Origin of the sequence: Streptomyces sp. NPDC088157 (assembly GCF_044741545.1) — a bacterium.
In the GTDB taxonomy this organism is placed as follows: Bacteria; Actinomycetota; Actinomycetes; order Streptomycetales; family Streptomycetaceae; genus Streptomyces.
Map to the genome: position 1 here is coordinate 746004 of NZ_JBIUSU010000003.1, position 110396 is coordinate 856399.

108 protein-coding genes and 4 pseudogenes (2 of these 112 cut by a window edge) are annotated in these 110396 nt (G+C 72.2%); 56 read left to right on the top strand and 56 right to left on the bottom strand.

Annotated features, from left to right (window positions below; translation table 11 throughout):
- Nucleotides 1-898, bottom strand: partial view of a pyridoxal-phosphate dependent enzyme gene (locus ACIPFH_RS14515; protein WP_401826288.1) — the 5' portion only. 74 nt of this gene lie to the left of the window's left edge; only the first 898 of its 972 coding nucleotides appear in the window; it begins with the start codon at nt 896-898; its stop codon lies beyond the left edge, outside the window.
- Complete coding sequence (locus ACIPFH_RS14520) at nt 895-1605, bottom strand: transcriptional regulator (RefSeq protein ID WP_401826291.1); 711 nt, start codon at nt 1603-1605, stop codon at nt 895-897. Before ACIPFH_RS14520 ends, ACIPFH_RS14515 begins: the two co-directional genes overlap by 4 nt.
- Before the next feature lie 184 nt (nt 1606-1789).
- Between ACIPFH_RS14520 and ACIPFH_RS14525 the strand changes: the two genes are divergently transcribed.
- Nucleotides 1790-2608 carry an SAM-dependent methyltransferase gene (locus tag ACIPFH_RS14525; protein ID WP_401826294.1) on the top strand — a complete coding sequence of 273 codons (819 nt, stop codon included), beginning with the start codon at nt 1790-1792 and terminating at the stop codon, nt 2606-2608.
- An 11-nt stretch (nt 2609-2619) separates the two neighbouring features.
- Here ACIPFH_RS14525 and ACIPFH_RS14530 read toward each other — a convergent pair whose 3' ends face one another.
- Together ACIPFH_RS14530 and ACIPFH_RS14535 are read right to left on the bottom strand one after the other, a co-directional pair.
- Nucleotides 2620-3543, bottom strand: a complete 924-nt coding sequence (locus ACIPFH_RS14530) for a helix-turn-helix transcriptional regulator (protein WP_356258596.1) — start codon at nt 3541-3543, stop codon at nt 2620-2622.
- A 144-nt stretch (nt 3544-3687) separates the two neighbouring features.
- On the bottom strand, nt 3688-3909 hold the full coding sequence (locus ACIPFH_RS14535) for a DUF397 domain-containing protein (protein ID WP_399076419.1): 222 nt from the start codon (nt 3907-3909) through the stop codon (nt 3688-3690).
- 137 nt (nt 3910-4046) lie between these two features.
- On the opposite strand from ACIPFH_RS14535, the gene ACIPFH_RS14540 reads away from it, so the two are divergent.
- From ACIPFH_RS14540 to ACIPFH_RS14550, 3 genes and pseudogenes are all read left to right on the top strand, one after another.
- Nucleotides 4047-4508: an ATP-binding protein gene (locus ACIPFH_RS14540; RefSeq protein WP_401826297.1), complete on the top strand. Its 462-nt coding sequence runs from the start codon at nt 4047-4049 to the stop codon at nt 4506-4508.
- Nucleotides 4509-4534: 26 nt separating this feature from the next.
- Nucleotides 4535-5020, top strand: a pseudogene (locus ACIPFH_RS14545) (hypothetical protein); the annotation flags it as partial.
- A 79-nt stretch (nt 5021-5099) separates the two neighbouring features.
- The gene (locus ACIPFH_RS14550) at nt 5100-6065 is read left to right on the top strand and encodes a pirin family protein (protein WP_401826299.1); all 966 of its coding nucleotides are present in this window, start codon (nt 5100-5102) and stop codon (nt 6063-6065) included.
- Between the two features lie 408 nt (nt 6066-6473).
- On the opposite strand, the gene ACIPFH_RS14555 is transcribed toward ACIPFH_RS14550, so the two are convergent.
- From ACIPFH_RS14555 to ACIPFH_RS14580, 6 genes are all read right to left on the bottom strand, one after another.
- Complete coding sequence (locus ACIPFH_RS14555) at nt 6474-6839, bottom strand: ArsR/SmtB family transcription factor (protein WP_401826881.1); 366 nt, start codon at nt 6837-6839, stop codon at nt 6474-6476.
- A gap of 113 nt (nt 6840-6952) precedes the next feature.
- Nucleotides 6953-7174 (bottom strand): hypothetical protein, encoded by a 222-nt coding sequence (locus tag ACIPFH_RS14560; RefSeq protein WP_401826301.1) that lies wholly within the window; start codon nt 7172-7174, stop codon nt 6953-6955.
- Nucleotides 7171-7596 (bottom strand): ATP-binding protein, encoded by a 426-nt coding sequence (locus ACIPFH_RS14565; protein WP_401826303.1) that lies wholly within the window; start codon nt 7594-7596, stop codon nt 7171-7173. The genes ACIPFH_RS14560 and ACIPFH_RS14565 overlap by 4 nt, the downstream gene beginning before the upstream one ends.
- Nucleotides 7593-8006, bottom strand: coding sequence for a pyridoxamine 5'-phosphate oxidase family protein (locus ACIPFH_RS14570; RefSeq protein WP_401826304.1), 414 nt, complete (start codon nt 8004-8006; stop codon nt 7593-7595). Before ACIPFH_RS14570 ends, ACIPFH_RS14565 begins: the two co-directional genes overlap by 4 nt.
- Nucleotides 8003-9646, bottom strand: coding sequence for a SulP family inorganic anion transporter (locus ACIPFH_RS14575; RefSeq protein ID WP_401826882.1), 1644 nt, complete (start codon nt 9644-9646; stop codon nt 8003-8005). Before ACIPFH_RS14575 ends, ACIPFH_RS14570 begins: the two co-directional genes overlap by 4 nt.
- A gap of 68 nt (nt 9647-9714) precedes the next feature.
- Nucleotides 9715-10056: an ArsR/SmtB family transcription factor gene (locus ACIPFH_RS14580; RefSeq protein ID WP_401826306.1), complete on the bottom strand. Its 342-nt coding sequence runs from the start codon at nt 10054-10056 to the stop codon at nt 9715-9717.
- 252 nt (nt 10057-10308) lie between these two features.
- Between ACIPFH_RS14580 and ACIPFH_RS14585 the strand changes: the two are divergent.
- The 3 genes and pseudogenes from ACIPFH_RS14585 to ACIPFH_RS14595 all read left to right on the top strand — a co-directional run.
- Nucleotides 10309-10458 (top strand): annotated as a pseudogene (locus tag ACIPFH_RS14585) (pirin family protein); the annotation flags it as partial.
- Between the two features lie 189 nt (nt 10459-10647).
- Nucleotides 10648-11274: a hypothetical protein gene (locus tag ACIPFH_RS14590; protein ID WP_401826308.1), complete on the top strand. Its 627-nt coding sequence runs from the start codon at nt 10648-10650 to the stop codon at nt 11272-11274.
- 56 nt (nt 11275-11330) lie between these two features.
- Nucleotides 11331-11867 carry a cupin domain-containing protein gene (locus tag ACIPFH_RS14595; RefSeq protein ID WP_401826310.1) on the top strand — a complete coding sequence of 179 codons (537 nt, stop codon included), beginning with the start codon at nt 11331-11333 and terminating at the stop codon, nt 11865-11867.
- 70 nt (nt 11868-11937) lie between these two features.
- Here the strand turns inward: ACIPFH_RS14595 and ACIPFH_RS14600 are convergent, their stop codons facing one another.
- Nucleotides 11938-12798 (bottom strand): oxygenase MpaB family protein, encoded by an 861-nt coding sequence (locus tag ACIPFH_RS14600; protein WP_401826312.1) that lies wholly within the window; start codon nt 12796-12798, stop codon nt 11938-11940.
- Between the two features lie 320 nt (nt 12799-13118).
- On the opposite strand from ACIPFH_RS14600, the gene ACIPFH_RS14605 reads away from it, so the two are divergent.
- Both ACIPFH_RS14605 and ACIPFH_RS14610 read left to right on the top strand, forming a co-directional pair.
- Nucleotides 13119-13247: a hypothetical protein gene (locus ACIPFH_RS14605; protein WP_401826315.1), complete on the top strand. Its 129-nt coding sequence runs from the start codon at nt 13119-13121 to the stop codon at nt 13245-13247.
- A 181-nt stretch (nt 13248-13428) separates the two neighbouring features.
- On the top strand, nt 13429-13782 hold the full coding sequence (locus tag ACIPFH_RS14610; RefSeq protein WP_401826884.1) for a tetratricopeptide repeat protein: 354 nt from the start codon (nt 13429-13431) through the stop codon (nt 13780-13782).
- A gap of 115 nt (nt 13783-13897) precedes the next feature.
- Here ACIPFH_RS14610 and ACIPFH_RS14615 read toward each other — a convergent pair whose 3' ends face one another.
- Complete coding sequence (locus tag ACIPFH_RS14615) at nt 13898-15295, bottom strand: PepSY-associated TM helix domain-containing protein (RefSeq protein ID WP_401826318.1); 1398 nt, start codon at nt 15293-15295, stop codon at nt 13898-13900.
- A 159-nt stretch (nt 15296-15454) separates the two neighbouring features.
- On the opposite strand from ACIPFH_RS14615, the gene ACIPFH_RS14620 reads away from it, so the two are divergent.
- Nucleotides 15455-16099, top strand: a complete 645-nt coding sequence (locus tag ACIPFH_RS14620; RefSeq protein WP_401826320.1) for a peptide deformylase — start codon at nt 15455-15457, stop codon at nt 16097-16099.
- A gap of 27 nt (nt 16100-16126) precedes the next feature.
- On the opposite strand, the gene ACIPFH_RS14625 is transcribed toward ACIPFH_RS14620, so the two are convergent.
- The gene (locus ACIPFH_RS14625) at nt 16127-17545 is read right to left on the bottom strand and encodes a dihydrolipoyl dehydrogenase family protein (protein ID WP_401826323.1); all 1419 of its coding nucleotides are present in this window, start codon (nt 17543-17545) and stop codon (nt 16127-16129) included.
- A 144-nt stretch (nt 17546-17689) separates the two neighbouring features.
- Here ACIPFH_RS14625 and trxA point away from each other — a divergent pair, with 144 nt between their 5' ends.
- Complete coding sequence (gene trxA, locus ACIPFH_RS14630) at nt 17690-18094, top strand: thioredoxin (RefSeq protein WP_356265163.1); 405 nt, start codon at nt 17690-17692, stop codon at nt 18092-18094.
- Between the two features lie 3 nt (nt 18095-18097).
- Here the strand turns inward: trxA and ACIPFH_RS14635 are convergent, their stop codons facing one another.
- Genes ACIPFH_RS14635 through ACIPFH_RS14645 form a run of 3 tightly spaced genes read right to left on the bottom strand, consistent with a single transcriptional unit; the run spans nt 18098 to nt 21814 of the window.
- Nucleotides 18098-19534 (bottom strand): benzaldehyde dehydrogenase, encoded by a 1437-nt coding sequence (locus ACIPFH_RS14635; RefSeq protein ID WP_401826325.1) that lies wholly within the window; start codon nt 19532-19534, stop codon nt 18098-18100.
- 38 nt (nt 19535-19572) lie between these two features.
- Entirely contained in the window at nt 19573-20751 is a 1179-nt protein-coding gene (locus ACIPFH_RS14640) for a 4-hydroxybenzoate 3-monooxygenase (protein WP_401826327.1), read from the bottom strand.
- A 25-nt stretch (nt 20752-20776) separates the two neighbouring features.
- Entirely contained in the window at nt 20777-21814 is a 1038-nt protein-coding gene (locus tag ACIPFH_RS14645) for a LacI family DNA-binding transcriptional regulator (protein WP_401826330.1), read from the bottom strand.
- A gap of 128 nt (nt 21815-21942) precedes the next feature.
- On the opposite strand from ACIPFH_RS14645, the gene ACIPFH_RS14650 reads away from it, so the two are divergent.
- Together ACIPFH_RS14650 and ACIPFH_RS14655 are read left to right on the top strand one after the other, a co-directional pair.
- Nucleotides 21943-22614 carry a TetR/AcrR family transcriptional regulator gene (locus ACIPFH_RS14650; protein ID WP_401826331.1) on the top strand — a complete coding sequence of 224 codons (672 nt, stop codon included), beginning with the start codon at nt 21943-21945 and terminating at the stop codon, nt 22612-22614.
- Nucleotides 22615-22651: 37 nt separating this feature from the next.
- Nucleotides 22652-23779: an FAD-dependent oxidoreductase gene (locus ACIPFH_RS14655; RefSeq protein ID WP_401826333.1), complete on the top strand. Its 1128-nt coding sequence runs from the start codon at nt 22652-22654 to the stop codon at nt 23777-23779.
- Here ACIPFH_RS14655 and ACIPFH_RS14660 read toward each other — a convergent pair.
- Complete coding sequence (locus tag ACIPFH_RS14660) at nt 23763-24476, bottom strand: TetR/AcrR family transcriptional regulator (RefSeq protein WP_401826334.1); 714 nt, start codon at nt 24474-24476, stop codon at nt 23763-23765. The genes ACIPFH_RS14655 and ACIPFH_RS14660 overlap by 17 nt on opposite strands.
- A 100-nt stretch (nt 24477-24576) precedes the next feature.
- Here ACIPFH_RS14660 and ACIPFH_RS14665 point away from each other — a divergent pair, with 100 nt between their 5' ends.
- Nucleotides 24577-25140, top strand: a complete 564-nt coding sequence (locus ACIPFH_RS14665) for an NAD(P)H-dependent oxidoreductase (RefSeq protein WP_356263937.1) — start codon at nt 24577-24579, stop codon at nt 25138-25140.
- 396 nt (nt 25141-25536) lie between these two features.
- The gene (locus ACIPFH_RS14670; protein WP_401826335.1) at nt 25537-26484 is read left to right on the top strand and encodes an FkbM family methyltransferase; all 948 of its coding nucleotides are present in this window, start codon (nt 25537-25539) and stop codon (nt 26482-26484) included.
- Here ACIPFH_RS14670 and ACIPFH_RS14675 read toward each other — a convergent pair.
- Nucleotides 26474-27445, bottom strand: a complete 972-nt coding sequence (locus ACIPFH_RS14675) for a TerC family protein (protein WP_401826337.1) — start codon at nt 27443-27445, stop codon at nt 26474-26476. The two genes, ACIPFH_RS14670 and ACIPFH_RS14675, sit on opposite strands and share 11 nt — an antisense overlap.
- A gap of 250 nt (nt 27446-27695) precedes the next feature.
- Between ACIPFH_RS14675 and ACIPFH_RS14680 the strand changes: the two genes are divergently transcribed.
- The 5 genes from ACIPFH_RS14680 to ACIPFH_RS14700 all read left to right on the top strand — a co-directional run bounded on the left by ACIPFH_RS14680 (nt 27696) and on the right by ACIPFH_RS14700 (nt 33094).
- On the top strand, nt 27696-28670 hold the full coding sequence (locus ACIPFH_RS14680; protein WP_401826340.1) for an alpha/beta hydrolase: 975 nt from the start codon (nt 27696-27698) through the stop codon (nt 28668-28670).
- Between the two features lie 116 nt (nt 28671-28786).
- The gene (locus ACIPFH_RS14685; protein WP_401826343.1) at nt 28787-29773 is read left to right on the top strand and encodes a helix-turn-helix domain-containing protein; all 987 of its coding nucleotides are present in this window, start codon (nt 28787-28789) and stop codon (nt 29771-29773) included.
- A 181-nt stretch (nt 29774-29954) separates the two neighbouring features.
- Complete coding sequence (locus ACIPFH_RS14690; RefSeq protein ID WP_401826344.1) at nt 29955-31097, top strand: ABC transporter substrate-binding protein; 1143 nt, start codon at nt 29955-29957, stop codon at nt 31095-31097.
- A gap of 153 nt (nt 31098-31250) precedes the next feature.
- The gene (locus tag ACIPFH_RS14695) at nt 31251-32450 is read left to right on the top strand and encodes a sensor histidine kinase (RefSeq protein WP_401826346.1); all 1200 of its coding nucleotides are present in this window, start codon (nt 31251-31253) and stop codon (nt 32448-32450) included.
- On the top strand, nt 32447-33094 hold the full coding sequence (locus ACIPFH_RS14700; protein WP_401826348.1) for a response regulator transcription factor: 648 nt from the start codon (nt 32447-32449) through the stop codon (nt 33092-33094). The genes ACIPFH_RS14695 and ACIPFH_RS14700 overlap by 4 nt, the downstream gene beginning before the upstream one ends.
- Nucleotides 33095-33139: 45 nt before the next feature.
- Here the strand turns inward: ACIPFH_RS14700 and ACIPFH_RS14705 are convergent, their stop codons facing one another.
- Entirely contained in the window at nt 33140-34597 is a 1458-nt protein-coding gene (locus ACIPFH_RS14705) for an MFS transporter (protein WP_401826351.1), read from the bottom strand.
- A 171-nt stretch (nt 34598-34768) separates the two neighbouring features.
- On the opposite strand from ACIPFH_RS14705, the gene ACIPFH_RS14710 reads away from it, so the two are divergent.
- Entirely contained in the window at nt 34769-35224 is a 456-nt protein-coding gene (locus ACIPFH_RS14710) for a MarR family transcriptional regulator (protein ID WP_356260493.1), read from the top strand.
- Between the two features lie 152 nt (nt 35225-35376).
- Here the strand turns inward: ACIPFH_RS14710 and ACIPFH_RS14715 are convergent, their stop codons facing one another.
- Nucleotides 35377-35550 carry a hypothetical protein gene (locus tag ACIPFH_RS14715; protein WP_401826352.1) on the bottom strand — a complete coding sequence of 58 codons (174 nt, stop codon included), beginning with the start codon at nt 35548-35550 and terminating at the stop codon, nt 35377-35379.
- Between the two features lie 156 nt (nt 35551-35706).
- Complete coding sequence (locus ACIPFH_RS14720) at nt 35707-36960, bottom strand: MFS transporter (protein WP_401826885.1); 1254 nt, start codon at nt 36958-36960, stop codon at nt 35707-35709.
- A gap of 615 nt (nt 36961-37575) precedes the next feature.
- Here ACIPFH_RS14720 and ACIPFH_RS14725 point away from each other — a divergent pair.
- From ACIPFH_RS14725 to ACIPFH_RS14735, 3 genes are all read left to right on the top strand, one after another.
- The gene (locus ACIPFH_RS14725; protein WP_401826354.1) at nt 37576-38580 is read left to right on the top strand and encodes an NAD-dependent epimerase/dehydratase family protein; all 1005 of its coding nucleotides are present in this window, start codon (nt 37576-37578) and stop codon (nt 38578-38580) included.
- Between the two features lie 417 nt (nt 38581-38997).
- Nucleotides 38998-40233 carry a glycosyltransferase gene (locus ACIPFH_RS14730; RefSeq protein WP_401826357.1) on the top strand — a complete coding sequence of 412 codons (1236 nt, stop codon included), beginning with the start codon at nt 38998-39000 and terminating at the stop codon, nt 40231-40233.
- Complete coding sequence (locus tag ACIPFH_RS14735; RefSeq protein ID WP_401826360.1) at nt 40230-40811, top strand: SIS domain-containing protein; 582 nt, start codon at nt 40230-40232, stop codon at nt 40809-40811. The genes ACIPFH_RS14730 and ACIPFH_RS14735 overlap by 4 nt, the downstream gene beginning before the upstream one ends.
- A 487-nt stretch (nt 40812-41298) precedes the next feature.
- On the opposite strand, the gene ACIPFH_RS14740 is transcribed toward ACIPFH_RS14735, so the two are convergent.
- Complete coding sequence (locus ACIPFH_RS14740; protein ID WP_401826888.1) at nt 41299-41718, bottom strand: hypothetical protein; 420 nt, start codon at nt 41716-41718, stop codon at nt 41299-41301.
- Nucleotides 41719-42014: 296 nt separating this feature from the next.
- Here ACIPFH_RS14740 and ACIPFH_RS14745 point away from each other — a divergent pair, with 296 nt between their 5' ends.
- Nucleotides 42015-43136: a PP2C family protein-serine/threonine phosphatase gene (locus ACIPFH_RS14745; RefSeq protein ID WP_401826363.1), complete on the top strand. Its 1122-nt coding sequence runs from the start codon at nt 42015-42017 to the stop codon at nt 43134-43136.
- A 151-nt stretch (nt 43137-43287) separates the two neighbouring features.
- Here ACIPFH_RS14745 and ACIPFH_RS14750 read toward each other — a convergent pair whose 3' ends face one another.
- Nucleotides 43288-44676, bottom strand: a complete 1389-nt coding sequence (locus ACIPFH_RS14750; RefSeq protein ID WP_401826364.1) for a glycoside hydrolase family 43 protein — start codon at nt 44674-44676, stop codon at nt 43288-43290.
- Nucleotides 44677-44924: 248 nt separating this feature from the next.
- Between ACIPFH_RS14750 and ACIPFH_RS14755 the strand changes: the two genes are divergently transcribed.
- The 4 genes from ACIPFH_RS14755 to ACIPFH_RS14770 all read left to right on the top strand — a co-directional run bounded on the left by ACIPFH_RS14755 (nt 44925) and on the right by ACIPFH_RS14770 (nt 48601).
- Nucleotides 44925-46346, top strand: a complete 1422-nt coding sequence (locus ACIPFH_RS14755; protein WP_401826367.1) for an amidase — start codon at nt 44925-44927, stop codon at nt 46344-46346.
- A gap of 26 nt (nt 46347-46372) precedes the next feature.
- A complete protein-coding gene (locus ACIPFH_RS14760; protein ID WP_356263687.1) occupies nt 46373-46591 on the top strand; it encodes a hypothetical protein in 219 nt (72 codons plus the stop codon).
- A gap of 136 nt (nt 46592-46727) precedes the next feature.
- Nucleotides 46728-48110 carry a flotillin family protein gene (locus tag ACIPFH_RS14765; protein ID WP_401826369.1) on the top strand — a complete coding sequence of 461 codons (1383 nt, stop codon included), beginning with the start codon at nt 46728-46730 and terminating at the stop codon, nt 48108-48110.
- A 44-nt stretch (nt 48111-48154) separates the two neighbouring features.
- Nucleotides 48155-48601: a type II toxin-antitoxin system PemK/MazF family toxin gene (locus tag ACIPFH_RS14770; protein ID WP_401826371.1), complete on the top strand. Its 447-nt coding sequence runs from the start codon at nt 48155-48157 to the stop codon at nt 48599-48601.
- On the opposite strand, the gene ACIPFH_RS14775 is transcribed toward ACIPFH_RS14770, so the two are convergent.
- Nucleotides 48586-49506: a TIGR02452 family protein gene (locus ACIPFH_RS14775; RefSeq protein ID WP_401826374.1), complete on the bottom strand. Its 921-nt coding sequence runs from the start codon at nt 49504-49506 to the stop codon at nt 48586-48588. The genes ACIPFH_RS14770 and ACIPFH_RS14775 overlap by 16 nt on opposite strands.
- 308 nt (nt 49507-49814) lie before the next feature.
- Between ACIPFH_RS14775 and egtA the strand changes: the two genes are divergently transcribed.
- Genes egtA through egtD form a run of 4 tightly spaced genes read left to right on the top strand, consistent with a single transcriptional unit; the run spans nt 49815 to nt 54233 of the window.
- A complete protein-coding gene (gene egtA, locus ACIPFH_RS14780) occupies nt 49815-51116 on the top strand; it encodes an ergothioneine biosynthesis glutamate--cysteine ligase EgtA (RefSeq protein WP_356263699.1) in 1302 nt (433 codons plus the stop codon).
- A complete protein-coding gene (egtB, locus tag ACIPFH_RS14785) occupies nt 51113-52480 on the top strand; it encodes an ergothioneine biosynthesis protein EgtB (protein ID WP_401826376.1) in 1368 nt (455 codons plus the stop codon). Before egtA ends, egtB begins: the two co-directional genes overlap by 4 nt.
- The gene (egtC, locus tag ACIPFH_RS14790) at nt 52480-53271 is read left to right on the top strand and encodes an ergothioneine biosynthesis protein EgtC (protein ID WP_401826379.1); all 792 of its coding nucleotides are present in this window, start codon (nt 52480-52482) and stop codon (nt 53269-53271) included. Before egtB ends, egtC begins: the two co-directional genes overlap by 1 nt.
- The gene (gene egtD / locus ACIPFH_RS14795; RefSeq protein ID WP_401826382.1) at nt 53268-54233 is read left to right on the top strand and encodes an L-histidine N(alpha)-methyltransferase; all 966 of its coding nucleotides are present in this window, start codon (nt 53268-53270) and stop codon (nt 54231-54233) included. The genes egtC and egtD overlap by 4 nt, the downstream gene beginning before the upstream one ends.
- 39 nt (nt 54234-54272) lie before the next feature.
- Here the strand turns inward: egtD and ACIPFH_RS14800 are convergent, their stop codons facing one another.
- The gene (locus ACIPFH_RS14800) at nt 54273-55739 is read right to left on the bottom strand and encodes a glycosyl hydrolase family 28-related protein (protein ID WP_401826384.1); all 1467 of its coding nucleotides are present in this window, start codon (nt 55737-55739) and stop codon (nt 54273-54275) included.
- Nucleotides 55740-55800: 61 nt separating this feature from the next.
- On the opposite strand from ACIPFH_RS14800, the gene ACIPFH_RS14805 reads away from it, so the two are divergent.
- Nucleotides 55801-56502, top strand: coding sequence for a CDP-alcohol phosphatidyltransferase family protein (locus ACIPFH_RS14805; protein ID WP_401826387.1), 702 nt, complete (start codon nt 55801-55803; stop codon nt 56500-56502).
- A 15-nt stretch (nt 56503-56517) separates the two neighbouring features.
- Here ACIPFH_RS14805 and ACIPFH_RS14810 read toward each other — a convergent pair.
- From ACIPFH_RS14810 to ACIPFH_RS14830, 5 genes and pseudogenes are all read right to left on the bottom strand, one after another.
- Nucleotides 56518-56940 (bottom strand): annotated as a pseudogene (locus ACIPFH_RS14810) (adenylyltransferase/cytidyltransferase family protein); the annotation flags it as partial.
- On the bottom strand, nt 56937-58607 hold the full coding sequence (locus ACIPFH_RS14815) for a fibronectin type III domain-containing protein (RefSeq protein WP_401826390.1): 1671 nt from the start codon (nt 58605-58607) through the stop codon (nt 56937-56939). The gene ACIPFH_RS14815 and the pseudogene ACIPFH_RS14810, both read right to left, overlap by 4 nt.
- A 117-nt stretch (nt 58608-58724) precedes the next feature.
- Complete coding sequence (locus ACIPFH_RS14820) at nt 58725-60266, bottom strand: oligosaccharide flippase family protein (protein ID WP_401826392.1); 1542 nt, start codon at nt 60264-60266, stop codon at nt 58725-58727.
- Nucleotides 60263-61828: a hypothetical protein gene (locus ACIPFH_RS14825; RefSeq protein WP_401826394.1), complete on the bottom strand. Its 1566-nt coding sequence runs from the start codon at nt 61826-61828 to the stop codon at nt 60263-60265. Before ACIPFH_RS14825 ends, ACIPFH_RS14820 begins: the two co-directional genes overlap by 4 nt.
- On the bottom strand, nt 61825-63306 hold the full coding sequence (locus ACIPFH_RS14830; protein ID WP_401826396.1) for a hypothetical protein: 1482 nt from the start codon (nt 63304-63306) through the stop codon (nt 61825-61827). The genes ACIPFH_RS14825 and ACIPFH_RS14830 overlap by 4 nt, the downstream gene beginning before the upstream one ends.
- Nucleotides 63307-63575: 269 nt before the next feature.
- Between ACIPFH_RS14830 and ACIPFH_RS14835 the strand changes: the two genes are divergently transcribed.
- A complete protein-coding gene (locus tag ACIPFH_RS14835; protein ID WP_401826399.1) occupies nt 63576-64556 on the top strand; it encodes an NAD-dependent epimerase/dehydratase family protein in 981 nt (326 codons plus the stop codon).
- Between the two features lie 32 nt (nt 64557-64588).
- Nucleotides 64589-65788, top strand: coding sequence for a glycosyltransferase family 4 protein (locus ACIPFH_RS14840; protein ID WP_401826402.1), 1200 nt, complete (start codon nt 64589-64591; stop codon nt 65786-65788).
- 74 nt (nt 65789-65862) lie between these two features.
- On the opposite strand, the gene ACIPFH_RS14845 is transcribed toward ACIPFH_RS14840, so the two are convergent.
- The 3 genes from ACIPFH_RS14845 to ACIPFH_RS14855 form a co-directional block, all read right to left on the bottom strand.
- Nucleotides 65863-66990 (bottom strand): glycosyltransferase, encoded by a 1128-nt coding sequence (locus ACIPFH_RS14845; protein ID WP_401826405.1) that lies wholly within the window; start codon nt 66988-66990, stop codon nt 65863-65865.
- Nucleotides 66987-67625, bottom strand: coding sequence for a DapH/DapD/GlmU-related protein (locus tag ACIPFH_RS14850; RefSeq protein ID WP_356257653.1), 639 nt, complete (start codon nt 67623-67625; stop codon nt 66987-66989). Before ACIPFH_RS14850 ends, ACIPFH_RS14845 begins: the two co-directional genes overlap by 4 nt.
- Before the next feature lie 141 nt (nt 67626-67766).
- Nucleotides 67767-69128 (bottom strand): sugar transferase, encoded by a 1362-nt coding sequence (locus tag ACIPFH_RS14855; RefSeq protein WP_401826409.1) that lies wholly within the window; start codon nt 69126-69128, stop codon nt 67767-67769.
- A 374-nt stretch (nt 69129-69502) separates the two neighbouring features.
- Here ACIPFH_RS14855 and ACIPFH_RS14860 point away from each other — a divergent pair, with 374 nt between their 5' ends.
- Nucleotides 69503-69718 (top strand): dodecin, encoded by a 216-nt coding sequence (locus tag ACIPFH_RS14860; protein ID WP_356257647.1) that lies wholly within the window; start codon nt 69503-69505, stop codon nt 69716-69718.
- 116 nt (nt 69719-69834) lie between these two features.
- On the opposite strand, the gene ACIPFH_RS14865 is transcribed toward ACIPFH_RS14860, so the two are convergent.
- Nucleotides 69835-70326, bottom strand: coding sequence for a hypothetical protein (locus tag ACIPFH_RS14865; protein WP_401826412.1), 492 nt, complete (start codon nt 70324-70326; stop codon nt 69835-69837).
- 91 nt (nt 70327-70417) lie between these two features.
- Here ACIPFH_RS14865 and rpmF point away from each other — a divergent pair, with 91 nt between their 5' ends.
- The 3 genes from rpmF to ACIPFH_RS14880 all read left to right on the top strand — a co-directional run bounded on the left by rpmF (nt 70418) and on the right by ACIPFH_RS14880 (nt 74206).
- Entirely contained in the window at nt 70418-70588 is a 171-nt protein-coding gene (rpmF, locus tag ACIPFH_RS14870) for a 50S ribosomal protein L32 (RefSeq protein WP_401826415.1), read from the top strand.
- An 81-nt stretch (nt 70589-70669) separates the two neighbouring features.
- Nucleotides 70670-71683, top strand: coding sequence for an LLM class flavin-dependent oxidoreductase (locus ACIPFH_RS14875; RefSeq protein WP_401826418.1), 1014 nt, complete (start codon nt 70670-70672; stop codon nt 71681-71683).
- Nucleotides 71684-71836: 153 nt separating this feature from the next.
- Nucleotides 71837-74206, top strand: a complete 2370-nt coding sequence (locus tag ACIPFH_RS14880; protein ID WP_401826420.1) for an ATP-binding cassette domain-containing protein — start codon at nt 71837-71839, stop codon at nt 74204-74206.
- A 6-nt stretch (nt 74207-74212) separates the two neighbouring features.
- Here the strand turns inward: ACIPFH_RS14880 and ACIPFH_RS14885 are convergent, their stop codons facing one another.
- From ACIPFH_RS14885 to ACIPFH_RS14910, 6 genes are all read right to left on the bottom strand, one after another.
- Nucleotides 74213-75268, bottom strand: a complete 1056-nt coding sequence (locus ACIPFH_RS14885) for an NAD-dependent epimerase/dehydratase family protein (protein WP_401826423.1) — start codon at nt 75266-75268, stop codon at nt 74213-74215.
- Between the two features lie 109 nt (nt 75269-75377).
- Nucleotides 75378-76385: a lysophospholipid acyltransferase family protein gene (locus ACIPFH_RS14890; protein WP_401826426.1), complete on the bottom strand. Its 1008-nt coding sequence runs from the start codon at nt 76383-76385 to the stop codon at nt 75378-75380.
- Entirely contained in the window at nt 76385-77158 is a 774-nt protein-coding gene (locus tag ACIPFH_RS14895; protein ID WP_401826429.1) for a GNAT family N-acetyltransferase, read from the bottom strand. The genes ACIPFH_RS14890 and ACIPFH_RS14895 overlap by 1 nt, the downstream gene beginning before the upstream one ends.
- A 348-nt stretch (nt 77159-77506) precedes the next feature.
- Nucleotides 77507-78256, bottom strand: a complete 750-nt coding sequence (locus ACIPFH_RS14900; RefSeq protein WP_314219903.1) for a succinate dehydrogenase/fumarate reductase iron-sulfur subunit — start codon at nt 78254-78256, stop codon at nt 77507-77509.
- Entirely contained in the window at nt 78253-80199 is a 1947-nt protein-coding gene (locus tag ACIPFH_RS14905; RefSeq protein ID WP_401826432.1) for a fumarate reductase/succinate dehydrogenase flavoprotein subunit, read from the bottom strand. The genes ACIPFH_RS14900 and ACIPFH_RS14905 overlap by 4 nt, the downstream gene beginning before the upstream one ends.
- 2 nt (nt 80200-80201) lie before the next feature.
- Nucleotides 80202-80873: a succinate dehydrogenase gene (locus ACIPFH_RS14910; protein ID WP_401826890.1), complete on the bottom strand. Its 672-nt coding sequence runs from the start codon at nt 80871-80873 to the stop codon at nt 80202-80204.
- Between the two features lie 120 nt (nt 80874-80993).
- On the opposite strand from ACIPFH_RS14910, the gene ACIPFH_RS14915 reads away from it, so the two are divergent.
- Entirely contained in the window at nt 80994-81878 is an 885-nt protein-coding gene (locus ACIPFH_RS14915; protein ID WP_401826434.1) for a LysR family transcriptional regulator, read from the top strand.
- A 403-nt stretch (nt 81879-82281) separates the two neighbouring features.
- On the opposite strand, the gene ACIPFH_RS14920 is transcribed toward ACIPFH_RS14915, so the two are convergent.
- The gene (locus tag ACIPFH_RS14920; RefSeq protein WP_401826437.1) at nt 82282-83172 is read right to left on the bottom strand and encodes an NAD(P)H-binding protein; all 891 of its coding nucleotides are present in this window, start codon (nt 83170-83172) and stop codon (nt 82282-82284) included.
- Nucleotides 83173-83296: 124 nt separating this feature from the next.
- Between ACIPFH_RS14920 and ACIPFH_RS14925 the strand changes: the two genes are divergently transcribed.
- Nucleotides 83297-84142, top strand: coding sequence for a LysR family transcriptional regulator (locus ACIPFH_RS14925; RefSeq protein ID WP_401826439.1), 846 nt, complete (start codon nt 83297-83299; stop codon nt 84140-84142).
- Between the two features lie 522 nt (nt 84143-84664).
- Here ACIPFH_RS14925 and ACIPFH_RS14930 read toward each other — a convergent pair.
- From ACIPFH_RS14930 to ACIPFH_RS14945, 4 genes are all read right to left on the bottom strand, one after another.
- Nucleotides 84665-85051 carry a DUF4440 domain-containing protein gene (locus ACIPFH_RS14930; protein ID WP_401826442.1) on the bottom strand — a complete coding sequence of 129 codons (387 nt, stop codon included), beginning with the start codon at nt 85049-85051 and terminating at the stop codon, nt 84665-84667.
- A 50-nt stretch (nt 85052-85101) separates the two neighbouring features.
- On the bottom strand, nt 85102-87237 hold the full coding sequence (locus ACIPFH_RS14935) for a putative bifunctional diguanylate cyclase/phosphodiesterase (protein ID WP_401826445.1): 2136 nt from the start codon (nt 87235-87237) through the stop codon (nt 85102-85104).
- Complete coding sequence (locus ACIPFH_RS14940) at nt 87234-88046, bottom strand: SAM-dependent methyltransferase (RefSeq protein WP_401826448.1); 813 nt, start codon at nt 88044-88046, stop codon at nt 87234-87236. Before ACIPFH_RS14940 ends, ACIPFH_RS14935 begins: the two co-directional genes overlap by 4 nt.
- Before the next feature lie 367 nt (nt 88047-88413).
- Nucleotides 88414-89391 carry an SCO0930 family lipoprotein gene (locus tag ACIPFH_RS14945; RefSeq protein ID WP_401826451.1) on the bottom strand — a complete coding sequence of 326 codons (978 nt, stop codon included), beginning with the start codon at nt 89389-89391 and terminating at the stop codon, nt 88414-88416.
- Between the two features lie 459 nt (nt 89392-89850).
- Here ACIPFH_RS14945 and ACIPFH_RS14950 point away from each other — a divergent pair, with 459 nt between their 5' ends.
- The 4 genes from ACIPFH_RS14950 to ACIPFH_RS14965 all read left to right on the top strand — a co-directional run bounded on the left by ACIPFH_RS14950 (nt 89851) and on the right by ACIPFH_RS14965 (nt 91867).
- Complete coding sequence (locus tag ACIPFH_RS14950) at nt 89851-90012, top strand: hypothetical protein (RefSeq protein ID WP_401826453.1); 162 nt, start codon at nt 89851-89853, stop codon at nt 90010-90012.
- Nucleotides 90013-90160: 148 nt separating this feature from the next.
- Nucleotides 90161-90289: a hypothetical protein gene (locus tag ACIPFH_RS14955; protein ID WP_401826456.1), complete on the top strand. Its 129-nt coding sequence runs from the start codon at nt 90161-90163 to the stop codon at nt 90287-90289.
- A gap of 21 nt (nt 90290-90310) precedes the next feature.
- Nucleotides 90311-91075: a hypothetical protein gene (locus ACIPFH_RS14960; protein WP_356265881.1), complete on the top strand. Its 765-nt coding sequence runs from the start codon at nt 90311-90313 to the stop codon at nt 91073-91075.
- A gap of 252 nt (nt 91076-91327) precedes the next feature.
- The gene (locus ACIPFH_RS14965; protein ID WP_401826460.1) at nt 91328-91867 is read left to right on the top strand and encodes a hypothetical protein; all 540 of its coding nucleotides are present in this window, start codon (nt 91328-91330) and stop codon (nt 91865-91867) included.
- 110 nt (nt 91868-91977) lie between these two features.
- On the opposite strand, the gene ACIPFH_RS14970 is transcribed toward ACIPFH_RS14965, so the two are convergent.
- Entirely contained in the window at nt 91978-92484 is a 507-nt protein-coding gene (locus ACIPFH_RS14970; RefSeq protein WP_401826463.1) for a hypothetical protein, read from the bottom strand.
- A 334-nt stretch (nt 92485-92818) separates the two neighbouring features.
- Here ACIPFH_RS14970 and ACIPFH_RS14975 point away from each other — a divergent pair, with 334 nt between their 5' ends.
- A complete protein-coding gene (locus ACIPFH_RS14975; RefSeq protein WP_401826465.1) occupies nt 92819-93490 on the top strand; it encodes a class F sortase in 672 nt (223 codons plus the stop codon).
- Between the two features lie 33 nt (nt 93491-93523).
- Here ACIPFH_RS14975 and ACIPFH_RS14980 read toward each other — a convergent pair whose 3' ends face one another.
- Both ACIPFH_RS14980 and ACIPFH_RS14985 read right to left on the bottom strand, forming a co-directional pair.
- Nucleotides 93524-94366, bottom strand: coding sequence for a polysaccharide deacetylase family protein (locus ACIPFH_RS14980; RefSeq protein WP_401826893.1), 843 nt, complete (start codon nt 94364-94366; stop codon nt 93524-93526).
- An 87-nt stretch (nt 94367-94453) separates the two neighbouring features.
- Nucleotides 94454-94725 (bottom strand): annotated as a pseudogene (locus ACIPFH_RS14985) (phosphatidylglycerol lysyltransferase domain-containing protein); the annotation flags it as partial.
- Nucleotides 94726-94837: 112 nt separating this feature from the next.
- Between ACIPFH_RS14985 and ACIPFH_RS14990 the strand changes: the two are divergent.
- Entirely contained in the window at nt 94838-95311 is a 474-nt protein-coding gene (locus tag ACIPFH_RS14990) for a universal stress protein (RefSeq protein ID WP_356265687.1), read from the top strand.
- A 59-nt stretch (nt 95312-95370) separates the two neighbouring features.
- Here ACIPFH_RS14990 and ACIPFH_RS14995 read toward each other — a convergent pair whose 3' ends face one another.
- The gene (locus tag ACIPFH_RS14995; RefSeq protein ID WP_401826468.1) at nt 95371-96522 is read right to left on the bottom strand and encodes a CapA family protein; all 1152 of its coding nucleotides are present in this window, start codon (nt 96520-96522) and stop codon (nt 95371-95373) included.
- 222 nt (nt 96523-96744) lie between these two features.
- Here ACIPFH_RS14995 and ACIPFH_RS15000 point away from each other — a divergent pair, with 222 nt between their 5' ends.
- The 5 genes from ACIPFH_RS15000 (at nt 96745) to ACIPFH_RS15020 (ending at nt 101297) form a co-directional block, all read left to right on the top strand.
- Entirely contained in the window at nt 96745-97293 is a 549-nt protein-coding gene (locus tag ACIPFH_RS15000; protein ID WP_356263658.1) for a sigma-70 family RNA polymerase sigma factor, read from the top strand.
- 156 nt (nt 97294-97449) lie between these two features.
- The gene (locus tag ACIPFH_RS15005) at nt 97450-97965 is read left to right on the top strand and encodes a hypothetical protein (protein WP_356263661.1); all 516 of its coding nucleotides are present in this window, start codon (nt 97450-97452) and stop codon (nt 97963-97965) included.
- 141 nt (nt 97966-98106) lie between these two features.
- Complete coding sequence (locus ACIPFH_RS15010; RefSeq protein WP_401826472.1) at nt 98107-98766, top strand: zf-HC2 domain-containing protein; 660 nt, start codon at nt 98107-98109, stop codon at nt 98764-98766.
- Nucleotides 98767-98997: 231 nt separating this feature from the next.
- Nucleotides 98998-99390, top strand: coding sequence for a hypothetical protein (locus ACIPFH_RS15015; RefSeq protein WP_401826474.1), 393 nt, complete (start codon nt 98998-99000; stop codon nt 99388-99390).
- The gene (locus tag ACIPFH_RS15020; RefSeq protein WP_401826477.1) at nt 99387-101297 is read left to right on the top strand and encodes a caspase domain-containing protein; all 1911 of its coding nucleotides are present in this window, start codon (nt 99387-99389) and stop codon (nt 101295-101297) included. The genes ACIPFH_RS15015 and ACIPFH_RS15020 overlap by 4 nt, the downstream gene beginning before the upstream one ends.
- A 21-nt stretch (nt 101298-101318) precedes the next feature.
- Here ACIPFH_RS15020 and ACIPFH_RS15025 read toward each other — a convergent pair whose 3' ends face one another.
- The 3 genes from ACIPFH_RS15025 to ACIPFH_RS15035 all read right to left on the bottom strand — a co-directional run bounded on the left by ACIPFH_RS15025 (nt 101319) and on the right by ACIPFH_RS15035 (nt 104828).
- Nucleotides 101319-102182, bottom strand: a complete 864-nt coding sequence (locus ACIPFH_RS15025) for an Fpg/Nei family DNA glycosylase (RefSeq protein ID WP_401826480.1) — start codon at nt 102180-102182, stop codon at nt 101319-101321.
- A gap of 31 nt (nt 102183-102213) precedes the next feature.
- Nucleotides 102214-104319 carry a SpoIIE family protein phosphatase gene (locus ACIPFH_RS15030; protein WP_401826482.1) on the bottom strand — a complete coding sequence of 702 codons (2106 nt, stop codon included), beginning with the start codon at nt 104317-104319 and terminating at the stop codon, nt 102214-102216.
- A gap of 62 nt (nt 104320-104381) precedes the next feature.
- Nucleotides 104382-104828, bottom strand: coding sequence for a hypothetical protein (locus tag ACIPFH_RS15035; RefSeq protein ID WP_401826485.1), 447 nt, complete (start codon nt 104826-104828; stop codon nt 104382-104384).
- A 147-nt stretch (nt 104829-104975) separates the two neighbouring features.
- On the opposite strand from ACIPFH_RS15035, the gene ACIPFH_RS15040 reads away from it, so the two are divergent.
- Nucleotides 104976-106397 carry a lipase maturation factor family protein gene (locus ACIPFH_RS15040; protein WP_401826488.1) on the top strand — a complete coding sequence of 474 codons (1422 nt, stop codon included), beginning with the start codon at nt 104976-104978 and terminating at the stop codon, nt 106395-106397.
- Here the strand turns inward: ACIPFH_RS15040 and ACIPFH_RS15045 are convergent.
- From ACIPFH_RS15045 to ACIPFH_RS15060, 4 genes are read right to left on the bottom strand one after another with little or no spacing between them, the layout of a single operon-like run.
- The gene (locus ACIPFH_RS15045; protein WP_401826490.1) at nt 106385-107209 is read right to left on the bottom strand and encodes an amidohydrolase family protein; all 825 of its coding nucleotides are present in this window, start codon (nt 107207-107209) and stop codon (nt 106385-106387) included. The genes ACIPFH_RS15040 and ACIPFH_RS15045 overlap by 13 nt on opposite strands.
- Complete coding sequence (locus ACIPFH_RS15050; protein WP_356265140.1) at nt 107206-107520, bottom strand: L-rhamnose mutarotase; 315 nt, start codon at nt 107518-107520, stop codon at nt 107206-107208. The genes ACIPFH_RS15045 and ACIPFH_RS15050 overlap by 4 nt, the downstream gene beginning before the upstream one ends.
- Nucleotides 107517-108485, bottom strand: coding sequence for an aldo/keto reductase (locus tag ACIPFH_RS15055; protein WP_401826492.1), 969 nt, complete (start codon nt 108483-108485; stop codon nt 107517-107519). Before ACIPFH_RS15055 ends, ACIPFH_RS15050 begins: the two co-directional genes overlap by 4 nt.
- The gene (locus tag ACIPFH_RS15060) at nt 108482-109237 is read right to left on the bottom strand and encodes an SDR family NAD(P)-dependent oxidoreductase (protein WP_401826495.1); all 756 of its coding nucleotides are present in this window, start codon (nt 109235-109237) and stop codon (nt 108482-108484) included. The genes ACIPFH_RS15055 and ACIPFH_RS15060 overlap by 4 nt, the downstream gene beginning before the upstream one ends.
- 220 nt (nt 109238-109457) lie before the next feature.
- On the opposite strand from ACIPFH_RS15060, the gene ACIPFH_RS15065 reads away from it, so the two are divergent.
- Nucleotides 109458-110174: a FadR/GntR family transcriptional regulator gene (locus ACIPFH_RS15065; protein ID WP_401826498.1), complete on the top strand. Its 717-nt coding sequence runs from the start codon at nt 109458-109460 to the stop codon at nt 110172-110174.
- A 90-nt stretch (nt 110175-110264) separates the two neighbouring features.
- Nucleotides 110265-110396: the 5' portion of an amidase gene (locus tag ACIPFH_RS15070; RefSeq protein ID WP_401826500.1), read on the top strand. 1212 nt of this gene lie beyond the right edge of the window; 132 of the gene's 1344 nt are visible here — the first part of the coding sequence; the start codon lies at nt 110265-110267; the stop codon falls past the right edge of the window.

The following is a 110396-nucleotide window of genomic DNA, read 5'->3' on the forward strand; positions in this document are numbered from 1 at the left end:
GCAGATCTCCGGCCCGCCCGGCGAGGAGGGCGGCGAGCGGGGTGGCGCCGCTCGGCTCCACGACGATCTTCAGGCGTTCGAAGGCGAACCGCATGGCCGCGCGGATCTCGTCGTCGGAGACCAGGGCGATGTCGTCCACGAGACGCCGGTTCACCGAGAAGGTCAGTTCCCCGGGCGTGTGCAGGGCCTGGCCGTCGGCGATGGTGCGCGGCACCGGGATCTCGACCCGCCGGCCCGCCTCCAGCGACCGTTTCGTGTCGTCCCCGGCCTCCGGTTCCACCCCGACGATCCGGGTGCCGGGCCGCAGCCCCTTGACCGCGGTCGCGCTGCCGGCGATCAGTCCGCCACCCCCGACCGGAACCAGGAGGGAGTCCAACTCGCCGGCTTCCTGGAGGAGTTCGAGCGCGGCGGTGCCCTGGCCGGCCATGACGTGCGGGTGCTCGTAGGGCGGGATCAGCGCCAGACCCCGGTCGGCGGCCAGCGCCTCGGCGATGGCGACCCGGTCACCGGCGTACCGGTCGTACGTCACGATCTCGGCGCCGTAGCCCTCCGTCGCCGCCCGCTTGGAGCCGGGCGCGTCCTCGGGCATGACGATCACCGCGGTGGTGCCGAGTTCCCGCGCGGCCAGGGCGACGGCCTGGGCGTGGTTGCCCGAGGAGTACGCGGCGATGCCCCGGGCGAGTTGCTCGGGGGCCAGCCGGGAGGCCGCGTTGTAGGCGCCGCGGAACTTGAACGCGCCGACGCGCTGGAAGTTCTCGCACTTCAGATGGACCTCGGCGCCCACCAGCGCGTCCAGGGTGCGGGAGCGGAGCACGGGCGTGCGGTGCGCGACTCCCTCGAGCCGGGCGGCCGCGTCGCGCACGTCGTCGAGGGTGATCGGCGGAGATGTGGTCGTCACGGGTGTGCTCCCTCGGGGTTGTCGTCGGTACCGGCGCTGTCGTCGGCACCGGCCTGGTGCGTGGCTCTGGCCTGGGAGAGATAGCTGTAGGCGGACGCGCGGGAGATGCCGAGGCGGGCGGCGACCTGCTCGACGGCGCGGCGCACGGCGAACACGCCGCGTTCGTCCAGGCTGCGGAACAACGTCAGGCGCCGCGACCGGTCGAGGCCCGCCCAGGTCTGGCCCTGACGGCGCAGACGGTCGTCGAGGAGGGCGTCGACGACGGAGTCGATGTCGTCGCCGAACGTCGTCACGGGTGCCTCGGCCCCTGCCCCGGCCGCCCCCGCGAGCGCGGCCAGCAGGCCCTGCACCCGGTCCACCTCGGTGACGTCCACGTTGACGCACAGGGCTCCGAACACCGCGCCCGTGGAGTCGCGCAGCACCATCGTGGAGGACTTCACCAGCCGTCCGGCGCCGGTGCGGGTGACGTAGTTCAGCTCGTCGACGGCGTCGTCGCCACGGGCGAGGACCCGCATGCCGATCTCGCTCATCGCGCCGCCGGCCGTCCGCCCCGTCACCGACCCCGCGACGGCGACGACGGACTTCTCCGGCCGCCGGTAGTCGTGCAGCACCACCTCGCAGACCGGCCCGAACGTCGCGGCGATTCCGTCGACGAGGGGGGTGAGCGCGCGCAGGATCGCGTCCCGCTCGGTTTCCCGGGTTCTCATGACACGATTAGACCACACGTCCAATCTATGGACTTCCAGTCCAGACATGGCTCAGATGTCAACGTCGTGGATGACGCGTTCAGGGGAACCGCCGATCAAGGGGTGGTGTCGCCAATTACGGTTTCCCTAGGATGTGTTGTCGGCCGCGCCAGTCCGTGGCACGGCAGCGAACTGGGGGAATGAGATGCAGCCTGGCAAGCAGCTGTCCACGTCGATCGACGCGGCGGTCCCCACGGCCGCCCGCATGTACGACCACTACCTGGGCGGCAAGGACAACTACGCGGCCGACCGTGCGGCCTGCGAGGAACTCGACAAGGTCGTCCCGAGCACCCGCGCCCTCGCGCTGAACAACCGGCGCTTCCTCCAACGCGTCGTGAAGACCCTGACGCAGGAGTTCGGGATCCGGCAGTTCCTGGACCACGGCTCAGGCCTGCCCACCCAGGACAACGTGCACCAGGTCGCCCAGCGCATCGACCCCAGCGCGCACGTCGTCTACGTCGACAACGACCCCATGGTGCTGGTGCACGGACGGGCCCTGTTGGAGCAGGACCAGAGGACCACCGTCATCCACGCCGACCTGCGGGAGACCGAGGCGATCTTCGCGCACGAGGAAACCCGGCGGCTGATCGACTTCTCGCAGCCGGTGGCCGTGCTGTTCAACTCGGTCTTCCACTGCATCCCCGACAGCGACACCGACGGACCGCAGGCGGTGGTCCGCCGGGTGACCGAACGGCTCGCCCCCGGAAGCTTTCTGGTGATGTGCCAGCTGGTCAGCGAGGACGCCGAGGTCAGGAAGTTCGTCACCGACTTCATGGACAAGGCCACGCAGGGCCACTGGGGCCGGGTACGCCAGGAGAAGGACGTCGCCGCGTTCTTCGAGGGCACCGAGATCCTCGACCCGGGACTGGTGGAGGTCTCCACCTGGCGGCCCGACACCGAGGTCGCGCCCCGCCAACTCACCCAGGAGTGGATCGAGTTCGGCGGCGTGGGCCGCCTGGGCTGAGCCGTCTCACCTCACGGAGCGGCGGGATAGCGCCGCTCCGCCGTCTCCTTCAGCAGCGCCATGGAGTCGCGCGGATCGAGCGCCTCGTCCGCCAGCCGGTCCAGCGCGACCCGGTACTCCTCCGTCTCGTCCCGGTCCTCCAGGAAGGTCGCGCTCCTGATCTGCTCCAGATAGACGACGTCGGGCAGATCCGCGCCGCCGAAGCGCAGATAGGTGACCGGTATGGCCGGCGCGGAGGCATGGGTGACGTCCAACGGCACCACCTGGACCGTGACATGGGGCAGTCCGGCCATCTCCGCGAGGTGGTCGAGCTGCTCGCGCATCACCTCACGGCCGCCGAGCACGCGCAGCAGCACCGACTCGTCCAGGACCGCCCAGAGCCGCGGGGCGTCCGGACGCCTCAGCAGTTCGGTGCGCCGCGTCCGCAGCTCCACCCGGCGCTCGACCTCCCGGGACGTCGCCGACGGCAGCCCGCGCTCCACGACGGCACGCGCGTAGGCGGGGGTCTGCAGCAGGCCCGGCACGTACTGGATCTCGAAGGTACGGATCGCCGTGGCCGCCTCCTGGAGACCGACCAGCCGGTCGAACCACTCGGGCATGAGCCGCTTGTCGTAGCGCTGCCACCAACCGGGCTCGCCCGCCTGCCGCAGCAACCGGATGAGCACGGAGGCCTCGTGGTCGTCGGTCCCGTACAGCGACAGGAGCGCGCGGACGTCCGCCTCGACGGGCGGCCTGCGCCCCTTGCCCGCCTCGATGCGCGACAGCTTGGCCGGGCTGAAGCCGAGCGCTCGCGCAGCCTGGTCCTGGGAGAGACCGGCGTCCTCCCGGATACCCGCCAACTGAACGCCGACCAGCATTTTCAGCAAGGTCGGGGCGGGCTCGGCCCGGTTCAGATACGGTTCGAGGCGAGACACTCGAGGCGACTCGACAGACATCCTGACTCCCCGTGGACCGGCAGACGACAGACCGCAGTATCGCATCCGCGGCCCTCCGGCCGCACGCGGCACGGCAATTGAGTCCTCGGGGAATCCCCCTCGGACCGCTTCGGACCAGCCGCCCGGCCCGGGCCGGGCGCCCGTTCAGACCAGGTGGTCGAACTCCCCGTCCTTCGCCCCGGCCACGAACGCGGCCACCTCGGCCGGCGTGTACACCAGCGCCGGACCGTCGGGGTCACGGGAGTTGCGCAGCGCGACGCCTCCCCCGGCCAGGGCCGCGACCTCCACGCAGTTGCCCTCGGCGTTGCTGTGACTGCTCTTGATCCAGCGGACGCCCAGCGAGCTCGCCCGCACTCCGTTCGACACTGACGACACTGCAATCTCCCTCGCTCGTACGCGCAATTTCCCGTGAAATTGCACGAGGACCTCGTCAGCGTGGATAATAACCATGTCGTCAACCGCACTTCCGCCCACGTCCTGACGTCGCCTCAGGGAGATGCAACGTGTCATCACCTGCGCAGTTCCGGAGCCACCAGTCCGTCTCCGTCCGCGACTCGCCAAGAACCGCCGCCCTGCACCTCCTGGGCAGCCGGGCGGGATTCGTCCAGGCACGGGAGTTCACCCAGCGCACCCTCGACTGCTGGTCCCTGGACCACTGCACCGACGACGCGGTCACCGTCGTCACGGAACTGGCCGCCAACGCCGTCCTGCACGCACTGCCGGACACGTCGACGGACGACTTCCACGTCCGGCTCCGGCTCACGCTGCGCCGCTCCCACCTGGTGTGCGCGGTCACCGACCCGAGCGACAGCCTGCCCGTCTACCCGCACACCGCAGACGACCTCCTGGAACACGGCCGCGGACTGCACATCATCGAGGCCCTCTCCGAACACTGGGGCTGGACCCGCCGCGCCCCCATGGGCAAGACCGTCTGGGCGATGCTGCCGGCCCGCCCCCCGTCCTGACCCCGACCCCATCCCTGACACCTGACATGACTGCCACGAAGAGAACCTCGCCGCTCAAAGACCTTGATCACGTGCCATGGCCCGAGATCAAGGACTCCACCGGCTCCGCCGCGGGCATCCCCTTCCTGCTGACCACGCTCGCCCGTGGCGACGCCGACAGCGCCGAGTCCGCACTCGGCCAATTGCGTCGCCGCATCTGCCAGTTCGGCTTCGTCGTCGACCAGGCGACGGCGGCCACGGTGCCCTTTCTCTGGGAACTCGTCCGGCTCCCCCAGGTCACCTGCCGCGCGGAGATCCTGCGCCTGCTGAAGAGCATCGCCGACACCCGGCAGTGGGAGACCACCGCCGCCGCGTACCCCAAGCTGCTGCACCACCCCGACAACTACGTGGCATGGGAACGCGCGGCCCACCACGCCGTGCACGCCCAGCGCGACGTCCTGCGCCAACTCCTCGCCGAGCGGGACACCGAGATAGTGCGGGCGACCACGGAACTCGCCGCGACACTGGCCGATCGAAACCTCACCGGCGGGCACGGCGAACCCGGTGCCACTCCTTGTGCCCACCGCCGCACCGGACCGCTAGGTTGACCGCATGAGCAACCTTGATCGCGCGCCCGTACCGAGTCTGTGCGGCGGCCGTGGCTTCGTCGTCGCCGAACCCGTCCGCGAACTGCTGAGCCCCCGGCGTGTGAAGCTCGGCGAGACGTCCGAGGTCCGCCGGCTGCTCCCGAACCTCGGCCGGCGCATGATCGGCGCCTGGGCCTTCGTCGACCACTACGGCCCCGACGACATCGCCGACGAGCCCGGCATGCAGGTCCCGCCGCATCCGCACATGGGCCTGCAGACCGTCAGCTGGCTGCACGAGGGCGAGGTACTGCACCGGGACTCGACCGGCAGCCTGCAGGCCATCCGGCCCAGGGAACTCGGCCTGATGACCTCCGGGCGGGCGATCAGCCACTCCGAGGAGAGCCCCCGGTCGCACGCCCGGTATCTGCACGGCGCCCAACTGTGGGTCGCGCTGCCCGACAGCCACCGGCACACCGACGCCCGCTTCGAGCACCACGCCGACCTGCCCACGGTCACGGCCCCCGGCCTCACGGCCACCGTGCTCCTCGGCGACCTCGACGGCTCCGTCTCCCCCGGAACGGCGTACACCCCTCTCGTGGGCGCCGACCTGGCACTCGCCCGGGGCGCCGACGTCCGGCTGCCGCTCGATCCCGACTTCGAGTACGGCGTGCTGTCGATGTCCGGCGAGGCGCACGTGGACGGGGTGCCCGTGCTGCCGGGCTCGATGCTCTACCTGGGCTGCGGCCGCACCGAACTCCCCCTGCGGGCCGAGTCCGACGCGGCTCTGATGCTGCTGGGCGGCGAGCCGTTCGAGGAGGAGCTCATCATGTGGTGGAACTTCGTCGGGCGGTCCCAGGAAGAGATCGTCCAGGCGCGCGAGGACTGGATGAAGGGCACCCGTTTCGGCGAGGTGAAGGGCTACGACGGGGATCCGCTGCGCGCACCGGAACTGCCGCCCACACCGCTGAAACCACGGGGGAGGGTTCGCTGACCGGGGGAAAGTCGGGCTGCTGGGCCAAGGCCTACGCGACCATCTCACCTCCGGCTCCGGTAACGATGATCTCGGTCGGCAAGGGCCCTCGGAAGCTGCTTCTGGGACCTCTGCGAGGCAGTGAGCGTTTCCAAGGCGCGGGCGTCCGTGGGCGCTTTCGGCTGGACGCATGCTGACCTCATACCGACTTTCCTGATGGGCCGTCAATGCATGCTGTGGTCATGCGTCGCCACTGGCGGCCCCACACAGGGGCAGGTCATCCGCATGACGCTCTCGGCTGACACTGTCGCTGGAGCCGGTTGACCCGCCGGGATCGCTGCGAACGCCGATCCGATCTCCATCAGGGCCTGCTGAACTGGCCCGCGGCACCATCTGCCTACGGCGGCTACGGACCGCGTTCTGAAACCGTCAGTAAGACGGCCTGCGCCGCCGGGGTGCAGCGTCGGGCTCGGCGGCCTCAAGATCGGCCAGTAGTTCGGCCTGGCCCGCCAGCACGCCGGACAGGATGGTGCGCGCGACCCGCAGCAGCTCCGCCACCTGCGGATTGGCCAGCGAGTAGTGGACGGCCGAGCCCTCCCGTCGGGGGATGACAAGGTTGGCCCGGCGCAGCACGGCCAGCTGCTGAGAGAGGTGGGCCGCCTCCACGCCCACCTCACCGAGCATTTCGGAGACCGCGTGTTCGCGCCGGCTGAGGAGTTCCAGCACGCGGATCCGTACCGGATGGCCGAGGGTCTTGAAGAACTCCGCCTTCAACTGGTAAAGCGGCGCGCTCACCGCACCCGCCCCGCGCCCGTAGCGGCCGCCGAGGTGCCGGACGGTCGCTGTCGTGCGTGCACCGTGCATCGCATCCACCCAAAACTCTTCGCCATGGGGACATCCTCGCGCCCTCACTCCTGGGTCACAGCCGGCCGGCCGCCGACCGACCAGCCGCGCAATGCGGTCAGGTCCAGGATGACTGGCCCGGCGCCCCGGGCCAGGACCCAGCCGATCGCGCCGGTGAACCGGGCAACCTCCTCGGGGCCCAGGTGCCCGGCCAGGGAGAGAATACCCAGGCCAGGTGGGTGGTGTTGGGCCACTCGGTGGTCATCCGTCACTGCCTCGATCTTCACAGGGGAAGGGTGATCCAGATGCTTTTGCCCTTGCCGTCCGCGTCGCCGCGGATGACGGCGGTGCCGCCCAGATCCAGGGTCAGCTCCATGACGGTGCCCAGCCCGCCGCCGCCCGTTCCCGTTGGCGCGGCGAACAGCGCGGGCTGGTAGGGGTGGCGATCGTGGACGGCGAACGCGAACGTGTCCCGGCCCGCCGCGTAGATCACAGTGACGTTCGGGGACAGACCGGCGGCGTGCTGGACGCTGTTGGCGACCAGCTCGGACAGGATCAGCAGCGCCGGATCCACTGTGGGATGGCGCCGGCTGATGCCCCACTCGGCCAGGACCTGCTCGGTGGTCTCGCGGGCGATCCGTACCGCCGAGCCCATGGCCGGCAGGGTCAGCACATGCCGCAGGGGCAGAGCTTCCAGCTGGGCGCTCACCGGGCGGCCTCGGCGTCGGCCAGGCGGAACCCGGTCACCGTCTGCGGGCGGATCCGCACCAGGGTGTCGTGCGGGCCGTGCGCCCGGCCGGGCAGCGTACGGCGGTGGTGGGCGGCCTCGTCCCGATCGGTGCTCACCTCGGCCGGGCCCGTGGCGGTCACGGTCCAGCCGGTGCCACCCGCAGACTTGATCTCCTTCGCGTGACAGGTGAGCGACGGTCGGCAGACCAACGCTACGGCCTGCGCGGGAGTACGGACGACCGGACGCCCGTACTCCAGAACAGGGACGGCCGGGCGGACCACGGGCGTCTCCCGCCGGACATGCACCGGGCTCCCCTGGGTGGCGCCTTCGAGCAGCCACAGCGCCTCACTGCCGGGCACCTCGATCACGCGACGGGAGGGGGTGGTCATCGGGAAGCCTCTGCGGTGACGGGTGCGGCGGGCAGGAGGCCGGCCCGGTGCAGGTGGGCGCGGGCCCCGGCGATGGCCTCGGGGGTGGTGGTGTACTCGCGGCCCTCCAGCTGGAGCAGTTCCAGTGCGCCGACGGACTGCAGGGCTTGGCGCTGGCCGGAGCGTATCCCGGAGGTCATGACGGCGATGCCGCGTCGATTGAGCTTCTGAACCGCGTCCTTGAGGACCAGCGCGCCGGTGGCATCCACTGTCGACACCCTCGACATGCGCAGGATCACCACGCGGACGTCGGCGACCTCGCTCAGCTCCAGGAGGAAGCGGTGGGCGCCGGCGAAGAACAGCGGCCCGTCGATCCGGTAGGCGACGATGTGCTCCGCGAGCAGCGCGTGCTCCTCCTCGCTGTGCTCACCGGGAAGATCGGCCTTGAAGTCGACCTGATCCATCCGGGCCTGCTGGGCGACGGCCCGCAGTGCCAGGGCGCCCGCCACGAACAGGCCGATGATCACGGCGTAGACGAGATCCAACGCGAGTGTGGCGACGGCCGTCAGAACCAGCACGATCGCATCCGAGCGGGTCGCGCGGGCCATTGCGCGCAGCGCACCGACCTCGACCATGCGGATCGCGGTCGCCAGCAGCACCCCCGCCAGGGCCGCCAGGGGGATCCTGGAGACCAGCGGGGCGGCGGCGAACACGATCCCCGCGAGGACCACGGCGTGGGTGAGCGCGGCGAGGCGGGAGCCCGCGCCCGCGCGGACATTGACGGCGGTACGGGCGATCGCGGCGGTGGCCGGCACCCCGCCGAACAGCGGGGCGGCCAGATTTGCGATGCCCTGCCCGAACAGTTCCTTGTCCGGGTCGTGCTTTTGGCCCACCGTCATCCCGTCCGCGACCGTTGCCGACAACAGCGACTCCAGCGCGGCGAGCGCGGCAACCGCGACGGCCGGGGCGAGCAGCGAACCCAGCGCGGACAGATCCAGGAAGGCCAGGGAGGGGGCGGGCAGTCCGGAGGGCAGGTCGCCGATCGGCTTGGCGGCGTCCAGACGGAAGAGTTGGGACGCGACGGTGGCGGCGATGACCGCGACGATGGAGAACGGGATGGTGGGCCGCCACCTGGCCCCCAGCAGCATCGCGGCCGCCACGGCGAGCGCGAGGATCACAGCGGTCCAGTTCGGCGCCTTCACGAACTCCTCGACCGCCCGCCAGGTCACCACCAGTACCTTGTCGCCCTCCGGCTTGGCCACCCCCAGCGCGTTCGGGATCTGCTGCAGGGCGATGACGCAGGCGATGCCGAGAGTGAAGCCCTCCACCACCGGCGCGGGGATGTAGCGCATGTACCGGCCGGCCCTCAGCAAAGCCAGCGCGATCAGCAGCACACCGGCCATCAGCCCGACGGTCAGCACTCCGCCGGGCCCGTACCGGGCGACGATCGGCACCAGCACGACCGTCATCGCTCCTGTGGGGCCGGAGACCTGGAGGTTGGAGCCGCCGAACAGCGCCGCGAGGGCGCCGGCCACCACGGCGGTGGCAAGTCCCGCTTCGGCGCCGAGCCCGGAGGAGACCCCGAAGCCGAGCGCGAGCGGCAGCGCCACGATGGCGACCGTGAGGCCGGCGAGCAGATCCCGGCGCGGGTTGCGGGCCATGAAAGCGAAGTCGGCCCGGGCAGGCAGCAAGGAGCGCACCCGGCCCGCGGCCTGGGTGAGGAACGTACTCACGAAGCCGCGACCTCGGCTTCCCGCAGCTCTTCCAAGAGTTCGTTCTGCCCGGCCAGCAACTCGGTCAAGATCCGGCGCGCGGCCCGCATCAGCTCCGCCACATCCCCGCCCGCCAGCTCGTACACCACGGTCGAGCCCTCACGGGCCGAGGTGACGATGCCCGAGCGACGCAGAACCGCCAACTGCTGGGACAGCGCCGAGGGCTCCACCTCGATCGCCGCGAGCAGGTCCCGAACCGGCGTCGGACCGGCCTGCAGCAGCTCCAGTACACGTATGCGGACCGGGTGCCCGAGCATCCGGAAGAACTCAGCTTTGGCCTGATACAGCGGAATCGGCACGGCCTGGGACTCCCTTCACCACCCCGATGGCTCGGGGGTGTCGTCTGGCGCCATGCCCGCGGCCACCTGCAGACACAACGAACACAGCATGTAGCGAATTGCAGAATTTCGCAATTCATGGATTGATGGAGAGCGTGGTGGTGCCCCTTCCATCGCCCTCAGCCTGGGCCCGCGCACCACTGATGCTGACGGTTCGCCGACGCCAACCATCCCGAAGGTCGCTGACCTGCGGATACAACGGCGAAGTCCGATATGTGGTGGAACTTCGCCGGGCGGTCCCAGGAAGAGGTCGTCCAGGCACGCGAGGACTGGATGAAGGGCACCCGTTTCGGCGAGGTGAAGGGCTACGACGGGGATCCGTTGCGCGCACCGGAACTGCCGCAGGTGCCGCTCGAGCCCCGGGCCGCCTCCGCTGCTCGCATTCCCGCCTGCCCCACGCGGACGGCGGGAAATCGGCGGCAGGGCAGTCCGGCCTTCGACGCCGCCGGAAGCTCCGCCAACAGGGCGGCTCCCGGGCCGGTGCGGCCCGGCGTCGGGCCGATGGCGCGGTGACGGCGAACACTGGTGACCTCCGACGAGGGAGGAGACACCATGGACCACCTCGGCGCTCAGGGAGTCCGGCGACCCACATCGGTCGGCGCAGGTGTCCAGGACGCCCCGGCCCAGGCAGGAGTCATCGGCATCGGGCTCGCCGCCGTGCTGACGTTCGCACTCGCGCAGGGTGCCTGGGAGTGGTTCGCGGCATACATCGGGGTCACGCTCCTCGCGGTGATCTTCTCCTTCTGTCGCCTGCCTCCGTGGATGCCCGGCCTGCGCTCCGTGTACGCGCGGAGTCTGGTCGCCTACTCGCTGGTGGTCGGCCTGTGCGTCGCGATCGCGCTGGCCCCGGTACTGCAGCGCTCGGCGTGGCTCTTTCCGATGCCGGGCACCCGTAGCGACTGTCGGGAGTTCGGCAGGTACGAGGTTCTCCGGACCGAGGCCGCGCTGGCGGACCTCGCCGGACGCGACAGGCGAGCCCTGGTCTACGCGCAGGACATCCAAGGCCACGACTCGGTTGCCGACTGCCTGGCGTCCACCACGACCCGGTGGCTGCCGCTGTACGGACTCGGCGCGGCTGCGCTGGTGGGTCTGGGCGCGTGGTCCTCCGGCCGTGCTCGGGCGCGGAGGGAACCGGACCCGCTCGCCCGAAGCCCTCGGCATCGCGGAATTGACCCATGATTCCGGCCCTGAAATGCACCCTGTCGCCGGTCGCTCCGTTTCCTAGAGTCGTAGTCATGACGACGACGAAGAACGAGATCACGCAGACCGCACAGGGCCCGCAGAGCGCGGACTTCTCCCCGGTCCTCACCCGCGCCGCCGAGGCCGAGACGACCCGGGACCCCAGCAGTGTCATGACGCTGCTCGCGGACTCCGACCACACCGGCGGGCGGCTCACCGGCTACCGGTCCACGTTCGCCGAAGGCGCCGTCGGAGCACCCGCCCACCTGCACACCAAGGCGTCCGAGCTGTTCTTCGTGATCGACGGAGCGCTCCAGGTGCTGGTGGGCGAGGAGATCACCGTCCTGGAGGCGGGCGACTTCCTCGTCGTGCCGCCGCACACCCCGCACGCCTTCGCCGCGGCGCCCGGCAGGACGGCCGACGTGCTGTTCGTCTTCACCCCGGGCGCCGGCCGCTTCGACTACCTGCGGCTCCTGGGCCGGGTGATGCGCGGCGAGGCCGACCCGCAGGAGATCAAGGACTCCTCCGAACGGTTCGACAACCACTACGTCGACAGCCCCGCGTGGCGCGAGGCACTCGCCGCGCGCGGTTGAGGCCCGCCCGTGGGCCCGCTCAGCGCTCCCCGTGCACGGCCGGGTCGCCGGAGTTCTCCAGTGCGCGCGCTCACGCCGGGCGGGACTGGCGCGGTGGGGTCATGGCCCAGCGGATCGTGCGCGTCAGAGCCTGTCCGGTGGGGCGTACGGCGAGGTCTTCGACGACCGGCACCCGGGGCAGCCACAGCATGCCCCGGGCCCACGGCGGGAGCAGCACGACGGCGTTCGCTGCCAGCCCGCCGTACAGGGGCCGCACCGCGAGGGGCAGGGGAGGCTGGAAGAGCAGGAAGCGGGCGGCGGCCCGGGCCTCGGGCGTCGCTCTGAGTTCGGGCCGGTAGGCGGTCAGGCGCTCGGACAGCTCGCGGCGGTCGCGTGGCGGGTCGCTCACCCCCAGTGCCTCGGCGACGCGCACGGTGTCGGCGACGTAGGCGTCGTAGCCGGCGGCGTCCAGCGGGCGGGCGCCGAAGCGTTCGTGGGCACGCAGGAAGCTGTCCGTCTCGGCGGCGTGCACCCAGCCGAGCAGGTGCGGATCAGCCGCGTGGTACGGCACGCCCTCGGCCGTCGTGCCGCGGATCCGTTCGTGGATGCCACGGACGTGGTCGACCGCCCGCTGTGCGTCCGCGGCCGTGCCGTAGGTCGTCACGGCCAGGAAGGTGCTGGTGCGCTGCAGTCGGCCCCACGGGTCGCCGCGGTATCCCGAGTGCCCGGCCACCGCGGCCATGGCGAGCGGATGCAGGGACTGCAACAGCAGGGCGCTCAGCCCGCCGATGAACATCGAGGCGTCACCGTGCACGGTGCGGATCGGGCGGTCCGGCTCGAACCAGCGCGGTCCCGGGGTGTCGTGGATGCGGGCACGTGTCGCCGGTCCTGCGGGGCCGGCGACACGGCGGAACAGGGCTTGGCCCAGCTGTTCGCGGACTGAGGTCAGCACGGTCGGCCTCCCCTCTCCTACTGCTCCAGTGTCCGCGATGCCCGCCCCGAGCCAGGCACGGTCGCGGGACTCATCGACCGGTGGACGCGATCCGTGAACCCCGATCGACGCGCATCACAGGGCTTGTCCGGCGGATCGTGAGCCTGCGTACCGTCGACGGGCGATGCGGCGAGTGTCATGCTCAGGCTGTCGTCGGGCGTGCGCCCGCTACGCAGCTGGGTGCTCCCCTGCAATCGGCGCCGTGTCCGGGCCCCGCGGATCTACGGCTGGGTCAGCTGATCGTGGCCTTCGCGCTCTGCGGGCAGTCGGTCTTCGGGCTCATGACCAGCGATTCCGGTGCCGGGCCGGCGGGAACACTGATCGGCAGCACGATTCTCGTGGCCGGTCTCGTCGTGATGATGACGGGCCGGCTCGCCCGTGGTCCCCGGAAGGGCGGCGGCACACCGTAGGCCTTTCGACCGCCCGGCGGCACACGGTAGGCCTTCCGATCGCCCGGCCGGCACACCGTAGGCCTTCCGATCGCCCGGCCGGCAGCCGGCGCTGCGCACACCTCCGACAGGTGGTGGAATATTCAACCACCATGCCCGGTTGTCGGCGTCGAAGGAGGCACGAGTGGACACGACATACGAGATGACCGGCGAGGCCGCGTACTACGCCCACGGAACACCGGCCGAGCGGTGGGAGAGGGCGCGGCTGTTCTTCGCCGCGAAGGAATACGCCGCGGCCGCGCGGGTGCTGGCCGGACTGGTCGAGGAGGTGCCGGAGCAGACCGGACCACGGCTGCTGCTGGCCCGCGCCTACTACCACTCTGCCCAACTGCTCCGTGCCGAGACCGAGTTGCGGGTGATCGTCGAGCGGGACCCGGTGGAGCACTACGCCCGGCTGATGCTGGGCCGCACCCTGGAACGACAGGGGCGGCACGCGGAGGCGGGACCGCACCTGCGGCTCGCCTCGGCGCTGGCCGGGGACTTCCCCGAGGCCTGAGCCGAGCCCGGCCCCGAAGCCTGAGGCCGACGCCCGGACCGGAAACCCGAGCCCGAAGCGAGGAGCGGCCCGGCGGTGACTTCCACCGCCGGGCCGCCGCCGTACCCGGGACCGCTCAGACGACCGCCCGCCGCCCCCGCCGGTGCGCGATCTCGCCGAGGACGACGTCCACGACCAGGAAGGCGGCCAGCGGGATGCCGAGGAGCGGGACGAAGTAGCCGACCACCGCGACCGCCGCCATCAGCGGGACGAGGACGTACGGCGGGACCTGCGCCCAGGCGCCGCGCGGGATCGGGCGGCCGAAGGCGGAACCGCGGCCGCGCTGCCACCACATGCGATAGCCCCACACGATCAGCAGGATCAGGGATCCCGCGAGAAGCATCAGCGCGAGCTGGTTGACCAGGCCGAACAGGACACCGGTGTGCAGGTCGATGCCCCAGCGGGTCAGCTTGGCGAGCAGCGGGTGGTCGTCGAACCGCAGCACGTCGGTGACCTCGCCGGTGGCCGGGTCGATCGCCACCGCGTCCTGCTTCTCGGGCCAGCTGCGCTGCACCTGCTTGACCACGTAGGCGGAGGAGGCGTCCGCGGGCGGCACCATCTCCACCGGGTCGCCCAGCCCCTCGGCGCGCGCGGCGGCCAGGATCTTGTCGAGGCCGACACCGTGCTCACCGTCCCCGCCCGCACCGGAGGCCGCGTCGTGGCCGGTGTGCTCACCGCCGCTCGCGGCCGCCGAGACCGACGGGGTGGCCTGACCGAGGGAAGTGCGCAGTACGTCGATGTTGGCGCCCGCGTAGGTGGACCAGGTCAGTCCGGTCGCGGACAGGAAGACGAAGCCGGCCGCGGCCCACACCCCGACGGTGCCGTGCAGGCCGAGCGTGCGACGCCGCCCGCTCGTGCCGCGGACCTTGCGCAGGGCGCGGCGGCGGGAGAACCAGAGCACCAGGCCGCCGCCGGCTGTCACCCACAGCCAGCTGGCGGCGAGTTCGCTGTAGAGGCGGCCGTTCTCGCCGAGGTGCAGATCGCGGTGGAACTCGTCGATCCAGGTGCGCAGCGGCAGCGCGCCCGTCGAGCCGTACTGCTCCAGCGCGCCGCGCACCTTGCCGGTGTAGGGGTCGACGAACACGGCGAGGGTGTGCGTGGCGTCGACCCCCTCGACGCCGGACAGCATCACACGGGTGGTGGCGTCGTCCTTCGGCGAGGGGCGGACGGCCGAGACCGTGCCCTCGGGGTGGGCCTCGCGGGCGGCGTCCACCTGCTCGGAGATCGGCAGCTTCGTGTCACCGACCGGCACCGTCATCTCGTGGGAGTAGACGAGCTTCTCGGCCTGGAAGGCGCCGGCGTACAGGAACCCGGTGACGGCGGCGACCAGCAGGAACGGCGCCACGAACACGCCGGCGTAGAAGTGCAGGCGCAGCACCAGCGGGCGCAGCGGGGCCCACGGGCCGCGGGACTTCGGCGCGGCGGCCGCTGCTTGCGGGGCCTCGTCCGCGGAGGTCGAGGGAGCGGTGGACATGGGTGGGTTTCTCCGAGGGCAGGGGACGGGGCGGGGGACAGCGCTCTGGGGGACGGTTCTCAGCCGTGACGCACCAGTAGTCGGAAGGGAGCGGCGCCGAGTTCCCGCCACTTCGAGTGACCCGCGTCACATGTTCTCCGGCCGTGACATGCTGGCCCGATGGCATCTCCCCCTCCCCGCGCTCCCCTTGCCGAACGGATCGAGGAACTCCTCGCCCCCGGAGGCCCGTTGTCCATCGTCGCGGCCGGAGACCCGGTCCTGCGGACTGGCACGGTGCGTTACGAGGGCCAGCTCGAACCCGCTCTGCTGGCCCGGTTCGTGGAGGCCCTGCGCATCACCATGCGTGCGGCGCCGGGTGTCGGACTGGCCGCTCCGCAGGTCGGTGTGGAACTGCGGATCGCCGTCATCGAGGACCCGGCGCCGGTGCCGGAGGAGGTTCGGCTGGCTCGCGGCCGGGTGCCCCAGCCGTTCCGGGTGCTGGTCAACCCGTCGTACGAGCCGGTCGGTTCAGCCCGTGCCGCCTTCTTCGAAGGCTGTCTGAGCGTGCCGGGCTACCAGGCGGTGGTGGCCCGGCCCGCCGAGGTGCGGCTCACGGGTGAGGACGAGCACGGCCGGCCGCTGGACGAGGTGTTCGGCGGCTGGCCCGCCCGTATCGTCCAGCACGAGACGGACCACCTCGACGGTGTGCTCTACCTCGACCGGGCCGAACCGCGCTCGCTCAGCGCCAACCAGGCCCTGCTCGAGCGCTGGACGCAGCCGACGGCGAAGGAGGCCGCGAAGGCGCTGGGCTTCGAACTGCCGTGAGCGGCGGGGCCGTTCGGCGTCGTGGTGTCAGTTGTCCCGGTACGCCTCCAGCAGTCGCAGCCACACCTCGCTGAGCGTGGGATAGGACGGGACCGCGTGCCACAGGCGGGCGAGCGGCACCTGGCCGGCCACGGCGACGGTCGCGGAGTGGATCAGCTCGCCGACGCCGGGTCCGACGAAGGTGACCCCGCGCAGGATCTCCCGCTCCAGGTCGACGACCATCCGGGCGCGGCCCTTGTAGCCCTCGGCGTACAGGCCCGCGCCGGCCACCGAGGACATGTCGACGTCGACGGCCCGCACCCGGTGTCCGGCCGCCTCCGCCTCGGCGAGCGAGAGGCCGACGGCGGCCGCCTCCGGGTCGGTGAAGACGACCTGGGGGACGGACTCGTGGTCGGCCGTGGCGGCGTGGGCGCTCCACGGGTCGGTCTCCGTCAGGGGCGTTCCGGCGGCGCGGGCGGCGATGGCGGCGCCCGCGACCCGGGCCTGGTACTTGCCCTGGTGGGTGAGGAGAGCGCGGTGGTTGACGTCGCCCACGCCGTAGAGCCAGTCGGTGCCGGTGACGCGCAGGCTGTCGTCGACGGTGAGCCAGGAGCCGGGCGCCAGGCCGACCGACTCCAGGCCGATGTCATCGGTGCGCGGGGCGCGGCCGACGGCGAAGAGGATCTCGTCGGCCTCGATGCGTTCGCCGGTGTCGGTGACGACCACGACCGCGCCGTCGGAGCGGGTCACCGAGGCCACCGAGGTGCCCGTGCGCACGTCCGCGCCGGCCTCGGTGAGCGCCTCGGCGACCAGTTCGCCCGCGAACGGCTCCATCCGGTCGAGCAGGCCCTTGCCCCGCACCAGGAGGGTGACCTGCGAGCCGAGGGCCTGCCAGGCGGTGGCCATCTCGGTGGCGACGACTCCCCCGCCGACCACGACGAGCCGCCCGGGCGCGGACTGGGCGCTGGTGGCTTCCCGGCTCGTCCATGGCCGGACCTCGGCGAGGCCCGGCAGGTCGGGCAGTGCGGCGCGGGTACCGGTGGCGACGACGACCGCGTGGCGGGCCGTGAGCGTCCTGTCCCCCACCGTCACCGTGCGCGGGCCGGTCAGTCTGCCGTGGCCGCGGTGGAGGTCCGCGCCGATGCTCTTCAGCCAGTCGACCTGACCGTCGTCCGTCCAGTCGCCGGTGAACCAGTTGCGGCGGGCGAGGATCTCCGCCGTGTCCAGCGGGCCCTGGACCGCCTGTCGCAGGCCGGGCAGCCGCCGGGCGTCCGCGCGGGCGATCACCGGGCGCAGCAGGGCCTTGCTGGGCATACAGGCCCAGTACGAGCACTCGCCGCCGACGAGTTCGCTCTCCACGACCGCGGTGGTGAGGCCGGCCGCACGGGTGCGGTCGGCGACGTTCTCCCCCACGGGCCCGGCCCCGAGCACCACGACGTCGTACGTGTTGGTTTCCGATTCCGTCATGGGGTCAGTCTGGTGGGTGGTGTGCGGCGTGGCCACACGGGTAGGGGCGCGGAATACGCGTCCGGCCGGCCGTGTTGTCGCCAACGGCTTCACCGCTTGTCAGGGGACCCCTGGCAGGAAGCATCGGGAAGAGGGAATCACGTCATGAGCAGCACCGTGGAGCTCACCAAGGAGAACTTCGACCAGACGGTCACCGACAACGACTTCGTCCTGATCGACTTCTGGGCGACCTGGTGCGGCCCGTGCAGGCAGTTCGCCCCGGTCTACGACAAGGCGGCGGAGGAGAACCCGGACCTGGTGTTCGGCAAGGTGGACACCGAGGCGCAGCCGGAGCTGGCCGCGGCCTTCGGGATCCAGTCGATCCCGACGCTGATGATCGTGCGGGACCGGGTCGCCGTGTTCGCCCAGCCGGGCGCCCTGCCCGAGGCCGCCCTCACGGACGTCATCGGACAGGCGCGCAAGCTGGACATGGACGAGGTCCGCAAGTCCATCGAGGAGCAGCAGGCCAAGGCCGAGGCCGACGGTTCCCCGGCCGCTCAGGGCGAGTAACCCCTAGAAGGGGTACGGCGCCACGTCCCCGCGCACCGTCGTCCAGCGCACGTCGGTGAAGGCCTCCAGGTTGGCCTCGCCGCCGAAGCGGGCGCCGGTGCCCGAGGCGGCGACCCCGCCGAAGGGGGCGACCGCTTCGTCGTTCACCGTCTGGTCGTTGATGTGCACGATGCCGGTCGGGATGCGTTCGGCGAGGTCGAGGCCGCGGGCGGGGTCCCGGGTGACGATGCCGAGCGAGAGGCCGTAGGAGCTGCGGGCGGCCAGGGCCGCCGCCTCGTCCGGCGTGGTGAAGGAGCGTACGGGGGCCACCGGGCCGAAGACCTCCTCCGCGTAGGCGGGGGTGTCGTCGTCGACGCCCGCGAGGACGGTCGGCCGGTAGAAGAGGCTGTCGTGCGTGCCGCCCGCGGCGAGCTTCGCGCCGGCCGCGGTGCTTGCCTCCACCAGGCCGTGCACCTTGGCGAGTTGGCCGTTGTCGATGAGCGGACCGAGGTGGACCTGCGCGCGGTGCGGGTCGCCGACGGCGAGGGCGTCGGCCTTGGCCGCGAGCCGCTCGACGTACTCCTCGTAGAGGGAGGCGTGCACCAGGTGGCGGCCGGTGGTCATGCAGATCTGGCCCTGGTGGAAGAACGAGCCCCAGGCCGCCGTGGAGATCACCGCGTCCAGGTCGGCGTCCTCCAGCACGATCAGGGCGGAGTTGCCGCCGAGTTCCAGGTGGGCCCGCTTGAGGTGGCGTCCGGCGGCCTCGCCCACCGCCCGTCCGGCGCCGGTGGATCCGGTGAAGGAGATGACCGGCACGTGCGGGTCGGCGACCAGGGCGGCGCCGGTCTCGGCGCCGCCCGGGAGGATGTGCAGCAGGCCCTCGGGCAGGCCGGCCTCCGCGAAGACCGCGGCCAGGGCGAGCCCGCCGCACACCGCGGTACGCGGGTCCGGCTTGAGCACGACCGCGTTGCCGAGCGCGAGGGCGGGCGCGACGGAGCGGATCGACAGGATCAGCGGGGCGTTGAACGGGGAGATCACGCCCACGACGCCGACGGGCACGCGCCGGGTGTAGGACAGCCGGGGGGCCTCGCTGGGCAGGACCTGTCCGGCCGGGCGGGAGGCGAGGGCGGCGGCCTCGTAGCACTCCTGGGCGGCGACGTGCAGTTCGAAGTCGGCCTTGCCGGCCACGGATCCGGACTCGCGGACGATCCACTCGCGCAGTTCGTCGGCGTGCGCGGTGAACAGGTCGCCGGCCTTGCGCAGCACTCCGGCGCGGACGAAGTGGGGCAGGCGGGCCCACTCGGTCTGGGCGGCGCGGGCGGTCTCGGCGGCCGGGCGGACGTCCTCGCCACCGGCCAGGAACACCGTGCCCAGCGGGTCACCGGTGGCGGGCTCGGTGACGGTGTACCGAGGGCCCGACAGGGTGCGGGACTGCCAGTTCTTGGGGTCGAGCAACGGCATGGGGCTCTCCGATCGGTGTCCCGCGGGACTCGCGGCTCTCACAGCGGGAGGCGAAGTCCCGTGTAGTTGGCCGCCAGTTCGGCGGCGGCGTGGCGGGATGCGGTGATCCGGCGCAGCCGGGCGAGCTGCATCCGATGGTCGAACGCATCTCCATCTGGTTGAGCGTGCAACATCCTAGTCATGTCGTCGGAAAAACGGGTCGCCTGCCACACACGTTGCAGGCACAGGTCCGAGTACCCGTCCAGCAGCCGCGTCGAGCCGTCGGCGTGCAGTTCGGTGAAGGCCATGGCGAGCAGCCGGACGTCCGAGACGGCGAGGTTGAGACCCTTGGCCCCGGTGGGCGGGACGATGTGGGCGGCGTCCCCGGCGAGCAGCAGCCGGCCGTGGCGCATCGGCTCGTGGACGAGGCTGCGCATCGGCGTCACGGACTTGGCGGTGACCGGGCCGCGGCGCAGCGTCCAGTCGGCGTCGACGGTGAAGCGGGTGTCGAGTTCGTCCCAGATCCGGTCGTCCGGCCAGTCCTCCAGCCCGGTGCCGTTGGGGACTTGGAGGTAGAGCCGGGAGAAGCGGGGCGGGCGCATGCTGTGCAGGGCGAAGCCGCGTGCGTGGTGGGCGTAGATCAACTCGTCGCAGGAGGGCGGCACTTCGGCGAGGATGCCGAGCCAGGAGTAGGGATAGTCGTGGGTGTAGGTCCGGCAGGCGGCGGCCGGGAAGGCGCCGGCTGCGACGCCGTGCGAGCCGTCGCAGCCGACGACCCACTCGCAGGCGAGCGTCCGCTCGCGGCCCTCGTGGCGGAACCGTACGACGGGCGCCCGGCTCTGCGGGTCCTCCACGGCGAGCGCCTCCGCTTCGAACAACAGCGGTGGCCCGTCGGCGAGTTGGAGGGCGACGAGATCCTTGACGATCTCCGTCTGGGCGTAGATCGTGACCGTGCGACCGCCGGTGAGGACGGGGAAGTCGAGGCGGTGGCGTTCCCTCTCGAAGCGCAGCTCGATGCCATGGTGCACCAGGCCCTCGGTGTCGAGCCGGGCGGCGGCGCCGGCCGCACGCAGGGCGTCGACCGTGCCCTGCTCCAGCATCCCGGCCCGCTGGCGCCGCCGCACGTACTGCCTCGTCCTGCTCTCCAGGACCACGCAGTCGACGCCCGCGCGGTGCAGCAGGCGGGCGAGGAGCAGCCCCGCGGGGCCGCCGCCGATGATGCCGACCGTCGTACGCATGGCATGCCTCCCCTGGGACCGTAGTTCAGGTGGAGTCGCGCTGCACCACGGTGGCTCCGAGCGGCTCGTGCGACTCGGGGGCGGCCGCGGGGCTGCGGACCGCCCGGTCGACGAGCGAGGCGAGGTCGCGGCCGGAGGGCAGCTCGATCCGGACGGTGCTCAGCCTGGGGCGCAGCAGCCGCCCGAGCATCAGGTCGTCGGCACCGATGACGGCGACGTCCTCGGGGACGCGTACGCCCTCGTCCTGGAGAGCGCGCATCAGCAGCATGGCGTACTCGTCGTTGTAGGCGAACACGCCGTCGAGGCCGAGGGCGGGCCAGCGGGCGGCGAGGGCGGCCGCCGACTCCTCCGTGAAGGCCAGGGGCAGCTCGGTGACCGTGGCGTCCGTGCCGTCCAGCACCTCCCGGGAGCCGGCCAGGCGGGGCGCGGAGAAGATCTCCATGCCGCGCTCGGCCGGGACGACCACGCCGATCCGGCGGCGGCCGCGGGCGTACAGGTGCCCGGCGGCGCTGCGGCCGACGTCGGCGTGGTCCAGGTGCACCGCGCGGGCGCCCTCGACCGCCACGGGGCTGAGGGTCACCACGGCCCGGGCACCGGACCTCTTGAGGACCGCGACGCCTTCCGGGCCGATGCCTGGGCCGGGCACCAGCACGGCGACGGGCCGCAGTTCGGCCCAGGCCCGGGCGGCGTCGTCACCGCGCAGACCGGTGGCGCCGTACTGGACGACGGTGTAGTCGAGGCGGCTCAGCGCCCCCTGGAACTCGTGCACGAACCGGGAGTAGAGCGGGCCCGCCGGGACGGGCAGGGTGGGCATCAGGACCATGCGGCTGTGTCCGGCCCGCAGGGTGCGGGCGGCCGCGTGGGGCACGTACCCGAGTTCCTTGGCGGCCTCGTGGACACGGCGACGGGTGGGTTCGCTGATGCGTACGGCGCTGGCGTTGTTCAGGACGTAGGAGACGGTCGCGCGCGAGACGCCGGCCAGGCGGGCCACGTCGGCGCTCGTGGGCACGGGGCGCGGTGCCGGCGACTGCGTCGGCGCGGGCGTGTTCGGTATCTGCACCATGACGTACGGCATCTTGGCAGAAGCTGTGAGCGAGGTTGCGGGCGGGGGACACCGGGATCCGACGCCCTGTCGACGAACATGTTCGTGCCGTACTTGTTCGCTACGAACATGTTCGTTACGGTGGAGGCATGACAGCACGCCCCGACACCCCGCGCAGTCGCCGTGAGCGTCCGGCCAAGCCCGCTCTGACCAGGGAGGGCATCGTGGCCGCCGCCGTGGCGGTGCTGCGCGCCGAAGGCCTGCGCAGGCTGACCATGCGGCGCCTGGCCGAGGAACTCGACACCGGCCCGGCCTCCCTGTACGTGTACGTCCGCAACACGGCCGAGCTGCACGCGGCCGTACTGGACGAGCTGCTCGGCACGGTCGGGCCGGCCCCGGCCGGGGGAAGCTGGCGCGAGCGGCTGGAAGGGGTGCTCACCTCGTACACCGCGATGCTCTTCGCCTACCCGGATCTCGCCCGCTCGGCGCTCACCGCCCGGCCCAGCGGCCCCCACTACCTGGGCCTGATCGAGACCCTGCTGGCCCTGCTCGACGAGGGCGGGGTGCCGCCCGCCCAGGCCGCGTGGGGTGTCGACCTGCTCCTCCAGCACGCCACCGCGACCGCTGCCGAACACGCCGACGAGGCCTCCCAGGAGGACTGGGACGCCCTGCGGCACGCGGTGCGCGAGGCGTCGGAGCGGACCCACCCGCACCTCGCGCGCCTCGCCGGACCGCTGCTGTCGGGTCCGCCCGAGGCCCGCCTCTCCTGGGGGCTCCAGGCACTGATCAGCGGCATCGAGCGGACCGCCGTACCGCAATGACGACCACGGACGACCACGGACGACCACAGGAGGAATCGTGCACCATCCCGTAGCGATCATCGGCGCCGGACTCGGCGGCCTCACCCTCGCCCGCGTACTGCGGGTGCACGGCGTCGAGGCCGCCGTCTTCGACCTGGACGCCTCCCCCGCCGCCCGCACCCAGGGCGGCATGCTCGACATCCACGCGGACTCCGGCCAGGAGGCGCTGCGCGCCGCCGGACTGCACGAGGAGTTCCGGGCGCTGATCCTTCCCGGCGGCCAGGCGACCCGGGTCCTCGACAAGGACGCGGTGGTCCGCTTCGAGGCGGCCGACGACGGGGCGGGCGAGCGCCCCGAGGTCGACCGGGGCGCCCTGCGCGACCTGTTGCTGGGCTCGCTGCCCGGCGGCACGGTCCGCTGGGGCGCGAAGGTCACCGGTGCGCGGGCACTGGGCGACGGGCGGCACGAGGTGACCCTGGAAGACGGCTCGGCCTTCACCACGGACCTGCTGGTCGGCGCCGACGGAGCCTGGTCACGGATCCGGCCGCTGCTCTCCGACGCCCGCCCCGCGTACACGGGTGTGTCGTTCGTCGAGACGGACCTGCTGAAGGCGGACGAACGCCATCCGGTGAGCGCCGGGGTGGTCGGCGGCGGATTCCTGTTGGCGCTCGGCGCAGGCAAGGGCTTCCTCGCCCACCACGAACCCGACGGCAGCCTGCACGTCTACACCGCCCTGCGGGTCGCCGAGGACTGGGCGGACGGCGTCGACTTCAACGACGTGGAGGCGGCCACGGGATACGTCCTGGAGCACTTCGCGGACTGGGACAAGAGCCTGCGGGCGCTGGTCGCCGACGCCGACGGGCCGCTGGTGCCGCGCCTGATCCACGCGCTGCCGGTCGGTCACCGCTGGGACCGCGTCCCCGGCGTCACCCTGCTCGGCGACGCCGCCCACCTGATGTCGCCGTTCGCGGGCGAGGGCGCCAACCTCGCGATGCTGGACGGCGCCGAACTGGGCCTCGCCCTGGCCGCGCTTCCGGGTGAGCGCGAGGCGGCGCTGGCCGCCTACGAGGAGAAGCTGTTCCCGCGCAGCGCGGCGGCCGCGGCCGCGTCCGCGCAGAGCAGCGTGGCCCTGTTCGCCGAGGACGCGCCGCAGGCCGTCGTCGACCTCTTCACGGCGCGGCCCTGACCGGCGTCCGACCCGTCACGCCGCTCGTCGCTCCGCTCGTCACCCGGTCGACGAGTTCGCTCCAGCCGGCCTCCAACCGCGCCGACGGCATGCCGCACTGCCGGGTGAGGTGGTGGACGAGGACCGGGTTGAGATAACCCAGCAGCGTGTGTGCCAGCAGTTCGGCGTCCGCGTCGGGCAGGGCCTGGCGCAGCAGCAGCGCCACATGGCTGTGATGCACGCGGCGCGGGGGCACGGAGTACCGGCGGTCCGGTCCGGGCTCGGCCGCCAGTTGCAGGTCCAGTTCGTCGGCGGAGCGCCTCAGCATGGCGACGCCGAACGCCCTCAGTCGCTCCACGGGCCCGGCGCCCGGCCCCAGGGGCGCGGGGCCGCTCAGGAACGCGGCCTGGAAATTCCTCTCCGAGTGGTCCAGGAGCGCGGTCAGCAGTCCGGTGCGGTCGCCGAAGCGGCGGAACACCGTGCCCTTGCCCACGTTCGCCGCGGTCGCGACCGCCTCCATGGTGACCCCGGCCGCGCCGTGCTCGGCGATCAGGCGGGCGGCCGCGTCCAGCAGCCTGGCCCGGTTACGGGCCGCGTCGGCACGCAGGCACGGCTCGTCGCCGGCCGGCCCCAGTTGCAGCAGGTCGGACCCGGTCGCGCTCTCCTCGGGCTCCGGCAAGGGAGGCAGAACTACGGACATGAACTCAGCGTAAAGCATCGGGAATGAAACTGGACCGTGGTCCGGTTAGGGTGCTAGAACATTAAACGGACCTCGGTCCGGATTTGTAACAGCACTGTTTCAGCCCCTGGGAGTACTCATGTCTGTCCGCATCCTCGCGCTCGTCGGCAGCCTTCGCGCCGGTTCGACCAACCGCCAGCTCGCCGAGGCGGCCGTCAAGCTCGCTCCCGAGGGCGCCGAGGTCGACCTCTTCGAGGGCCTCGCCGAGATCCCGTTCTACAACGAGGACCTCGACGCCGAGGGCAGCGTCCCGGCGGCCGCCGTGAAGCTGCGTGCCGCCGCCCAGGCCTCCGACGCCTTCCTGCTCGTCTCCCCCGAGTACAACGGCACCATCCCGGCCGTGCTGAAGAACGCCATCGACTGGCTGTCCCGCCCGTACGGCGCCGGCGCCTTCGGCGGCAAGCCCGTCGCCGTGGTCGGCACCGCCTTCGGCCAGTTCGGCGGCGTATGGGCCCAGGACGAGGCCCGCAAGGCCGTGGGCATCGCCGGCGGCAAGGTCATCGAGGACCTCAAGCTCTCCGTCCCGGGCTCGCTGACCCGTTTCGCCGAGACCCACCCGGTGGACGACGCCGAGGTCGCCGCCCAGCTGACCGAGGTCGTGGCCCGTCTGCAGGGCCACGCGGGCGAGGTCGCGGCCGCCTGACGGCCCTGACCGACGCCGCGGTGCAACGCCGCACCGGCAACGGCGCGGCAGCACGAGAGCGGTGAAGGGGTCCGGAGCGGTTTCCGGACCCCTTCGGCATGCGGCCCTCGCTCCGGTCGGTCCAGCTCGGCCGGCCGCCCCACGGCGGGCGCCGCGAAACCCCCGGTCCGGTCGGCCGCCTCCCCGGCCACGGCACGAAAACCACCGCGTCGATGGTCCCGGGCCGGCTCCGGCGACGCCGGACCCCGGAGCGCTCTCGACATCATGGGACGCCCTCGGACACACCGGCCGCGCACACCGGCCGGACCGGCTCGGGCGTTTCCGGCGGGTAACCGGATCGGCGAATGTCGTTCAAGCCGCAGACCGCTCCTCGTCGCGTCTGATAGGGCTGGGGAGATGCAGACCCTTTATCGACGACTTCTCGACCTGATGCCCCGTATCGGCGTCCAGGTGACCGACCTCGGGCCGGGGACGGCGGTGGTCTCGCGGCGCGGCGGTTCGTACCGGGGGACCCGCGCCGACAAGGACACCTGGGTGCTGCGGCGGACCAGGGAGGGGGCGCGGTCCGAGGCCGCCGAGGGCAGCGCCGTGCGGCTGGGCGACACCGGCGCGGTGCTCCTCATGGAGGCCGCGGGCGGGAAGGACGAGCGCAGACTCCAGCTGGCGGCCGCCGAGTACCTCTGCACCCAGCACGTGACCGCGATGCTGGAGCTGTACGCCGTGAACTGCGTCTTCGACGTGGGCGCCAACAGCGGCCAGTACGCCAAGCGGCTGCGCGGCCTCGGCTACACCGGCCGGATCGTGTCCTTCGAGCCCACCTCGGAGACGTTCGCCCGGCTGGAGAAGGCCGCCGCGGACGACCCCGACTGGCACGTGTACCAGTGCGGACTGGGCCGCGAGGAGACGACGGCCGAGATCCACATCGGCTGGAAGACGATGAACTCCCTGCTGCCGGCCAGTGACTACGGCAAGGACCGCTACAGCCGGTTCGCCAAGGCCGACACCGAGGAGATCCGCGTCCGCCGGCTGGACGAGGTCATGGCCGAGGCGCTGGACGGCCTCGCCGGCCCACGCCCCTTCCTCAAGATGGACACCCAGGGCTACGACCTCGAGGTGTTCGCCGGCGCCGGGGAACGGATCACCGAGTTCGTGGGGATGCAGTCTGAGGTCGCGGTGCTGAAACTGTACGAGGGCAGCCCCGGGATGGGCGAGGCCGTGGCGGTGTACGAGGCCGCCGGTTTCGGCATCACCGGCATGTACCCGGTGACGCGCGAGGCGACCACGGGCCGGGTGATCGAGTTCGACTGCGTGATGATGCGCGCGGACGCGGCGCCTACACGGTAGAGCCGTCCCCCACGGCCTTCTCCTGCCGCCCGGAGACCCGCAGGCTGGTGAAGGTCGTGACCGCGAGGACGAGCACGATGAAGCCGAGCGAGAAGGGGATGCCGATCTCGGGCACGTGCACCCCGGACTCGTGCAGCGCGTGCAGCAGCAGCTTGACGCCGATGAAGCCGAGGATGATCGACAGGCCGTAGCTGAGGTGGACCAGCTTCTTCAGCAGACCGCCGATGAGGAAGTACAGCTGCCGCAGACCCATGAGCGCGAAGGCGTTGGCGGTGAACACGATGTACGGGTCCTCGGTCAGCCCGTAGATGGCGGGGATCGAGTCGAGCGCGAACAGCACGTCGGTGGAGCCGATCGCGAGCATCACGACGAGCATCGGGGTCATGACCCGCTTGCCGTTCTGCTCGATCCACAGCTTCGTACCGTGATAGCGGTCGGCCACGCCGAAACGCCTCTCCACGGCTTTGAGCAGCTTGTTCTCCTCGTACTCGTCCCCGTGCGCGCCCTTCCCGGCGTCCTGGACCAGCTTCCACGCCGTCCAGATCAGGAAGGCTCCGAACAGGTAGAACACCCAGGAGAACGTCGAGATGATCGCCGCGCCCGCGGCGATGAACAGCGCGCGCAGCACGAGGGCCACCAGCACGCCCACCATCAGCACCCGTTGCTGGTACTGCGAGGGCACCGTGAACTTCCCCATGATCAGCACGAACACGAAGAGGTTGTCCACGCTCAGCGACTTCTCGGTGATGTAACCCGCGAAGAACTCCCCCGTCGGCTCGGCGCCGCCGAAGAGGAGCAGGCCGAGGCCGAACAGACAGGCCAGGACGACCCAGACGACCGTCCAGATCCCGGCCTCCCGCACCGAGACGTCGTGCGGTTTGCGGCCGATGAGGAAGTCGACGGCGACGAGCGCGCACAGCGCGGCGACCGTAGCCGACCAGACGAAGAGCGAGACGTTCACTGATGTTGCTCCTGATACCTGTGGGGGGGGTGAAAATCGTTGTCGGCCGTGACCGGTTCGTTCCACCCCTCACACGTGAACAACAGGTCATCTCCTGGCAAGCTGCCGGGGCGGGGGCGCGGCTGTCACCCGCCGAACGGCGGGCAGGTTCCGCCGTACGGCGGTGCTCGGCCGGGTGGCGGGTGCGCCGATCATGGGCCGCACGAGCCGCCGCGCACCCACGCTCTGCGCTCCGCGTGAGGAGAAGCCCATGACGTCCGTGCCACCGCCCTTCGACCCCGAGCTCGCCGCCGCCCTGGAACTCATCGGGGAGATGATCCAGCCGGGGCTGGCCCCCGAGGACATCGAGGCCGTCCGTCAGGGGCCGGGGATCAGCCTGCTCGCCGAACTCGACCTCACCCTGGACGGGGCCTTCGAGGTCGAGGACCGGACGGTGCCGGGGCCCCAGGACTCCCCCGAGATCTCGCTGCTGATCTGCCGGCCCACGTCACCGGCCCCGGACCGCCCCCGTCCGGTCGTCTACCACGTGCACGGCGGCGGCATGGTCCTCGGCAACAACCGGGTCGGCGTGGACATGGCGCTGGACTGGGCGCGCGAGCTGGACATGGTCGTGGTCTCGGTGGAGTACCGCCTCGCGCCCGAGCACCCGCACCCGGCGCCCGTCGAGGACGTGTACGCCGGTCTGCTGTGGACGGCGGAGCACGCGAAGGAGCTGGGCGCGGACCCCGAGCGGATCGTGATCGCCGGGGCCAGCGCGGGCGGCGGACTGTGCGCCGCGCTCGCCCTGCTGCTGCGCGACCGCGGGGGTCCGCGGCTGCTCGGCCAGTTGCTGGAGTGTCCGATGCTGGACGACCGCAACGACACCTTCTCCTCCCACCAGATGGCGGGCCTCGGCGTCTGGGACCGCACGGCCAACGAGACCGGGTGGACGGCCCTGCTCGGTGAGCGGCGCGGCGGCCCGGACGTCTCCCCGTACGCGGCCCCCGCCCGTGCCGAGGACCTCTCCGGGCTGCCGCCGGCCTTCCTCGACGTGGGCTCCGCCGAGACGTTCCGGGACGAGGTCGTCGCCTACGCCTCCCGGATCTGGCAGGCCGGCGGGGTCGCGGAACTGCACGTCTGGCCGGGCGGTTTCCACGGCTTCGACGGCTTCGCGCCGCAGGCCACCCTGTCGAAGTCGGCCCGGGCGGCCCACCTGGACTGGCTGCGCAGGCTGCTCGCGGAGTAGGGCGCGGCCGGGCCGCCGCACCGGATCGCTCGCAACCGACGTTCGCTGCCGGTTCCCGATCGGAAGCGTTGGCCGCGCCCCTCCTGTTCGGCGCTCGCCTGGCGCATCATGGCCGTATGAAAGAGCTGGCCGGGCGCCTGACCGCGCTGGACCCGGACGCCGGGGCCGCCGTGCGCGTCATCGCCTACTTCGACCGGCTGGCCGAGTCCCGGGCCGGGGTGGAGGCACTGGTGCGCGGGGCCGCGGTGCTCGCCGGGGTGGCCGCGCGGCTCGTCGACGCCGACCGGCGGGTGAGGGTCCGGGTGGAGCCCGACGGCACACGCCGCGACACTGATCTGCCGCCGGACCCGCACTGGCCGTCCGTCGCGCTGACGCCCGACGGCGCTCCGGCGCTGTGGCTGGAGCGCGCCGGTGCGACACCCAGCGTCGTGGACGCCGTGATCCTGGAACGGGCGGCCGGCGCGGCACGCGTCGTGCTCGACCGCACCCGCGGACGGGCGCCGCTCGACGATCCCGCCCTCGTCGAGACGCTCCTCGACGCCACGGCCGCCGAACCGGCCCGGCTGCACGCGGCCCGTCGCCTCGGCCTCGGTCCGGCTCCGGCCCGTGCCCTGGCCACGCCCGGCGGCCGTCCCCGGGTGCTGCCCGCGGACGCCGCGGACGCGGTTCCGGTCGGCCGGGTGGGGATCGGGCCCGCCGTGCCGGTGCCGGATCTGCCCGGCTCCTGGGCCGCGGCCCGCACCGCGCTCCGCTTCACCGCGGACGGCACCGCACAGGACCCCGGCCCCCGGGTCGTGTACGCCGACGAGCTCGGCGGCATCGCCCTGCTGGCCGACCTCGTCGTGCCGGGCGCCGAACCCCCGGCGGACGTCCACGCGGTCGAGGCGGCCGCCGCGGACGCCCCCTGGCTGCTCACCACCCTGCACGCCGTCGCCGCCACCGCGAGTCTGCGGGCGGCGGCGGCCGAGGCGAACGTCCACCACTCCACGCTCCAGGACCGGCTGGTCCACGCCGAGCATCTGCTGGGGTGGCCGGTGCGCACGCCCCAGGGCCGGCTCCGGCTGCACCTCGCGCTGACGATGCGGCGGTTGGCGCGGCCGTAGCGGCACCCCTCGCTGAAGAGGGCCGGGAGCGTTCAACCGATCGGTTGAACGGGGATTGCACCGTACGCGCGTCGTCCGCTCCATCCGGACGACGCGCGCGCACCGCCGGGCGCGGCAGGATCGACCTCGACCGTGGCGCCCGGTCCCGCCCCCCTCACCGTTCGAAAGAGGTCTCCCCGCCATGCCCAGTCTCCCCAGCAGAAGGCGCCTGCTCGCCACCGGCGCCGGTGCCGCCCTCGGTCTGAACGCCCTCGGCGCCACCGCCGCCCCGGCAGCCGCGTCCACGGCGCCGACCGCTCCCCGTCGGGCCTCCGGAGACGAGGAGACCAGGTCGCTCGACGAGCTGTACCGGGCCGCGCTCGCGGAAGGAGGCAAGCTCGTCATCTACGCCGGCGGGGACACCCCGACCCAGCAGGACGGCACCAAGGCCGCCTTCAAGGCCCGCTTCCCGGGCATCGACCTGAAACTGATCGTCGACTACAGCAAGTACCACGACGTGCGGGTCGACAACCAGCTCGCCACCGACACCCTCGTGCCCGACGTCGTCCAGCTCCAGACCCTGCAGGACTTCGACCGCTGGAAGGCCCAGGGCCGTCTGCTGCGCTACGAGCCGGCCGGGTTCTCGAAGCTCTACGACAAGTTCAGGGACCCGCAGGGCGCTTGGGTGGCGGTCAGGGTGATCGGGTTCAGTTTCATGTACGCGACGGACGCGGTGGGCTCGGACGCGCCGCGCACCCCGCTGGACCTGCTCGACCCGAAGTGGAAGGGGAGGATCGCGTCGTCGTTCCCGCACGACGACGACGCCGTGCTGTTCCTGTACTCGCTGTACGTCCAGCACTACGGCTGGGACTGGGCGGCCCGCCTGGCCGCGCAGGACGTCCGGTTCGCACGCGGCAGCAACTCACCGGGCGACGCCGTGCGCACCGGGCAGTACGCGATCGGCGTCGGCGGCGGCGGGGCGCCCCTGTCGACCGGCCCCGTGAAGTGGGTCGTTCCGGACAGCGCTCCGTTCATGGCCTGGGGCCAGCGAGCGGCGATCCTCAAGGCGGCCAAGAACACCACGGCCGCCCGGCTGTACCTCAACTGGCAGTTGTCCACGGCCAACCAGACCTCCCCCAACGGCTGGTCGGTGCGCACCGACATCACTCCCCCGGCCGGTCTGAAGCCGGTCTGGGAGTACCGCAACGCCAACCTCGACGGCTTCCCCCGTTTCATGTCCGACCGCGCCGGGGTGGAGCGGTTGAAGCAGACGTTCGCCCTGTACTTCGGCGAGGTCGAGGGCGACCCGACGCCGGGTGTGCTCGGGCTGCACCCGGGGGCGTGACGGCCGGCGCCCGCGGCCCTCACACGGTCCCTACAGCCGACGGATAGACTCGGTCCCCCTGTTCGAACGGATCATCGTCCAAGGGGTTCCGCCGTGCCCGACCGCGCTCCCGTCCCTTCCTCCACGAGGACCGTCCGCGGGAGCCGGTCGGCGTTGGACCATGTCTCCCATCTGACGTTCTTCCTCGTCGTCGGCACCGGACTGGTCAGGCTCGTGCAGCTCAGGATCGGGCTGTGCTGGGACATCGTGACCGTCAGCCTGCTGCTCGCGGTCGTCTACGCGGGCGGGGTCGCCGCCGGGGACCGGCTCGGACGGTACGGCCGGCCGGTGTGGGTGGGGGCGCTGCTGGCGCTGTGGACCGCCCTCGTGCTCCTCGCCCCCGGGTCGCTCGCCGCCGCCTACGTGTGGTGCGCGGTGCCGCTGGCCTGCGCGGCGCTGCGGGTGCTCGCCCCCCGGGCGGCCGGGGTGGCGGTGGCCGTGCTCAGTCTGGTGCTCGCCGCTCAACTCGAGCGCAGCGCCGGGCGGTTCGACCTGGAGTTCGTGCTGATCCCGGTGGCCGCCGTGTGGGGCACCGTGGCCCTCTACCGCAGTCAGCAGCGTGACGCCGCCGAACGGCTGCGGCTCGTCGAGGAGTTGCGGGGCACCCGGGACGTCCTGGCCCGGCAGCAGCGTCAGGCCGGTGTGCTGGCGGAGCGGGCCCGGATCGCCCGGGACCTGCACGACACCCTGGCCCAGGAGCTCGCCGGCGGCGTCATGCTGCTGCAGACGGTCGAACGTGACTGGGACGCCCGTCCGGACGTGGCCCGCACCCGGGTCCGGGCCGTCGCCGACGGTCTGCACGCCAACCTCGCGGAGACCCGCAGGATCATCCGCGACCTGACGCCGACGGCCGTGGACGAGGCCGGTCTGGAGGGTGCGCTGCGGCTGCTGTGCGCCCGGGCGGAGGCCGAGGGGGCGGCGCCCCGCGTACGGTTCCGCTCGCTGGGCGCGCCCCGCCCCGTTCTGGACGGCCCGGCGGCCGCGACCCTGTTCCGGGTGGCCCAGAGCACCCTGGCCAATGTGCGCGAGCATGCGCGTGCGGTGAACGTCCTGGTCACCCTGAACGGGCACGCCGACCGGGTGGAGCTCGAAGTGCGGGACGACGGCACGGGGTTCGAGGCGGGCAGCGGCGCCCTCGCGCCGGGTCCCGGCCGCGGACTCGGGCTTCCCGCGACCCGGGCGCGGCTGCGCGAGTGCGGTGGCGAGCTGGAGGTCGGCAGCGCGCCCGGGCGGGGAACGTCCGTGCGCGCCACGGTGCCCGCGAGGTCCGAGGCCGGGCCGGCCGGATTGCCGAGGCCGGTGGCCGTCCGGTGACCGGTGCTCCGTTGCGTCTGCTGCTCGCGGACGACCACGCCGTCGTACGGGCCGGGCTGCGCGCACTGCTGGAGGGTGAGCCGGACCTGGCCGTGGTCGGTGAGGCGGGCAGCGGGGAGGAGGCCGTCCGGCTGGCGGCGGCGCTCGTCCCGGACGTGGTGCTGATGGACCTGCGGTTCGCCGGTGACGGCGCCGGGATGGACGGCGTCGCGGCCGTGCGCCGGCTCGCCGTCGCGGCGCCCGGCGTCGCCGTGGTGATGCTGACGAGCTACTCGGGCCGGGTCGACGTCGTGCGGGCGCTTCAGGCGGGGGCGCGGGGCTACGTTCTGAAGGCGGGGCCGCCCCAGGAACTGTTCACGGCCGTGCGCGGCGCGGCCGCCGGAGCGCTCGGGCTGGCCTCCGCGCTGGTGGGCGACCTGGTCGCCCGAGTACCGCATCCGGAGCGCGAGTTGAGCGGGCGCGAGGTCGAGGTGGTGCGGCTGCTCGCCGACGGGCTGAGCAACCGGGCGATCGCCGAGGCCCTGTTCCTGAGCGAGGCGACCGTCAAGACGCACCTCGTGCGGGTCTACCGCAAGCTGGGTGCGGACAACCGGGCGGCCGCGGTGTCGGAGGCCGTGCGCCGGGGGCTGCTGGATCTCGCGTGAGACGTCCGGGCTGGGCCCCGGCGCGCCGGGGCCCAGCCCGCCGGGTCAGACCTTGGCCTGTTCGGGCGCGACGGCCTGGTCGGTCGCGTCCTCGCCGGCCGCCGCGGTGCGGGCGGCGGGGATGACGGCGGCGATGGCCGCGGAGACCAGGGCGAGTCCGCCGCCGACCAGGAGCGCGGTGCGGAAGCCGTCCTCGGAGGCGAGGGTGTGGCCGCCCAGGGTGGTGGTCATCTGGGAGAGGATCACGCCGATGACGGCGGAGCCGATCGAGGTGCCGAGCGAGCGCATGAGGGTGTTGAAGCCGTTGGCGGCGGCGGTCTCCGTGATCGGGACCGAGCTCATGATCAGGGCGGGCATCGCGCCGTAGGCGAGGCCCACACCGCTGCTGGTGATGATCGTGACCACCATGACCCCCCAGGCGGAGCCGATCAGGCCCATGGAGGCGAAGTAGCCGGCGGCCAGCACCAGGGTGCCGCAGACCAGCGTGAACTTGGGGCCGCGGGCGTTGGTGAGCTTTCCGCCGAGCGGGGAGACCAGCATCATCGTCAGGCCGCCGGGCGCGATCCACAGGCCGGCCGCGAGCATCGACTGGCCGAGACCGTATCCGGTGGCCTGGGGGAACTGGAGCAGCTGCGGCATGACCAGCATGCTCGCGTACATGCCGAAGCCGACGAAGATCGAGGCGACGTTGGTCAGGAGCACCCGGGGGCGGGCCGTGGTGCGCAGGTCGACGAGCGGGTCGGTGGTGCGCACCTCCCACACTCCCCAGCCGACCAGCGCCACGGCGGCGACGGCGAACAGGCCGAGTGTGGTGGCGGAGGCCCAGCCCCAGTCGGCGCCCTTGGAGACCGCGAGCAGCAGCGAGACCAGGCCGACGCCGAGACCGAGCGCGCCGGGCAGGTCGAAGCGCTGGCCCTTGGCGCCGGCGGGCACGTCCGGGACCAGCAGGTAGATCAGGACGGCGACGACGGCGGCCAGGGCGGCCGAGCCCCAGAACAGCACGCGCCAGTTCGCGTACTGGGCGACCGCGGCGGCCAGCGGCAGGCCGATGGCGCCGCCGATGCCCATGGAGGCGCTGACCAGTGCGATGGAACCGCTGAGCTTCTCGGCCGGTACGACGTCCCGCAGCAGTGCGATGCCGAGGGGCACCATGCCCATGCCCATGCCCTGAAGACCGCGCCCCACGATCATCGTCACGACGTCGGAGGCGAAGGCGCACACCACCGAGCCCACGATCAGCGGCACGGAACAGGCGAGCAGCATCCGGCGCTTGCCGACCAGGTCGCCGAGGCGGCCGACGACCGGCACGCACACGGCGGCCACCAGCAGGGTGACCGTGATCACCCAGGCCGCGTTCGAGGACGAGGTGTCCAGGATCTGCGGCAGCTCGGCGATGAGGGGCGTGACCAGCGTCTGCATGATCGCCGCGGTGGTGCCGGCGAAGGCCAGCGTGGCGATCACGGCGCCCGGGCGGGCCGTGGGTGGGAGAGCGGGGGCGCCCATGGGACTCCTCGACTTGGGAGGTGCGGTGAAGGATCCGCGCACGGCGTCTGCGCGAAGGATCGAGCTGAAGGATGTGCATCGTACATGTCGTATGTATCGAGCATATGTTGTGGGTCGTGCACAGCGGTGTGCCAGGATGGTGCGGGCGCACGGAAGCAGGAGGTCGGGCACATGGAGACGCCGACGCACGACGTCGAGTACGAGCAGATGCTGCTCAGCCGCCACACATTCCTCAACCAGCGGGGCGGCCGTCGCAACAACAGCCTCATGGAGCGCAGCGCCTACATCCTGCTGAGCCGGATCCGGGTCCAGGGGCCCATGTCGATCGGTGAGCTCAGCGATGCCTTCGGCCTGGACGCCTCCACCCTGAACCGGCAGACCGCGGCGGCGATGCGGGCGGGTCTCATCGAGCGGATCCCCGACCCGGAGGGCGGGATGGCCCGCAAATTCCGGCTCACCGACGAGGGCACGCGCCTGCTGGACTCCGAGCGCGAGGGGATCGTGGAGGTCCTGGACCAGGTGATGACCGACTGGCCGGACGAGGACGTCGCCGCCTTCGCGGAGTATCTACGGCGCTTCAACTACGGCATCGAGGCGATCGGCGGCCGTCCCTGGCCGCGCCCGTGACGGCGTAGGACGGCCGGCCCGCCGTTCACGCGGGACCAAAGCACACGGTGGGGGCCGCGGTCAGCCGCGGGTCGGCGCGTCGAGAACGGCGCCGGTCACCGCGGGAGCCGCGCCCGTCGGCAGCGCACGCCCGCCGACGCCCCCGCCGAAAGTCAGTCCTCGCCCCTGACGATGTTCCAGTCGGCACCCTGGCGCAGCTGTACGGCCTCGCCGTCGACCGTCGCCCGCACACAGGTACGGATACCGTGACCGCGCAGTCGGCGGGACCGTGCCCACCCCGTCTCGGGCCGCTGGATGCTGTTCGTTCGTCTGACGTCCGTGGTCACGGCTCTTCACTTCTTTCCTGCTCCGGCCCGCCGGGGGCCGGTCCGGTCCTGCGCTCCCGTTTTCCGGTCGCGGGTCACCGAGTCTCCCGCGCACGCCACGGGAAACGCGGGCGCCCGCGGCCGCTTCCCCGTCGGGCCCCGCTCCGGGACGCCGGCTCATGCGGCCGCGCCCAGCGCCTCCCGACCCGGCACGTCGTCCGGCTTCACCAGCGGCAGGATCACCGGTGCCGGGACGCGGCGCCCGCGCACCGCGAGGCCGGTACCGATCGCGCCCGCGACGACCAGCCCGCCGACCACCAGGGCCCCGCGGGCGCCGGCCCACTCCATGAGGAGCCCCAGGGCGGGCGGCCCGCCGAGGCCCCACACCGTGGCGATGCTGCTCCACACGCCGAGCACACGCCCACGCAGGTGGGCGGGCGGGTCGGTCTGCAGGACGGCCGTGCCGGCGGTGTCGGAGACGGACTCCACCAGGGCCATGGGCAGAACGAGCACGAGCAGCACGGTCAGTGACGGAGACAGCCCCGCAGCCACCTGCAGCAGCGCGCCCGCGGCCGCCAGGACGCCCACGAGGCGGACCGAGGGCCGGCGCAGCCGGGCGCCGAGGACCGCGCCCAGGATGCCGCCCACGGCCAGCACGGTCGAAACCGTGCCGAACGCCCCCGCGCCGGCCGCGAGCGGCCCCGTGACGAGCACGGCGAGCGTGAGCCCGTAGTTGCGCCCGAACACGGCGCTGAGGCCGGTGACCCCGGCGAGCGCGACCAGCCGGGGCCTGCGGGCGAAGTAGGCCAGCCCCTCGCGCACGGTCATGTCGTCGCGTCGGCCGGGCTCCCGGGCGGCCGCCTCCGGGTGCTGCGCGGCCGCGCCGGGCGCGGGCCGCAGGAACGGGATGACCGAGGCGACGAAGACGAACGACAGACCGTTCGCGGCGTACGCGGCCGCCGTGCCGAGGAAGCCCACCGTCACACCGGCGAGCGCCGTACCGACCAGTCGGCCCGCGTTGTGGACGAGCGCGCCCACGCCGATGGCGGAGGGGACGTCCTCCCGCGGCACGAGATCGTTGCCCAGCAGGGCGCACGCCGGAGCGTCGACCGTGGCGATCGTGCCGGTCACGGCGGCCAGCACCAGCAGGGTCGTCATGTCGAGCCGGTCCAGGGCCACCAGGACGGCGGTGGCGAAGCCGACCGCGCCCAGCAGGGCCTGACTCGCGGCCGCCGTCACCTTGCGCGGCCAGCGGTCCACGGCCGCCCCGCCCAGCAGGCTCATGAAAAGGGCGGGAGCCGCCTGGACGGACATGGACAGCCCGGTCGCGGCCGCTGAGCCGGTGATCTGCAGGACCAGCAGGTTCTGCACCGTGAGCTGCATCCAGGTGCCGGCGTTGGAGACGAGGTTGGCGACGGACCACCAGCGCATGCTGCGGTGCCGCAGGGCCCGCCACGGCGAGCGCGAGGCCTTACCGGACGGAACGGGGGCGAGGCCGCGGGCAGCGGAAGCGGCGCCCGGGACGGGAGGGGACATAGACACAGTGCGATACCCGAAAGGCGAGGTGGGAGGTCAGACGGACCGGCGAAACCGAGGAACGCCGGCTGCGCTGCGCGGCCACTCCACCAAGTCGGTTGCGGTGTCGACCATGGTGGCAGACGGGTCGGGCGGGGCGGCGGCGGTCCACCGGGAAAGGACGACACGGCGCCCGCCCCACCTCGCCAAACTCCTTCGGCCGCCCCGGATTTGCCGAGCCGAGTGCGGTTGCTCACAGCCTCGGCGCCTCCCGGGCGGACGTGGGCCCGTCCTCGGCAGAAGTCGCGGCGAACCACGCTTTCCGCACAATAGGAACCAACGTGTGAAAACAGCTGGTCCCGGGAACCCGGTGCCGGTGCCGTCGGGAAAGCGGCGGTCGACAGGACGATCCTGCCGGCTGAGCATGATCCCTGGCCGGTGATCCCCCACTCCTTCCACGAGCCCCGCGCCGCAACCGCACCCCGCGCCGTCTGCGGTCGGGCGCCTCTCCCTGCGGACGAAGGACGTGCCATGACCGATGCGACCCCCCGCCCGCCCTGGCGCCGTGCCGTGGTGACCGGCGGCGCCGGCTTCCTCGGCAGCCATCTGTGCGAACGACTGCTGGATTCAGGTGTCGAAGTCGACTGCGCGGACAATCTGCTGTCCGGTTCACGCGCGAACGTGGCCCACCTCGGGGACCGCCCCGGATTCAGGTTCGTCCAGTGCGACGTTTCCGCCCCCGGGTGCCTGCGGGGCCTGCGGGGCCTGCCGGGACCCTACGACCTGATCCTGCACTTCGCCTGCTGCGCCTCACCCGCCGACTATCTGCGGCTCCCCCTGGAGACCCTCGACGCCGGCAGCCTCGGGACCCGCGCCATGCTGGCCGTGGCCGAACGGGACGGGGCGCGCTTCCTGCTCGCCTCCACCTCCGAGGTGTACGGCGACCCGCTCGTCCATCCGCAGCGCGAGGACTACTGGGGCAACGTCAACCCCGTCGGGCCGCGCAGCGTGTACGACGAGTCGAAACGGTTCGCCGAGGCACTGGTCACGGCGCATGTGCGGGCCCGGGGCGCCGACGCGGGCATCGTGCGCCTGTTCAACACCTACGGGCCGCGCATGCGGGCCCACGACGGCCGTGCCGTGCCCACGTTCGTCTGCCAGGCACTGGCGGGTGAACCGCTCACGGTGGCCGGTGACGGGCGGCAGACGCGGTCCCTGTGCTACGTGGACGACACGGTCGACGGCATCCTGCTGGTGGCCGCGAGCCGCTCGGTGCGGCCCGTCAACATCGGCGGCACCGACGAGGTCACGGTCGGGGACATCGCCCGCCGGGTCGTGGCCCTGACGGGTTCCTCCTCCCGCATCGAGTTCGTCGACCGGCCCACGGACGATCCGCAGCGGCGCCGTCCGGACACCCGGCTGGCCCACGAGCTCCTGGGCTGGGCGCCCAGGGTCCCCTGGGAGGAGGGGATCAAGCAGACCATCGCCTACTTCGCCACCGCCCTGCCGCCCCGGGAAACGGCCCCGCAGTTCTGAGAACCCCTCCGGGAGAACGCATGAACGTCCTCGTCCGGCACGAGCGCGGTTCCTGGCCGGCCTCGTTCTGCCAGGGCCCGCACACGTTCCTCGTCCCGCCCCAGCCCGACCGCGGGCCGGACGGGCTGGGGCGGGCCAGGACCTGGCAACGGCCGTCGACTGTGAGGGAGTCGAGCCCGACCGAGCTGGGCGAGGCCGACCTCGACCTCGTGATGTCGCAACGGCCGCACGAGCTCGCGCCGGCCCGGCATCGACGTGCCCGCCAACCGGCTGGATGTGCTGGAGGAGGTCCGCCGGTTCCTCGCGGACCCGGCCCACGCCCGCCGGACCGGGGAGGCCGCGAGGGCCGCGGCAGGCCCGGTACGGAGAACGGCGTTTCCGGGACGACCGGGAACGCCTGATCAAGGAGGTCACCTGATGAGCACCAGTCATCCGCCGGCCGGCCGCGTCGCCATGGTCTCCGAGCACGCCAGTCCCCTGGCCGAGCTCGGCGGCCCCGACGCGGGCGGCCAGAACGTCTACGTGGCCCGACTCGCCACGCAGCTGGCCCGCCGGGGGTACGAGGTCGCCGTGTACACGCGACGCGACGGCCGCCGGCTGCCGGAGCGGGTCACCACGCCCGACGGGGTGAAGGTGGTGCATGTGCCCGCCGGACCTCCGGCGCCGATACCCAAGGACGAACTCCTCCCGTACATACCGGAGTTCGGCGCGTGGCTGGCCCGTGAGTGGGCGGCGGAACCCCCCGACGTGGTGCACGCCCACTTCTGGATGTCCGGAATGGCGGCGCTGGCCGGTGCACGCGCCTCGGGCGTGCCCGTGGTGCAGACGTACCACGCGCTCGGCGCCGTGAAGAAGCGCTGTCAGGGCTCCGCCGACACCAGTCCGCCCGAGCGCGTGGCGATCGAGACGGCCGTCGGGCGGGAATGCGCCGGCATCGTCGCCACCTGCCGGGACGAGGTGGCCGAGCTCGTCGCCATGGGCCTGCCCCGCGACCGTGTCCACGTCGTCCCGTGCGGGGTGGACCCCGAGCAGTTCACACCGGTCACGGGGGCCCGGCGGGCGCCCTCCGCACCCCGGCGGCTGGTCGCCGTCGGCAGGCTCGTGCCGCGCAAGGGCTTCGACCGGGCGATCCGCGCCCTGGCCGGCGTGCCGGACGCCGAACTCCTCGTGGCGGGCGGTCCCCAGCCCGCGCTGCTGATGGCCGAGCCGGAGGCGGAGCGGCTGTGGTCGATCGCGCAGCAGTGCGGGGTCGCCGACCGGGTGCGGCTGCTGGGCGCGGTGAGCCCGACGCGGATGCCCCGGCTGATGTCCGGCGCGGACCTCGTGCTGTCGGTGCCGCGGTACGAGCCCTTCGGCATCGTCCCGGTGGAGGCCATGGCCTGTTGCGCGCCGGTGCTCGCCACGGCCGTCGGCGGGCAGCTCGACACCGTGGTGGACGACGTCACAGGTGTCCTGGTCCCGCCCGACGAGGACCATGACCTCGGCGCGACCGTCCGCGACCTGCTCGACGACCCGGCGCGGCTCGCCCGGTACGGGGCCGCCGGACGGCGCCGGGTCCTCGCCCGCTACACCTGGGACTGCGTGGCCGACGGGGTGAGCCGGGTGTACGGCGCCGTCTCCGCCGTACCGTCGCTCTCGGGAGTGGTCCGATGAGGATCGCCACGGAGGTCGCGCACTGCGACGACCTGATGAAGGCGCTCGAGGCGTTCCGCGGTTACGCCGGGCCCGTCGTGCAGCGGTGGGGCACCGTCCTCGCCACCCGTCTGACGACGGGCGGCCGGCTCCTCGTCGCGGGCAACGGCGGCAGCGCGGCGCAGGCGCAGCATCTGACGGCCGAGCTGGTCGGCCGCTACCGCGACGACCGGCCGCCGTTCTCCGCGCTCGCGCTGCACGCCGACACGTCCTCGACGACCGCCATCGCCAACGACTACGGCGTCCAGGAGATGTTCGCCCGGCAGGTCTGCGCGCACGGCCGGGCCGGGGACCTGCTGATGCTGCTGTCCACCAGCGGGGCCAGCGCCAACCTGCTGGTCGCCGCGAAGGAGGCGCATCGCCTGGGCATGACCGCCTGGGCGCTGACGGGTCCGGCGCCCAACCCGCTGGAGGGCACCGCGGACGAATCCCTGTGCGTGACCGGGGCCACCTCCGCCACGGTCCAGGAGCTGCACCTCGTGGCGGTCCATCTGCTGTGCGAGTCCTTCGACCGGGCCGTCGCCCGGCAAGGCTGGTGACCACCCCGGCGGCGACGATCAGGTTCCGCCGCCGGGGTGGCCGGTACGGCATGGCCCGCGGAGCGTGGCCGACCCGGGCAGGCCGGTGCGGGGAGGCCGGTGCGGGGAGGCCGGTGCGGGCAGTGGCCCGCGGAGCGTGGCCGACCCGGGCAGGCCGGTGCGGGGAGGCCGGTGCGGGCAGGCCCAGCCCGGGGAGGCCGGCCCGGGAAGCCAGCCCCGGGAGGCCGGTCTGGGCGTCCGGGTCGTCGCGGTCGCCCTCGGGCCGGAGGGCGTCGGGTGGTCCGGAGCCGGGTGGTCCGCCCTCTCGCGGGCGTCCTCGCTCTCCGGTTCGCCCTCGGCCCGGGACGGACGTTCTCGGTCGAGGTGCCCCCTTCCTGCCGCCGGAACCCGCCTCCCGTCCGGGCGGCGCCGGACGGGAGGCGGGTGCCCCTCGGCGACCCGTGCGAGGCGGCTCGACGGCGTGGCCTGCCGGCGGCGAGGCCGTGCTCTACGACCCGTTCGGGGACGCGGACGGGCCCGTGCCGCCCAGTTGCCGGATGGTTCCGCCGAGCTTGGGCAGGAATCCCGTCAGCATCTCCGGCTGCGCGCTGACCACCCAGCGGGAACCCACGAGGTACTGCCCCCCGTAGATGCCGGCTGCCTCGAGCCACGTCTCCTTGTACTGCTCCTCGGGGAAGGTGGTGATGAGGTAGTCGGCCTCCTCCGTGTGGCAGACGCCCTGGCGCAGCTCGTCCGCCTCGATGCGGATCTTGGCCGTGCAGCCGGTCAGGCCGGCGATGACCTCGACCTTCGCCGGTGCCACGACGCCGGCCTCGGGAGCGGCGGTGACCGTGGTCGCCGTGGGCGGGCCCTTCCTGGCGGCGGCTTCCCCCTCCGAGCCGCTGCACGCGGTGGCGAAGGAAAGCATGGCCAGGCTGCCGGCCAGTGCGGCACCGCGCACGAGGCGGGCCGTGGGCTGGTGAAGCACGTACAACTCCGTAGTCGGCGCTCTCCCCGTCACCCCGTGGGCGCGCCCGCGGAGGCGCCTTGGACGGGCTTCGACAAGGGGTACGGGTGAGGGGGGAGGCCCGTTCAGCCGTCGCCGTCGCGCGGGACCGGTGCGGCACACCGAGGACCGCGGGCCGGCCCGGGAACAGCCTCGGCACCCGTCGGGCGGGCGACCTGTCTAAGGTGAGAGGGAGCACCACCTGCCCGGGAGTTCCCATGACCGGTCCCCGTCGGAAGCGCCCCACCGACGCCATCGGCGCCATCGAGCCCCCGGGCAACGCCGAGACGGTCGTCGGTGTGCTCTCGGTGACGGTCCTGGTGGAGGTCCTCGGCGTCCTGTCCGGGTCCGAGGTGTGGCTCCTCGGGCTCCTGGTCTTCCTGCCGGGAACGGCGTCGGCACTGTGCACCGTCCAGCAGACGAGGTTCGTCGCCGCCTGGACCACCCTGTTCGTCAGCCTCACCCTGCTGCTGCGGGCCGGTGACGGCGGCCGCTGGCTCGACCGGGCCCTGCTGGTGCTGCTCACCCTCGCCCTGGGGGCCGCCTCCGTCTACGCCTGCCACCGGCGTATCGCGCGCGAGCACGAGATGCTGCGGCTGCGTTCCACCGCCGCCGCCATGCAGCGGCACATCCTGCACCCCCTGCCCCTGCTCACCGACGACGTGCTGGTCAACGGGGTCTACGAACCCGTGCAGGAGGACCGGCTCGTCGGCGGCGACATATACGACGTCGTCGCCTCACCCTGGGGCACGCGGGTGCTGATCGGAGACGTGCAGGGCAAGGGACTGGCCGCCGTGGGCGCCGCGTTCGCCGTCATCGGCGCCTTCCGCGAGGCGGCCCACCGGGAGCCCACGCTCACCGCGCTCGTCGACGCCCTGGACGCCGCCGTCGTCCGGCACAACTCCTACGCCGAACAGACCGGCGACGACGAGCGGTTCGTCACCGCCCTGATCATCGGCGTCGACGCGGACACGGAGGCGCAGGTCGTCAACTGCGGACACGTTCCGGCCCGGTTGCTGCACGACGGCGCCGTCACCACCCCCTCGGTGGACACCGGCGTCCCCCTCGGACTCGCCGAACTCGCCGTCGAACCCACGACGGTGGACTGGTTCGTGTTCCCGGCCGGTGCGACGCTGGTGCTGACCACCGACGGTCTCACCGAGACCCGCTCCCACGACGGCACGTTCTACCCGGTCGACGAGCGGCTGCGGAAGCACCTCGACCTCTCCCCCACCGAGCTGCCCCTGGCGCTGCACGAGGACGCCCGCACGTTCGCCGGGCACGACCGCCGGCAGGACGACGTCGCCGTGCTGACCGTCCGCCGGTCGCCCCGTCACTGAGGTCGGCGCGGCACCGGGCCCGGCCGTCGTGGCGGGGCGGCCGACTCGTCCCACGGCGCGCGCTCGGCGTGATGAGTCAGCGGTGCCACCCGGGAGCACGTCCACTGGGCGGACCACCGGGCCGGGGCCCCGTCACCCCGGCCCGGACGGCTCAGACCCAGGCGGTCACCGGCACGAACGAGCTGTCCTGGCGGAACAGGTCCGTGCCGTCCGGCTGTTCCACCCGGAGCTGGTAGTTGTAGTGGCGCAGGTAGTAGCCGGGGTAGTTGTACGACTCGAAGCGGATCGAACCGCTCGCCGAGCCCGTCCGGGCGATGAAGGTGGCGTCCCTCGCGAAGGTCGACGTGCCGTCATTGGCGTCGAAACGCCCCCGGAAGGAGTAGTGGCGCAGGTAGTTGCCGGCGGCGTCGCGGAAGGAGTACGCGTTCGCGTCGGCGAGGCCGGCCACGACGGTGAAGGTGGACGCCTGCTTCTCGGCGGTGGTGCTCGCGCTGGTCACCACGGGCAGGTTGAGCAGGGCCGACTGCTCCTGCCAGTAGCGGGTGGTGTAGTTGCCGGACCGCAGGGAGCGGGTGGTGTTCTTCGTGATGCCGGGGCCACCGGTCACCGTCTCCTTGATGACCGTGAAGTGACGTGCCGTGCCCGAGATGCCGGGCAGCGCCTTGGGCGCGCTCCAGGTGGCGAAGGAGTCGTAGCTGTCGCTGTAGTAGTAGTTGCCGTCGCCGTAGCCGTCGAAGAAGATCCGCCAGCCGCCGTTGTCGAGCTGGATGACGGACGGGCCCTCCCGGTAGCTGCCCCAGCCCGCCCAGTCGCCGGTCCTGGTGATCGTGTAGGGGCCGGCGAGGCTCGACGCCGTGCCGTACTCGATGTACTTCGCCGTCTCGTTCTTCGTGAACGCGTGGTACGTCGAGCCGACCTTCACGATGTAGGTGTCGATGTGGTTCGACCCGATGCCGGACAGCGCGACCGGTGAACTCCAGGCCGTGAGCGCGGAGTTGGTGGCCTTCAGAAGGTACGGGGTGAAGATCCACTCGTCGCTGGTCACCGAGCAGGACACGATGACGTTGACACTGCCGTCGCTGTCGACGAACCACTCCGGCGCCCAGGCGCGGGACAGGTTGGCGATCGGGACCGTGTAGTCGTACAGGAACGTCCAGTTGACCCGGTCGGAGCTGCGGGCGAAGCCGATGGTGGTGCTGGCGTCCTGCCAGGTGTGGGTGGTGTAGGTGATGTAGTAGTAGCCGTTGGTGTGCTTGAAGACGCTCGCGTCGCGGATGCGGTTGCTCGGCGGGGTGTAGGCGGAGGACTGCACCAGCCGGAAGTCGGTGGCGTCGTCGGACTGGTAGACGTTCACCGTTCCGTCGTTGCTGTTGAGGAACGGCACGATGGTGTAGCGGGTGGCCGACCCGGCGGTCGGCGCGGCGGCGAGGGCCGTGCCGAGCAGGCCGGGCGCCTCGCCGAGCACGAGGGCCGCGGCGGGCAGCGCGGCCATCGCACGCAGCACGGCACGGCGGGACGGGGTGGAGGGACGTGACGTCATGGTGCGGCTCCCTGCGGCTCAAGGTTCGAAATTCCGAACGGAGTTCGGAAAGTCGATCAGAAGGTAGGGGTGAGGCAGGAACACGTCAATCCTTTGCGCAGGAACGGACGATGCCTGTGGGACACCTGTGGCGAAGCGGTCGGGGCCCCGGTGGCGGACGGCCGCACACCTCCCGCCCGCGCGCCGTTCCGCCATCCGGCCGCCAGAGGTTACCGTGCGGTAGACAACGTCGCCCCGGAGGTGCCCGCATGACGCCCGACCGTGCCGCAGGCCTGACGGCCACCGCCCGCGCGCTGGCCGAGGGCGAGGTCTCCTCCCGCACGCTCGTCGAGCAAACCCTCGCCCGGATCGAGGCGAGCCAGGGCACCCTCAACGCCTTCCGGATCGTCCGGGCCGAGGCCGCGCTCGCCGAAGCCGACGCCGCCGACCGCCGGTTGGCGGCCGGGACGCGGAGCCCCCTGCTCGGAGTCCCCGTCGCCGTCAAGGACGACATGGACGTGGCGGGCGAGCCGACCGCCTTCGGCTGCCAGGGCGCGCACCCGACGGTCGCCGAGGACGGCGAGGCGGTACGGCGGCTGCGGGCGGCGGGGGCCGTGATCGTCGGCAAGACCAACACCTGCGAGCTGGGGCAGTGGCCGTTCACCGAGGGCCCGGCGTTCGGCGCGACCCGCAACCCATGGAGCACCGAGCACACCCCGGGCGGCTCTTCCGGCGGTTCGGCGGCCGCGGTCGCGGCGGGGCTGGTACCGGCCGCGCTCGGCTCGGACGGCGCAGGATCCGTCCGCATCCCCGCCTCCTGGACGCATCTGGTCGGCATCAAGCCGCAGCGCGGCCGCGTCTCGACCTGGCCGCGCGGCGAGTCCTTCCACGGCATCTCGGTCAACGGCACGCTGGCCCGCACGGTCGCCGACGCCGCGCTGCTGCTCGACGCGGCGAGCGGCAACCACGCGCACGACCCGCACCGGCCGCCCGCCGTCGACGCCTTTGCCGCGGTGGGCCGCGACCCGGGCCGGCTGCGGATCGCGCTGTCGCTGAAGCCGCCGTTCACCGCCGTACCCGCCCGGCTGCGCCCCGAGGTGCGGGCTCGCGTCCTCGAACTCGCCGAGAGACTGGCCGGCCTGGGGCACACCGTCGAGGAGGCCGACCCGCCGTACGGACAGATAGGGCTCACCTTCGTTCCCCGGGCGACCGCCGGCGTCGCCGAGCGGGTCGCCGAGGCTCCCTTCCCCGCGCTCCTGGACCGGCGCACCCGGGGCGCCGCCCGGCTGGGCCGGCTGCTCGGCGGGATCCCGCTGCGGGCGGCCCGGCGCGCGGAGGCGGTCCTGCACCGCCGGATCGGCGGCTTCTTCGAGAAGTACGACGTGATCCTCGCGCCGACGACGGCCGCTCCTCCGCCCCGTATCGGCGCGATGCTGCACCTGAGCGGTTTCGCCACCGACCGCGCCATGATCGCCGCCTGTCCCTACGCCTGGCCGTGGAACGTACTGGGCTGGCCCGGCGTCAACGTCCCCGCGGGCTTCACGCCCGACGGGCTGCCGGTCGGCGCGCAGCTGCTCGGCCCGGCGAACAGCGAGCCGCTGCTGATCTCGCTCGCCGCCCAGTTGGAGGCGGAGCTGCGCTGGCACGAACGGTGGCCGCGGGAAGCGGTCGCCGACTCGCCGACCGGATGAGCGCGTTCGACCCGTACCCTGTGACCATGGACGACGCGTCGATGGTCGGGCTCATGGGGCGGGTCACCGGAGCGGTAGGGCCCGGGCTCGTCGGCGAGGTGATCGTCCGGGTGCGTGGCGGTGCCGAGCACTTCCTCGCCTACGCCGTCTCCGGTACCGAACGCATCGAGAGGGGCACGGTGGTCACGGTGGTGGAGTACCTTCCGCCGCGGACGGTCTACGTCTCGGCGATGTACGGCGGTTGAGGCGGCGCGTGCCCGTCGTGTGCCGTATGTACCAAGCGGGCAACAGCGGTTCGGCCCCGTCTGTACACGGCTCGTGCGCGGGCACACACTCCCGGTACGTTCGGTGCCCCGAGGGCACCCTGCACCGGGGGAGTGCATGCTCATGGAAGTCGGTTTCGTCGTCGGGGCGGCAGTCGGTGCCGTCCTGGTCCTGATCGGTGCGTTCAAGTTGATGTGGCGTGTCGCGGAGCCCAACGAGGCGCTCATCATCTCCGGTTCGAAGCACAAACTGGAAGGCCTCGAGGAGGGCATGGGATTCCGTATCGTCACAGGGCGGGGCACGCTCGTGACGCCCGGCATGCAGGCCGTGCGCAAGCTCTCGCTCGACCTGAACCAGACGGAACTGCACGTGGACTGCGTGACCCACCAGGGCATTCCACTGAAGGTGCGGGGCGTGGTCATCTTCAAGGTGGGCGACGACTTCGTGTCGATCGCCAACGCCGCCCGCCGCTTCCTCGACCAGCAGAAGCTGATGGCGGAGCGCGTGCACACCGTGTTCGCCGGTCATCTGCGGGCCATCGTGGGCGGGTTGACGGTCGAGGACATGATCCGCGACCGGGAGAAGCTGACCGGGCAGGCCCGTGCCGCGTGCGGCACCGAGATGGAGAAACTGGGCCTGATCGTGGACTCCCTGCAGATCCACGAGATCGAGGACCCGACCGGGTACATCAAGAACCTGTCCGCCCCGCATCTGGCGGCCGTGCGCAGGGACGCGCGCATCGCGCAGGCCGAGGCCGACCGGCTCGCCACCGAGGCCGAGCAGCTGGCGTTCGGACGGATGGCGGAGGCCACCCGGGACAGCGAGATCCTCAAGGCCGGCTACCAGGCCGAACAGGACAAGGCCAACGCCAAGGCCCGGCAGGCCGGGCCGCTCGCCGACGCGGCGGCCCGCCAGGAGGTCGTGGTCCAGGAGACGCGGGTCGCCGAACTCGAGGCGCAGCGGCGCGAGCAGCAGCTCCAGGCCGACGTCCGCAAACCGGCCGACGCCAAGGCGTACGAGAAGCGGACGCTGGCCGAGGCCGAGCGCGACGCCCGGATCTCGGCGGCCGAGGCCAAGGCCACGGAGACCCGCTCCACCGGTGAGGCGGAGGCCGCCGCCACGCAGGCGAAGGGTCTCGCGAAGGCCGAGGCGAACCGGGCCCAGGGGCTCGCCGAGGCCGACGCGATCAAGGCGCGGGCCGCCGCCCTCGCCGAGAACCAGGAGGCCGTGGTCGCGCAGCAACTCGCGGAGAAGTGGCCGGAGATCGTCCAGGCGGGCGCGTCCGCGTTCGGCAACGTCGACAACATGGTGGTGCTCAACGGCGCCGACGGCGTGGCCGACATGTTGGCCAAGGCGCTCACCATGGGCGGGACGGGGCTGGGGCTGGCACGTCAGCTGCTCTCCTCGATGAACCAGAACGGGCAGACCGCGAACGGGGCTTCGCCGCTCAACGGAAGCGCGGGCCCGCCTTCGCAGCGGGTTCCGGTCGAGGAGAAGTGACCCGCTGACGACGCGGTCACGGGGGCAGCCCTTAAGGTGCCCCCGTGACCGCGTATACCGAAGAAGACGTCCCGGGCCGCTCCGGCCCCTCCGCCACCACCGAGGCCGACCCCCGCGAGGTCGGCCGGGTGCGTACCGAGTACTCCCCCGCGCACGACGGCGACCCGGACCCCGGCGAGATCGTGTGGACCTGGGTTCCCTTCGAGGAGAACGACGGCCGGGGCAAGGACCGCCCGGTGCTGGTCGTCGCCCGAGAGGCGGGCGGGACCGTCCTCGCCGTACAGCTCTCCAGCAAGCGGCACGACGGCGACCGCGAGTGGGTGCCGATCGGCAGTGGGCCCTGGGACCGGACCGGACGGGACTCCTGGGTGGACGTCGACCGCGTCCTGCGCCTGCACGAGGCCGGCATGCGCCGCGAGGCATGTGCGCTGGACCGGATGCGGTTCAACCTGGTCCGGCACCGGCTGCACGAGCGCTACGGCTGGACCTGAGAACCCTTCCGGTCGAACACCGTCTCGAAAGCCCCGAGAACCGCGCTCCCCGGCGTCCGGTCCAGCACTCCGAACACCACGTGCTCGAACGTCCGCTCGAACCGCCCGCCGGGGCCCAACAGAGTCCGGAACGCCTCCGCCACCTGCGCGGGGTCGTTGCGGAACACCCCGCAGCCCCAGGCGCCCAGCACCAGCCGCCGGTAGCCGTGCGCGGCGGCCGTCTCCAGGACCCGCTCGGCGCGGACGGCCAGCGCGGACGGCAACCCGGACGCGCGCTCCGGGACCGTCCGCAGCACCACGCCCGCGTTCGGGGCGGCGGACGTCAGGAAGCCGACGGCGTAGGGCTCGTCGAGCAGGCGGCCCCGGTCGTCCCGGAAGACGGGCACGGCCGGTGAGTGGATGACGCGGTCCGTGTAGAACGGGTCGCGGTGGGCGCGGTGGTGGTCGTAGAACTCCCGGGCCTCCAGCAGGCAGGTGTACAGCGCGGAGGCCCGGCACAGGGCTTCCTCCTGCGCCTGGGCGCCGTTGAGGTAGCCGCCGCCGGGATTGCGGGCCGAGGCGAAGTTCAGCACGGCGACCGGGCCGTGGCCGACGAGCCGCCGGGCGGCCTCGAGGCTGCTCTCGCCGGTGACCTCGACGAAGGCGCGCTCGACGGCCGAGTCCGCGGCGGTCCTGCCCTCGGCGGCCTCTCCCTCGACGACCGGATCACCCGACTCGCGCACCGAGGAGTTCGTGGACGTGCTCGTCGGTATCCCGACCGGTCCCGGTCCCACCATCCGCGTCCCCGCCCGGGCGGCCTCGACCGCCGCGCCGAGGGACACCTCGCGCCCGTCGGAGGCGCGGTAGGAACCCGCCGCGACGATCTCCTCCGTCTCCCGCGCGATGCCGCGCAGCCGTGCGCTCATGGCGCCACCCCCGTGGATTCCATGGTCGCCCGCCGCGCGGTCACTCGTGCCCCGCCGGCCTCCCCCGTCGTGCTCATACACGCATCGTGAGCGATCCTGGACATCGCGTGCAACAGAGTTTCCCGGACCGGGGAACACTCCGCGGACCGGCCGGGAACGCCGGGGAAACAGCTCGAACCCGATCCCCTATGCACCGTTGTGCCCCCTTGTACGAATCCGTTCGAGGGTTTTGGCTGGGACGAGCGACGCCGGTCCGGCCGCACCGAGGCCGGACCGGTGGCATGGTGGAATCTCAGGAGGATCCCGACATGTCCGACTCGGTCAGTGACTGTACCGACGAGACGGAGTCCCGCAGCGCCCTCACCGAAGCCGAGGTGGAGGCCCTGGTCAGGGGCATCTGTTTCAAGACCGGCCCGCCCCGCACCGTCGGGGTCGAAGTGGAATGGCTCGTCCACGAGCTGCGCGCGCCGCAGCTCCCCGTCACACCCGAACGACTCGAAACGGTCTACGCCGCACTGCGGACCGTGCCCCTGAGCTCTCCGCTCACCGTCGAACCCGGCGGCCAGCTGGAACTGAGCTCACCGCCCGCCGCCTCCCTGATGGAGTGCGTGGGCACCGTCTCCGCCGATCTGGCCCTCGTCCGCGCGGCCCTGGCAGAGCACGGACTCGCCCTCTCGGGCAACGGCACCGATCCCTGGCGAACACCCCGGCGGTTCCTGCGCGAGCCCCGCTACGACGCCATGGAAGCGTGCCTCGACCGCACGGGCCCGGCCGGCCGGGCCATGATGTGCGCCTCGGCCTCCGTGCAGGTCTGCCTGGACGCCGGCCACGAGGAGCCCGGCCCCCTGGGGCACGGGCGGCGCTGGTGGCTGGCGAACACCTTGGGCGCGGTACTGGTGGCGGCCTTCGCCAACTCGCCGCTGCTCGCCGGCGCCCCCACCGGCTGGCGTTCCACCCGGCAGCTGCTGTGGATGGAGATCGGCGCCGGCCGCGCGGGCGGCCCCCCGCTGGACGGCGATCCGCGCACCACCTGGGCCCGGCACGTGCTGGACGCGCCGGTGATGTGCGTCCGGCGCGAGAGCGGGCCGTGGGAAGTGCCCGACAGGCTCACCTTCCGGCAGTGGACCCGGACGGGAGCACCGACCCGGGAGGATCTCGACTACCACCTCACCACCCTCTTCCCCCCGGTCAGACCGCGCGGCCACCTGGAACTGCGCATGATCGACGCACAGCCCGGCGACGACGGCTGGATCGTGCCGCTCGCCGTGACGACGGCGCTGTTCGACGACCCGGAGGCCGCCGAGATCGTCTACCGCACGGTGAAGCCGCTGGCCGAGCGCGCCCAGCCGCTGCCGGCCCCGCACAATCCGCTGTGGATCGACGCGGCCCGGTACGGGCTGACCGACCCGGAGCTGCACGAGGCCGCCGTGGCCTGCTTCGGCACGGCCCTGCGTGCCCTGCCCCGTCTCGGCGCCACCGAGGCGGTGATGGAGGCCGTGACGGACTACCTGGAGCGCTACGTCCTCAGAGGCCGTACGCCCGCCGACGACCAGCTCGACCGCCTGCGCGGCACGGACACCCGCGCGTACGGGAAGGACCTCAGCACATGACCGACCCCGCTCTGGACACCGGGCCCGCCCTGGACGTCGACGCCCCGGACGTCGACGCCGCCCTGGACGCGGACGCCCTCCGCACCCGCGTGCTCGCCTCCCTCACCACGGCCCGGGAGCGCACCACGCTGCTGACCAGCTGCGTCGAGGAGCCGGACCTCACCGCCCAGCACTCCCCGCTGATGTCCCCACTGGTGTGGGACCTCGCGCACATCGGCAACCAGGAGGAGTTGTGGCTGCTGCGCACGGTGGCCGGCCGTGAGGCGATGCGCCCCGAGATCGACGGCCTGTACGACGCCTTCGAGCACTCCCGCGCCGAACGGCCCTCCCTGCCGCTGCTGCCGCCCGTGGAGGCCCGCCGGTACGCCGCGGAGGTGCGCGGCCGGGTGATGGACGTGCTGGAGTCGGCCGACTTCGGCGGCACCCGGCTGACGGAAGCCGGATTCGCCTTCGGGATGATCGCGCAGCACGAACAGCAGCACGACGAGACGATGCTGATCACCCATCAGCTCCGTACGGGCCCGCAGGCCCTGACCGCACCCGACCCGGAGCCGGTACCGCTGTTCACCGGCCCGGCCGAAGTCCTCGTGCCCGGCGGCCCGTTCACGATGGGCGCCGTCGGCGAACCGTGGGCGCTGGACAACGAACGGCCCGCGCACCGGCGCGAGGTGGCGCCCTTCCACATCGACACCACCCCGGTGACGAACGGCGCGTACCAGGCGTTCATCGAGGACGGCGGGTACGACGACGAGCGCTGGTGGACGAAGGAGGGCTGGGCGCACATCCGCCGCAGCGGCGTCCACGCACCGCTGTTCTGGCACCGTGACGGTGGGCAGTGGCTGCGCCGACGCTTCGGAGTCACCGAGGTCGTGCCGTCCGACGAGCCGGTACTGCACGTGTGCTGGTACGAGGCCGACGCCTACGCCCGCTGGGCCGGACGCCGGCTGCCCACCGAGGCCGAGTGGGAGAAGGCGGCCCGATTCGATCCGGCGACCGGCGGCTCGATGCGCTACCCGTGGGGCGACGCCGACCCCGCCCCCGAACACGCCAACCTGGGCCAGCGGCATCTGCGCCCGGCCCCGGCGGGCAGCTACCCGGCCGGTGAGTCCCCGCTCGGGGTGCGGCAGTTGATCGGTGACGTATGGGAATGGACGTCCAGCGACTTCCTTCCGTATCCGGGATTCGAGATGTTCCCGTACAAGGAGTACTCGGAGGTGTTCTTCGGCCCCGAGCACAAGGTGCTGCGCGGCGGTTCGTTCGCGGTGGATCCGGTGGCCTGCCGGGGCACGTTCCGCAACTGGGACTACCCGATCCGGCGGCAGATCTTCTCCGGGTTCCGCACGGCCCGCTCGGAATCCGCCTGATGTGCCGTCACCTGGCCTACCTGGGGCCCGAAGAGCCGCTCGGCCGACTCCTCAAGGAGCCGCCGCACAGTCTGTACCACCAGTCCTGGGCGCCCCGGCGACAGCGGTACGGGACGGTCAACGCGGATGGTTTCGGGGTGGGTTGGTACGCCGAGGGAGACCCGGTGCCGGCCCGCTACCGCCGGGCCGGGCCCATCTGGGCGGACCTGTCCTTCGCCGACCTGGCCCGGGTCGTACGCAGCCGGGCGCTGCTGGCCGCCGTACGGGACGCGACGCTGGCCGGCGCCGACGCGGAGGCCGCGGCGGCGCCGTACGCGGCCGGGACCTGGCTGTTCAGCCACAACGGGGCGGTCCCGGGCTGGCCGCGCTCACTGGAGGCGCTCACCGGTTCGCTGCCCGCCGCGGACCTGCTGTCGATGGAGGCGCGCAACGACTCCGCGTTCGTCTGGGCGCTGGTCCTCGCCCGGCTGCGCGCCGGGGACACCGGGAGCCAGGCGCTGGCGGACACGGTCCTCGAGGTCGCGGCGGCCGCTCCCGGTTCACGCCTCAACCTGCTCCTCACCGACGGGGAGTCCGTCACCGCGACCGCCTGGGGCGACACCCTCTGGTATCTGGCCGAGCCCGGCCGGGGCACGGTCGTGGCCTCCGAACCGTACGACGACGATCCGCACTGGCAGGAGGTCCCCGACCGCACCCTGCTCGCGGCGAGCCGCGCCGACGTCCTGCTCACCCCGCTGAAGGAACCGAGCACGGACACGGCATCCGCACCTCCCAAGGAGATCGGCACGTGAGCCCGTTCCAGATCACCCGTACCCTCCCCGAGGACGCCACGGACGCCGCCCTGCGCGCCGACGTCCTGCGTGGCCTCACCGAAACCCCGAAGACGCTGCCGCCGAAGTGGTTCTACGACGCACACGGCAGCGAACTGTTCGAGCAGATCACCGAACTGCCCGAGTACTACCCGACGCGCGCCGAGCGCGAGATCCTCGTGGACCGGGCCGGCGAGATCGCGGCCGCGGCCCGCGCCCGCACGCTCGTCGAACTCGGCTCGGGCTCCTCGGAGAAGACCCGCTACCTGATCGACGCGCTGACCGACCTGGACACGTACGTGCCCGTCGACGTCAGCGAGAGCGCCCTCACCCAGGCCGGACAGGCTCTGATCGCCGAACGGCCGGGGCTGGACGTCCACGCCCTGATCGCCGACTTCACCGCCGCTCTGGCGTTGCCCGACACCCCGGGCCCGCGCCTCGTGGCGTTCCTCGGCGGCACGATCGGCAACCTGCTGCCGGCCGAGCGCGCGGTGTTCCTGGCCACGGTGCGCGCGCTGCTGGCGCCGGGCGACGCGCTGCTGCTGGGCACCGACCTCGTCAAGGACGAGGGGGTGCTGGTGCGGGCGTACGACGACGCGGCCGGGGTGACTGCCGCCTTCAACCGGAACGTGCTGACCGTGGTCAACCGCGAACTGGGCGCCGACTTCGATCCCGCGGCGTTCGCACACGTCGCGCTCTGGGACGCGGAGAACGAGTGGATCGAGATGCGGCTGCGCTCCATGCCGGCGCAGACCGTGAAGGTGCCCGCGCTCGACCTCGCCGTCGACTTCGCGGCCGGCGAGGAACTGCGCACCGAGGTGTCGGCGAAGTTCCGGAAGGAGGGAGTACGCGCGGAACTGGCCGACGCCGGACTGGATCTGTCCCATTGGTGGACGGACGGCGCGGGCCGCTTCGCACTGTCGCTGAGCGTGGCGCGCCGATGACAACACCCTGAGCACCTGGGGCGAGCGCCCTCCGGCCCGTCATCTGCCGGCCGCGGCCGCGGCGGGAGGAGACGGGTCCGGAGCCGGTGTGGCGGCCTGATCGGCGGGCGCCGGGCCGTCGGGCGCCAACGGGCCGTCGGGTGCCAACGGGCCGTCGGGCGTCGCCGGGCCGTCGGGCGCCACCGGCGCCGGCGGGTCGCCGGGCTCCAGACAGTCGACGAAGCTGACGAAGTCGCGCCCGACGGTGCCTTGGACGACCACGAACTCGCTCGCCTCGTGACTGCGCAGCAAGCACATGTCGTAGCGGGCGACGGCCGGGAGGGGCTCCTCCTGGCCGGTCGTCCGGTACTCGTGACGGCCCGCCAACTGGCAGGATTCGTAGTGGATCAGCGGTCCTCTCGGCCCCACCGTGTAGCGATGCGGGCGGACTTCGGGGGCGAAGTCCTTGAAGGCGACGCCGGTGTCGTCGCAGTCACTGAAGTGGACCGTGCCGCTCTTCCACAGGCAGTCGATGACGCGCACGTCCGGGTTGCGCACCTCGAACCGGATGTCCTGCGCGTGGAACCGCTGCACCGAGTCGTGGTGCTGGGCGACCGGGAAGCGGAAGAACGTACTGCTGGTGCCGTACTCCTCGGTGCCCTGCGGTCGCGTGCCGGTGATGATGTAGGAGCCGCCCCGGCAGGCGATGGATCCGCCGTAGGGGAATTCGAGGAAGTTGCCCCATTCGTACTCGACCTTCATGTCGGTGAACCAGTAGTTGAGGAACTGGTCCTGGTCGTTGGGGTCCTGCTTGCGTCCGGTGACCCCCGAGTACAGGAACGCACGGCGATAGCTGCCGCCGACCCGGCAGGCGTCCCACTGCATCTCTGAGTTGGTGTCCGTGCCGTCCAGGGCGACCCCGTACTCCCACTCCCCCATCCACTCGCACTCCGAGAACCGGTAGTCCTGCGCCTGCCCTGTGGAGTACGAGCTGAAGAAGGACGCGCCCGGCGTGGCCGAGCGGAACTGCATGCGCTCGAAGGACACGTTGGACCAGATGTCCTCGTTGCGGCACAGATAGGAGCCCGGGCCCTCGTCCGGGCGGAAGACCAGCGTCGTCATGCGCTTGCCCGCTCCGGAGAAACGCAGTCCGTTCGCCGACCGCAGCGGGGCGACGCCGTTCAGCAGCGCGTTCGGGCGCGTGATGAGGTACTCGCCGGCGGGGATCTCGATCACCGTGCGTCCGACCCCGCGGAACACCCGGGCGGCGGCGAGCGAGTAGGCGAGCTCGAACGCCGCGGTGTCGTCGACGCGTCCGTCCCCCACCGCTCCGAGGTCGGCCACGTTGATCACGCGCGACAAGAGGTCGACGGAGGCGCCGTTCCGCCAGGGCCCGTCGGCGCCGACGGGTCCCGCGGGGACTCCTCCCGGTCCCACGGCGGCGGACGCGGTGTGGCCGGTGAGGGCCGTCGCGGCCAGCACCGTCAGTCCGCCACGCAGAAGTTGCCGACGGCTGACACGAGACATCCCGCCTTCCCGTTCTGCCATAATTGCCTTCTTTCAAGCGATTTCTACATTAAGGGAGACAATGACCGAGTTTGCCGAGGTACTCAGGCAGCTGTCGGCGGCGCAGAAGCCCGCGAAGGGGACATCGCTCTACACTCGGTTCGTCAACCGGCCGGCCGGCCGTGTCCTGGCCGCGCTGGCCTACCGGGTGGGGGCGACACCCAATCAGCTGACCGTCCTCGCGGCCGTATTCACCTTCCCGGCACTGGCCGCGGTGGCCCTGCTGCCGCCCGGACCGATGATGGCGGTCTGCGTCGCCGCGTCACTGGCCGTGGGATTCGCGCTGGACGCGGCGGACGGTCAGCTGGCGCGAGGCCAGCGCTCGGGGAGTCCGTCGGGTGAGTGGCTCGACCATGTCCTGGACTGCGCCAAGATCGTCACCCTCCATATGGCGGTGCTGGTGTCGTTCTACCGGTTCTTCGCCCTGCCCAGCCCGGCCCTTCTGCTGGCACCGATGCTCTTCCAGCTCGCGGCCGTGGTGATCTTCTTCGCCGGGATCCTGACGGAGAAGCTCAAACGGCTGACGCCGGGCGAAGTCCCGGCGGGGTCGCCCCCTGCCCTGCGGTCCGTGCTGCTGCTGCCGGTCGACTACGGCCTGACCTGCCTCAGCTTCCTATTCCTGGGGAGCCAGGACCTCTTCCTCCCGGTGTACTGCACGCTGCTGCTGGCCCACGTGCTGTTCATGGCCGCCTTCCTCGTGAAGTGGTACCGGGAACTGAGCTGAGGGAATCCCCGGCGACGGTTGCGCGGAGAGCAGTTGCAGGGCTCCGCGCAGCAGGCTGCTGGAGGTGTGCATGGTGTACGGGAAGTAGACGACTTCGACGCCGACCTGCGCGAAGCGGCGCTCGAACTCCTCCCACTTGGGCGTTCCCTTCCAGTCGTCGCCCTTGAAGATGACGTGGAAGTTGACCCGCGCCCAGGTCTTCAACTTGTCGACGTCCGTCTCCACCACGGCCTCGTCCACGAAGCGCACACTGCGGACGATGTCCAGACGCTCGGAGAGCGGAACGACCGGAGGCCGGCCCTTCAGGTGACTGACCAGGGCGTCGGAGGTCACCCCCGCGACGAGTTTGTCGCAGTGCCGGCGCGCTTCCCGCAGGATGTTGAGGTGTCCGATGTGGAACAGGTCGTAGACCCCCGGCGCGAATCCGATGCGTGTCATCGCTCCTCACCCGCGAACTGCTCCTGGGCCTTCGACGGCGCGGTCGCGTCGTTGTCCGCGACTCGCTCCTGGGCCTTCGACGGCGCCGTCGCGTCGTTGTCCGCGACTCGCTCCTGGGCCTTCGACGGCGCCGTCGCGTCGTTGTCCGCGACTCGCTTCGAGGCCTTCGACGGCGTGGGCGCCTCGTTGCCCGCGACGCGCTCCACGGGCTTCTTCGGCACGGTCACGCTCAGGGGACGGGACTTGGCCGAGGTGTTCGTGCCGTCCGTCACCTCGATGCGGTAGCTGTGCCGGGAACCGGCGCTCACCGGGTCGGTGTAGGTCATCTTCGGAAGGTCCCAATAAGTGGACCGCTTGGTCTGGCGTGCCACGAGTTTCCCGTCCCGGTAGATCCTGTACGTCAGTGACGCGTCGTCCCGGTCCCAGGTGGCGCGCCAGGCGAGGGTGACCTTGTCGGCCGTGGCTGCGGACAGGGAGAGGTTGGGCACCTTCGGGGCTCCGGTGTCGCGGCTCCCGAAGCGGGTGAGTCCCTGCTGCGGTTGCTCGTTGACCTGGGTGAACTCACCCCCCACCCACAGGACACCCTTGGACACCACCAGGGCTCGGGGGCCCACCTCCTCGCCGAGTCCGCCGTTGGTGTCGGGGAACCAGTGCAGGATCCTGCGGTCCGTGACGGACTGGGCCAGGAGGTGCTGCCGGTCTCCCCTGTCGGGGAACCCACCCGGCGTCTCGTTGCAGTTGTGCGCGTGCGACGCGCTGTAGAGGACACCGTTGAAGGGCACCACGGCCTGGGTGGCGCCGAAGCAGGTGTCCTTCCACACCATCGTGCCGTTGGCGAGCCGGCCCGCGATACGGCCGTCGTAGATGCCCGGCCCGTGGCCCTCCGCGCCCACGAAGAAGCGGCTGTCGTCGCGGGCGATCGTCTTCACCGACGACTGGGACGGGAACCAGCCCGGGTAGGAGAGCACCGTCGCACCGCTGGTGGGGTTCAGGGCGACCAGCGAGCGGGCCTGCTGTCCGTTGACCGACTCGAAGTCGCCTCCGACGAAGAGCCTTCCGTGCGAGGGCGCGGCCGACAGGGCACGCACCGGCTGGTCGACGTCCGCCTTGAACGGCAGCAGGGCGCCCTTGGGGCTGACCGCTGCGATGCGGTTCCTGACCTGGCCGTCGACCCGGCCGAAGTCACCCCCCAGGTACACCGCGCCGCTCGTGGCCTCGATGGCCCGGATCGTGGCGGACACCGCCGGATGGAACTCCTTGCGCACGGAGCAGCCCGCGGTGTCGATGGCGGCCACGTTGGCCACCCGGGCGGATCCGGCGCGGTTGAAGGAACCGCCGACGTACAGCACCCGGCCGTCGGGAGAGGCCTTCATGGCTCGCACGGAGTGGTTGAGACCGGTGAACGACGGGGCGCAGGGCAGCAGCTTGCCGGTGCCGGCGTCGAACGCGGCGAAGTTGTGGCGCGCCACCTGACCCTGGCCGCGCGGGGCACCGGGCGGGCGGATCGTTTCGAAGGTTCCGCCGACGTAGACGACACCGTTCGCGGCGGCCAGCGACCAGACGATGCCGTCCGTCTGCCAGGTGGCCAGCGCATCGGCTGCGAGCGTCCCGGGGTCACGGCCGGCGGCCGCGGCCAGGGAGGCGTCGAGCAGGGCGGTGGTGCACACGAGGACTGTGACGGCGGCCCTCGTGGCCGATTTCTTACGAAGCTTTCTCAGGCGCAAGGCAAACCCCGGGATCGCAGTGGTGTGAGTGGTGCGAGGGAAGGGGACGCCGCTGGGTGCTCACGCAGCGCGGCGACGGAGCACTCCGACCAGTTCGCCCACGCTCAGCGACGTCCGATATCTCCACAAACTAGTAGTAAATACACACATCCCCAAGGCCATTCCCACGGCGAGTCCTGACGGAGTGTCACCCATCGTCGTGTGGGCGGCCGCCAGTACCACCGAGGCGAGCAGGACGATGCCGAGGGCGCTCGTGTAGCCGCGGTCCACGGTTTTGAAGCCGAGGCGCAGCCGGACGAGCACGGCCGCCGCGAGGTTCTCCACGACGATGGCAGCGCCCCAGGACACGGCGGCGCCGAGCACTCCCCAGGCCGGGATCGCGAGCACGCCGACGGTCAGCTGCACGGTGAAGGCCGCCCCGGTGACCGCGAGATGCCAGGAACTCCTGCCGGACATGAGGAGCACGGTCTGGGCGTTGCCGACCGCGACGTTGACCATCGAGGCGACGCACAACACCATCAGGGCGGGCGCGCCGTCGGCGAACTCCGGTCCGAAGACGGACAGAACAGTCCGCGGGAACCCGGCCACGAGGACGAACAGCGGCCAGGAGAAGAGCACGATCCAGCAGGTCGAGACGCGGTGCAGGCCCTTCGCCTCGGCGGCCTGGTCGACGGCGAGCAGACGGCTGATCTCAGGTGCGACGGCGAGCCGGACCGCGAGTTGGACGAGGGTGCCCGCGGTGACGACGCGGGCCACCGCCGTGTACACCCCCGCTTCGCCGGCCGTGGCCAGGACCGACAGCAGAATGACACCGACCCAGACCGCGCCGATGTCGAAGACGGAGGAGATCGCGCGGGGCGCGGCAAAGCCCCAGAAGGTCCGCCAGGGCACGGGCTCGTGCCCCGCGGACCGTGTGACGCCCTGGCCGGCGCGGCAGCGCCGCAGGGCGAACCACGCGGCCAGCGAGCCCGCCAGGGCGGGCAGCAGCCAGGCCGAGGCCAGCGACAGCACCCCGGGCACGTAGCAGGCCACGGGGATCGCGATCAGCACCCGCAACACCGGTTTGCCGATCTGCTCCACGCCGACGAACGGCACCACCGTGCCGAACCCCCGGGTGGCGCCGAGCAGGACCGCGCCCACGGTGGCGGCGGGCAGGAAGAGCCCGAAGAGCCGCACCAGGGCGACGGCGTCCGAGGGCGGCAACTGGGGCAGCAGCGTGGTGGCCACCGAGGGAAAGAGCAGCAGGGGCACGGCGGCCGCGATGCCGGCCAGGGTCGCCGGCAGGACGGCCGTACGCAGCAGCGCGCCGACCGAGCGGCCGTCGTTGACGGCGAGGTCGCGCGGAACGAAGCGAACGAGCCCCGTGTCGGCGCCGAGCTTGCAGGCGCTGCTCAGAATGGTGAACAGGGCGACGCCCGTGAAGATCGCTCCCGACCCGTGTGCTCCGACGGCCCGGGTGATCAGGCCGACGAGAAGGAACGAGAAGACGGCGTTCGCGACGGAACCCGCCATACCCCACCACCCGCCCCGCGCGGCCGCGGCCACCCCGCTCGGGGCCGGGGCCCCGACGCGGGGTGGAGCGGTCGCTTCGGGTGCCGTCACCGGCGGGAGACCGTGAGCGTGCCGTCCTGCAGAGGGAGGTCCATGGCCGACGTGTCGTACGACGCGGGACCGTACTTGGGGCGACGGCGCAGAACGCGGCGGAGGTTGAGACGCGGGCGCGGGCGTCCGGCGTCGAGCACGGCCCCGAGCAGCCGTCCGCCGGCGCAGCCGATCAGCTCCTGAACCTGCCTGAGGTCGTCGCGCCGGGTGCCGCCCAGGTCGGCGACCACGACGATGCCGTCGACACGCTGAGCGACCACCAGCGCGTCGGCGTTGTCGATGAAGGGCCCGGTGACGATGACGGTGGACGAGTCGCCGTCGGGCAGCATCCGGTTGGCCGCCCGGGAGTGCGGTCCGCTGGCGCCGCTCGAGGAGAAGGCGAACCGGCCGGCGACGTCGGCGTCGACGAGGACGCTCCCGGCCGGGAGGAACGCCTCCTCCAGGGTGGGGGCTTCGTAGGGCATGAGCGGCATCCGGGCGGCGAGGTCGGAGGTGTCGGGGGCGGCGTCCACGAGCAGCACCTCGCCCCCGTCGTCCGCGAGGGCCGCGGCCAGGTTGGCGGCGACCTCCTCGGCGCCGTCGGCGAGCCGGGGCGCCACCACGAGCACACGGCCGAGGCCGGCCTGTCCGGCGATCTGCCGCAGGCGGAAGGCCAGCGCCCGGTAGGCATCGGCCCGCAGGCCCTCCCTGTGACCGACCTTCAGCAGCGCGTCGCCCGCGCCGCCTTCCCTCGGCAGGATGCCGAGCACCGGCGCGCCCATGGCGGCCTGTGCCTCGCCGACCGACCGGATGCGGGTGTCCAGGGAGGAGCGCACCCAGGCCAGCAGGATGCCGAGGAGGAGACCGCAGGCCAGCCCGAGGGAGAGCAGGATCCGCAGGCCGGGTCCCACGGGGAGGGTGGGGGGCACGGCCTTGCGGACGACGTCACCGGCGTCGGTGTCGCGGGACCGGATGTCCAGCACGCGCTTCTGCAGGGTGTACAGCTGGTTCTGCGCGGCGGACTTCGCGGCCAGCTGGTCGTCCGCCAACTGCTGGTTCAGCACGGAGATCTGCTGGTCGAGGGCGCGCGTGGCCCGCTGCACCGTGGCCTGGTTACGGCTCTTGCGGTCGGCGAGATAGGCCTCGGCGAACGCGTTGGCGCCGCGCGCCGCGCCCTTGGGAGCGCCGGCGGTGAACTCGAAGCGGAGCACCTGCGACTTCTGCGGATTGGTGACCCGTACCCGGGCCCCGAGCGAGGGGGCCTGTTTGTCGGGCCGTCCCATGAGGCGCGCCGCGCGCAGGGCGACGGCCGCGCTGCCGGCGATCTGACGTTCCGTGGTCATGCTGACCTGGTTGTCCGCGCTGACGCCCACCGAGCCGAACGGGTCGGCGGTGGATCGCACGAGGACTTCGCTGGTGGAGCTGTAGGTGTGGGCGCGCTGCTGGGCGAGCGCGAGCCCGCCCAGCACTCCCAGGAGGATTCCTAGCGCGATGAGGACGCGGTGGCGCAGGAGCCGGCGCAGTTGGTCGCGTAGTTGGTCCGGCTCGTCGTACCGGTCGTCGAAGTGAATGGGTCCGGTCACGGGTGCCCTCCTGTTCCGGGGATCGATGCGTGACGGGTTGGTGCGGTCGGCATGGCCGTTGAGGGGAACCGGGATGTCCGGGCGGTGGGGGTGCTGATCAGCAGCGGGATGACCACCAGGAGCGTCAGCGGGCCCGCGATGGCGAGCAGGCTGCCGCGCAGGAAGACCATCTGGTAGAAGGCGAAGGCCGGCACCAGGAGCGCCGCGAGGGTGCCCGACCTCTCGCGCAGCCGGTGGCAGACGTCGTCCGCACGCCGTCCGGCCGCGCCCAGCAGACAGAAGACGAGGACCACCGCGAAGGGACCGGCCCACAGGTAACTCTCGATCCACAGGGGGGCGGAGAGATTGTGGAAGTCGTACCCCGCGAACCCGGCCAGGGTGATACCGGTGTCCTCGGGCTTCTCCGGCCACATCGAGCGCGGCACCATGAACAGCGGCGGCCCGAACACGCCCTCGGGGGAGAATCCGTTCTCCCCCACGTAGTCGAGGCCGGTCTGCAGTTGCTGGAACGCGTCGTAGTCGCCGTTGCTGGTGAACTGGTCGGCGAGCGAGACGACGGCGACGTCCTCCCGGTCGCTGTAGCGGAAGTAGTCGCTGTAGGGGAAGACGAGCAGGAGCGCCGCGACGAGCCCGGCCGCCATGACGCGGAAGGCACGGGGCCGGCACAGCAGGGGAATCGAGAACAGCAGGGTCAGCAGAACCATGCCGGCCCAGAATCTCGGCTTGCTGATGGGGTTGTTGACGACGACGTTGAGCGCGACGAGCACGGGCAGGAGCAGCCAGCGGACACCGCGCAGCCACCGGTCGCCGCCGGGCAGGAGCCGTACGCGCAACAGGCCCAGCAGGGCCCAGAACGCGGGCACGGACAGCGACCAGGTGACCAGGGACCGTAGGGAGGCGTCCTCTGCGCCGGTCTCGGTGATGGCCTGACGGCTGGTGAAGTACGCGCCCAGCCGACCGGGTTGGCCGGAGATCACCAGCACCGCGAGGGCGAGGGCGATCCCGCAGAGTGCCAGCAGGCGCCAGGGCGCGAGACGGCGGGAGAGGAGGCGTTCCAGGAGTCCCGGCGGGGCGGTGGCCTCGCGGGCGGCGAGGGCGTGCTCCCGGCGGACGGCGAGGGCCGTGCCGGCACTGTAGGCGAGCAGTCCGAGTTCGATGACCGCCACTGCCGCGAGCGCGGTCCCCTCACCGGTCCGGTAGGGCCACGGGTACACGTCGACGGCGAGCATGGCCAAGGGGGCCAGACCGAGCCAGATGTAGGCGAACACCCAGAACCCGAGGGCGACGAACCGCAGCGTTGGAGCGGTGAGCACACGGGCGAGCGCACCGCCGGCGTGGGCCGCGACGACCACTTGCAGAGCCAGTGCGGCCGACATGTGCGCGCCGCGCGACTGAAGGATCAGCCCCGGCAGCAGGACGGTCAGCACCACGGCCCACAGGAAGACCGCAGCAACACTGCGGACGCGAGCGTCCTGCATCCCGACCCCTCTGCCGAGCGAGTATTTAGGCTGAAACATCACTGAAGGATATATAGCGCCTATATCTCTAAAATTGGACCTGACGCGCATGAAACATCAACTTCAGCACATTGATCGCTTGTGCATCGATCCCGGGACGAAGCCATCGGGTGACACGAAGGGCCACTCGGCGAGTCTTTTACCTTAAATCATGACAAACATGCATTGCTTACTGGCGCAGGTCTCACTGACCGCACATCAGATCCCCGGATTCCCAGAGGAGTTGTGCCATGAGCAAGCAGGTCGACGTCGTTGTCGCCGGAGGCGGGGGATTCATCGGTGGTCATCTCGTGGGCGACCTTCTTGCCCAGGGGCTGACCGTCCGCTCCATCGACGTCAAGCCCCGTCACGAGTGGTACCAGGTCCACCAGGACGCCGAGAACGTGGTCGCCGACCTGTCGCTCCTGGACAGCGCCCGCGCGGGCGTCCAGGGCGCCCGGCAGGTGTACATGCTCGCCGCCGACATGGGCGGCATGGGCTTCATCGAGAACAACAAGGCCGCCTGCATGATGTCGGTGCTCACCAGCACCCACATGCTGCAGGCGGCGCACGAGGCCGGTGTGGAGCGCTACTTCTACTCCTCCTCCGCCTGCGTGTACGCCGCCGACCGGCAGACCGACCCGAACGTCACGGCGCTCAAGGAGCAGGACGCCTACCCGGCGCAGCCGGAGGACGGCTACGGCTGGGAGAAGCTCTTCTCCGAGCGCATGTGCCGGCACTACAGCGAGGACTACGGGTTCGTCACCCGCGTCGCCCGGTACCACAACGTGTACGGCCCGCAGGGCACCTGGACCGGCGGACGGGAGAAGGCGCCGGCCGCCGTCTCCCGGAAGGTGGCCGAGGCGGCCCTCTCCGGCGACCACCGGATCGAGATCTGGGGCGACGGTCAGCAGAGCCGTTCCTTCATGTACATCGACGACTGCCTCCAGGGCAGTCAGATGATCATGAAGGGGGACAGTGGCGTGCCGGTCAACCTCGGATCGTCCGAGCTGGTCACCATCAACCAACTCGTCGACATCGTCGAGCGGATCGCGGGCGTCCACTGCGAGCGCACCTACGTGCTCGACGCTCCGCAGGGCGTGCGCGGCCGCAACTCCGACAACGCCCTGATCCGGGAGATCCACGGCTGGGAACCGTCGGTCGCCCTGGTCGACGGCCTGGAGAAGACCTACGCCTGGGTCTACGACCAGGTCAAGCGCTCCCAGCAGTGACGCCCGATCGAGCACCAGGACAGGGAGAGCCGATGAGGATCCTCGTCCACGACTACAGCGGCCACCCGTTCCAGGCGCAGTTGAGCCGGGAACTGGCCCGCCGCGGTCACGACCTCGTCCACTCGACGTGCACGGCCTACGTCTCCGGCAAGGGCGACCTCGCCTCGGACACGGCCGGCCTCCGCTTCGTCACCATCGGGGACGGCACCGCGCTCAGGAAGGAGGCGTACTTCCACCGGCTCCGCCAGGAGACCCTGCTGGGCTTCGAACTGGCCCGGCAGGTGCGGCAGGAGAAGCCCGATGTGGTGATGCTGTCCAACATGCCCATCCCGACGCTGGTCGTGGCGGCCGCCGCGCTGCGGCGGCTGCGCATCCCCTGGGTGCTGTGGCACCAGGACGTGACCGCCGTCGCGCTGAAGAGCTTCGCCGCCGCGGATGTCGCGAAGGCGATGGGCGTCGCGGCCAAGGTCTTCGGGGCGGGCGAGAAGTGGTCCGCGCGCCGGGCCTCGGCCATCGTGGTGATCGCCGAGTCCTTCGTACGGGTCCACCGGCAGTGGGGCACCGCCGACAAGGTCACGGTCATTCCCAACTGGGCACCACTGGACGAGATCGTCCCGGTCGCCCGGGACAACGCCTGGTCGGAGGAGCACGGGCTGAACGGGGTGCGGACCGTGCTGTACTCCGGCACCCTGGGCCTGAAGCACAACCCGGTCCTGCTGGTGCGACTGGCCGAGCGACTGCGTGAGCGGGGCGACCCGGTCCGGCTCGTCGTCGTCAACGACGGTCCGGCCGTGCCCGTCCTCAGGGAGGCGGCCGCCGCCGCCGGGGTCGAGCTCACCCTGCTGCCCTTCCAGCCCTATGAGCGACTGCCCGAGGTGCTGGGCACGGGCGATCTGCTCGTCGTTCTGCTGGCGGCGGACGCGGGGGAGTTCTCGGTCCCGTCCAAGACCCTGTCGTATCTGTGCGCCGGGCGCCCCGTGCTCGGCCTGATGCCCGCGGACAACCTGGCCGCCCAGTTGCTCCGACAGGCGGGGTCGGCGGTCTTCCCACCGCTGGAGTCCTCGCTCGACGACGCCTCCGCCTGGGTTCAGGAGGTCCTGGCCGACCCCGCCCGCACCGAGTCCCTGGGCAAGGAGAGCCGCGCCCTGGCCGAGCGGGAGTTCGCGCTGGAGGACTGTGCCTCCCGCTTCGAGGACATCCTCCGTACGGTGAACCGCGCCTCGGCGCGCTGAACCGGGCCGCCGGCCGCCTCGGTCTCACCCTGGGTGAGGCGGAACCGAGGCGGCCGGCGGCCTGGGCGCTCATGTCACCCCTGTCCCGGTTCCGGCCGGTAGACCTTCTCGAGCTGGTCCACGACCGCGCGGATGGAGAAGACCTCGTCGATCGCCCGTCGACCGGCGTCGGCCAGCCGGCGGCGCAGCGCCTCGTCGCCGAGCAGTCGGGCCACCGCGTCGGCCAGGGCCTCCGGACTGCCGTCGGTGACCAGGGCCGCCTCCCTGCGCGCCAGTTCGGCCGCGATACCGCTGCTGTCCGTGCACACGACCGGGGTTCCCTCGGCCAGTGCCTCCAGGACCGTCATCGGGAACGGCTCGTCCACACTCGGCAGGACGTACACGGTGGCCTTCCGGTAGGCCTCCAGGGCCGCGGCGTGCTCCAGCGCGCCACCGTAGGAGACCACCTCGCCCACGCCCCGGTCGGCGACGAGCCGGGTCACCGCTGGGAGGGACCCTTCGTCGGCCCCGTAGAGGGTGAACCGCGCCTCGGGGATCTCCTTGTGGACCAGGGCGGCCATCTCTACGAACGCCTCGGGCCTTTTGCGCGGGTGCAGCCGGGCGAGGAAGATCACCTCGTGTGCGTCGCGCGGACGCGTGCCCGCCCCGTCGGCGGACGGGCGCAGACCGTTGGGCAGAGGCACGAGCGGGGGTCCGTCGGGGCCCAGGACCTCGGTCAGCGCCCGCCGCTCCCGCTCGGTGAGCACGAAGCAGCAGCGTGCCCGGCGCAGCAGGGGCACGTACAGAAGGTCGAAGACACGCGCCACGGCACCGGTGCGGGGCTCGACCATGCCATGTGTCTGCGTGACGAACTCGGTGCGGCGCAGCCGGGCGACGGCGAGCCCGGCGAGGGAGACGAGGTCGCGTCCGGCGTGAAGGTGAACGGTGTCGGCGCGCCCCATGGCCCGCCACAGGTCCCACAGCAGCCGGGGATTCATGAGTCCGAGGCACCCCCGGCCCGGGACGAGGCGCCGCGCGGGGCGGGAGACGAAACGGACGCCGCCGATGCGTTTCGCGGCCCGTGCCCGGCCACGCCACAGCGCCACCAGCGTCACGTCGTGACCTCGGGCGGCGCACTCCTCGAGTTGGGCTACGGCCACACTCGTCGGGCCCCCGAAGGCCCCGTCGTCGCTGACGAGCGTGACCACATGGACCAGTCTCATGCCCTGACTCCTTTCGCGGATGCGGCCGCAACCGTCGTCGGCGGGCCGCCCGTAGTGAGGACCGCACCCGGTGCGAGGTCCTGGTGAGCGACGGCGCCGGCGCCCACCACCGCGCCCCGGCCGACGGTGACTCCGCGCAGCACGACCGCGCGGGCGGCGACCCAGCTGCCCGGCTCGAGCCGGATGGGGCCGTTGTCGAACTCGAACGTGGCCGAACGGCGACGATGGCTGCCCGTGCACAGCAACGCGCTCTGCGAGACGCAGGAGTCACTGCCGATCGTGACCGGTTCGAGGTTGAGGATCCAGGCGTCCTCGCCGATCCAGACGTCGTCACCGACGTCCAGTTTCCACGGCCAGTGGACTCGCACCCCGCGCCGGATCAGGACCCGTTGTCCGATGCGCGCGCCGAAGGCGCGCAGCAGCACCGGCCGCAGTCGGGCCGGGAACCACCACTTGACGAACAGCAGGTGGAGGGCGGCGTACCAGGAGGCCTGGACGAGCAGGGGGCGTCCCTTTTCGTATCCGGCACCCGTGAAGCCGCGCAGGGATCGCCGTGCGCCCGAGGCCGGTGCGGCTGGGGTCTGTATGGCCGGTGTCCGTGCCGACGGATTCTGTGCGGCTGCGTTCTGTGCCATGCCGGTGTCCCTTCCCGAGAGCCCAAGACGTTCACGTCCGGGATCCTTCACGCCCTCGGGGGCGGATCATCCGCGATCACCGCGTGTTGGCGGCACACTGGCCCGGATGGAGGATGCGGCCCCGAGGGGCCACATCCGTCCTCAGTAGGCGCCCTGGCCGTCCACCACCGCGCGAAGGGTGCGGGCCATGACGCTCAGGTCCCCGGACAGCGACCAGTTGTCGACATAACGCAGGTCGAGCGCGACCGTTTCCCGCCAGGACAGGTCGGACCGTCCACTCACCTGCCACAACCCGGTCAGGCCGGGTTTGACGTGCAGCCGGCGCATCTCGATTCCGTTGTACTTCGCGACCTCCTCGGGCAGCGGTGGACGCGGTCCGACCAGGGACATGTGACCGAACAGGATGTTGAACAACTGGGGCAGTTCGTCGAGTGAGTAGCGGCGCAGGATGCGCCCCACGGGGGTGACCCGGGGGTCCCGGCGCATCTTGAACATGTGCCCGTCGTTCTCGTTCTCCGCCTGCAGCCCGCCCTTGAGCCGGTCCGCGTCGACCACCATCGTGCGGAACTTCCACATGGCGAACGGCGCCAGGTTCCTGCCCACCCTGGTCTGGCGGTAGAGGACCGGGCCGGGTGAACCGAACGGGACGGCCAGCGCCAGCAGGAGCAGCAGCGGCGAGAGCAGGACGATCAGCGCCAGGGCGCCCACCCGGTCGACGACCGCCTTGGTCAGCGTGTGCGCACCGCGCTGCAGCGGTGGTGCGATGTGCAGCAGGGTGAGCCCGGCCGCCGAGGTCAGCCGCACCCGTCGGCGGGCCACGTCGGTGATGCCGGGCAGCACCATGAGCGAGCGGCCCCCGTCGTACAGCGCCCAGGACAGCCGGCGGATCCGCTCGCCGGACATGTACGGGCTCGGCGCCACGAAGACCAGATCGGCCCCGAGTTCGTCGGCCGCCCCCAGTACGGCGGCGGTGTCCGTCTCGGGCGTCTCGGGCACCTCGCAGGGCAGTTGTACGCACACCGGCACCCCGGACCGCACCTCGCCCTCGCCCACCGGGCAGGCTCCGACGATGACGTACTCGTGGTCGGTGCGCTGGGCGAGCTGCTCGACCACGGCATCGAGCGCCGAGGCCTCGCCGACGACCAGCACGTGGCGCAGGGCGCGGGCGTCGCGGCGGGCGGCCAGCAGATGACGGTGAATCATCGTCTGGCAGACCGCCGTGAGGACCAGCGCCGGAATCAGCGCGGTGAAGGCCTCGGCGGGAACACTGCCCAGTCCGCAGACCACACGAAGCGTCGCCAGGGCGCCGACCAGGACGAACCAGTCCCGTATCACCGCCCGGAGTCCGCCCCCGTCGCCCCAGGCCAGGGGGGTGTACCGCTTGCTCACCACTCCGATCAGCGGCCACAGCAGGGCCGCGACGGCCGCCAGGCGCAAGGGGTGGGGTTCATGGACCTCCACGATCGTCGCCGTGACCGGCAGGGCCGCGGCAAGGAAGTCCACGGATACCGAGAGCGGGCGGTACCAAAGCGCCCGCGTTTGCTGACGGTGGATGGGATGGCGCGCCACGGGGATCGGCGCCTGTCGGGACATCGCGATTCTGAACCGCCGCATGGTCTCCTTCAAACCCCCAAATCGCAGTTCACGGGTGCGGCCGCATTGACCACAGACGCATCGCCGCACCCCTTGACGTGATTCTTATATCATCGGATGGGTAGCTAAATCAGACTTTTCGCCCCTCGCCGTGCGCTGCCCACAGGAAGAGCCACGAACAGGGGAACGGAGACCCGACGTCTCGCGCTCCGCCGCGGCTTGGGGCACGGTGGAGTGACGCGTGACGCACGCGCCGAGGCCGTCACGGTCGAGAGGAGCACCTGATGTCGAACCACACCTACCGGGTCACGGAGATCGTCGGCACCTCACCGGACGGCGTCGACCACGCCATCCGCAACGGCATCACCCGCGCGTCGCAGACCCTGCGCAATCTGGACTGGTTCGAGGTGACCCAGGTGCGCGGGCAGATCGAGAACGGCGACATCGCGCACTGGCAGGTGGGACTGAAGGTCGGCTTCCGCCTGGACGAGTCGGACTGACGCCGGGCGTCAACGCAGGGCCGGACACACCCGTACGGCCGACCTCCGACAGACCGCACGGCCGACCTCCCGGCGAACCGTACGGCAGACCCCCCGACGGACCGTACGGCCGTCCGTCAGGTGCGCCCCTCGCGCTCCTGCGCCTGCTTCAGCACGCCCGAGGGAGCGGTCCAGCGCGCCCGGACGACGGTGAAGCCCGCCCGTTCGGCGTCGTCGCACACCAGCTCGTCGTCGTCCACCAGAACGCGCACGTCCCGGTCGCGGGCCAGTCGGCGAAGCGTCTCCAGCTTGGTGAGCCGGGCGGGCCTGCGGTCGTCGTTGCGCCGCATGTGGACACGCCCCTCCGGCAGCCCCTGCGCGGAGAGCCACTCCAGCGTGTCCCGCCGGCAGCGCTCGGGCCGGCCGGTGAGGTAGACGACCTCGCACTCCTCGGCACTGGCGAGCACCAGCGCGACACCCTCGGGGAGCGGCGGGTCCTGCGGCGCGGCCGCGAAGAACGCGTCCCAGTCACGCGGCCTGCGCTCCAGGAAGCGCTGCCGGTGCGCCGTGTCGGCGAGGGTGTTGTCCAGATCGAAGACGGCGACGGGCCGCTTGCTGCTGTCGGTCACGCCACCACCCTAGACAGTCCGCCACTGTTGATGGGATCCATTTTCATGTAGCTTCCTCGCGGCTCACCCGGAGCCCACCGAGGAGGTACCCATGGCCGTCCCCGGACGGAAGATGTCCCGCAGCAACACCCGGCACCGCCGTGCCCGGTGGAAGGCGAACACACCGCGACTCGTCCCGGTCACCCTCGACGGCGTCCGTCACCTCGTGCCACAGCATCCGGGGAAGGCGTACGAGCGCAGTCTGCTGCTCCCCGCTGGCTGAGCCCCGCCGGCGCACCGGGTGATCCCGGGCACGGCATCGCGCCACGCGGAATCCAGCGGGCTCCGCGGTGTTGACGTCTGTATGAGCTCCGCGATCGCCTCGACCCGCTTCTCCGTCCTCGACCGCTCGCGCACGCGCGAGGGGCACACCGGCGCCGAGGCGCTCCGGGACACCGTGCGGCTGGCGCGGGAGGCGGAGGCGCTGGGCTACCACCGGTTCTGGGTCTCGGAACACCACGGCGTGCCCGGGGTCGCCGGCTCCGCGCCCACCGTGCTGGCCGCCGCCGTGGCCGGCGCGACGGACCGGATCCGGGTCGGCACCGGCGGGGTGATGCTGCCCAACCACCGGCCCCTGGTCGTGGCCGAGCAGTTCGGCGTACTGGAGTCCCTCTTCCCCGGGCGCGTCGACATGGGCCTGGGACGCTCGGTGGGCTTCACCGACGGGGTGCGCAGGGCGCTGGGGCGGGACAAGGACGACGCCGACGACTTCGCGGAGCAACTCCAGGAGCTGCTCGGCTGGTTCGTCGGCACTTCGCCCACGGGGGTGCACGCGCGGCCCTCGGAGGGGCTGACCGTGCCGCCGTTCGTGCTGGCCATGGGCGAGGGCGCGGAGATCGCCGCCCGCGCGGGTCTGCCGATGGTCATCGGCGACCTCCGCGACCGCGAGAGGATGCGGCGCGGCATCGACCGCTACCGGGCCCGGTTCCGGCCCTCCCCCTGGGCGCCGGAACCGTACGTCGTCGTCTCCGGGACGATCGCCGTGGCCGGGTCGCCCGCGGCGGCACGACGGCTCCTGATCCCGGAGGCCTGGTCGATGGCGTACTCGCGCACCCACGGCACCTTCCCTCCGCTGCCGCCCGCCGGCGAGGCCGAGGCCCGGTCGATGACCGCGAAGGAACGCGGCTTCTACGAGTCCGGCCTCACCGGCCACCTCGCGGGCACCGAGGAGCAGGTCGCGGACGAACTGGAGACGGTGCTGAAGGAGACGGGGGCGCAGGAGGTCCTGGTCACCACCAGCACGTACGACCGTGCCGCGCTGCTGGACTCCTACCGCCGGCTGGCCGGGATCGTGCACGCGGAGCGGAGCGCCGGCTGACGGCCGGCCCCTGCGCGGCGACTCACCGAGCGGTCACGGGGCCCCACTCCGAGCCGCTCACGGGGCGTCGGACGACCTCCGCGCATAGGATTGCGGGGTTTGTCCCGCCCGGCACCGGCCGCGCGGCCGCGGATCCGTACGGAGTCTCCCCTCATGCCGAGCCCACACGAGCCGCACGGCGGTGAGCCGTCCACGCGGGACGGGTACGTCCGGGTCCGGGGAGCCCGCGAGCACAACCTTCGGGGCGTGGACGTCGACATCCCGCGCGACGTCGTGGCCGTGTTCACCGGCGTGTCCGGCTCCGGGAAGTCGTCGCTGGCGTTCGGGACGATCTACGCGGAGGCCCAGCGCCGCTACTTCGAGTCGGTCGCGCCCTACGCGCGGCGGCTGATCCACCAGGTCGGCGCCCCGAAGGTCGGTGAGATCACCGGACTGCCCCCGGCGGTCTCGCTCCAGCAGCGCCGCTCGGCGCCCACCTCGCGCTCGTCGGTGGGCACGGTCACGAACCTGTCGAACTCCCTGCGGATGCTCTTCTCACGGGCGGGCGACTACCCGGCGGGCGCGGAGCGCCTCGACTCGGACGCCTTCTCCCCCAACACGGCCGCCGGGGCCTGCCCCGAGTGCCACGGCCTGGGCGAGGTCCACCGCGCCACCGAGGAGTCGCTGGTACCGGACCCGTCGCTGTCCGTCCGCGAGGGCGCGATCGCCGCCTGGCCGGGCGCCTGGCAGGGCAAGAACCTGCGGGACATCCTCGACGCGCTCGGCCACGACGTCGACGTCCCGTGGCGCGAACTGCCGGCCGAGCAGCGGCGGTGGATCCTGTTCACGGACGAGCAACCGGTGGTGACGGTGCACCCGGTGCGGGACGCGGACCGTATCCAACGCCCTTACCAGGGTACGTACACGAGTGCCCGGCGCTATGTGATGAAGACCTTCTCGGACTCCAAAAGCCCGACCCTGCGGGCCAGGGCGGAGAGCTTCCTCACGGCCGTCCCCTGTCCGGCGTGCGGTGGCGGCCGACTGCGGCCGGAATCCCTCGCCGTGACCTTCGGGGGCCGGACGATCGCGGAGCTGGCCGCGCTGCCGCTGGCGGAACTGGCCCAGCTCCTCGACGCGACGTCCGAGACGTCCCGAGTCCTCACCGAGGACCTCAAGTCCCGCATCGCTCCCGTCCTCGAACTCGGCCTGGGCTACCTCGGCCTGGACCGCGCCACCCCGACCCTGTCGGCGGGCGAGCTGCAACGGCTGCGGCTCGCGACCCAGTTGCGCTCCGGGCTGTTCGGGGTGGTGTACGTCCTGGACGAGCCGTCGGCGGGACTGCACCCCGCGGACACGGAGGCTCTGCTCACGGTGCTGGAGCGGCTGAAGGCGGCGGGCAACTCGGTGTACGTGGTGGAGCACCAGCTGGACGTGATGCGCGCCGCCGACTGGCTGGTGGACGTGGGCCCCCAGGCCGGCGAGCACGGCGGGCGCGTGCTGCACAGCGGCCCGGTGGCGGATCTGGCGTCGGTGGCGGAGTCGGCGACGGCACGCTTCCTGTTCGACCGCTCTGCCGCACCCGCCCGCGAAGTCCGCTCCGCCCGGGGCCGGTTGACGGTGGGACCGGTGACCCGGCACAACCTGCGCGCGGTGACGGCGGAGTTCGGGCTCGGCGTGTTCACGGCGGTGACGGGCGTGTCGGGTTCGGGAAAGTCGACGCTCGTCGGAGAGATCACGGAAGGCCTGCCCGGCGTGGGCCGGCTCGTCGCGGTCGACCAGAAGCCGATCGGCCGCACCCCGCGCTCGAACCTGGCCACGTACACGGGCCTGTTCGACGTGGTCCGCAAGGTCTTCGCGGCGACGGACGCGGCCCGGGCCAGGGGCTACGGCGCCGGCCGCTTCTCCTTCAACGTGTCCGGCGGGCGCTGCGAGACCTGCCAGGGCGAGGGTTTCGTCAGCGTCGAACTCCTCTTCCTGCCCAGTACGTACGCGCCCTGTCCGGACTGCGGAGGGGCCCGCTACAACCCCGGGACGCTCGAAGTGGCCTACCGGGACCGCGACATCGCGCAGGTGCTGGACCTGACGGTGGAGTCGGCGGCGGACTTCTTCGCCGACGTCCCCGCCGTCTCCCGTTCGCTGGCCACCCTTCTCGACGTCGGCCTCGGCTACCTCCGGCTCGGCCAGCCGGCGACGGAACTCTCCGGCGGCGAGGCCCAACGCATCAAACTGGCGGCCGAGTTGCAGCGCGGCCGCCGCGGCCACACGCTCTACCTGCTGGACGAACCCACGACCGGCCTGCACCCGGCCGACGTCGAGGTCCTCATGCGCCAGCTGCACTCTCTGGTCGACGCCGGGCACACGGTGATCGTCGTCGAGCACGACATGTCCGTGGTGGCGGGCGCGGACCGGGTGATCGACCTCGGTCCCGGCGGCGGCGACGCGGGCGGTCGGATCGTGGCGACGGGGACGCCACGGGAGGTGGCACAGGCCGAAGGGAGCGCCACGGCTCCGTATCTGCGCAGGGCGCTGGGCGCGCCGCGCTAGCCGCGCTCAGCTCCGCTGCTCCCGCCAGGCCCGGTAGTGGTCCACCAGGGTCTCCTCGATCGGACGGTAGGTGAGGCCCAGTTCCTCGGTGCTTCTGCGGTTGTCGACGCGGAAGCGGATGCCGAGGTGGTTGCGGATGTACTCCTGGGAGAGGCCGAACGCGGGGCCGAGGATCCGCACCGGCCAGTGCGGGAGGGCGGTCCGGGGCAGGCGGCGGTTGCCCGGGTGGTGTTTCAGCAGGGCTTTCGACATCTGGTGGAAGGAGGTCATCTCCTGCGCTGCCACGATGTAGCGGCCGTGCGCTTCGGGGCGTTCCGCCGCCGCTATGTGGGCCGTCGCGACGTCGCGTACGTCGACCGTGGTGAAGCTGAAGTCCGGGGCGCCGTAGAAGAAGTACCCCTTGAAGAGCTCGTCGAGGAGGAACAGGCTGCCCGAGTCCGAGGCGGGGGTGAGGGAGGGGCCCAGGATCAGGCCGGGGTTGACGGAGACCATGCGCCAGCGGCTCTGGGCGGCCTCCGCCTCCCAGGCGGCCCGCTCGGCCACCGTCTTGGCGTAGTGGTACGGGTTGTTCTCCACCGTGCTGGTGGTGTTGAAGTACTTCTCCGACAGGGTCTGGTCGTCCATCACCCGCACGTCGGCGTAGTCGCCGAAGATCGCGCCCACCGTGGACGTGAGGACGAGGCGCTCGACGGTCTCCGTGCGCTCGATGGCCGCGAGGATGTTGCGGGTGCCCGTCAGGGCCGGCTCCACCATGTCCCGTCGGCCGTCCTTGATCTTCTCCGGCATGAGGAAGGGGGACGCCACATGGAAGACCACCGCGCAGCCCTTCATGGCCTCGTCGAAGGAACCCTCCGTCAGGAGGTTCGCCTCGAAGAGGTCCAGGCGGCCGGGATGGGCGTCTCCCAGGGCACGCAGCGGCCGAAGCCTGGCGGTGTCGGCGGTGCCGCGTACGGTGGTGTGCACGTGGTAGCCGCGCTCCAGGAGCTGCCGTACGAGATGGGCGGCCACGAAGCCGCTGCCTCCCGTCACGAGTGCCGTCCGGCCGGCCGGGCCTGCGTTCACGCGCGCTCCCCTCAGAGGTCGAGACGCGTCATGATCCCATCAAGTCGCCCGGACAACCCCTCGCTCGCCGGGAATCGCTTCGACCCGTACCGGCGCGCCGGCCGGCTGCTCACCCCTCGGGGGCACCGCCGTGACGATGGCCCGCCGTCCCGGGCAGGCCTCGGGTCCGACCCCCGGAGCGACGACCGACCGCTCCTCCCCCCACGCCCCGCACCCGCGCCCCGGCAACGGCGGCCGGCCATCTGCGTTGGGAAGGACCGCCCGACACGAGCACGGCCGACACCTCGACCTCCGCCTCCACTTCGACTTCCACCTCCACCTCCACCTCCTCCGCTGCCCCGCCCCGCACCCGCGCCCCGGCGGCCGCTGCCAGGGTTCCGCGGTCGGGGTGGCTGCCCGGCGCGAGCACGGGCAGCACCTCGACGTCCGCCTCCAGTCCACGGGTCGAGACCACCCGCCACAGCGAGGTGAGCAGCGGGTCGTCGCCGACGAACGCGGCCGCGGTTCCGGCCGCTCCGTCACGGTCCCGGTAGCGGATGCGTACGGGCTGCACCGGGACCCGGGCGTCGAGGGCGGCCTGGAACACCGCGTGCCGGAAGTGTCCCTGGGCGCGGCCGCACCAGGTGCTCCCCTCGGGGAACACCGCGACCGCCCGCCCGGCGCGCAGCGCGTCGGCGATCCGGGCCACCGTGGCGGGCAGGGCGCGCAGCCGGTCGCGGTCGATGAACAGGACACCGCCGCGGGTGACCAGCGCGCCCGCCACCGGCCACCGCCGGATCTCGGCCTTGGCGAGCATCCGGGCCGGGCGGACGGCGGCCAGCAGCGGGATGTCCAGCCAGGAGATGTGGTTCGCGACCAGGAGCAGTCCCGTGCCCGTGGGCGCGCTCGCGCCGGTCACCCGGACCCGCACCCCCGCCGCCCGTACGACGGCCCGGCTCCACCACCGCACCGTGCGCGCCGGGAGCCGTCCGCCCAGCGGCGCCAGCACCACCCCGGCCAGGACCAGCACGACCACCGCCGTGAGCCGCAGCGCGGCCCGGGGTGCGGCCGTACGGGACACCGTCGTCCCCACGCACGCCCGCGGGGTGCAGGGCGCGCTGGGCAGCCACACGCTCATCAGGCCGGGACGAGGGAGAGGAAGTGCCGCAGGTAGCGCGGGTCGACCCGGCTCATCGGCAGCAGCACGTACAGATCGGCGACGCCGAAGTCGGGGTCGTGGGCGGGCTCCCCGCACACCCAGGCGCCGAGGCGCAGATAGCCGCGCAGCAGCGCCGGGAGCTCCCTGCGGGCGGCCCGGCCGGTGGTGTTCGGGGTCCACGGCAGCAGCGGCCGTACCCGGTACTCCGGCGGCGCGAGGTGCTTCTCGCGCACCCGGTCCCAGCTCGCCGTCGCCAGGGCGCCGCCGTCGGCGAGCGGGATCGAGCAGCAGCCGGCCAGCCACTCGTGGCCCCGGTCCACCATGTAGCGGGCTATCCCGGCCCAGATGAGTCCGATGACGGCGCCGTCGCGGTGGTCGGGGTGCACGCACGAGCGGCCGACCTCGACCAGGCCGGGCCGGATCGCGTCGAGCGGGCTCAGGTCGAACTCGCCCTCGGAGTAGAGCCGTCCGGCGATCGCGGCCCGCTCGGGCGGCAGCAGCCGATAGGTGCCGACCACTTCGCCGGTGGCGTTGTCCCGGATGAGGAGGTGGTCGCAGTAGGCGTCGAAGGCGTCCGTGTCCAGGCCCGGTTCGGGGCCGTCGAGCCGGGCGCCCAGTTCCCCGGCGAACACCTGGTGGCGCAGTCGCTGCGCGGCCCGGACGTCGTCCTGGTCGCGGGCGAGCGACACGAGGTAGCCGGAGCCGCCGGGCGGGACGGCGAGAGCGGGGGGTGACAGGGGCATGGCGGTCATGGAGGTCTCCTGCGCCGAGCGGAAGAAGCATGGGGACGGTGCACGGGGAATCTGCACCTGCTTTCTTCCGCGCCCGGCTGGCCTCGGCGTGACCGGCGCGGGGCCCGTGGATGTGCGGCTGCTGAATGCCGGGAGTCGGCGCACGCCCCTCGCCGCGGATGCCTGGCGGGGCCGGGGATGAGCACCACTCCCGGCCCCGCCCGTCCGCATCTTGTCGGCGAACGTCTTTTCTCGAAGCGGGCGTCGGAGCGACCCCTTGGGGGCGCGGGGAACCGCGCGACCGGCCCGGACGGACCCGCGGCCCGAAATCGACGCTCCGCCCCAGGGCGCTACCACTTCCCTACGGCGCTAGCGCTTCGTGACCTTCCGGGTGGCCCGCAACCACTCCTTGTTCATACCGGTGATGGACACCAGCGGGATGCCCTTCGGGCAGGCGGTCGCGCACTCGCCCGCCAGCGTGCACCCGCCGAACCCCTCCTCGTCCATCTGCGCCACCATGTCCAGCACCCGTGTCTCCCGCTCGGGCGCGCCCTGCGGCAGCACGTTCAGGTGGTTGACCTTGGCGGAGGTGAACAGCATGGCCGCCCCGTTCGGGCAGGCGGCCACGCACGCCCCGCAGCCGATGCACTCCGCGTGCTCGAAGGCGAAGTCGGCGTCGGGCTTCGGCACGGGCGTCGCGTGGGCCTCGGGAGCGGCACCGGTCGGCGCGGTGACGTATCCGCCGGCCTGGATGATCCGGTCGAAGGCACTCCGGTCGACCACCAGGTCCTTGACGACCGGGAAGGCGGCGGCCCGCCACGGCTCGACGTCGATCGTGTCCCCGTCCCGGAAGGACCGCATGTGCAACTGGCAGGTGGTGGTCCGTTCGGGCCCGTGCGCGTCGCCGTTGATGACGAGCGAGCACGCGCCGCAGATGCCCTCGCGGCAGTCGTGGTCGAAGGCGACCGGATCGTCGCCGCGCAGGATGAGCTCCTCGTTGAGGGTGTCGAGCATCTCGAGGAAGGACATGTCGGGCGAGATGCCGTCCACCTCGTACGTGGACATGGCGCCGTCGGCGTCGGCGTTCTTCTGCCGCCAGACGCGCAGGTTGAGCCTCATGCGTAGCTCCGCTGGGTGGGGTGGACGTACTCGAAGACCAGGTCTTCCCTGTGCAGGGCCGGGGCCTCGCCCGTCCCGGTGAACTCCCAGGCGGCCGCGTACCCGAACTCGTCGTCCCGCCGGGCCGCCTCACCGTCCGGGGTCTGCGACTCCTCGCGGAAGTGGCCGCCGCAGGACTCGGCGCGGTGCAGTGCGTCGAGGCACATCAGCTCGGCGAGCTCCAGGTAGTCGACGACGCGGTTGGCCTTCTCCAGGGACTGGTTGAACTCCTCGCCGGTGCCGGGCACCTTGATGCGCCGCCAGAACTCCTCACGGATCTGCGGGATCCGTTCGAGGGCCTTGCGCAGACCGGCGTCGGTGCGGGCCATGCCGCAGAACTCCCACATGAGTTCGCCGACCTCACGGTGGAAGGAGTCCGGGGTGCGGTCGCCGTCGACCGAGAGCAGCAGGTTGAGACGGTCCTGGGTCTCCGCCAACACCTCCTGGACCGCAGGGTGTTCGAGGGTCACCTCGCCCTGGTGCGGGTTGCGGGCGAGGTAGTCGTTGATGGTGGCCGGCAGCACGAAGTAGCCGTCCGCCAGGCCCTGCATCAGCGCGGAGGCACCGAGCCGGTTCGCTCCGTGGTCGGAGAAGTTGGCCTCGCCGATCGCGAACAGGCCCGGCACGGTGGTCTGGAGGTCGTAGTCGACCCACAGCCCGCCCATCGTGTAGTGCACGGCCGGGTAGATCCGCATCGGGACCTCGTACGGATCCTCGTCGGTGATCCGCTGGTACATGTCGAAGAGGTTGCCGTACTTGGCCTCGACGGCGCCCCGCCCCATGCGCCGGACGGCGTCGGCGAAGTCGAGGTACACGCCCTGTCCGCCGGGGCCGACTCCCCTGCCCTCGTCGCAGACGTTCTTCGCGGCGCGGGAGGCGATGTCACGCGGCACGAGGTTGCCGAAGGAGGGGTAGACGCGCTCCAGGTAGTAGTCGCGCTCCTCCTCGGGGATCCGGTTCGGCGGCCGGTCGTCGCCCTTGGCCTTGGGTACCCAGATCCGGCCGTCGTTGCGCAGCGACTCGCTCATCAGCGTCAGCTTCGACTGGTGCTCGCCGGTGCGCGGGATGCAGGTCGGGTGGATCTGGGTGAAGCAGGGGTTGGCGAAGTACGCGCCGCGCCGGTGCGCCCGCCAGATCGCGGTGGCGTTGGAGTTCATGGCGTTGGTCGACAGGTAGAAGACGTTCCCGTAGCCGCCGCTCGCGAGGACGACCGCGTCCGCGAAGTACGTGTCGATCTTCCCCGTGATCAGGTCCCGCGCCACGATGCCGCGGGCCCTGCCGTCGACGACGATCAGGTCGAGCATCTCGGTGCGCGGGTGCATCTCGATGTTGCCGGCGGCGATCTGCCTGCTGAGGGCCTGGTAGGCGCCCAGCAGCAACTGCTGGCCGGTCTGGCCGCGGGCGTAGAAGGTCCTCGAGACCTGTACGCCGCCGAACGAACGCGTGTCGAGCAGACCGCCGTACTCGCGCGCGAAGGGCACGCCCTGCGCCACGCACTGGTCGATGATCTCGACCGAGATCTGCGCGAGCCGGTGCACGTTGGACTCACGAGCCCGGAAGTCGCCGCCCTTGACGGTGTCGTAGAAGAGGCGGTGGATGGAGTCGCCGTCGTTGCGGTAGTTCTTCGCCGCGTTGATGCCGCCCTGCGCGGCGATGGAGTGGGCGCGGCGCGGGGAGTCCTGGTAGCAGAACTGGACGACGTGGTAGCCCTGTTCGGCGAGGGTGGCGCCGGCCGAGCCGCCCGCGAGGCCGGTGCCCACGACGATCACCGTGTGCTTGCGCCGGTTGGCCGGGTTGACCAGCTTGGCCTCGAAGCGGCGCCTGTCCCAGCGCTCGGCGACGGGCCCTGAGGGCGCCCTGGTGTCGGCGACGGGCTCACCGGTCGAGTATTCGGTGTAGGTCATCTTCAGCTCACCACTCCGGTCATGACGCCCACGGGTACGGCGACGAAGCCGACCGTGAGCAGCAGCGCGAGGACGTCGGCCGTGGTCCTCAGGGCGCGGTCGCGGGTGCGGCTGCCCGCGCCGAGGGTCTGGGCGGCGGCCCAGAAGCCGTGCCTGACGTGCAGGCCGAGCGCGAGCATCGCGACGATGTAGACGACGTTGCCGTACCAGGTGGAGAAGGTGTCCACCACGTTCTGGTACGGATGGCCCTCCTGGAAGCCGCCGCTGTGGACCGTGCCGGTCGTCAGGTCCAGGAGGTGCCAGACGATGAACAGCGCGAGGATGATCCCCCCCCAGCGCATGGTGCGGGTGGCGTAGCTCGCCCGGGGCTTTCTGTGCACGTACTTGCTGGGTCGTGCCCTGATGTCGCGCCGGCTGAGCTGGTACGCGGAGGTGGCGTGGGCCACCACGGCGACCACGAGCACGACGCGGATCAGCCAGAGTGTCCACTCGTAGTGCATGAACGGTTCGCCCACGGTGCGCAGCCAGTGCGCGTAGTGGTTGAACTCGCCCGCCCCGAAGAAGATCTTCAGGTTCCCGATCATGTGGACGACCAGGTACAGCAGCATGATCAGGCCGCTGACGGCCATCACCGTCTTCTTGCCGACGGAGGAGTCCCACACGGTGCGCGCCATCGACGGCCGTCGGTCCGTCCGCGTTGCCAGAGCCATGTCTCAGGACGTTAGGGCCGACACCCCTCATCGGTCCAAGACATGGTCCGGCTCGTTTCCATAGCGTGCGCCTATCATGGCTGGATGCAGTTCCAGCAGCTCCAGTACTTCGTGGCCGTGGTCGAGACCCGGCACTTCACCCGGGCCGCCGAGCTCGTGCATGTCGCGCAGCCTTCGCTGTCGCAGCAGATCAAGGCGCTGGAGCGGGAGTTGGGCGCGGATCTGTTCCGGCGCGCGCGGGGCAACATCACGCTCACCGACGCGGGCGAGGCGCTGCTGCCGCTGGCCCGGCGGATCCTCGCGGACACCGAGACCGCGCGGTACGAGGTGCAGGAGCTGGTGCAGCTGCGGAGCGGGCGGGTGCGGCTCGGGGCGACGCCGAGTCTGTGCACGGGTCTGCTGCCGGACGTGCTGCGCGCCTTCCACGACCGCTATCCGGGCATCCGGCTGTTGATCGAGGAGGGGGGCTCGCACGACCTGGTGCGGGAGCTGGCCCACGGCGCCCTCGACCTCGCCCTGGTGGTGCTGCCCCTGCCGACCCCGTCCCCGGCGCTGACGACGGTCGAGCTGTTGCGCGAGGACCTGGTGGTGGTGTCCTCGCCGGAGGCCTCCAGGCCGGGGAACGGGCGGCGGACCGTGCGGATCGCCGACTTGGAGGGCGAGCGCCTGGTGATGTTCCGGCACGGCTACGACCTGCGGGAACTGACCGTGGCCGCGTGCCGCGCGGAGGGGTTCGAGCCCGCTTTCGCGGTGGAGGGCGGGGAGATGGACGCGGTGCTCGGCTTCGTGCGGGCCGGGCTCGGCGTGGCCGTCGTTCCCCGCATGGTGGCCGCCCGGTCGGGCCGCGGACTGCGGGTCACACCCCTCGCCCGGCCCGGCCTGCACCGCGCGATCGCCCTCGCCCACCGCAGTGATGTGGCGCCACCCCGGGCGGCTCGCGAACTCCAGCGGATGCTGCTGGAACGATGAGGACCGCCCACGGTCCGGTGCGTGCACGGGGCAGGCCGGCCCCGCGTCCACGGCCCGAGCCGACGAGCCGACGCCCGAACCCGCCCGGCCGATCGGACCACGCAACGACAGCGGCACCGGCCGACCCCCGCCACGGGGCCCGCCGCGCACCGCCGGGGCGGATCCCGCGTCCGTGACGTGCCCCGACGAGCCGACGCCCGAACCCGCCCGGCCGATCGGACCACGCAACGACAGCGGCACCGGCCTACCCCGGCCACAGGGTCCACCGCGCACCGGGGGCGGATCCCGCGTCCGTGACGTGACCCGCCCTGTCGGCTCAGGGTTTGTCCGGCGGATCGGTCGAAGTCGAAGGAGGCCACGGGGCCTCCGCCGCGCGTCTCCGTCGCGATCCGCCTCACCGGTGTCAGCCCCGGGCGGCCGGCTTGAGTACCTCCCCGCACCACTGGCGGAAGCTCGTGGGCGCGGTGGCGGGGGTGCTGGGCTGTGCGGCGCCGTAGAAGCCCTGGCTGTTCAAAGCGTCCACCATGTCGGCAACGCCCTGCGCCCAGGCCTCGGTGGCACCGTGGCGCGTCAGCATCGCCCGTTGCTCGGCGGCGGTGATCTGCCGTACCCGCACGGGACGGTCCAGCACCTCTGCGAGGACGCGGGCCACGCCCTCCGGGGTCAGATCGTCGGGACCCACCAGCGGAACGTCCTCGTACCCGGTCCAGGTGGCGTCGAGGAGCAGCCGGGCCGCCTCGGCGGCGATGTCCCGGGTGGCACAGGTGCGCAGCACTCGGTCCCGCGCGAGCGCCTCGGTCCAGACGCCCTCGTCGCGGATCGAGGCCGTCTGGCGGAGCACGTTCTCCATCAGGGCCGGTGGACACAGCGCCCGGTAGTGCACACCCGTCGCGGCGATGGCCTCGTCCATGGCCAGTGAGGCCGAGATCAGCCCGGCGTTCTCGGCGACGCCCCGGCCCAGGGTCGAGACGGCCACGACCCGCTCGATGCCCTGGGTGCCGATCACCTCGCACAAGGGCTCGGTGAAGGCGTGGAAGTGGCCCGTGACGCTGTCGGCTCCGGGCGTCGGGGGCACCAGCCAGAACACCCGGTCGGCGCCCTCGCACGCCTCCTTCAGGACCGCCGGGTCGGCGTGTGAACCCTGGACGACCTCGACGCGTTCGCGGATCCCCGGCGAGAGCCGGGCGGGGTCGCGGACGATCACCCGGACCGGTGTGGTGCCGTTGCCTGCGTCGAGCAGACGGGCCAGGACCTCGCTGCCGATCTGGCCGGTCGGAGTGGTGACGACGATCATTGACTGCTCCATGAATGGCGGGGAATCGGTATGGCCTCGAGCCTGCTGCCCCGGGCGGCCGAACTGAAGGTGCGATCGGCTCGCGGTTGTTACCCTCGGAGTAATACCGAGTAAAGGGCCGCCCATGGAGTCCCGTCCGCTGCGCTACTTCGTCGCCGTCGCCGAGGAGCTCAACTTCGCCCGCGCTGCCGAGCGGCTCGGCATCTCCCCGCCGCCCCTGTCGCGTGCGATCCGGCGGCTGGAGACGGAGCTGGACGTCACCCTCTTCGAGCGGACCACCCACAGCGTGGCGCTGACCCCGGCAGGGGAAGTCCTCCTGGCGGAGGCCAGGTTGGCCCTGGACGCGCTGGACGCGGCCGGGCTGCGGGCGCGCCGCGCGGCTGCCACCGAGCCGAAGCTGGTGCTCGCCGTGAAGGCCGACGGGGACGGGGGACTCCTGGGGACGATCCTCGAGCGCTACGCGGCCGACCCCGCGGCGATGCCGGTCACCGTCCGGCTGTCCTCGTGGCAGGAGCAGTCCCGGCTGCTGCGCCAGGGCGAGGCCGATGTCGCCCTGGTCTACGAGCCGTACGACCGCACCGGCCTCGACGTGGAGGACCTGACCGCCGAACCGCGGGTCGCCGCCCTCGCCGTGAGCCATCCGCTCGCCGCCCGCGCCGGGTTGTTCCTCGCCGACCTGGGGCTGCGCGCGGACGAGGTGCACCGGTTCGTCGACGAGGTCCGCGGCAAGGGCCGGGACCTGGCCCAGCTCCTCACGCTGGTCGGCCTCGGCGACGTCGTCGCGCTGCTGCCCGCGTCCGTCGCCGACCGCTATCCCCGGCCGGGCGTCGTCTACCGCCCCGTCCGGGACGCGCCCGCTGCCGTCATGGCCGTCGCCTGGCCCCAGCAGTCCCGCTCGACGGCGACGGCGGCGCTGGTCCGGGCGGCCGTGTCGGTGGCCGAGGAGTCCCGCGAACGCGAAGCGGGCTGACGCCACCGGCCTCGGGGCGAGCCCCGGGACCGCGCCCTCGCCGGACCAACGCCACCCGGGCCCGGGGCCGGCCGACTCCACTCGCCCTCGAGGCGCGCCGACGCCACCGTGCCCACCGCGGGCCGACACCGCCCAGCCACGGGACAGCCCGACCGACACCACCCGGCCTCAGGAGCGGCAGAACACCACCGGACACAGCCCGTATCGACGCCGCCCACCCCCGCCAACACCACTGAAGCCAGCCCGGGTTGGAGCGGGCCTGCCCGGGCCGACGCCACCGCCCCAGCCCAACACCACCCAACCCAGCCCGGGCCCGTCGCCACCCAACCCCACACCACCCCGGCTCCAGGACAAGCCAACACCACCGGTTCCAGGACGGGTTGGTGCCAGCGGGCCATGCCCGGGCCGACGCCACCCGCCCCCGGACCAGGCCGACGCCACCGGTCTCGAGGCGGGCCGACGCCACGCACCCGTCACCGGGTCCAGGCCGGTCGGTGCCATCGGGCTCAGCGTGGGCCGGGGCTACTCGGTGCCTGGCGGTACCGGTGTGCCCTGGTGGTAGTACATCCGCCAGCCGGTCTCCTCGCTGCGCCTGCGCCACAGCGAGCTGCGGCGGGTGCGCCGGCCGTCGACGTGCGTCTCGAACGTGAGGTGCACCAGGCCGGGGGCCAGGACGACGCCCGTGATCGCCGACGGCTCGTAGCGCGGGCCGCCCGGCGAGCTGCCCTGGTGGTCGGGCAGCCAGGCCAGCATGTCCTCGTACGTGTAGCGGCGGCCCGAGGAGCCGACCTCGACGAACTCGGGGTCGAGCAGCGGCTCGAAGAGGGCACGGGAGGCGCGCACGGCGGGGTCCATGAGGGCCAGCTCGCCGGCGATCGCCTCGTTCACGTCGTCGTTCTCGTGGGTCACCCGCCCATCCTCGTGGGTGACCCACCCGCCCCCGCAACCGAGTTGTCCTGTCACCCCGTCGCGTCGACCAGAGCCAGCTCGTGGAGCCTGTCCGGCGGACCCGGGCGGGCGTAGTACCAGCCCTGGGCCGTGTCGCAGCCCAGTATCCGCAGCTGCTCGGCCTGCGCGCCGGTCTCCACGCCCTCCACCGTGACCGCGAGGTCCAGGCTGTGGGCGAGAGAAACGATCCCCTCGACGATCTTGAGGTCGACCGGATCCGCCGGGAACTGCTGCATGCCCTGGGTGAAGGAACGGTCCAGCTTGAGCACGCTCACCGGGAGGCGACGCAGGTTGGCCAGGTTGGAGTAGCCGGTGCCGAAGTCGTCCAGGGCGATGTCTACGCCCATCTCGGCGAGCCGGCGCAGCGGCTTGAGCAGGTCGTCGTCGGCGCCGATCAACGCCGACTCCGTCACCTCCAGGCACAGGACCTCCGGCGCGACGCCCGCGCGTTCCAGGATGTCGACGGTGTCCTGCACCAGACCGGGATGGGTGAGCTGGCACGGGGAGAGGTTGACGTTGATCCGGAGAGGATCCGTGCCACCGTTGCGCTCCCGCCACTCGCCGGCCTGGCGGACCGACTCCTCCAGGACCCAGCGGCCCAGCGGCACGATCAGCCCGGTGTGCTCGGCGAGCGGGATGAACCGGTCGGGTCCGAGCACGCCGTGCTGTGGATGGAGCCAGCGCACCAGCGCCTCCGCGCCGCGCACACTGCCGTCGCCGAGGTGGACGAGCGGCTGGTACTCGATGAAGAACTCGCCGCGGTCGAGGGCCGCCGGGAGCGCCGTGGTCAGACCGTGGCGGGTGATCGCGCGGGCGTCGGCCTCCGCGTCGGCGAGTTCGAAGCGGTTGCCGCCCGCCGACTTGGCCCGGTACATGGTGATGTCGGCGCTGCGCAGCACTTCCGCCGCGCTGCGCTCCCCCGCCGGGCCCTCGACGATGCCGATGCTGCCGCGCACGGTCAGCTCCCGGCCGTCGATGCTCACTGGCGCGACCAGGGCGTTCATGATGCGCGCGGCGAGCTCGTCGACCTCGTGGCGGGTGTCGGGGCCGGTGGTCAGGGCCACGAATTCGTCGCCGCCGAGGCGCGCCACCATCTCGCCCGGGGCGGTCGCGCAGGACTGCAACCGGTCGGCGACCTCGACGAGCAGCCGGTCGCCGGCCGCGTGCCCGAGACTGTCGTTGATGGTCTTGAAACCGTCCAGGTCGAGGTAGCACAGTCCGAAGCGCTGGCCCTCGCCGGCGCCGAGCGCCTTCTCCAGGCGTTCGAAGAACAGGGTGCGGTTGGGCAGGCCGGTGAGCGCGTCGTGGGTGGCCTCGTAGCGCAGCCGGAGGTTGAGCAGCCGGCGCTCGGTGGTGTCCTCCATCAGGGCCAGTGAGTACTGCGGGTTGCCGTCGGCGTCCCGCAGCAGGGAGACCGTCAGGTTGGTCCACAGGACCGTTCCGTCGGGGCGGCTGAACGCCTTCTCCGTGTGGTAGTGCTCCCGTTCGCCGCGAACGAGCTCGTCGTAGAGCTTCCAGATCTGGGGCGCGTCCTCGGGGTGGGTCAGGTCCTGGACCCTGCGGCCCCGAAGGGTCTGCTCGGAGCCGCCGAACATGCGTAGCAACGCCCCGTTGATCTGGAGGACGTTGCCGTCGAGGTCGGTGATGCCGATTCCTATGGCGGCGCCCTCGAAGACCGCGCGGAAGCGGGCCTCGCTCGCGTGCAGCGCCTGTGCGACCACGCCCTGGGCCCGCAACGCGGCCTGGGCGATGGCCTCTTGTTCGGCGAGGGTGCGCTCGCGCAGCGCCTGCGCGTATCCGGCGGCCATGGCGTGCTGGAGCCGCGAGGCCCGGGCGCGCAGATCCTCCTGAAGGCCGTCCTCGCCGCAGTAGAGCACCAGGTAGGCGTCGACGCAGTCGAGAGAGCGGCTGAGCGCCTCGGGGTCGGTGCAGTGCACGTCGACGAGGGCGGCGCCGACCGCCTTGCCGGTGTCGGCGCCGAAGCCGCGTTCCAGCAGCGCTTCACGCAACCGCCTTGCCAACGGCAGGAGTTGCTCCTCGAGTTCGGGCCGGGTCAGCGACGTCGAGGTCACCGGGAACACGGCCCGGCTCCAGATCGTCGCGAACCGCCTGAGTCTGTCCTCCGGCCCGTCCGGCTCCGCGGTCACGCCGTACGCCCCACGCCGGCGAAACCGGAGAGGGCCCATGGGTCCTCGTCCTCCGGCGCCGTGTCCGGCCGCCAATGCGGCATCGGCACCAGTCCGGGCTCCACCATGTCGTACCCCTCGAAGAACCGCCCGATCTCGTCACGCGAGCGCATGACCAGTGGGTTGCGAATGTCCTTGTACACGTCCACCGCGCCCTCGGCCCGCTCTGGTGGCAGCGGGATTCCCTCGTACGAGGCATGCGTGAGCGCGAGCAGACTGCCGGGCGCGAGCGCGGCACCGAGTTCGGCCACCGCCGCGTACGGGTCGTCCGCGTCCTCCACGAAGTGCAGTACGGCGATCAGCAGCAGCGCCACCGGCCGGTCCAGGTCGATCAGTTGCTCCACCTGCGGGCTACTGAGGATCTCCTGCGGTTTGCGCAGGTCGGCGGCCACGACGTCGGTGTCGGTGTTGCCCTCGAGCACCGCCTGGCTGTGCGCGACGGCGACCGGGTCGTGGTCGACGTAGACCACCCGCGCCCCGGGGCTCACCTCCTGGGCGACCTCGTGCACGTTGCCGAAGGTGGGGATGCCGGAGCCGATGTCGAGGAACTGGGTGATGCCCTCACCGGCCGCGTACCGCACGGCGCGGCGCATGAACGCCCGGTTCGCCTGGCTGATCTTCGGAAGCCCCGGCATGAACGCCATGGCCCGGCGGGCTGCCTCCCGGTCGACCTCGAAGTTGTGCGAGCCGCCCAGGTAGTGGTCGTAGATCCGCGAGACGCTGGGCACCGAGATGTCGATGCTCCGAGGGGCCCAAGCGGGTCGCTCCATCTATCTCTCCAAGGCGTAGGCGATCCGGTGTTCGAGCTGAGGCTACTGATCGCCCGCCAAAGGGGCGAGTGGAAACGGAAATTGACCGTCCGTTCCCGGTCACTGCCTGCGGCACGTGCCGAATCGACGTCCCTCGAGAGGCTACTCAAGGTACCCGGGCCGTTCCGCAGAGTTCCCGGAGCGGCCCGAAGGGCGGCGAAAGTCTACGCACAGGTGGTGGTCGTGGGACAAGCACGACGGCCGACCACCACAGCCGAGTACGCAGGGCGCAGCACAACGGTCCGCCCCCTCCGTGCGGCGCGGAGGGGGCGGACCAGTGGTCGTGCGCGAGGGGCAGCTCGGGGAGTCGGCCCTGGGGAGGCGATCCCTACTGTCCCGGCGCTCCGACCAGCTTTCCGTTCGGCGCGACGGCGTACCACGTGCCGCCGACGCCCTGGCCGTTGATGTCACCGGGGGCCTTGTCACCGGAGAAGGTGTAGATCGGCGAGCAGTTGATGGTCTGCTGCTTGGTGCCGTCGCCCCGGGTGAAGTTCATGTACCCCTTCTCCTGGATGCCCTTGGTCTCGCCGAACTCGACGGGCGCGACCGCCGGCCACTTCTCCAGGCAGGCGCCGTTGCAGTTCGAGACCGGCTCGGGCCAGGCCTTGTCCTTCAGGAAGCGGTAGACCGTCATGCCGTTCTTGTCGACGACGATGTCGCCGAGATTGGCGTCCTTGCGGACCGACAGCCCGGGCAGCGCCACCTCCGAGGCGGAGTCCGACTTGGCCTTCTTGCCGTCGGGGGCCAGCGCGAACCACTTGTTGCCCACGCCCTGGCCGCTGGTGTCGCCGGCCTTGGTGTCCTTCGCGTAGTAGTAGGCGGGCCAGCCGCCGACGGTGAGCTGCTTGGTGCCGTCGGTCCGGGTGACCTCGCCCAGCAGCGACTTGTCGATACCGTCGCCGGCGGAGACGTCATCGGCCGCGACCGGCGGCCAGGCGGTCGCGCAGTCGCCGTCACAGTTCGACTTCGGGGGTTCAGCGGTGTCCGCGTCGAAGCGGTAGAGGGTCTTGCCGGCACCGTCGGTGAGGATCTTGCCGAGTTCGCCGTTCGCGGAGATCTCCAGCTCACCCGCGTCCGTGGCCTGAGCACCGGCACCCGTACCGGCGCCGCCGGTGGCGCTGGCGCTCGCACCGGCGCCGACACTGCCGTAGCCGCTGCCGACGCCCGCGATGCCACCCGCCGGAGCCGTGGCCCCGACGTTCTGGCTCGACGCCGGCGTGCCGCTCTCAGAACCGCACGCCGTCGTCAGCGCCAGAACGGCCACAGCACTAGCCGCGAGTGAGGCGCTCCGCCAGGTGGTCTTCATCGTCAACAACTCCCCGATCGTCACAAAGGTGTTGCAGCGCCCTGCTGCGCCGCCGCACGGCACTGAGTACGCATGGTGACGGCCGTTGTGTTCAAACCCCGCACGAAAAACTTTCCGCGACCTGTGACACCGGGCCCGACGGGCCGTCCGGATCGCACACGCGCACGGTGTGCCGGACGCGCGAGCGCACCGCCCGGCAAACCCGCGGACGGGAGCTTCCCCCGTTCGGGGCAATCCCCGCCGGGCGTGGGCGTGGACCGGTTCGAGAAGCCGCATGATCTCCGTCGTGCATGGACCCGAACCGACCCGATCCGCCCTCGTCACCAGGGCGTTGGCTCTGGTGACCGTGGCCTGGATCCTCGCGGCCGCCCCGGCCGGGGTGGCCGCGGCCGACGCGTGCGCGTACGCCTCGACCGGCCCGGACGGCACCGAGGCGGTGGCGGTCGCGGGAAGTCACACGTGGCCGACTCCCCCGGTGTGCCCGGAACCGAAGCCGACGCCCGAGCCGACCCCCACACCGCCGAAGCCGGAGCCGCCGCCCAAGCCGACGCCGAGCCCCACGCCCACCCCGGCCCCGCCTCCACAACCGCCTCCGCCCCCGGAACCGGCGCCACCACCTGAACCGCTCCCCGCGCCCAGGCCTTCGGCACCGAAGCCGCGCCCGGAGCCGCCCGCGCCGCCCCGACCCGCCGCGCCGCTCCCCCGGCTGGCCCCCGACCCCACGCCGGCGCCCGCCCCCAGGCCCACCCCACGCCCGTCGGCGACCCCCGTGAGCTACCCGGCGTACCACGCCTCACCGCGTCAGCGGCCCGCCCGCCGTGGCCAGTCGCCGGTCACCTACGTCCTGCTCATCACCGTGCCCGCGGTGATCGCCGTCGCCGCGCTGCGACCGCGTTAGTGCCGACCCTGGAGGCATCCCTTGCCGGAATGGCTTGTTCTCACCCTCGCGATGCTCGCCGCCTGCGCGGTGGTGGTCGTCATCACCCTCCTACGGCACCGCAGGGCGCCCGAGGACGAGGACCCCTCCGAGACGCCGGACGTCATCGAGTACATGACGATGTGGATCGGCGTGGTGTACGCCATCGTCCTGGGCCTGGCCATCGCCGGTGTCTGGGAGGCGCGCAGCGTCGCCCAGGACCACGTCCAGTCGGAGGCTCAGGCGCTCCACGAGATCTCGGAGCGGGTACGGGTCTACCCGGCCGATGTCCGTGACCGTATTCGGGACGATGTCAACGCCTATGTCGGACACGTCGTCACCACCGAGTGGAAGTCGATGGCCGACCACGGCGAGGTGACGAAGCGCGGTGACGAACTCCTCCAGCGGGTCCGGGTGGACGTCACCGACTACGAGCCGACGTCCGACTTCCAGGCACAGGCCTACCAGCCGCTGCTCGACCAGATGGCCGCCGCCGACCAGGCACGCAACGCCCGCGCCGAGTCGACCGGGGCGACCATGCCCGGGGTGGTGTGGTTCGGCCTGCTGGCCGGGGCCGTGATCACCATCGGCATGGTCTTCGCGCTGCAGATCCGGCGGACGCCCCGCGAGCTGGTCCTGGCCGGGCTGTTCTCCGCGCTGATCGCCTTTCTGCTCTTCCTCATCTGGGACTTCGACGCGCCCTACAGCCGGGGCGTCACCGCGTCGGCGGAACCGTTCCTCCATCTCTTCCCCGCCGTCGAGGGCTGACATCCTCTTCCCCGCCGTCGAGGGCTGACATCCGCTCACCTCACGCCCCCGCGCCCGGGGACGGCCGCCACGCCGCCACCGTCCCCCGGTTGCCGGAACGGCGTCCCCCGGGCGGCCCACACGTTTGCCCCATTCGCGCGACTGCGATCGCGGGAGCGCACACCAGTTCCTAGCGTTTCGGTCATCGAGGTGCATTTATGGCGCAAGCGGAAAAAGGTCCGCAGCTGCTCCTCGGGGACCGGAGGATCCACCATGCGCGCGATACGCGTCGCTTCGGCCGCACTGCTCGGCGTCACCGCCCTGACCTTCTCCGCACCGGCTGCCGTCGCGAGCGACGACGACAACCACTACGTCATGTCCAACGGCTACAGCGTGCTGCCCTCGACGATCGCGGCGGGCGGACAGGTCACCCTTCACGTGGACCGCGGCACCAGTGGCTGCCGGAGCTCCGTGACGGTCTTCTCCGGGGTCTTCGACACGGTCGTCATCCCGAAGGGGTCCTCGTCGGCGGTGGCCGTGGTCGACCGGGACGCCAGGGCGGGCGCGTCGTACCGGGTGACGTTCAACTGCGGCGGGATCAGCGCCGTCAAGGAGTTGACGATCGTCGGCGGCCGCCCGGTCGATCCCCTGCCTCTGCCCTATCCGGTGCCGCAGGGTGTGCACGCCGGTGAGGGCGGCAGCGTCGCCGGATTCGACCTCCGGGAGATCGGGCTGGGGGCCGCGCTCGTCGCGGGCTCGGTCGGTACCGCGTACTACCTCTCACGGCGCCGCGCCGGTGAGGACGGCGGCTGACGGTTCACCGCCGACGGCTGCGCCGTGCGCAGGACTTCGCCCCGGATCCCCTACGGGACCGGGGCGAAGTCCTGTGCCACGTGCGAGGTGCGGTCTCCTTCGGGGCGGACTCAGACGCGGCGCTCGGCGCGGCGCCGCATCCAGAACAGGCCGCCGCCGACGAGGGCCGCGGTGACGAGCCCGCCACCGATGGCCATGTCGGTCGGGGTGGCCCCCGTGGTGGTGCTGCCGCCGAGTCCGCCGCGGACACCGCCGATGACGGTGAAGGCGGCCGGACGGGTCAGGGTCCGGCCGGAGCAGTTGACGGTGATGTCGTAGGCGCCGGCCCGGGCGTTGTCGTTGATGGTCGCCGTGCCCTTGGCCGTCTGGTTGGCGCCGTTGATCGGCGTCAGGTTGGTCTGCGGGAACGCCGCCGAGGTCATGGTGCCGCCGCTCGGGCAGCCGTCGACGGTGACCGTCAGCTGGCCACCGCGGGCGATGACGGCGGGCAGGGCCATGATGTTGCTCGGGTTGGCGCCCATGCCGTCGCGTGCGACGGCGGCCGGGGCAGTGAAGCCGAGAGAGGCGACCGCGGCGGCCGAGACCGCCGAGACCGCCAGAACACGAGTGATGCGCATGTGATCCTCCGCGGAAGGCGCCCCGGGGGCCCGTCCCCGGCATGTCGGCGAGAAAGCACCTCCCGAAAAGACCCTCAGATGCCTTGCACGCGCCCGCATTTCGGGAATGGTCCGTCCTGGTGAGAGGACACGCCGAGCGAAATGCACACAATCGGATATAGCCGCAGGTCACGGACCGTCAGAAAATTCCTGCCGTCGGCAACTCGGATGGCGCACCGAAAGGCGTAGGAGCCACCCGTTCGCCGCTGCCCCGTCGCCGGTTCCGGTCCGGGGACTTAGCGTTCTCATATGCGCGAAGGGACGCGGTGACGGCCGCGTCGAAAGGGGATGGCGAATGTCTGCGTACGAGCTGTCCGAGGTGGCGGAAGAAGAGGAGCGGCGGAGGAAGCGCGCCCCATGGGGCGTGATAGCGCTTGTTCTGCTGACCGGTCTCGCGCTCATCCGGAACGGGTCGGGAGAGTTCGACATCGGCCCGCCGCAGCCCGCGTCCGCGGCCGCCGCGGACAGCCGTGCCGCCGGCGGGGCCCTCGGCCGGACGCCGGCGCCGTTGGCGTACGCCGTGCCGGACCGGGTACGGATCCCCGCCATCCGGGTGGACGCGCCGGTCATGTCGGTCGGCCTGGACGCGGACGGCTGGGTCGGCGCGCCGCCACCGGAGGACCCGAACCTGGCCGGCTGGTTCACCGGTGGTGTCTCGCCCGGTGAAAAGGGGACCGCGGTCGTCGTCGGCCATGTGGACAACACACTGGGCCCCGCCGTTTTCTACGGTCTCGGGGCCCTGAAGAAGGGAAACCGCGTCGAGGTGTCGCGGATGGACGGGAAGACCGCGGTCTTCGAGATCTACGGCATCGAGGTCTTCGCGAAGAACAACTTCCCCGGCGACCGCGTCTACGCCTCCAAGGGAGCCCCCGAATTGCGGGTCATCACCTGCGGCGGCGGTTTCTCGAAGGCGAACGGATACGACGGCAACGTGGTCGCCTTCGCCCGCCTGGTCGAGGTCCGCTGAGCGGTGTCCCGACCGGGCGGGCGGGGGCTCGCGTCAGGTGTACCGCCGGTGCGGGACGGTGATGTGATAGCCGGAATCCAGGAGTTGCGGCAGATACCGGCGCAGGGCCCGCACGCTCTGCGAGCGGTCGCCCCCGGCGTCGTGCGAGAGCACCACGACTCCGGGGGCGGCGCCCTTCTCGACCCGGTCGACGATGGTTCCGGTGCCGGGGGCGGTCCAGTCGAGGCTGTCGACCGTCCAGGCGAGCGGCTCCATGCCCAGTTCGGCGCCGAGTTGGAGGACGGCGCGGTTCCATGCGCCGTACGGGGCGCGGAACCAACGGGGCCGCTCCCCGTACCCCTCCTCGATGACGTCGCTGGTGCGGGACATCTCGGAGCGGATCCGGCGGCGGGTGAGGCGGGTCAGCAGGGGGTGGGACCAGGTGTGGTTGCCGACGACGTGGCCCTCGTCGGCCATGCGCCCCAGCAGCTCCTGGTTGTCCGCGGCCATCTCCCCGCAGACGAAGAACATCGCGCGCACGTCGTAGTGGGCCAGCGTGTCGAGGATGCCGGGGGTGTAGCGGGGGTCGGGTCCGTCGTCGAAGGTCAGCACCATGGTGCGGCCGCGGCCGGTCATCCTCAGCAGCGGTTCGTGGCGCACCGGGGTGCGGCCGGGGGCGGTGCGCGGGGGGCCGTAGCCGGTGAGCGGCTGGAGGCGGTAGGCGGAGGGCTTCAGCGGCAGAGCGCGCGCCGGGGCGCCCGCGGCGGAGGCCGCCGCCCCGGCCGGCTTCCCGTCCTCGCCCCACAGGAGCACTCCGGCCGTGCCGACCGCTCCGACGGCGGCTCCGGCGCCGGCGAGCAACGCCCGTCGTCGCGTGAACAGCTGATCGTTCTTCATGCAGTCATGGGTCGCCCGATCGACGGCCGACCCACCACACCGACACCGGACCGGCGGCACGATTCCACCCGCCCGGCGCAGTCGGTCGCGTTCGGTCTCGGTGTCACGCCAGGCGTCCGCGCGGCCGGCCACCTCCTCCATCTCCTGCTCGGTGAGGGTGCGGTGGCGGCGGAGCCGGCAGGAGGCGCCGGTGCGGCGCACCCGGTGCACGGCCTGCCGGATGACCCGCGTCCGGGGCCGCCGAGGTCGAAGGAGACGACCGGCAGGATCGCCTCGTCGCCCGGTCGCAGGACGCCGAGTCCGGCGCGGACCAAGGCCTTCGCGCCGTCCTCGCAGGCGCCCACGACCGCGGGCGCCCAGGGACCAGCCACCGGGCGGCCTTCTTGCGGACGGCGGTGTCGGCGGGCCGGCAGGAACTCGTCGAACGGCCCTCGCACCGGGCGGACCTGCGGCTTCCGATAGCCTCTGGCCGTGACGGAACAGCACTCGCAGCAGCCCGCGCACCAGTTCGAGCGGGGCACGGACGGACCCAAGGTCATTCTCGTCGGGGTGGACGGCTCCGACTCCTCGCTGCGGGCCGCGGCCTACGCCGGGGGCCTGGCCCGGCGCCAGCACGCGCTGCTCGCCGTGGTGTACGTGCAGCCGGTGCTGGCGGCGGGCGCGGCGCTGGGGGTGCCGGTCGCGGAGACTACCGACGAGATCGCCGAGGACCTGGTCGCGCAGATCCGGGAGGCGACCGAGCGGACCCGGGGGATATTCGACGTGCGCTGGGAGTTCCACACCTTCCGCGGCGACCCCTTCGCGGGCCTGGTGAAGGCGGCGGACGAGCTGACGGCGGACGCGGTGGTGGTGGGCGCCTCCGAGCAGGCCGGCCACCGGATCGTGGGATCGGTCGCGGTGCGGCTGGTGAAGGCGGGGCGGTGGCCGGTGACGGTGGTGCCGTAGCCTCCGGCCACCCCGCGGGCTGCCAGGTCGGGTCCGAAAGGTCCCGACCTGGGGCGGGCTCACTTCCCCATCACCAGTCCGCTCTTCGCGGCGCCCCGGCCGAGGACGACCTCCCTGATCCGGTCGCGCACCCCCTCGACGCCGGCGCCCTGGGCGAGGGCCTTGTCGAGGTCGACCACCCGGCCGGCGTCGAGGTCGAACATCTGCGGCACGAACTCGGCCTTGCGCACCTCCCAGCGGGCACCGGGCCGGGCGGGCGGGACGAAGGTGAAGCGGGCGACGGTGGACTGGTTGCCGCGTGCGTCCTGGACGCCCTGGTGATTGAACATCTCGCCCGCGATCTGGTCGCCCATGCCGTAGACGACCCAGGTGCCGTTGACCCTCTCGTAGGCCTGCGGGACGTGGGCGTGCGTACCGAGGATCAGGTCGATGTCGGGGCGGCCGTTCGTGCGGGAGGCGGTGAGGGCGCGGGCGAGGGAGAGCTGCCGCTCGTCCGGGGCGTCCTGCCATTCGGTGCCCCAGTGCACGGAGACGACGACCACGTCGGCACCCGCCTTCCGGGCGGCCTTGGCGTCGGCGAGGATCCGGTTCTCGTCGAGGAGGTTGACGGTCCAGGGCTGCCCCTGCGGAAGCGGGTGGCCGTTGGTGTCGTAGGTGTAGGCGAGGTGGGCGACGTTCGCCGGGCCCGCGCGCAGGAGGGTGACGGAGTTGGCCTCGGCCTCGGTGCGCGCGGTGCCCGCGTGGCGTACGCCGGCGGCGTCGAGCGCGTCGAGGGTGCGTTGCACGCCGGCGGCTCCGTCGTCGAGGCTGTGGTTGGAGGCGGTGGAGCAGCCGTCGTAGCCGGTGGCGGCGAGGGCCGCGGCGATCTCCGGCGGGGACTTGAAGTCCGGGTAGCCGGTGTAGACGCCGTTCGCGCCGTACACGGTCTCCATGTGGCACAGCGCCAGATCGGCGCGGGCGACCACGGGTTCGATGCCCGCGAGCATCGGGCGGAAGTCGTAGCCGGTGCCCCCGGCGTCGAAGCGGGCGCGGTCGATGACGGTGGTGTGCGGGAGGATGTCGCCGGAGGCGACGAGGGTGAAGCCGCGGGCGGCGGACGGCGCCGGGCGGCCGGAGCGTTCGGCGGACCGGTGTTCTCGGGCCTGGCAGGCGGCGGCCGACGCGAGCACGGCGGTCAGGACCAGGGCCACCAGGTGTCTGCGTGCGATCACCGGTTCACCCCACTCCCCATGATTTGTCATATTTACGCATGGTCCAGTACTAATCCATGAGGGGCGGCGGCCCGCCCCGGCACTCCCTTCGTCCAGGGCCGATGCCCGCGATCGGCGTAGCCAGGACCGTTCGTCGAACCGTTCGTCGACGCGATCGACCGTCCGTCGCAGACCCGTGTGCGCGCCCTGTCCCGAACCGGCGCACTGCGGTGCCATACGCCCATGACCGCCGGAACCGCCCTCAACGCCAGGACGACGACCGCCGAGCACGAGCTCGCCGCGCTCCAGCGCGAGCACGGCCGACCCCTGTTCGCGCTGCTGCTGAGGCTGTGTGACGGCGACCGCCAGCGCGCCGAGGACCTCGTCCAGGAGACCCTGGTACGCGCCTGGCAGCACCCCGAGGCCCTGCGCGCCGACACCTTCGACTCCGTACGGCCCTGGCTGCTCACCGTCGGCCGGCGGCTGGCGATCGACGCACGGCGGGCCCGCCAGGCGCGGCCGGCCGAGGTCGGCGACGCGGTGCTGGAGAACGCGCCCGTCTGCGCCGACCACGCCGAGCGGGCGGCCGCCACCCTCGATGTGCGCGAGGCTGTGAAGACACTCACTCCCGAGCACCGTGAAGTACTGGTGCTGGTGTATTTCCAGGGGGCCAGTGTGGCGGAGGCCGCCGAAACGCTCGGAATTCCGCCCGGTACCGTGAAGTCCCGCGCGTACTACGCGCTGCGCGCCCTGCGCCGGGTGCTTCCGGGATACGCGGCCGACCTGCGCTGAAACCCAGGACTGGGTCAAGTCTCCGCAAAGCGCCTTGCCGAGGACCCCCTTTGGGTAATCGGGTGTCCTTATCCGTGTTCCGGACGGGGCCCGGTGACCGGGTCCCCTGCGTCCCGGCAACGGGCGAGCGCAAGCACCGGAGGAAGGCAGGAAGGGATGCTGCACAGAGGTCACCAGAGCACGGACGGCACCGGCGGCGGCGAACTGACCGTCCCCATGGCCTGGTTGTACGCCGAGTACATCGCCGACGAACTGCTGCGGACCGGCGATCTGATGCCGCCGACGTCCTTCGAGTTCCGCGCCGGGCGCGACGCCCTGGCACTCACCATCTTCCTGTCGGACACCGACGGCGAACTGCCCGGCATCCGGGTCGTGACTCAGCTGGAGACGTGGCTTTCGCTCACGGCGTACGACCAGCCGTGGCAGGACTGGGTCGATGAACGTATGTCTCAACTGAGGGCCGAGGCCGCCCGGTCCGACGGACCGGCTCCCGATCTCGACCTGGCGGCCGCGGCCTGGCGCTGGCTCGAGGAGACGGAGCTGCTCGCTCCCGATCTCAACGCGGTGCCCGGCGGTGCGCCGGGGGCCGGCGAGGACGAGGGACCCAAGGTCTGGACGCCCGCCTGGCAGCTCGGGTTGCCTCTCGGCCACCTGGCGATTCATCTTTTCTAGAATCACACCAATCCGCGGGCCGGACCGCTCCGAACATCTGGGTCACGATTCGGTACGTGGCTTGAGTGATTCGCCGGCCGGGTGCGTACCGGTGGGAGCAAGGAGTAACCCCACTGGCACTCAAAGGCACGAGGTTTCGGCATGAGGTCCCTGGAAAGGCATCGCGACGTCGGCGCGTACGCGCTCGGCGTGCTGGACGAAACGGAAGCCTTCCGCTTCGAGGACCACCTCATGGAGTGTCCTCAATGTGCGGCGCAGGTCACCGAGTTCGGTCCCACCGCACGACAGATGATGCTCTACCGGCGCGCCACCCCGCGCGCCGTGCACCCCTTCGCCGGCCCCGGCCCGCAGCTGCTCGACCGGCTGCTCGCCGAGGTGGCGGTCCGGCACCGGGCCGTGCGCCGACGGGTGCTGTACGCGGTGGCCGCCTCCGTGGTGGTCGCCCTGGCCGGCCCCGTGATCGCGATGATGGCGGGGGGCGGCAGCGGTGGCGAGAACGCCGTACGGGTCACCGCGACGGACGAGAAGTCCGGGGTCTGGGCGCAGGTCACCGCCGAGGACGAGGACTGGGGCAGCCATGTGGAGCTGGAGGTCAAGGACGGGGCGGGTCCCCGCTCCTGCCGCCTGATCGCCATCGGCCTGGACGGCTCCGAGCAGACGGTCACCAACTGGAACGTCCCCAAGCACGACGCCCGCCCCAACATCATGCAGGGCGCCGCGGCCTGGCACACCGACGAGATCGCCCGCTACGAGCTGCGCACGGCGACCGGAGAGCACCTGGTGACCCTCGAGGCCCACTGACGCCGGCACGGAGTGAGTTCAGGTCACTTCGATGTCGATGTCGACGCGGGGACGGGGGCGCGGGCGGGGGCGGTTCGAGCCGCGGGCGCGTTTTCGCCACCTCCTGCATGGTGCGCGTGATTTGCGAGCGTACGGCGGGCGGCGGAAAATGATGTCGTAGCCGCGGACGCGGAGCCACCGACCGTCCGACTCCGCGCCGCCCCTGTGCGTAGGACCGAAAGGGGCCGCCCGGTGGAGAAGACCCTGCAGATCCTCGTGGCCGAGGAGGGCGCGGACGTCGAGGACATCGCGGAACTGACCGGCTGTCTGCGCCAGGAACTGCTGCAACTCGATGTGGACGACGTGATGTCCGTCCCCGGCGAGGAGCCCCCGCCCGGCGCCCGCGTCGTGGAGGTGGCCGCGATCGGCGCCCTGGTGGTGAGCCTGGGCAGCACGGTCAAGGGGCTGAGGCAGGTCCTCGACGCGATCCGGGAATGGCGCGGCCGCTCCCGGGACTCCCGGCCCTCGCTGCGTCTGGCCCTGGACGACGACGTACTCGAGATATCCGAGGCGACCGACGAGCAGGTGGCCCAGGCGTTCGAGGTCTTCCTCCGACGTCATTCCGCGGCCGGAGCCCAGCCATGACGAATGCCAGACACGCGCTGATCATCGCCAACGACCGCTATGCCGACCAGGGGCTCAAGAGGCTCAAGGCGCCCGCCCAGGACGCCGCCGCCCTCGCCGGGGTCCTGCACGACCCGCAGATCGGCGACTTCGACGTGGACGTCGTGCGCAACGCGCCGGCCGACACCATGCGCAGGCGCATCCAGGGCTTCTTCAACGACCGCCGCCGTGACGACACCCTGGTGCTGCACTTCTCCTGCCACGGCCTCAAGAGCGAGTCCGGCGAACTGTACTTCGCCGCCAGCGACACCGAGCCCCGGCTGCTGGACGCCACGGCGATCCCCGCCCACTTCGTCCGCGGATGCATGTCCCGTACCCGGGCCGGCCGGACCGTCCTGTTCCTCGACTGCTGCTACGGCGGCGCCTTCTCCCGGGGGTCGTCGTCCGTGCGCGCTTCCGGAAAGGTCGACGTCCTCGAGTCCTTCGCGCGGGACAAGCCGCCCGGCGGGCGGGGCTGGGCCGTCATCACGGCGTCCAACTCCATGGAGTTCGCCTTCGAGGGCGACGAACTGGCCGAGAACTCCGCTCCCCGGCCCTCGGTGTTCACGCACGCGGTGGTGCAGGGCCTGGCGACCGGCGAGGCCGACCTCGACGCCGACGGCGAGGTCTCCCTGGACGACCTGTACGACTACGTTTTCGAGCACGTCCAGGAGCAGAACCCCAACCAGACGCCGAGCAAGACGGTGGAGATGCAGGGAGAGCTGCATCTGGCGCACAGCCGGCGCGGCCGCATCAAGATCGCCGCCATTCCCTCACCACCCTCCTTGCTGGCCGCCGTCAACAGCGACAACGCCTTCACCCGGCAGGGCGCCGTGCTGGAGCTGCGCTCCCGCCTGGAGAACGAGTCCCTGCCCCTGGCCGAAGGAGCTCGACAGGCACTGGAGGACGTCGCCCGCAACGACATCCGGCAGATCGCCGACGAAGCGTGCCGCGCTCTGCGCGAAATCCGTGTGGCGCCGTCCCCGGACCATCTGGACTTCGGCCCGGTCCCCAAGGGCTCGCCCCTCCAGGAGAAGTCCGTGACCATGAACGGGCCACCGCTGGCCCGTCACTGCGTGGCCCAGCCCGCACAGTCATGGCTGCGGGTCGAGCCGACCGCGAACGGTTTCAAGGTCGGCGTGGACACGACCGCCGAGGGGCACCTGTCCGGTGACATCGCGCTGAAGGGGGTGGCCGACGAAGCGGTGGTCCACGTCGAGGCGGTGGTGGGCCCGTCGCACGACTCCGAGCCCCCGAGCGGCACCACCGGGCCCCCGAACGGCACCACCGCGCCCCCGAACGGGTCCGCCGGCGGGCCGGACACGGTGGTCGTCGGGGCCTCGGGCCTTCCGACGATGCCGAAGACGAAGCCGGTGGTCCCGGGCGGCGGGAACCGGACAGGAGAGCAGGGGACGAGCACGGACCGCACAGGCCCACCCCACAAGGGCCGGTACGGGAGCGGCGAGCAGTGGGGGCGGGAGCGAACCGGAAGCCGCGCCCGGCCCTCGTCCCGCCACGCGCCCGCTCTCGCCGGCGGCGCCCTCGCGCTCGCCGTCACCGCGGTCATCACGGTGGTCCTGGCCGTCCAGGCGGCGGCGGTGGCCGTCGCGGACCGGATCGAGGACGGGAGCCAGGGCGACATCGAAGCCGACGTCGCCCAGCAGGACGCGCTGACGCCCCTCACCGTGTCCCTGATCACCGCCGCTCTGGCCCTCGTCGTCGGCGCGCTCGCACGGCACGTCCTGGTATCACGGCGGGAGCGGTACACGACGTCGGCGGCGAACGGTACGCGGAGCATGACGTCCCTCGCGAAGGGCCTGGCGATCCCGGCCCTGGTCCTGGGCGTGCTCATGCTGGTCGCCTACCTGGTGGGCAGCCCCCACTGGTGACCGCCTCACTCCCACCGGTGACTACTTCAGCAGCCGGGACATCCTCCGGTCCGCCAGCGGTTTGCCGCCCGTCTGACAGGTGGGGCAGTACTGCAGCGAGGAGTCGCTGAAGGAGACCTCCTTGATGGTGTCGCCGCAGACCGGGCAGGGTTCGCCGGTCCGGCCGTGCACCCGCAGACCGCTCTTCTTCTCGGCCTTCAGACGCCCCGCGGCCAGGCCCCGCGAGCGCTCGACCGCCTCCGTGAGCGTCGTGCGCAGGGCGTCGTAGAGGGTGTGGGTCTCCTCCGGCGTCAGCGAGGCCGCCAGTTTGAACGGGGACATCCTCGCCGCGTGCAGGATCTCGTCGCTGTAGGCGTTGCCGACGCCCGCGATCAGACTCTGGTCGCGCAGGGCGCCCTTCAGCCGGCGCCGCTCACCCGCGAGGAGCGCGGCGAAGCGGGCCTCGTCGAAGTCGGCGGCGAGCGGGTCGGGGCCGAGCCGGGTGACGCCGGGGACCTGCCGCGGGTCCTGGACGACGTACACCGCGAGCCGCTTCTGGGTGCCGGCCTCCGTCAGGTCGAAGCCTGCTCCCGTCTCCAGGGCGACCCGCAGGGCCAGGGGCCCCTTGCCGGGGCGGGGCGGGCCGTCCGGGAGCCTGTCCTTCCAGTGCAGCCAGCCCGCGCGGGCCAGGTGTGTGACGAGGTGCGGGCCGTCGCCGGTCGCCAGGTCGAGGAACTTGCCGTGCCGGTGCACGGCGGTGACCTCCCGGCCCTCGATCGCGGTGACGGGCGGGTCGTACGTCTTCAGCACGCTGATCGCGACGGGCAGTACACGGACGATCTCGTGGCCGACGAGGTGTTCGGTCAGGAAGTCCTTGAGCGCTTCGACCTCGGGAAGTTCCGGCATAGGTCCAGGGTGCCATCAGCGACCGGAGTGTTCAGGTCCGTTCCGGCACCACGAACTCGCACCAGACGCACTTGCCGCCGCCCCGCGCCTCCACTCCCCACGCGTCGGTGAGCAGGTCCACCAGCAGCAGGCCCCGCCCGGAGACCCCCGACTCGCCCGCCTCACGGCGGCGCGGGAGAGCGCTGGAGGAGTCCTCCACCTCGACGCGCAGCCGGTGCTCGGTGCCGGTGAGCACCCGCAGGGTGACGATCGCGGCGCCCTCGGTGTGCATGAGCGCGTTGGTGATCAGCTCGTCGGCGACCAGTTCGATCTCGTCGGAACGGTCCCTGGCGCCCCAGGTGCGGACGGCGGCGCGGATCATGTGCCGGGCCTCGCTGAGAGCCTCCGGGTCGCCCGGTGCCACATGCTGCTGGAGACGGCTCCCGCCCGTTGGGCTGTCGGGGCCGCGCCGGCGCAGCAGGAGCAGGGCGACGTCGTCGTCCCCGCCGCGCTCCTCGGCGACCTCGATGAGCTGGTCGGCGAGTTTACGGACGTCCTCGGGGCCCGCGGCGATCAGGGCGGCGAGGGCCCGCATGCCGTCGTCCAGGTCGGCGCCGGGCTGCTCGACCAGGCCGTCGGTGCACAGCAGCAGCGTGTGGCCGGGGTCGAGCTCCACGGTGCTGACCGGGTACTCGAGGCTGCCGAACTCGGCGGACAGGCCGAGCGGCAGCCCGCCGGGGACCGGAACGCGTCGGCAGGTCCCGTCGAGGCCGCGCAGCAGCGGGTCGATGTGCCCGGCGCGGACCACCTGGACGACCCCCGTGGAGAGGTCGGCCTCCGCGTACAGGCAGGTGGCGAAGCGGTCGGTGTCCAGTTCGTGCAGGAAGACGGAGGCGCGGGCCATCACGGTGGCCGGGGTGTGGCCCTCGGCCGCGTAGGCCCTCAGGACGATGCGCAGCTGGCCCATGACGGCGGCGGCGTGGGTGTCGTGGCCCTGGACGTCGCCGATGACGGCGCCGACCCGGCCTCCCCCGGAGGGGGCGCCCCCGGGCAGCGGGATGAGGTCGTACCAGTCGCCGCCGATGTCGCGCCCCAGTGAGCCGCCGATGGTGGCCGCACGGTAGCGGACGGCGACGTCGGCACCGGGCACACTGGGGATGGTGCGCGGCAGCATGGCCTGCTGGAGGCCCTGCGCGATGTCCTTCTCCTGCTCGTAGAACATGGCCCGTTGCAGGCTCTGCGCGATGCTGCTGCCCAGGGCGACGAGTATGTTGCGGTCCTCCGGGGTGAAGCCCCGGCGGTCGCTGTAGAGCAGGCCCATCGCGCCGATCGGGCGGGCCTGCACGATCAGCGGCAGATAGGCCGCCGAGGTGATCTTCAGATCGGTGAGGTGCGGCCACAGGACGGGGTAGCCGCCGGCGAACTCCTCCGGCGACTCGATGAAGCGGGGGGTCAGAGTCCGCACGACCTCGCTCATCGGGTAGGGCTCGTCCAGCCGGGTGACCAGCGTGCCGGGCACGAAGCTGCCCTCCGGCCCCTCGGCGATCAGCCGGATGCGACCCGCCTCGACCAGCCCCATGACCAGGCTGGTAGCGCCGAGGTGGGTGAGGCCGTGGGTGTCCTTGAGGACGTCGATGACGTCGCGCACGGTGCGGGCGTGCGCCAGGGCCGCCGTGGTGAGCTGGACGACGTTGGTCTGCTCGCGGCGCGCGTTGTCGAGGTCGGCCTCGTCGCGACGGGCGGCGAGATCGCTGAGCTCGTCGGTCGCGTCCCGCACGATGCCCACGATGCGACGTGGGCGGCCGGTCCCGTCGCGGCGGATGTAGCCCTGGGTGTGTGTCCAGCGCAGGGTGCCGTCGCGCAGCCGCATGCGGAAGTAGGCGCCGTAGTTCTCGCTGCCGTCCTTGATGGCCTGGGCGACCAGTTCGTCGAGGCGGATGCCCTCGGCGGGCGGGACCCGGACGGCGAGGGTCGCGGGGTCACCGTCGTACTCGTCGGGCAGCAGGTCGAAGATCTCATGGGCGCGGGCGTCCATGTGGAACTGCCCCGAGTCCAGGTCCCAGTCGAAGCTGCCCATACGGTTGAGCGCCAGGATCGGATCCGGGTGGGCGGGCCAGTCGTCCGGGAGGGACAGGGCGCTCGCTCCCCGATCAGCCATGGGGCCACCTTGCCAGGATTTGCCCGATTCTTCGACCGGGGAACGGGGACCCGGAGCCACGGTCAGCCCATGACGACGTCGACGGGGCTGCCGAAGATGCTGTCGGACGGGTCCAGCCCGTCGGACTCGTCGGGCCCGTCCGGGATCAGCCCGCCGCCGTCGGGCAGGTCGGGGACCTCCGGGACGGTCTGCGGGCCGATCGCGTCGGGGGCGGCACCGCGGTCGGAATCGGAGCCGGCACCCTCGCCGGAGCCGGGATCGACGGCACCGAGACCCGGCTCCCCGTCGGCGTCGGCGTCGGCGAAGGAGCCGGGCTCCTGGCCGGCGCCGGACGGGTCGGCGGAGAGGCCGCCGAAGGGGTCGCCGGAGACCACACGTCCCTCGGCCGCGGGGAGGACGGCGTCCGCGCCCGGCATGGTGATCTCCTCGCCCGCACCGCCGCGTCCGGCGACGAGGAGCGTCGCCGAGAGCGCGCAGGCGGTGAGGAGAGTGGCAGTGGGTAGTCGCACCACGTTCTCCCGCATCGTCTCGGTCCATCCCCCGAAGATGATTCGCCCACTATTGTCTGCTTCACCCGTGGGGGTCACGCAACCGGAGCACGAGGACACGCACAGTGACCCGGCCCCGAGAGGGCCGGAAAAGAGGAGCGCACGGCCGTGGACTGGTTCACCGCACCCGAGTACTGGCTGAGCCGACTGGTCTTCCAGCGGGCCCTGGCCGGTGTCTACCTGGTCGCGTTCCTGACGGCGGCCCTCCAGTTCCGGGCGCTGCTCGGCGAACGGGGGATGCTGCCGGTGCCCCGCTTCGTCGAGCGGGTGCCCTTCCGGCGGGCGCCGAGCCTGTTCCAACTGCACTACTCCGACCGCCTGTTCGCGGTCTGCGCCTGGACGGGCTGCGCGGTGTCGGCGGCACTGCTCGCCGGTCTCGACGGTCTGCTGCCCCTCTGGGCGGCGATGCTGCTGTGGCTGGTGCCGTGGGCGCTGTACCTGTCGATCGTCAACGTGGGCCAGACCTGGTACGGGTTCGGCTGGGAGTCCCTGCTGCTGGAGACCGGCTTCCTCGCGGTGTTCCTGGGCAACGACGAGGTCGCCCCGCCGGTCCTGGTGCTCTTCCTGATGCGCTGGATCCTGTTCCGGGTCGAGTTCGGCGCCGGTCTGATCAAGATGCGGGGCGACGCCTGCTGGCGGAAGCTGACCTGCCTCTACCACCACCACGAGACCCAGCCGATGCCCGGCCCGCTGAGCTGGTTCTTCCACCGGCTGCCGAAACCGCTGCACCGCGTGGAGGTGGCGGCCAACCACTTCACCCAACTCGTCGTGCCGTTCCTGCTGTTCGCCCCGCAGCCGATCGCGACGGCGGCCGCGTCCCTGATGATCCTGACCCAGCTGTGGCTGGTGCTGTCGGGCAACTTCGCCTGGCTGAACTGGATCACCATCGTCCTGGCCGTACCCGCGCTCCGGCTGCCCGCCGGCCACCGGTCGGCTCCCGACGCGCCGCTCTGGTACGAGACCCTGGTCCTCGCCACGGCCGCGCTCCTGCTGTTCCTCAGCCACCGACCGGTGGTCAACATGCTCTCCCGGCGCCAGGTGATGAACCGCTCCTTCGATCCGCTGCACCTGGTCAACACCTACGGCGCGTTCGGCAGCGTGAGCCGGATCCGTTACGAGGTGGTGGTCGAGGGCACGCTCGACGGCGTGCCGCGCGAGGACTCCGACTGGCGGGAGTACGAGTTCCGGGGCAAGCCGGGCGATCCCCGGCACTGGCCGCGGCAGTTCGCCCCGTACCATCTGCGCCTGGACTGGATGATGTGGTTCGCGGCGCTCTCCCCCGCGTACGCCGGGCCGTGGTTCACCGCCCTGGTGGAACGGCTGCTGGAGAACGACCGGGCCACGCTGAAGCTGCTGCGCCGCTCCCCGTTCCCGCCGGACGAGCCTCCGCGCCACATCCGCGCCCGCCTCTTCCGCTACCGCTACACGACCTGGCGGGAGCTGCGCGAGACGGGCGCGTGCTGGCAGCGGACGTATGTGCGGGAGTACCTGCCGCCGACGCGGCTGTCGGGGACGGCTCAGAGGTCGTAGACCCGGACCGCGGTGCCCCCGAAGATCTCCGCGTGCGTGGCCGGTTCGGTCAACTGCCGTGCGAGGTCCAGGACTTCACCGTAGGACGCGGTGGCCGTGCAGACCGGCCAGTCCGAGCCGAACATCAGCCGGCCCGGGCCGAAGGCCTCGAGTACGGTGTCCGCGTACGGGCGCAGGTCGTCGGCGGTCCAGGACGCGGGGTCGGCCTCGGTGACCATGCCGGAGAGCTTGCAGACCGTGTTGGGCAGCGCCGCGAGCTCCCGGATCCCGGACGCCCAGGGTTCCAGCGCGCCGGAGGCGATCGGCGGCTTGCCCAAGTGGTCCAGGACGAAGGTGAGTTCGGGCATGGAGGCGGCCGCCTCGACGCAGGCCGGGAGCTGGTGGGGCAGCACCACCAGGTCGTGGACGAGGCCCGCGGCGGCCACGGCGGTGAGACCGCGCAGTACGTCCGGCCGCACCAGCCACCGCGGGTCCGGCTCGCCCTGGACCTGGTGCCGGACGCCCTTGAGGTACCGGCCGCCGGGGAGCTCCCGCAGCCGGGCCAGTTCCTCGGCGACGTCCGGGCGGGTGAGGTCGGTCCAGCCGACGACCCCCGCGATCAGGTCGTGCGCGTCCGCGAGGGCGAGGAGCTCGGGGGTCTCCTCGGCCACGGTGACCGTCTGGACGAGGACCGTACGGTCCACCCCGGCCGCGCGGGCCCGGGGTGCGAGGTCGTCGACGGTGAAGTCCCGCCGGAGCGGGCTGTCCTCGGCGATCCAGTCCTGGTCCCGCACCGACAGGTCCCAGACGTGGTGGTGCGCGTCGACGGTCACGGCAGCTCCCACACGACGGGCAGGCCGGCGCCGGCCCCTTCGTCGGAGTAGTCGTGCACCACGTCGAGCAGTTCGGCCATCCGCGCCTGCCACACCACGTTGACCGGGAGCTTCTCCAGCTCGGCGAGGAGGCGTGCGTAGTCCTCGCACTCCAGGACATGGAACAGATCGGTGCCGCTGCGCCAGATCGTCCAGGAGGTGGCGCCGGCGGCGCGGATGGCGTCGGTCAGTTCCCCCGGCACCTCCCGGTGCGCGGCCTCGTACGCGTCGACGCGGTCCGCGCGGACCCTCGTGTGCAGGGCGACCCTCATGACGGCTCCTCGGACGTGAGCAGGCCCGTGTCCCGCAGTTCCTGCCAGAAGGCGGCGGGGACGGCGATCGCGAACTGTTCGGCGCAGTCCCGCACCTCGGCCGCCGAGCGGGTGCCGACCAGGACGCTCGCGACGGCAGGATGGGCGGCACAGAACGCCAGGGCGGCGGCCCGCAGGGTGATGCCGTGCCGTTCCGCGGTCTCCTTCATGCGCAGGGCACGGTCCAGCAAGTCGCCAGGGGCCTGGGCGTAGTTGAACGTGGCGACCGGCCTGGGGTCGGCGAGCAGGCCGGAGTTGAAGGCGCCTCCGACGACCACCGACACACCCCGCTCGACGGCGGCGGGCAGCAGCTCGGCTCGGGCCCGCTGGTCGAGCAGTGTGTACCGGCCCGCGCACAGCACCACGTCGACGTCCGTGTCCCGCACGAAACGTGTGAGCATCTCCGCCTGGTTCATACCGGCGCCGATCGCCCCGACCACGCCCTCCGAGCGCAGCTTCTCCAGCGCCGGATATCCCTCGCGGAAGGCCTGTTCGGCGTGGTCGTCGGGGTCGTGGAGGTAGACGACGTCCACCCGGTCCAGGCCGAGCCGTTCCAGGCTGGCCTCCAGGGAGCGTCGTACGCCGTCGGCGCTGAAGTCCCACACGCGGCGGTGCGTGGCGGGGACGGCGAAGCCGTCGGCCAGGTCGTCGCCGCCCCGGTCCGTCGGTTCCAGGCGGCGGCCCACCTTGGTCGAGATCGTGTACTGCGCACGGGGGTGCTCGCGCAGGGCCGCGCCCAGGCGGCGTTCGGACAGGCCGAGGCCGTAGTGCGGCGCCGTGTCGAAGTAGCGGATGTCCCGCTGCCAGGCGGCGGCGACCGCCTCGTACGCCTGTTCCTCGCCCACCTCGGTGAGGAGGTTGCCGATGACCGCGGCGCCGAAGGCGAGCGGGCTGACCTGGACGCCGCTGCGTCCGAGGCCGTTCACCGGCCCACCGGCCGCAGCCGCAGGCCCTGCATCCCGCCGTCGACGGCGAGGGCGGTGCCGGTGGTGGCGCCGGACAGGGGGCTCGCCAGATAGGCGACGGCGCCGGCCACCTCGGCGGCGGCGACCAGTCGGCCGGTGGGCTGGCGTGCCTCCAGGGCGGCGCGCTCGGCGGCCGGGTCGTCGGCCGCGTCGAGCAGCCTGCCCACCCAGGGGGTGTCCGCGGTGCCGGGGTTGACGCAGTTGACGCGGATGCCCTCGCGGACATGGTCGGCGGCCATGGCGAGGGTCAGCGAGTACACCGCGCCCTTGGTCGCGCTGTAGAGCGCGCGCTGCGGCAGGCCGGCGGAGGCGGCGATGGAACACGTGTTGACGATCGCCGCGTGCGAGGAACGCCTCAGGTGCGGCAGGGCGGCGCGGGCCGTGCGGACCATGCCGACGACGTTGACGTCGACGACCCGGTGCCATTCGGCGTCGTCGTTGTCCTCGACGGTGCCCTGGGCGCCGATACCCGCGTTGTTGACCAGGACGTCCAGCCCGCCGAGGCCGGCGACGGCCGCCTCCACCGCCGCCCGCACGGAGGCGTCGTCGGTGACGTCGGCGCGAAGCCCGAGAACGGGCTCGGCCACGCCGGACGGATCCAGGTCGAGGACGGCGACCCGGGCGCCGCGCTCGGCCAGGAGCTCCGCGGTCGCCCGGCCGATGCCGGAGGCGCCCCCCGTCACCAGGGCCGTCAGCCCTTCGAAGTCGCTCACGCCGCCTTCTCCTTCCGGATCATGGGGTCGGCGGCCCGGGAGTCGCCGCCGGGATACCTGTACCACGAACGAGCAGTCGGGGTCCGAGTCCGCTGCCGCATATTTATCAGACCACTTCCGCTCCGCAACACCCCCCGGGTAGCTTTCTGACGGGTTCACGGCTCAAGTGGTCCGACCACATCGGGACCGGAACGCGGCGCACGGCGACAGGAGAGGCCACGTGGAAGACACCCCGCGCAGCGGGACGACCGCCCCGAAGGGCACGGTGACGCAGCGCGCCATCGAGCGGATCAAGGCGATGATCACCGACGGGCTGCTGGAGCCCGGCCAGCGGCTGCCGACCGAGCGTGATCTAGCGGCCCAGCTGGGCATCTCCCGCAGTTCGATGCGCGAGGCGATCAGGGCGCTCACGGTGCTCGGGGTGCTGGAGGCCCGGCACGGGTCCGGGATCTACGTCACCGCGCTGAAGGCGGGGGATCTGCTGGAGACGTTCGGGGTGGTCGCCGATCTGTCGCGTGGCCCGCGTCTGGTCGAGCTGCTCCAGGTACGCCGGATCCTGGAGTCGACGGCCACCGCGCTGGCCGCGGCCCGTATCACCCCGGACCAGCTGGCCGTCGTCGAAGGACACCTGGCGGCGATGAACGCGACGGACGACCCGGAGGAGATCCTGGCGCACGACCTGGAGTTCCACCGGGTGATCGCGGCGGCGGCCGGCAACGAGACGATGGCGGCGATCCTGGAGGGCCTCTCCTCGCGCACCTTCAGGGCCCGTGTCTGGCGCGGCTACCAGGAGGAGGGCGCTTTCGCCCGCACCCGCCGCGAACACGCCGCGATCCACCGCGCGCTGGCCGCCCGCGACCCGGAGGCCGCCCGGGCGGCGGCGGCCGCCCATGTCGGCGAGGTGGAGGAGTGGCTCAGGGGGCAGGTGGGCGCCTGAGTCACGGCCGCCTCTCGACGCGGGACCCCCGGCGGGGCAGAGTGCTCCCATGTACTCGCCAGTAGTGCACGCACATCGAGGGAGCTGCCTGTGACCAGCTGGGTCGGCCGGACCGCCGTCGAGATCGCCGCCGCCGTACGCGCGAAGGAGGTCACCCCGCGAGAGGTGGTGGCCGAGCACCTCGCGCGGATCGAGCGGCTGGACGGCCGGATCGGAGCGTTC

Excerpts from the sequence above, each read along its gene's own strand:
- ACIPFH_RS14520 (WP_401826291.1), bottom strand. The coding sequence starts at position 1,605 with ATGAGAACCCGGGAAACCGAGCGGGACGCGATCCTGCGCGCGCTCACC.
- ACIPFH_RS14525 (WP_401826294.1), top strand. The coding sequence starts at position 1,790 with ATGCAGCCTGGCAAGCAGCTGTCCACGTCGATCGACGCGGCGGTCCCC.
- ACIPFH_RS14530 (WP_356258596.1), bottom strand. The coding sequence starts at position 3,543 with ATGTCTGTCGAGTCGCCTCGAGTGTCTCGCCTCGAACCGTATCTGAAC.
- ACIPFH_RS14550 (WP_401826299.1), top strand. The coding sequence starts at position 5,100 with ATGAGCAACCTTGATCGCGCGCCCGTACCGAGTCTGTGCGGCGGCCGT.
- ACIPFH_RS14570 (WP_401826304.1), bottom strand. The coding sequence starts at position 8,006 with ATGACCACCCCCTCCCGTCGCGTGATCGAGGTGCCCGGCAGTGAGGCG.
- ACIPFH_RS14575 (WP_401826882.1), bottom strand. The coding sequence starts at position 9,646 with ATGGCCCGCAACCCGCGCCGGGATCTGCTCGCCGGCCTCACGGTCGCC.
- ACIPFH_RS14590 (WP_401826308.1), top strand. The coding sequence starts at position 10,648 with ATGGACCACCTCGGCGCTCAGGGAGTCCGGCGACCCACATCGGTCGGC.
- ACIPFH_RS14595 (WP_401826310.1), top strand. The coding sequence starts at position 11,331 with ATGACGACGACGAAGAACGAGATCACGCAGACCGCACAGGGCCCGCAG.
- ACIPFH_RS14605 (WP_401826315.1), top strand. The coding sequence starts at position 13,119 with ATGACCAGCGATTCCGGTGCCGGGCCGGCGGGAACACTGATCGGCAGC.
- ACIPFH_RS14610 (WP_401826884.1), top strand. The coding sequence starts at position 13,429 with ATGACCGGCGAGGCCGCGTACTACGCCCACGGAACACCGGCCGAGCGG.
- ACIPFH_RS14615 (WP_401826318.1), bottom strand. The coding sequence starts at position 15,295 with ATGTCCACCGCTCCCTCGACCTCCGCGGACGAGGCCCCGCAAGCAGCG.
- ACIPFH_RS14620 (WP_401826320.1), top strand. The coding sequence starts at position 15,455 with ATGGCATCTCCCCCTCCCCGCGCTCCCCTTGCCGAACGGATCGAGGAA.
- ACIPFH_RS14625 (WP_401826323.1), bottom strand. The coding sequence starts at position 17,545 with ATGACGGAATCGGAAACCAACACGTACGACGTCGTGGTGCTCGGGGCC.
- trxA (WP_356265163.1), top strand. The coding sequence starts at position 17,690 with ATGAGCAGCACCGTGGAGCTCACCAAGGAGAACTTCGACCAGACGGTC.
- ACIPFH_RS14635 (WP_401826325.1), bottom strand. The coding sequence starts at position 19,534 with ATGCCGTTGCTCGACCCCAAGAACTGGCAGTCCCGCACCCTGTCGGGC.
- ACIPFH_RS14640 (WP_401826327.1), bottom strand. The coding sequence starts at position 20,751 with ATGCGTACGACGGTCGGCATCATCGGCGGCGGCCCCGCGGGGCTGCTC.
- ACIPFH_RS14645 (WP_401826330.1), bottom strand. The coding sequence starts at position 21,814 with ATGGTGCAGATACCGAACACGCCCGCGCCGACGCAGTCGCCGGCACCG.
- ACIPFH_RS14650 (WP_401826331.1), top strand. The coding sequence starts at position 21,943 with ATGACAGCACGCCCCGACACCCCGCGCAGTCGCCGTGAGCGTCCGGCC.
- ACIPFH_RS14660 (WP_401826334.1), bottom strand. The coding sequence starts at position 24,476 with ATGCTTTACGCTGAGTTCATGTCCGTAGTTCTGCCTCCCTTGCCGGAG.
- ACIPFH_RS14665 (WP_356263937.1), top strand. The coding sequence starts at position 24,577 with ATGTCTGTCCGCATCCTCGCGCTCGTCGGCAGCCTTCGCGCCGGTTCG.
- ACIPFH_RS14670 (WP_401826335.1), top strand. The coding sequence starts at position 25,537 with ATGCAGACCCTTTATCGACGACTTCTCGACCTGATGCCCCGTATCGGC.
- ACIPFH_RS14680 (WP_401826340.1), top strand. The coding sequence starts at position 27,696 with ATGACGTCCGTGCCACCGCCCTTCGACCCCGAGCTCGCCGCCGCCCTG.
- ACIPFH_RS14685 (WP_401826343.1), top strand. The coding sequence starts at position 28,787 with ATGAAAGAGCTGGCCGGGCGCCTGACCGCGCTGGACCCGGACGCCGGG.
- ACIPFH_RS14690 (WP_401826344.1), top strand. The coding sequence starts at position 29,955 with ATGCCCAGTCTCCCCAGCAGAAGGCGCCTGCTCGCCACCGGCGCCGGT.
- ACIPFH_RS14705 (WP_401826351.1), bottom strand. The coding sequence starts at position 34,597 with ATGGGCGCCCCCGCTCTCCCACCCACGGCCCGCCCGGGCGCCGTGATC.
- ACIPFH_RS14710 (WP_356260493.1), top strand. The coding sequence starts at position 34,769 with ATGGAGACGCCGACGCACGACGTCGAGTACGAGCAGATGCTGCTCAGC.
- ACIPFH_RS14720 (WP_401826885.1), bottom strand. The coding sequence starts at position 36,960 with ATGCGCTGGTGGTCCGTCGCCAACCTCGTCTCCAACGCCGGCACCTGG.
- ACIPFH_RS14725 (WP_401826354.1), top strand. The coding sequence starts at position 37,576 with ATGACCGATGCGACCCCCCGCCCGCCCTGGCGCCGTGCCGTGGTGACC.
- ACIPFH_RS14730 (WP_401826357.1), top strand. The coding sequence starts at position 38,998 with ATGAGCACCAGTCATCCGCCGGCCGGCCGCGTCGCCATGGTCTCCGAG.
- ACIPFH_RS14735 (WP_401826360.1), top strand. The coding sequence starts at position 40,230 with ATGAGGATCGCCACGGAGGTCGCGCACTGCGACGACCTGATGAAGGCG.
- ACIPFH_RS14740 (WP_401826888.1), bottom strand. The coding sequence starts at position 41,718 with ATGCTTTCCTTCGCCACCGCGTGCAGCGGCTCGGAGGGGGAAGCCGCC.
- ACIPFH_RS14745 (WP_401826363.1), top strand. The coding sequence starts at position 42,015 with ATGACCGGTCCCCGTCGGAAGCGCCCCACCGACGCCATCGGCGCCATC.
- ACIPFH_RS14750 (WP_401826364.1), bottom strand. The coding sequence starts at position 44,676 with ATGACGTCACGTCCCTCCACCCCGTCCCGCCGTGCCGTGCTGCGTGCG.
- ACIPFH_RS14755 (WP_401826367.1), top strand. The coding sequence starts at position 44,925 with ATGACGCCCGACCGTGCCGCAGGCCTGACGGCCACCGCCCGCGCGCTG.
- ACIPFH_RS14760 (WP_356263687.1), top strand. The coding sequence starts at position 46,373 with ATGGACGACGCGTCGATGGTCGGGCTCATGGGGCGGGTCACCGGAGCG.
- ACIPFH_RS14765 (WP_401826369.1), top strand. The coding sequence starts at position 46,728 with ATGCTCATGGAAGTCGGTTTCGTCGTCGGGGCGGCAGTCGGTGCCGTC.
- ACIPFH_RS14775 (WP_401826374.1), bottom strand. The coding sequence starts at position 49,506 with ATGAGCGCACGGCTGCGCGGCATCGCGCGGGAGACGGAGGAGATCGTC.
- egtA (WP_356263699.1), top strand. The coding sequence starts at position 49,815 with ATGTCCGACTCGGTCAGTGACTGTACCGACGAGACGGAGTCCCGCAGC.
- egtB (WP_401826376.1), top strand. The coding sequence starts at position 51,113 with ATGACCGACCCCGCTCTGGACACCGGGCCCGCCCTGGACGTCGACGCC.
- egtC (WP_401826379.1), top strand. The coding sequence starts at position 52,480 with ATGTGCCGTCACCTGGCCTACCTGGGGCCCGAAGAGCCGCTCGGCCGA.
- ACIPFH_RS14800 (WP_401826384.1), bottom strand. The coding sequence starts at position 55,739 with ATGTCTCGTGTCAGCCGTCGGCAACTTCTGCGTGGCGGACTGACGGTG.
- ACIPFH_RS14805 (WP_401826387.1), top strand. The coding sequence starts at position 55,801 with ATGACCGAGTTTGCCGAGGTACTCAGGCAGCTGTCGGCGGCGCAGAAG.
- ACIPFH_RS14830 (WP_401826396.1), bottom strand. The coding sequence starts at position 63,306 with ATGCAGGACGCTCGCGTCCGCAGTGTTGCTGCGGTCTTCCTGTGGGCC.
- ACIPFH_RS14835 (WP_401826399.1), top strand. The coding sequence starts at position 63,576 with ATGAGCAAGCAGGTCGACGTCGTTGTCGCCGGAGGCGGGGGATTCATC.
- ACIPFH_RS14840 (WP_401826402.1), top strand. The coding sequence starts at position 64,589 with ATGAGGATCCTCGTCCACGACTACAGCGGCCACCCGTTCCAGGCGCAG.
- ACIPFH_RS14845 (WP_401826405.1), bottom strand. The coding sequence starts at position 66,990 with ATGAGACTGGTCCATGTGGTCACGCTCGTCAGCGACGACGGGGCCTTC.
- ACIPFH_RS14850 (WP_356257653.1), bottom strand. The coding sequence starts at position 67,625 with ATGGCACAGAACGCAGCCGCACAGAATCCGTCGGCACGGACACCGGCC.
- ACIPFH_RS14860 (WP_356257647.1), top strand. The coding sequence starts at position 69,503 with ATGTCGAACCACACCTACCGGGTCACGGAGATCGTCGGCACCTCACCG.
- rpmF (WP_401826415.1), top strand. The coding sequence starts at position 70,418 with ATGGCCGTCCCCGGACGGAAGATGTCCCGCAGCAACACCCGGCACCGC.
- ACIPFH_RS14875 (WP_401826418.1), top strand. The coding sequence starts at position 70,670 with ATGAGCTCCGCGATCGCCTCGACCCGCTTCTCCGTCCTCGACCGCTCG.
- ACIPFH_RS14880 (WP_401826420.1), top strand. The coding sequence starts at position 71,837 with ATGCCGAGCCCACACGAGCCGCACGGCGGTGAGCCGTCCACGCGGGAC.
- ACIPFH_RS14890 (WP_401826426.1), bottom strand. The coding sequence starts at position 76,385 with ATGAGCGTGTGGCTGCCCAGCGCGCCCTGCACCCCGCGGGCGTGCGTG.
- ACIPFH_RS14895 (WP_401826429.1), bottom strand. The coding sequence starts at position 77,158 with ATGACCGCCATGCCCCTGTCACCCCCCGCTCTCGCCGTCCCGCCCGGC.
- ACIPFH_RS14900 (WP_314219903.1), bottom strand. The coding sequence starts at position 78,256 with ATGAGGCTCAACCTGCGCGTCTGGCGGCAGAAGAACGCCGACGCCGAC.
- ACIPFH_RS14905 (WP_401826432.1), bottom strand. The coding sequence starts at position 80,199 with ATGACCTACACCGAATACTCGACCGGTGAGCCCGTCGCCGACACCAGG.
- ACIPFH_RS14910 (WP_401826890.1), bottom strand. The coding sequence starts at position 80,873 with ATGGCGCGCACCGTGTGGGACTCCTCCGTCGGCAAGAAGACGGTGATG.
- ACIPFH_RS14915 (WP_401826434.1), top strand. The coding sequence starts at position 80,994 with ATGCAGTTCCAGCAGCTCCAGTACTTCGTGGCCGTGGTCGAGACCCGG.
- ACIPFH_RS14920 (WP_401826437.1), bottom strand. The coding sequence starts at position 83,172 with ATGATCGTCGTCACCACTCCGACCGGCCAGATCGGCAGCGAGGTCCTG.
- ACIPFH_RS14925 (WP_401826439.1), top strand. The coding sequence starts at position 83,297 with ATGGAGTCCCGTCCGCTGCGCTACTTCGTCGCCGTCGCCGAGGAGCTC.
- ACIPFH_RS14940 (WP_401826448.1), bottom strand. The coding sequence starts at position 88,046 with ATGGAGCGACCCGCTTGGGCCCCTCGGAGCATCGACATCTCGGTGCCC.
- ACIPFH_RS14945 (WP_401826451.1), bottom strand. The coding sequence starts at position 89,391 with ATGAAGACCACCTGGCGGAGCGCCTCACTCGCGGCTAGTGCTGTGGCC.
- ACIPFH_RS14965 (WP_401826460.1), top strand. The coding sequence starts at position 91,328 with ATGCGCGCGATACGCGTCGCTTCGGCCGCACTGCTCGGCGTCACCGCC.
- ACIPFH_RS14970 (WP_401826463.1), bottom strand. The coding sequence starts at position 92,484 with ATGCGCATCACTCGTGTTCTGGCGGTCTCGGCGGTCTCGGCCGCCGCG.
- ACIPFH_RS14975 (WP_401826465.1), top strand. The coding sequence starts at position 92,819 with ATGTCTGCGTACGAGCTGTCCGAGGTGGCGGAAGAAGAGGAGCGGCGG.
- ACIPFH_RS14980 (WP_401826893.1), bottom strand. The coding sequence starts at position 94,366 with ATGAAGAACGATCAGCTGTTCACGCGACGACGGGCGTTGCTCGCCGGC.
- ACIPFH_RS15000 (WP_356263658.1), top strand. The coding sequence starts at position 96,745 with ATGACCGCCGGAACCGCCCTCAACGCCAGGACGACGACCGCCGAGCAC.
- ACIPFH_RS15005 (WP_356263661.1), top strand. The coding sequence starts at position 97,450 with ATGCTGCACAGAGGTCACCAGAGCACGGACGGCACCGGCGGCGGCGAA.
- ACIPFH_RS15010 (WP_401826472.1), top strand. The coding sequence starts at position 98,107 with ATGAGGTCCCTGGAAAGGCATCGCGACGTCGGCGCGTACGCGCTCGGC.
- ACIPFH_RS15020 (WP_401826477.1), top strand. The coding sequence starts at position 99,387 with ATGACGAATGCCAGACACGCGCTGATCATCGCCAACGACCGCTATGCC.
- ACIPFH_RS15025 (WP_401826480.1), bottom strand. The coding sequence starts at position 102,182 with ATGCCGGAACTTCCCGAGGTCGAAGCGCTCAAGGACTTCCTGACCGAA.
- ACIPFH_RS15030 (WP_401826482.1), bottom strand. The coding sequence starts at position 104,319 with ATGGCTGATCGGGGAGCGAGCGCCCTGTCCCTCCCGGACGACTGGCCC.
- ACIPFH_RS15050 (WP_356265140.1), bottom strand. The coding sequence starts at position 107,520 with ATGAGGGTCGCCCTGCACACGAGGGTCCGCGCGGACCGCGTCGACGCG.